Origin of the sequence: Burkholderia sp. Bp9031 (assembly GCF_003857965.1) — a bacterium.
GTDB lineage: Bacteria > Pseudomonadota > Gammaproteobacteria > Burkholderiales > Burkholderiaceae > Burkholderia > Burkholderia ambifaria_A.
Genome location: NZ_QTPW01000028.1, coordinates 1 through 97,817, shown reverse-complemented (window position 1 = coordinate 97,817; position 97,817 = coordinate 1). Strand labels below are relative to the sequence as shown.

100 protein-coding genes, 4 tRNA genes and 1 pseudogene are annotated in these 97,817 nt (G+C 66.6%); 61 read left to right on the top strand and 44 right to left on the bottom strand.

What is annotated here, in order from left to right:
* Positions 1-129: pseudogene (locus DIE15_RS28525) on the top strand (electron transfer flavoprotein subunit alpha/FixB family protein); the annotation flags it as partial.
* A 323-nt stretch (positions 130-452) separates the two neighbouring features.
* On the opposite strand, the gene DIE15_RS28520 reads toward DIE15_RS28525, so the two are convergent.
* Positions 453-1,739 carry a D-amino acid dehydrogenase gene (locus tag DIE15_RS28520; protein ID WP_124834880.1) on the bottom strand — a complete coding sequence of 429 codons (1,287 nt, stop codon included), beginning with the start codon at positions 1,737-1,739 and terminating at the stop codon, positions 453-455.
* 145 nt (positions 1,740-1,884) lie between these two features.
* On the opposite strand from DIE15_RS28520, the gene DIE15_RS28515 reads away from it, so the two are divergent.
* Entirely contained in the window at positions 1,885-2,373 is a 489-nt protein-coding gene (locus DIE15_RS28515) for an Lrp/AsnC ligand binding domain-containing protein (protein WP_006762687.1), read from the top strand.
* 104 nt (positions 2,374-2,477) lie between these two features.
* Entirely contained in the window at positions 2,478-3,656 is a 1,179-nt protein-coding gene (locus DIE15_RS28510) for a PA0069 family radical SAM protein (protein ID WP_124834879.1), read from the top strand.
* 17 nt (positions 3,657-3,673) lie between these two features.
* Here the strand turns inward: DIE15_RS28510 and DIE15_RS28505 are convergent, their stop codons facing one another.
* Complete coding sequence (locus DIE15_RS28505; RefSeq protein WP_057928095.1) at positions 3,674-4,141, bottom strand: NINE protein; 468 nt, start codon at positions 4,139-4,141, stop codon at positions 3,674-3,676.
* A gap of 110 nt (positions 4,142-4,251) precedes the next feature.
* The gene (locus DIE15_RS28500; RefSeq protein WP_057928094.1) at positions 4,252-5,391 is read right to left on the bottom strand and encodes a sorbosone dehydrogenase family protein; all 1,140 of its coding nucleotides are present in this window, start codon (positions 5,389-5,391) and stop codon (positions 4,252-4,254) included.
* A 153-nt stretch (positions 5,392-5,544) separates the two neighbouring features.
* On the opposite strand from DIE15_RS28500, the gene rpsP reads away from it, so the two are divergent.
* From rpsP to DIE15_RS28470, 6 genes are all read left to right on the top strand, one after another.
* On the top strand, positions 5,545-5,799 hold the full coding sequence (gene rpsP, locus DIE15_RS28495) for a 30S ribosomal protein S16 (protein WP_006476550.1): 255 nt from the start codon (positions 5,545-5,547) through the stop codon (positions 5,797-5,799).
* 43 nt (positions 5,800-5,842) lie between these two features.
* A complete protein-coding gene (rimM, locus tag DIE15_RS28490) occupies positions 5,843-6,520 on the top strand; it encodes a ribosome maturation factor RimM (RefSeq protein ID WP_124834878.1) in 678 nt (225 codons plus the stop codon).
* Positions 6,520-7,314, top strand: coding sequence for a tRNA (guanosine(37)-N1)-methyltransferase TrmD (gene trmD / locus DIE15_RS28485; RefSeq protein WP_057928092.1), 795 nt, complete (start codon positions 6,520-6,522; stop codon positions 7,312-7,314). The genes rimM and trmD overlap by 1 nt, the downstream gene beginning before the upstream one ends.
* A 133-nt stretch (positions 7,315-7,447) precedes the next feature.
* Positions 7,448-7,840: a 50S ribosomal protein L19 gene (gene rplS / locus DIE15_RS28480; protein WP_006753174.1), complete on the top strand. Its 393-nt coding sequence runs from the start codon at positions 7,448-7,450 to the stop codon at positions 7,838-7,840.
* A gap of 86 nt (positions 7,841-7,926) precedes the next feature.
* A complete protein-coding gene (locus DIE15_RS28475; RefSeq protein WP_057928091.1) occupies positions 7,927-8,625 on the top strand; it encodes a CoA pyrophosphatase in 699 nt (232 codons plus the stop codon).
* A 108-nt stretch (positions 8,626-8,733) separates the two neighbouring features.
* Complete coding sequence (locus DIE15_RS28470; protein WP_057928090.1) at positions 8,734-9,672, top strand: CobD/CbiB family protein; 939 nt, start codon at positions 8,734-8,736, stop codon at positions 9,670-9,672.
* Between the two features lie 77 nt (positions 9,673-9,749).
* On the opposite strand, the gene DIE15_RS28465 is transcribed toward DIE15_RS28470, so the two are convergent.
* Genes DIE15_RS28465 through DIE15_RS28455 form a run of 3 tightly spaced genes read right to left on the bottom strand, consistent with a single transcriptional unit; the run spans position 9,750 to position 12,322 of the window.
* Positions 9,750-10,067 carry a putative signal transducing protein gene (locus tag DIE15_RS28465; RefSeq protein WP_057928089.1) on the bottom strand — a complete coding sequence of 106 codons (318 nt, stop codon included), beginning with the start codon at positions 10,065-10,067 and terminating at the stop codon, positions 9,750-9,752.
* 57 nt (positions 10,068-10,124) lie between these two features.
* A complete protein-coding gene (gene rsgA / locus DIE15_RS28460; protein ID WP_057928088.1) occupies positions 10,125-11,066 on the bottom strand; it encodes a ribosome small subunit-dependent GTPase A in 942 nt (313 codons plus the stop codon).
* A complete protein-coding gene (locus DIE15_RS28455) occupies positions 11,063-12,322 on the bottom strand; it encodes a M48 family metallopeptidase (protein WP_057928087.1) in 1,260 nt (419 codons plus the stop codon). The genes rsgA and DIE15_RS28455 overlap by 4 nt, the downstream gene beginning before the upstream one ends.
* Before the next feature lie 125 nt (positions 12,323-12,447).
* Between DIE15_RS28455 and orn the strand changes: the two genes are divergently transcribed.
* Positions 12,448-13,068 (top strand): oligoribonuclease, encoded by a 621-nt coding sequence (gene orn, locus DIE15_RS28450; RefSeq protein WP_057928086.1) that lies wholly within the window; start codon positions 12,448-12,450, stop codon positions 13,066-13,068.
* Positions 13,069-13,102: 34 nt separating this feature from the next.
* Here orn and mog read toward each other — a convergent pair whose 3' ends face one another.
* The gene (gene mog, locus DIE15_RS28445; protein WP_124834877.1) at positions 13,103-13,711 is read right to left on the bottom strand and encodes a molybdopterin adenylyltransferase; all 609 of its coding nucleotides are present in this window, start codon (positions 13,709-13,711) and stop codon (positions 13,103-13,105) included.
* Positions 13,695-14,300, bottom strand: a complete 606-nt coding sequence (gene yjgA / locus DIE15_RS28440; RefSeq protein WP_311771987.1) for a ribosome biogenesis factor YjgA — start codon at positions 14,298-14,300, stop codon at positions 13,695-13,697. Before yjgA ends, mog begins: the two co-directional genes overlap by 17 nt.
* A 128-nt stretch (positions 14,301-14,428) precedes the next feature.
* On the opposite strand from yjgA, the gene pmbA reads away from it, so the two are divergent.
* Positions 14,429-15,799, top strand: coding sequence for a metalloprotease PmbA (gene pmbA / locus DIE15_RS28435; protein WP_057928084.1), 1,371 nt, complete (start codon positions 14,429-14,431; stop codon positions 15,797-15,799).
* An 81-nt stretch (positions 15,800-15,880) separates the two neighbouring features.
* Here the strand turns inward: pmbA and DIE15_RS28430 are convergent, their stop codons facing one another.
* The gene (locus DIE15_RS28430) at positions 15,881-16,381 is read right to left on the bottom strand and encodes a dihydrofolate reductase (RefSeq protein WP_057928083.1); all 501 of its coding nucleotides are present in this window, start codon (positions 16,379-16,381) and stop codon (positions 15,881-15,883) included.
* Positions 16,382-16,408: 27 nt separating this feature from the next.
* Here DIE15_RS28430 and DIE15_RS28425 point away from each other — a divergent pair, with 27 nt between their 5' ends.
* The gene (locus tag DIE15_RS28425) at positions 16,409-16,645 is read left to right on the top strand and encodes a hypothetical protein (RefSeq protein ID WP_124834875.1); all 237 of its coding nucleotides are present in this window, start codon (positions 16,409-16,411) and stop codon (positions 16,643-16,645) included.
* Between the two features lie 42 nt (positions 16,646-16,687).
* On the opposite strand, the gene DIE15_RS28420 is transcribed toward DIE15_RS28425, so the two are convergent.
* On the bottom strand, positions 16,688-17,020 hold the full coding sequence (locus tag DIE15_RS28420) for a hypothetical protein (protein ID WP_057928081.1): 333 nt from the start codon (positions 17,018-17,020) through the stop codon (positions 16,688-16,690).
* Between the two features lie 513 nt (positions 17,021-17,533).
* Between DIE15_RS28420 and DIE15_RS28410 the strand changes: the two genes are divergently transcribed.
* The gene (locus DIE15_RS28410) at positions 17,534-18,931 is read left to right on the top strand and encodes a sigma-54 dependent transcriptional regulator (protein ID WP_124834874.1); all 1,398 of its coding nucleotides are present in this window, start codon (positions 17,534-17,536) and stop codon (positions 18,929-18,931) included.
* A 42-nt stretch (positions 18,932-18,973) separates the two neighbouring features.
* Entirely contained in the window at positions 18,974-19,945 is a 972-nt protein-coding gene (locus DIE15_RS28405; RefSeq protein ID WP_057928142.1) for a thymidylate synthase, read from the top strand.
* A 109-nt stretch (positions 19,946-20,054) separates the two neighbouring features.
* Here the strand turns inward: DIE15_RS28405 and DIE15_RS28400 are convergent, their stop codons facing one another.
* Both DIE15_RS28400 and DIE15_RS28390 read right to left on the bottom strand, forming a co-directional pair.
* Positions 20,055-22,592, bottom strand: coding sequence for a DUF6600 domain-containing protein (locus tag DIE15_RS28400; protein WP_124834873.1), 2,538 nt, complete (start codon positions 22,590-22,592; stop codon positions 20,055-20,057).
* Positions 22,593-22,754: 162 nt separating this feature from the next.
* Positions 22,755-23,474: a helix-turn-helix transcriptional regulator gene (locus tag DIE15_RS28390; protein ID WP_124834882.1), complete on the bottom strand. Its 720-nt coding sequence runs from the start codon at positions 23,472-23,474 to the stop codon at positions 22,755-22,757.
* A 176-nt stretch (positions 23,475-23,650) separates the two neighbouring features.
* Between DIE15_RS28390 and DIE15_RS37190 the strand changes: the two genes are divergently transcribed.
* Positions 23,651-23,791, top strand: a complete 141-nt coding sequence (locus DIE15_RS37190) for a hypothetical protein (RefSeq protein WP_006753078.1) — start codon at positions 23,651-23,653, stop codon at positions 23,789-23,791.
* A 130-nt stretch (positions 23,792-23,921) separates the two neighbouring features.
* The gene (locus DIE15_RS28385; RefSeq protein WP_014897688.1) at positions 23,922-24,434 is read left to right on the top strand and encodes an acyl-CoA thioesterase; all 513 of its coding nucleotides are present in this window, start codon (positions 23,922-23,924) and stop codon (positions 24,432-24,434) included.
* 71 nt (positions 24,435-24,505) lie between these two features.
* Here the strand turns inward: DIE15_RS28385 and fumC are convergent, their stop codons facing one another.
* The 3 genes from fumC to DIE15_RS28370 all read right to left on the bottom strand — a co-directional run bounded on the left by fumC (position 24,506) and on the right by DIE15_RS28370 (position 27,778).
* Positions 24,506-25,900 (bottom strand): class II fumarate hydratase, encoded by a 1,395-nt coding sequence (gene fumC, locus DIE15_RS28380; protein ID WP_124834872.1) that lies wholly within the window; start codon positions 25,898-25,900, stop codon positions 24,506-24,508.
* Positions 25,901-26,041: 141 nt separating this feature from the next.
* Positions 26,042-27,430: a multidrug efflux MATE transporter NorM gene (gene norM, locus DIE15_RS28375; RefSeq protein WP_124834871.1), complete on the bottom strand. Its 1,389-nt coding sequence runs from the start codon at positions 27,428-27,430 to the stop codon at positions 26,042-26,044.
* Between the two features lie 129 nt (positions 27,431-27,559).
* On the bottom strand, positions 27,560-27,778 hold the full coding sequence (locus DIE15_RS28370; protein WP_006753074.1) for an RNA-binding S4 domain-containing protein: 219 nt from the start codon (positions 27,776-27,778) through the stop codon (positions 27,560-27,562).
* Between the two features lie 280 nt (positions 27,779-28,058).
* Between DIE15_RS28370 and DIE15_RS28365 the strand changes: the two genes are divergently transcribed.
* On the top strand, positions 28,059-28,469 hold the full coding sequence (locus DIE15_RS28365) for a hypothetical protein (protein WP_124834870.1): 411 nt from the start codon (positions 28,059-28,061) through the stop codon (positions 28,467-28,469).
* Between the two features lie 117 nt (positions 28,470-28,586).
* Here the strand turns inward: DIE15_RS28365 and DIE15_RS28360 are convergent, their stop codons facing one another.
* From DIE15_RS28360 to fdxA, 7 genes are all read right to left on the bottom strand, one after another.
* On the bottom strand, positions 28,587-29,351 hold the full coding sequence (locus DIE15_RS28360; RefSeq protein WP_185734561.1) for a DUF4088 family protein: 765 nt from the start codon (positions 29,349-29,351) through the stop codon (positions 28,587-28,589).
* Between the two features lie 159 nt (positions 29,352-29,510).
* On the bottom strand, positions 29,511-29,849 hold the full coding sequence (locus DIE15_RS28355; protein ID WP_006757668.1) for an AzlD domain-containing protein: 339 nt from the start codon (positions 29,847-29,849) through the stop codon (positions 29,511-29,513).
* Positions 29,846-30,619 carry an AzlC family ABC transporter permease gene (locus DIE15_RS28350; protein WP_124834868.1) on the bottom strand — a complete coding sequence of 258 codons (774 nt, stop codon included), beginning with the start codon at positions 30,617-30,619 and terminating at the stop codon, positions 29,846-29,848. The genes DIE15_RS28355 and DIE15_RS28350 overlap by 4 nt, the downstream gene beginning before the upstream one ends.
* Positions 30,620-30,721: 102 nt before the next feature.
* Positions 30,722-31,624: an AraC family transcriptional regulator gene (locus DIE15_RS28345; RefSeq protein ID WP_057928073.1), complete on the bottom strand. Its 903-nt coding sequence runs from the start codon at positions 31,622-31,624 to the stop codon at positions 30,722-30,724.
* A gap of 60 nt (positions 31,625-31,684) precedes the next feature.
* Positions 31,685-32,170 carry a CreA family protein gene (locus DIE15_RS28340; protein WP_057928072.1) on the bottom strand — a complete coding sequence of 162 codons (486 nt, stop codon included), beginning with the start codon at positions 32,168-32,170 and terminating at the stop codon, positions 31,685-31,687.
* 107 nt (positions 32,171-32,277) lie between these two features.
* A tRNA-Asn gene (locus DIE15_RS28335) sits at positions 32,278-32,353 on the bottom strand.
* Positions 32,354-32,457: 104 nt separating this feature from the next.
* On the bottom strand, positions 32,458-32,781 hold the full coding sequence (gene fdxA, locus DIE15_RS28330) for a ferredoxin FdxA (protein WP_006753067.1): 324 nt from the start codon (positions 32,779-32,781) through the stop codon (positions 32,458-32,460).
* A 283-nt stretch (positions 32,782-33,064) separates the two neighbouring features.
* Here fdxA and pncB point away from each other — a divergent pair, with 283 nt between their 5' ends.
* From pncB to DIE15_RS28300, 5 genes are all read left to right on the top strand, one after another.
* Positions 33,065-34,264 carry a nicotinate phosphoribosyltransferase gene (gene pncB / locus DIE15_RS28320; RefSeq protein ID WP_124834867.1) on the top strand — a complete coding sequence of 400 codons (1,200 nt, stop codon included), beginning with the start codon at positions 33,065-33,067 and terminating at the stop codon, positions 34,262-34,264.
* Positions 34,265-34,350: 86 nt separating this feature from the next.
* Positions 34,351-35,013, top strand: a complete 663-nt coding sequence (locus DIE15_RS28315; RefSeq protein WP_057928070.1) for a lactate utilization protein C — start codon at positions 34,351-34,353, stop codon at positions 35,011-35,013.
* Between the two features lie 50 nt (positions 35,014-35,063).
* On the top strand, positions 35,064-36,494 hold the full coding sequence (locus tag DIE15_RS28310; protein WP_057928069.1) for a sodium:proton antiporter: 1,431 nt from the start codon (positions 35,064-35,066) through the stop codon (positions 36,492-36,494).
* Between the two features lie 81 nt (positions 36,495-36,575).
* A complete protein-coding gene (locus DIE15_RS28305; protein ID WP_057928140.1) occupies positions 36,576-37,565 on the top strand; it encodes a D-glycerate dehydrogenase in 990 nt (329 codons plus the stop codon).
* Positions 37,562-39,040 (top strand): DNA recombination protein RmuC, encoded by a 1,479-nt coding sequence (locus tag DIE15_RS28300; protein ID WP_057928068.1) that lies wholly within the window; start codon positions 37,562-37,564, stop codon positions 39,038-39,040. Before DIE15_RS28305 ends, DIE15_RS28300 begins: the two co-directional genes overlap by 4 nt.
* Before the next feature lie 94 nt (positions 39,041-39,134).
* On the opposite strand, the gene DIE15_RS28295 is transcribed toward DIE15_RS28300, so the two are convergent.
* From DIE15_RS28295 to DIE15_RS28270, 6 genes are all read right to left on the bottom strand, one after another.
* A complete protein-coding gene (locus tag DIE15_RS28295) occupies positions 39,135-39,620 on the bottom strand; it encodes a GNAT family N-acetyltransferase (RefSeq protein WP_057928067.1) in 486 nt (161 codons plus the stop codon).
* Positions 39,617-39,892, bottom strand: coding sequence for a hypothetical protein (locus tag DIE15_RS28290; RefSeq protein WP_006476519.1), 276 nt, complete (start codon positions 39,890-39,892; stop codon positions 39,617-39,619). Before DIE15_RS28290 ends, DIE15_RS28295 begins: the two co-directional genes overlap by 4 nt.
* A 37-nt stretch (positions 39,893-39,929) precedes the next feature.
* Positions 39,930-41,225: a gephyrin-like molybdotransferase Glp gene (glp, locus tag DIE15_RS28285; protein ID WP_124834866.1), complete on the bottom strand. Its 1,296-nt coding sequence runs from the start codon at positions 41,223-41,225 to the stop codon at positions 39,930-39,932.
* Positions 41,226-41,330: 105 nt separating this feature from the next.
* Entirely contained in the window at positions 41,331-41,948 is a 618-nt protein-coding gene (gene mobA / locus DIE15_RS28280) for a molybdenum cofactor guanylyltransferase MobA (protein WP_124834865.1), read from the bottom strand.
* Positions 41,949-41,976: 28 nt separating this feature from the next.
* Positions 41,977-43,089 carry a GTP 3',8-cyclase MoaA gene (gene moaA, locus DIE15_RS28275; RefSeq protein WP_057928064.1) on the bottom strand — a complete coding sequence of 371 codons (1,113 nt, stop codon included), beginning with the start codon at positions 43,087-43,089 and terminating at the stop codon, positions 41,977-41,979.
* A 131-nt stretch (positions 43,090-43,220) separates the two neighbouring features.
* The gene (locus DIE15_RS28270; protein WP_124834864.1) at positions 43,221-46,349 is read right to left on the bottom strand and encodes an Rne/Rng family ribonuclease; all 3,129 of its coding nucleotides are present in this window, start codon (positions 46,347-46,349) and stop codon (positions 43,221-43,223) included.
* Between the two features lie 724 nt (positions 46,350-47,073).
* Between DIE15_RS28270 and DIE15_RS28260 the strand changes: the two genes are divergently transcribed.
* From DIE15_RS28260 to DIE15_RS28245, 4 genes are read left to right on the top strand one after another with little or no spacing between them, the layout of a single operon-like run.
* A complete protein-coding gene (locus tag DIE15_RS28260; protein WP_057928062.1) occupies positions 47,074-48,078 on the top strand; it encodes an RluA family pseudouridine synthase in 1,005 nt (334 codons plus the stop codon).
* 5 nt (positions 48,079-48,083) lie between these two features.
* The gene (locus DIE15_RS28255) at positions 48,084-48,743 is read left to right on the top strand and encodes an HAD-IA family hydrolase (protein WP_057928061.1); all 660 of its coding nucleotides are present in this window, start codon (positions 48,084-48,086) and stop codon (positions 48,741-48,743) included.
* Positions 48,740-49,150 (top strand): Rieske 2Fe-2S domain-containing protein, encoded by a 411-nt coding sequence (locus DIE15_RS28250; RefSeq protein ID WP_057928139.1) that lies wholly within the window; start codon positions 48,740-48,742, stop codon positions 49,148-49,150. The genes DIE15_RS28255 and DIE15_RS28250 overlap by 4 nt, the downstream gene beginning before the upstream one ends.
* Positions 49,151-49,162: 12 nt before the next feature.
* On the top strand, positions 49,163-50,155 hold the full coding sequence (locus DIE15_RS28245) for a S49 family peptidase (RefSeq protein ID WP_057928060.1): 993 nt from the start codon (positions 49,163-49,165) through the stop codon (positions 50,153-50,155).
* Between the two features lie 73 nt (positions 50,156-50,228).
* Here the strand turns inward: DIE15_RS28245 and DIE15_RS28240 are convergent, their stop codons facing one another.
* Positions 50,229-50,951: an SAM-dependent methyltransferase gene (locus tag DIE15_RS28240; protein ID WP_124834863.1), complete on the bottom strand. Its 723-nt coding sequence runs from the start codon at positions 50,949-50,951 to the stop codon at positions 50,229-50,231.
* The gene (locus DIE15_RS28235) at positions 50,948-51,577 is read right to left on the bottom strand and encodes a Maf-like protein (protein WP_057928058.1); all 630 of its coding nucleotides are present in this window, start codon (positions 51,575-51,577) and stop codon (positions 50,948-50,950) included. The genes DIE15_RS28240 and DIE15_RS28235 overlap by 4 nt, the downstream gene beginning before the upstream one ends.
* A gap of 282 nt (positions 51,578-51,859) precedes the next feature.
* Here DIE15_RS28235 and DIE15_RS28230 point away from each other — a divergent pair, with 282 nt between their 5' ends.
* From DIE15_RS28230 to nagZ, 22 genes are all read left to right on the top strand, one after another.
* Positions 51,860-52,495 (top strand): DUF177 domain-containing protein, encoded by a 636-nt coding sequence (locus tag DIE15_RS28230; protein ID WP_124834862.1) that lies wholly within the window; start codon positions 51,860-51,862, stop codon positions 52,493-52,495.
* A gap of 98 nt (positions 52,496-52,593) precedes the next feature.
* The gene (gene rpmF / locus DIE15_RS28225; protein WP_006051932.1) at positions 52,594-52,773 is read left to right on the top strand and encodes a 50S ribosomal protein L32; all 180 of its coding nucleotides are present in this window, start codon (positions 52,594-52,596) and stop codon (positions 52,771-52,773) included.
* Positions 52,774-52,902: 129 nt separating this feature from the next.
* Entirely contained in the window at positions 52,903-54,009 is a 1,107-nt protein-coding gene (plsX, locus tag DIE15_RS28220; protein WP_057928056.1) for a phosphate acyltransferase PlsX, read from the top strand.
* Entirely contained in the window at positions 54,010-54,999 is a 990-nt protein-coding gene (locus DIE15_RS28215) for a beta-ketoacyl-ACP synthase III (protein WP_057928055.1), read from the top strand. It begins immediately after the preceding gene.
* Between the two features lie 85 nt (positions 55,000-55,084).
* Positions 55,085-56,017: an ACP S-malonyltransferase gene (gene fabD, locus DIE15_RS28210; RefSeq protein WP_124834861.1), complete on the top strand. Its 933-nt coding sequence runs from the start codon at positions 55,085-55,087 to the stop codon at positions 56,015-56,017.
* Between the two features lie 36 nt (positions 56,018-56,053).
* Entirely contained in the window at positions 56,054-56,803 is a 750-nt protein-coding gene (gene fabG, locus DIE15_RS28205; protein ID WP_057928053.1) for a 3-oxoacyl-ACP reductase FabG, read from the top strand.
* Between the two features lie 144 nt (positions 56,804-56,947).
* A complete protein-coding gene (acpP, locus tag DIE15_RS28200; protein WP_004197638.1) occupies positions 56,948-57,187 on the top strand; it encodes an acyl carrier protein in 240 nt (79 codons plus the stop codon).
* Positions 57,188-57,349: 162 nt separating this feature from the next.
* A complete protein-coding gene (fabF, locus tag DIE15_RS28195; protein WP_057928052.1) occupies positions 57,350-58,582 on the top strand; it encodes a beta-ketoacyl-ACP synthase II in 1,233 nt (410 codons plus the stop codon).
* 12 nt (positions 58,583-58,594) lie between these two features.
* Positions 58,595-59,059 (top strand): hypothetical protein, encoded by a 465-nt coding sequence (locus tag DIE15_RS28190; RefSeq protein ID WP_057928051.1) that lies wholly within the window; start codon positions 58,595-58,597, stop codon positions 59,057-59,059.
* Between the two features lie 91 nt (positions 59,060-59,150).
* Positions 59,151-59,750 carry an RNA polymerase sigma factor RpoE gene (gene rpoE, locus DIE15_RS28185; protein WP_006752490.1) on the top strand — a complete coding sequence of 200 codons (600 nt, stop codon included), beginning with the start codon at positions 59,151-59,153 and terminating at the stop codon, positions 59,748-59,750.
* 88 nt (positions 59,751-59,838) lie between these two features.
* Positions 59,839-60,456 (top strand): sigma-E factor negative regulatory protein, encoded by a 618-nt coding sequence (locus DIE15_RS28180; protein ID WP_057928050.1) that lies wholly within the window; start codon positions 59,839-59,841, stop codon positions 60,454-60,456.
* A 5-nt stretch (positions 60,457-60,461) separates the two neighbouring features.
* The gene (locus DIE15_RS28175; protein WP_057928049.1) at positions 60,462-61,514 is read left to right on the top strand and encodes a MucB/RseB C-terminal domain-containing protein; all 1,053 of its coding nucleotides are present in this window, start codon (positions 60,462-60,464) and stop codon (positions 61,512-61,514) included.
* 16 nt (positions 61,515-61,530) lie between these two features.
* Complete coding sequence (locus DIE15_RS28170; protein ID WP_057928048.1) at positions 61,531-63,036, top strand: DegQ family serine endoprotease; 1,506 nt, start codon at positions 61,531-61,533, stop codon at positions 63,034-63,036.
* Positions 63,037-63,043: 7 nt separating this feature from the next.
* On the top strand, positions 63,044-63,280 hold the full coding sequence (locus tag DIE15_RS28165) for a glutaredoxin family protein (protein WP_057928047.1): 237 nt from the start codon (positions 63,044-63,046) through the stop codon (positions 63,278-63,280).
* A 224-nt stretch (positions 63,281-63,504) separates the two neighbouring features.
* Complete coding sequence (lepA, locus tag DIE15_RS28160) at positions 63,505-65,298, top strand: translation elongation factor 4 (protein ID WP_057928046.1); 1,794 nt, start codon at positions 63,505-63,507, stop codon at positions 65,296-65,298.
* 17 nt (positions 65,299-65,315) lie between these two features.
* Entirely contained in the window at positions 65,316-66,209 is an 894-nt protein-coding gene (lepB, locus tag DIE15_RS28155; RefSeq protein WP_057928045.1) for a signal peptidase I, read from the top strand.
* A 153-nt stretch (positions 66,210-66,362) separates the two neighbouring features.
* The gene (gene rnc, locus DIE15_RS28150; protein ID WP_124834860.1) at positions 66,363-67,616 is read left to right on the top strand and encodes a ribonuclease III; all 1,254 of its coding nucleotides are present in this window, start codon (positions 66,363-66,365) and stop codon (positions 67,614-67,616) included.
* 60 nt (positions 67,617-67,676) lie between these two features.
* Positions 67,677-68,576 (top strand): GTPase Era, encoded by a 900-nt coding sequence (era, locus tag DIE15_RS28145; protein ID WP_041490532.1) that lies wholly within the window; start codon positions 67,677-67,679, stop codon positions 68,574-68,576.
* Positions 68,563-69,402: a DNA repair protein RecO gene (gene recO, locus DIE15_RS28140; RefSeq protein ID WP_014897645.1), complete on the top strand. Its 840-nt coding sequence runs from the start codon at positions 68,563-68,565 to the stop codon at positions 69,400-69,402. Before era ends, recO begins: the two co-directional genes overlap by 14 nt.
* Positions 69,399-70,175 (top strand): pyridoxine 5'-phosphate synthase, encoded by a 777-nt coding sequence (pdxJ, locus tag DIE15_RS28135; RefSeq protein WP_059816037.1) that lies wholly within the window; start codon positions 69,399-69,401, stop codon positions 70,173-70,175. Before recO ends, pdxJ begins: the two co-directional genes overlap by 4 nt.
* A gap of 69 nt (positions 70,176-70,244) precedes the next feature.
* A complete protein-coding gene (acpS, locus tag DIE15_RS28130) occupies positions 70,245-70,679 on the top strand; it encodes a holo-ACP synthase (RefSeq protein WP_124834859.1) in 435 nt (144 codons plus the stop codon).
* A 16-nt stretch (positions 70,680-70,695) separates the two neighbouring features.
* A complete protein-coding gene (gene nagZ, locus DIE15_RS28125; RefSeq protein WP_124834858.1) occupies positions 70,696-71,724 on the top strand; it encodes a beta-N-acetylhexosaminidase in 1,029 nt (342 codons plus the stop codon).
* Between the two features lie 157 nt (positions 71,725-71,881).
* Here the strand turns inward: nagZ and DIE15_RS28120 are convergent, their stop codons facing one another.
* The 3 genes from DIE15_RS28120 to earP all read right to left on the bottom strand — a co-directional run bounded on the left by DIE15_RS28120 (position 71,882) and on the right by earP (position 75,427).
* Entirely contained in the window at positions 71,882-73,267 is a 1,386-nt protein-coding gene (locus DIE15_RS28120) for a sigma-54 dependent transcriptional regulator (RefSeq protein ID WP_124834857.1), read from the bottom strand.
* Positions 73,268-73,538: 271 nt separating this feature from the next.
* On the bottom strand, positions 73,539-74,096 hold the full coding sequence (gene efp / locus DIE15_RS28115; protein ID WP_057928039.1) for an elongation factor P: 558 nt from the start codon (positions 74,094-74,096) through the stop codon (positions 73,539-73,541).
* A gap of 137 nt (positions 74,097-74,233) precedes the next feature.
* On the bottom strand, positions 74,234-75,427 hold the full coding sequence (earP, locus tag DIE15_RS28110; RefSeq protein WP_124834856.1) for an elongation factor P maturation arginine rhamnosyltransferase EarP: 1,194 nt from the start codon (positions 75,425-75,427) through the stop codon (positions 74,234-74,236).
* A 76-nt stretch (positions 75,428-75,503) separates the two neighbouring features.
* On the opposite strand from earP, the gene uvrC reads away from it, so the two are divergent.
* From uvrC to DIE15_RS28085, 5 genes are all read left to right on the top strand, one after another.
* Positions 75,504-77,534 carry an excinuclease ABC subunit UvrC gene (uvrC, locus tag DIE15_RS28105; protein ID WP_057928037.1) on the top strand — a complete coding sequence of 677 codons (2,031 nt, stop codon included), beginning with the start codon at positions 75,504-75,506 and terminating at the stop codon, positions 77,532-77,534.
* Positions 77,535-77,641: 107 nt separating this feature from the next.
* Positions 77,642-78,229 (top strand): CDP-diacylglycerol--glycerol-3-phosphate 3-phosphatidyltransferase, encoded by a 588-nt coding sequence (pgsA, locus tag DIE15_RS28100; RefSeq protein ID WP_006757520.1) that lies wholly within the window; start codon positions 77,642-77,644, stop codon positions 78,227-78,229.
* Positions 78,230-78,373: 144 nt separating this feature from the next.
* A tRNA-Gly gene (locus tag DIE15_RS28095) sits at positions 78,374-78,449 on the top strand.
* 50 nt (positions 78,450-78,499) lie between these two features.
* Positions 78,500-78,575, top strand: a tRNA-Gly gene (locus tag DIE15_RS28090).
* 101 nt (positions 78,576-78,676) lie between these two features.
* Positions 78,677-78,750 (top strand) — tRNA-Cys (locus DIE15_RS28085).
* A 490-nt stretch (positions 78,751-79,240) separates the two neighbouring features.
* Here the strand turns inward: DIE15_RS28085 and DIE15_RS28075 are convergent.
* The 4 genes from DIE15_RS28075 to DIE15_RS28060 form a co-directional block, all read right to left on the bottom strand.
* On the bottom strand, positions 79,241-80,398 hold the full coding sequence (locus DIE15_RS28075; RefSeq protein ID WP_057930220.1) for a DUF4382 domain-containing protein: 1,158 nt from the start codon (positions 80,396-80,398) through the stop codon (positions 79,241-79,243).
* Between the two features lie 379 nt (positions 80,399-80,777).
* Complete coding sequence (locus DIE15_RS28070) at positions 80,778-81,266, bottom strand: hypothetical protein (RefSeq protein ID WP_057930221.1); 489 nt, start codon at positions 81,264-81,266, stop codon at positions 80,778-80,780.
* 288 nt (positions 81,267-81,554) lie between these two features.
* On the bottom strand, positions 81,555-82,103 hold the full coding sequence (locus tag DIE15_RS28065; RefSeq protein WP_124834855.1) for a GNAT family N-acetyltransferase: 549 nt from the start codon (positions 82,101-82,103) through the stop codon (positions 81,555-81,557).
* Entirely contained in the window at positions 82,100-82,756 is a 657-nt protein-coding gene (locus DIE15_RS28060; protein ID WP_057930223.1) for a helix-turn-helix domain-containing protein, read from the bottom strand. The genes DIE15_RS28065 and DIE15_RS28060 overlap by 4 nt, the downstream gene beginning before the upstream one ends.
* 160 nt (positions 82,757-82,916) lie before the next feature.
* On the opposite strand from DIE15_RS28060, the gene DIE15_RS28055 reads away from it, so the two are divergent.
* A complete protein-coding gene (locus tag DIE15_RS28055) occupies positions 82,917-83,153 on the top strand; it encodes a ParD-like family protein (protein ID WP_057930224.1) in 237 nt (78 codons plus the stop codon).
* On the top strand, positions 83,153-83,959 hold the full coding sequence (gene map / locus DIE15_RS28050; protein ID WP_057930225.1) for a type I methionyl aminopeptidase: 807 nt from the start codon (positions 83,153-83,155) through the stop codon (positions 83,957-83,959). The genes DIE15_RS28055 and map overlap by 1 nt, the downstream gene beginning before the upstream one ends.
* Before the next feature lie 50 nt (positions 83,960-84,009).
* Here the strand turns inward: map and DIE15_RS28045 are convergent, their stop codons facing one another.
* The 3 genes from DIE15_RS28045 to DIE15_RS28035 all read right to left on the bottom strand — a co-directional run bounded on the left by DIE15_RS28045 (position 84,010) and on the right by DIE15_RS28035 (position 87,077).
* On the bottom strand, positions 84,010-85,335 hold the full coding sequence (locus DIE15_RS28045) for an IS4 family transposase (RefSeq protein WP_124834854.1): 1,326 nt from the start codon (positions 85,333-85,335) through the stop codon (positions 84,010-84,012).
* Positions 85,336-85,510: 175 nt separating this feature from the next.
* Positions 85,511-86,014: a GAF domain-containing protein gene (locus DIE15_RS28040; protein WP_124834853.1), complete on the bottom strand. Its 504-nt coding sequence runs from the start codon at positions 86,012-86,014 to the stop codon at positions 85,511-85,513.
* Between the two features lie 145 nt (positions 86,015-86,159).
* Positions 86,160-87,077, bottom strand: a complete 918-nt coding sequence (locus DIE15_RS28035; protein ID WP_057930227.1) for a LysR family transcriptional regulator — start codon at positions 87,075-87,077, stop codon at positions 86,160-86,162.
* Positions 87,078-87,187: 110 nt separating this feature from the next.
* On the opposite strand from DIE15_RS28035, the gene DIE15_RS28030 reads away from it, so the two are divergent.
* Together DIE15_RS28030 and DIE15_RS28025 are read left to right on the top strand one after the other, a co-directional pair.
* Positions 87,188-88,054 carry a pirin family protein gene (locus tag DIE15_RS28030; RefSeq protein ID WP_057930228.1) on the top strand — a complete coding sequence of 289 codons (867 nt, stop codon included), beginning with the start codon at positions 87,188-87,190 and terminating at the stop codon, positions 88,052-88,054.
* 126 nt (positions 88,055-88,180) lie between these two features.
* Entirely contained in the window at positions 88,181-88,672 is a 492-nt protein-coding gene (locus tag DIE15_RS28025) for a GNAT family N-acetyltransferase (protein ID WP_124834852.1), read from the top strand.
* 19 nt (positions 88,673-88,691) lie between these two features.
* On the opposite strand, the gene DIE15_RS28020 is transcribed toward DIE15_RS28025, so the two are convergent.
* From DIE15_RS28020 to DIE15_RS28010, 3 genes are read right to left on the bottom strand one after another with little or no spacing between them, the layout of a single operon-like run.
* On the bottom strand, positions 88,692-89,564 hold the full coding sequence (locus DIE15_RS28020) for a cytochrome c oxidase assembly protein (protein WP_057930230.1): 873 nt from the start codon (positions 89,562-89,564) through the stop codon (positions 88,692-88,694).
* Positions 89,565-89,574: 10 nt separating this feature from the next.
* On the bottom strand, positions 89,575-90,015 hold the full coding sequence (locus tag DIE15_RS28015; protein WP_124834851.1) for a copper chaperone PCu(A)C: 441 nt from the start codon (positions 90,013-90,015) through the stop codon (positions 89,575-89,577).
* A gap of 8 nt (positions 90,016-90,023) precedes the next feature.
* A complete protein-coding gene (locus tag DIE15_RS28010) occupies positions 90,024-90,668 on the bottom strand; it encodes an SCO family protein (protein ID WP_057930232.1) in 645 nt (214 codons plus the stop codon).
* A gap of 281 nt (positions 90,669-90,949) precedes the next feature.
* On the opposite strand from DIE15_RS28010, the gene otsB reads away from it, so the two are divergent.
* Positions 90,950-91,702, top strand: coding sequence for a trehalose-phosphatase (gene otsB / locus DIE15_RS28005; protein ID WP_057930233.1), 753 nt, complete (start codon positions 90,950-90,952; stop codon positions 91,700-91,702).
* A complete protein-coding gene (gene otsA / locus DIE15_RS28000; protein ID WP_057930234.1) occupies positions 91,699-93,084 on the top strand; it encodes an alpha,alpha-trehalose-phosphate synthase (UDP-forming) in 1,386 nt (461 codons plus the stop codon). The genes otsB and otsA overlap by 4 nt, the downstream gene beginning before the upstream one ends.
* Before the next feature lie 94 nt (positions 93,085-93,178).
* Here otsA and DIE15_RS27995 read toward each other — a convergent pair whose 3' ends face one another.
* Positions 93,179-95,008 carry an ABC transporter ATP-binding protein gene (locus DIE15_RS27995; RefSeq protein WP_124834850.1) on the bottom strand — a complete coding sequence of 610 codons (1,830 nt, stop codon included), beginning with the start codon at positions 95,006-95,008 and terminating at the stop codon, positions 93,179-93,181.
* A 564-nt stretch (positions 95,009-95,572) separates the two neighbouring features.
* Between DIE15_RS27995 and DIE15_RS27985 the strand changes: the two genes are divergently transcribed.
* Positions 95,573-96,637, top strand: a complete 1,065-nt coding sequence (locus DIE15_RS27985; RefSeq protein WP_026044940.1) for a glycosyltransferase family 4 protein — start codon at positions 95,573-95,575, stop codon at positions 96,635-96,637.
* A 236-nt stretch (positions 96,638-96,873) separates the two neighbouring features.
* A complete protein-coding gene (locus DIE15_RS27975; protein WP_057930237.1) occupies positions 96,874-97,674 on the top strand; it encodes a hypothetical protein in 801 nt (266 codons plus the stop codon).
* Positions 97,675-97,817: the final 143 nt, after the last annotated feature.

The following is a 97,817-nucleotide window of genomic DNA, read 5'->3' as shown; positions in this document are numbered from 1 at the left end:
ATGAAGGATTCGAAGGTGATCGTCGCGATCAACAAGGATCCGGAAGCGCCGATCTTCAGCGTGGCCGATTACGGCCTCGTCGGCGATCTGTTCGCGCTCGTGCCGGAGCTCGTGAACGAGCTCGGCTGACGCGGCATGCCGCTTCGGCGGTAAGCATGCAAGAAGACAAGGGGCGCGATGAGCGCCCCTTTTTTGCGGCATGCGGATGAGGGCGGGGCGTTTTTCGATGCGCCGAGCCACGATCATGCAATGCTGCACGAAGCATGCACTCGTGCAAGCAGATGGGCTCGCAGCGTCGATCGTTGGCGTGAAGGGCAACAGCGAGCGTGTACGTGTCGACGCAAGCCCCGTTCCGAGCCGCCAACGTGTTTGCTGCAACGAAGAAGGCGCCCCACAAGGAGCGCCTTCTTCGTGGATGCCGACAGGCCTGCGTCGCCGCAGGCCGTTGCGACTTATGCGTATGCCGGGCGTGTCTGGCCGGCTACATCCTTCAGGTAGCGATGCACCGACAGGTCATCGGCCTGAATCGCCGGCTTCTTGCCCGAGATCAGGTCGGCGAGTAGCTGGCCCGACCCGCACGACATCGTCCAGCCGAGCGTGCCGTGGCCGGTGTTCAGGAACAGGTTCGAGACCGGCGTGCGGCCGACGATCGGCGTGCCGTCCGGCGTCATGGGGCGCAGGCCCGTCCAGAAAGTCGCTTTCGACGTGTCGCCGCCGCCGGGGAACAGGTCGTTCACGCACATTTCGAGCGTTTCGCGGCGCGCGGCGCGCAGGTTTTTGTCGAAGCCGACGATCTCGGCCATACCGCCGACGCGGATGCGCTGGTCGAAACGTGTGATCGCGATCTTGTAGGTTTCGTCGAGCACCGTCGATACGGGGGCAGCCGTCTCGTTGACGATCGGCGCGGTGATCGAATAGCCCTTGAGCGGATAGACCGGAATCTTCATCAGGTTCGAGATGAAGCTGGTCGAGTACGAGCCGAGCGCGACGACATACGCATCCGCGCGCACCGTCTCGCTGCCGCACTGCACGCCGGCGATCTTGCCGCCGGCGATCGCGAGCGCGTCGATCGGCGTGTTGTAGCGGAACTTCACGCCGAGCGATTCCGCGAGCGCCGCGAGGCGCGTCGTGAACAGCTGGCAGTCGCCCGTTTCGTCGCCCGGCAGGCGCAAGCCGCCCGTCAGCTTGTGCGACACGGCCGCGAGTGCGGGTTCGGCATTCTTCAGCTCGGCCGGCGACAGCAGTTCGAACGGCACGTTTGCTTCCTGCAGCACCGCGATGTCCTTGGCCGCGCCATCGAGTTGCTGTTGCGTGCGGAACAGCTGCAGCGTGCCGCCCGTGCGTCCTTCGTACTGGATGCCGGTATCGGCGCGTAGCGCCTGCAGGCAATCGCGGCTGTATTCGGCGAGGCGGACCATGCGGCCCTTGTTGACTGCATAACGCTCGGCCGTGCAGTTGCGCAGCATCTGCCACATCCACTGGAGCTGGAAGCGCGTGCCGTCGAGGCGGATCGCGAGCGGCGCGTGCTTTTCGAACATCCACTTGACGGCCTTCAGCGGCACGCCGGGCGCGGCCCACGGCGCGGCATAGCCGGGCGAGATCTGGCCCGCGTTCGCGAAGCTCGTCTCGAGCGCCGGACCGGCTTCCCGGTCGATCACCGTGACTTCATGACCGGCGCGCGCGAGGTAATACGCGCTTGCCACGCCCACCACACCGCTGCCCAGAATGACGACTCGCATAGCTGCTCCAGATGGAAGGAATCAGGTCGAGGCCGGGCGCACGTGCGTCTCCGTGTAACCTCTAGCTGATCTAGTTTTTTGAGCTATGGTATTGTCGAATGTGTAGGTTTTGTTATCGTATTTTTCAGGTTTTCAGCATAAACCAATGAGAACGCAACGCCAGCCAGTACGCTCGCTCGACAAGCTCGACCGGCGCATCCTCAAACTGCTTCAGGACGACGGCCGGATGGCGATGAAGGACCTCGCGGAACAGGTTGGACTGACCGTGACGCCGTGCATCGAACGCGTGCGGCGCATGGAGCGCGACGGCGTCATTACCGGCTATCACGCTCGCGTCGATCCGGGCCAGCTCGGCGCGGCGCTGCTGGTGTTCGTCGAAATCACGCTCGGCCACAAGGGCGGCAACATGTTCGAGCAGTTCCGTCGCGAAGTGATGAAGATCGACGAGGTGCTCGAATGCCATCTCGTGTCCGGCGACTTCGACTATCTGATCAAGGCGCGGATCGGTGAGATGGCCGACTATCGCAAGCTGCTCGGTGACATCCTGCTGCAACTGCCCGGCGCGGTGCAGTCGAAGAGCTATGTCGTGATGGAGGAAATCAAGGAGACGCTGACGATCTCGGTCGGCGAATGACCGCTGCGGCAGGGCCGTTGCCGGGCCTGCTGTCGGACCCCTTATCTCGCCCTTGGCATGCTGCACCTAATACTGTATAAATATACAGTATTAGGTGCAGGTGAATGGGTGAGCGCATGGACGGTCGGTCCGACAACGAATTTCCGATAGCGCCGCCAGCGCCCCGCAAGGGGCGCGGTGCGGTCGACAACCTCCAGGGGCGGTACGAAACGGCGCTGCGCGAAGCGGTCGACGACGGCTGGACGCACGAATCGGACGACGCGGATTTGCCCGCTCCGCTGCGCACGCAGGTGTTTGAGGAGCGCGCAAAGAGCATCCTGACGCACAACCGGTCACCGGACATTCCGTTCAGCGTGTCGCTCAATCCGTATCGTGGTTGCGAGCACGGCTGCATCTACTGCTTTGCACGGCCGACCCACAGCTATCTCGGCCTGTCGCCGGGGCTCGATTTCGAGAGCCGCATTTATGCGAAGGTCAACGCGGCCGAACTGCTCGAGCGCGAGATTTCGCGCAAGCGTTACGTGCCGGAACCGATCGCGCTTGGCGTCAACACCGACGCATACCAGCCGGTCGAGCGCGACTTGCGCATCACGCGCAGCGTGATCCAGGTGATGCACGATCACGGGCTGCCGTTCGCCGCGATCACGAAATCGTCGCTGATCGAGCGCGATCTCGACCTGCTTGCCCCGATGGCGGAGCGGGGGCAGGTGATGGCCGCGGTCACGATCACGACGCTCGACGCCGATCTCGCGCGCACGCTCGAGCCGCGTGCGGCGACGCCGGCGCGCCGGCTGCGTACGATCCGCGCGCTGCGCGACGCGGGCGTGCCGGTGGGTGTCAGCATCGCACCGATGATCCCGTTCGTCACCGAGCCGGATATGGAACGCGTGCTGGAGGCCTGCGCGGAAGCCGGTGCGACGCATGCGAGCTACATCATCCTGCGGCTGCCTTGGGAAGTCGCGCCACTGTTCAAGAACTGGCTCTCCGCGCATTTTCCCGATCGCGCGGAGCGCGTGATGAATCGCGTGCGCGACATGCGCGGCGGAAAGGATTACGACTCGGATTTCTCGAAACGGATGAAGGGCGAGGGTATCTGGGCCGACCTGTTGCGGCAGCGTTTCCGGCAGGCCGTGAAGCGCCTCGGGTTGAACGAGCGTGCGAACGGCATTCTGGATCTGTCGCAGTTTCGCGGCGCGCCGGCGGCCGGGGCGGCCACTCGGCGCATGGTAGGGGGCGCAACCGGCGTGAAACCGCGTGACGACATGCAGTTGAGCCTGTTCTGATCGGGGCGCGTCGGCGCTTACTGCGAAATCTGCTTCGCCGCTTCGACTTGCGATTCGAAATACGTCTGGAACGACAGCGCGAGCGCGGTCATCAGCAGGAATGCACCAATCAGCAGCGAGAAGATCACGATGAAGATCACTGTCCAGCCCGACCGGCTGTGCTTGCCCGTATCGGCATTGAATTGAGCGTCCCATTTCTCGTCGGGGCGCAGGCCGTAGACGAGCGCGGCGAGGAACGCAGCCAGCAGCGAGATCGCGCCCGGCACGGCGAGCCACCATCCGAGGCCGGCGCTGCGCTGGGTCGCGGCGAGCAGCATGAAACCCGGAATCCCGACGATCGTCGCGAGCAAGTGCGCCCAGCCGTACACGTCGCGAAAGCCGTACAGGTAGAAGCGGTGCGCGCCGAGCGAACCGAACAGGAGCGCGAGGGCGGCGGTGAGCGTCTTGGAGCGGAAGCGGCGGAACGGTGCGGTGCTGCTGGACATGGGTGGCGGCGGGTTATCGTTGGCATGGGCGGCCGGCAGGCCGGCGCGGGGCGCTCGGCCCGGCACGCATTCTACGATGCCCGGTCGGGCCTGGTCACCCCTCGCCTGCGTCAAGGTGCCGCATAGGTGACGCGGTAGATGGCGCCTGCATGGTCGTCGCTGACGAGCAGCGAGCCGTCCGGCAGCGGCAGCACGTCGGCCGGGCGTCCCCACACGGTGCCGTCCGCGCGCAGCCAGCCCGTGATGAATGGTGTCTGGCGTGAGTGGCTGCCGTCGGCTGACACGACCGCGCGCATCACGCGGTAACCGACCTTCGAGCTGCGATTCCACGAGCCGTGTTCGGCAATGAAGATGTTGTTGCGAAACGACGCAGGAAACATCGGTCCCGTATAGAAGCGCATGCCGAGTGCCGCGACGTGCGCACCGAGCTTCAGCACGGGCGGCACATAGCGGCGGCACACGTTGGCGCTCCCGAATTCGGGGTCGGGCGTGTCGCCGCCATGACAGTAGGGAAAGCCGAAGTCGAGCCCCGCGCGTGGCGCGCGGTTGAGCTTGTCGTCGGGCACGTCGTCGCCCATCAGATCGCGCCCGTTGTCGGTGAACCACAATTCACCCGAATCGGGGTGCCATGCGAAGCCGACGGTATTGCGCACGCCGCGGGCAAATACTTCGCGACCGCTGCCGTCGGCGTTCATGCGTGCGATGATCGCGTAGCGGCTACGATCGGCGAGGCACACGTTGCACGGCGCGCCGGTTGGAACGTAGAGTTTGCCGTCGGGGCCGAACGCAATGAATTTCCACCCGTGATGATGTTCGGCCGGCAGTGCGTCCGTCACGACTGCCGGGGTGGGCGGCCTGGCGAGCCGGTCGTCGATGTGGTCGAGGCGCAGGATGCGCGACACGGCTGAGATATAGAGCGCGCCGTCGCGATACGCGACACCGACGGGCATGTCGAGCCCCGATGCGATCACGTACCGGGCCGTGATCCGGCCCTCCTGCATCACGAATGCATGCACGCGGCCTTCCCGCGAGCCGACATATAGAATGCCGCGCGGCGACCACGCCATTTCGCGGGCGGTCGGCACGGCGTCGGTCAGCACGTCGACGCGGAAGCCGGGCGGCACGACGAGTTCGCCCACCGGCGGTGCGGCGCAAGCCGCGGTGGCTGCGAGGCAGGTGACGAGGCCGGCCAGCAAGCCCGCGAGGCGGTGCTGCGCGCGGCGCGCCGGGGTCACGCGAAATAGCGGCATGGCGGCGGGGAGCGTCGTGGACACGACGATTGTATGCCCGGCGGACAGGGCGCCTGCGGAATTTTTGCGCGTAAGTGTTTGTTGTGGCTTTGGTTTCCGGCTATAATCGCACGTTTCAGTAGTTTCGAACCCGGTTTTCCCGAAGGATTTCATATGGTTATCATCCGTCTGGCTCGCGGCGGCTCGAAGAAGCGCCCGTTCTACAACATCGTCGCTACCGATTCGCGCAACCGTCGTGACGGCCGCTTCATCGAGCGCGTCGGCTTCTACAACCCGGTTGCTACGAAGGGCGAATCGCTGCGTATCGCTCAAGATCGCCTGACGTATTGGCAAGGTGTTGGCGCACAACTGTCGCCGACCGTCCAGCGTCTCGTGAAAGAAGCGCAAAAGGCGCAGCCGGCTGCCTAACAATGGCGCGGTGTGCCGGTCGTGCCGGCTGCAAGGAGCATTGATGTCCGGTCACGATTCCGGTAACGCAAAGCGCGGGCGAGCGTCGTTTGGCGCATTCGTCCGCAAGCCGGTCGAGCGCGACGTTGTCGCGAGCGCCGGTGCGGCTGCCGAGCAGGGCAGTCTCGAAGCGGTGCAAGCCTGGCCTGACGATGCTGTCGAGGTCGGGGCGGTGGTCGACGCCTACGGCCTGAAGGGCTGGATCAAGGTGGCGACGCATGCCGACGCCGGTCGCGGCGGCGACGCGCTGCTCAAGGCGCGCCGCTGGTGGCTGGAACGGGGTGGGGAGCGGTTATCCGCCCGCATCCTGCAGTCGAAGACGCACAGTGACACTGTCGTCGCGCATGCCGCAGGTGTCAGCGACCGCGATGCCGCACTCGCTTTGCGCGGCTTTCGCGTGTTCGTGCGCCGGGAGGATTTCCCGGCATTGGACGCGGACGAATTCTATTGGGTCGACCTGATCGGCCTCGAGGTCGTCAACGAGCAATCGGTGGTGCTCGGGACGGTGAGCGGGATGATCGACAACGGCGTGCATTCGATCATGCGCGTCGAGTATCCGGTAGTCGGCAAGGATGGTCGGCCGGCCACCGACGAACGGCTGATTCCGTTCGTCGGCGTCTACGTCAAAACGGTGGATCAGGCGGCACGTCGCATCGTCGTCGACTGGGAAGCCGATTACTAATGAACCAGGTTACGGAGAGCGCGGTGCAGTTCGACGTCGTCACGCTCTTTCCCGAAATGTTCCGTGCGCTGACCGACTGGGGAATTACCAGTCGGGCTGTGAAGCAGGAGCGCTTTGGGTTGCGCACCTGGAACCCGCGTGATTTCACGACGGACAATTACCGCACGGTCGACGATCGTCCGTATGGTGGTGGTCCGGGCATGGTGATGCTGGCCAAGCCGCTCGAGGCCGCGATCGGCGCTGCGAAAGCAGCGCAGGCGGAGCAGGGCATCGCGAGCACGCGTGTGGTGATGATGTCGCCGCAGGGTGCGCCGTTCACGCACGAACGTGCGGTGCGGATGGCGCAGGAACCCGGTTTCATCGTGCTGTGCGGCCGCTACGAAGCGATCGATCAGCGTTTGCTCGATCGTTGCGTCGACGAGGAAATCAGCCTCGGCGATTTCGTTCTGTCCGGTGGTGAACTGCCGGCGATGGCGATGATGGATGCCGTCGTGCGCCTGCTGCCCGGTGTGTTGAACGATGCGCAGTCGGCGGTGCAGGACAGCTTCGCCGACGGGCTGCTCGATTGTCCGCATTACACGCGCCCCGAGGAATACGAGGGGATGCGCGTACCGGACGTGCTGCTCGGCGGGCATCATGCCGAGATCGAACGGTGGCGACGCCAGGAAGCATTGAAGAATACGTTGCGGAAGCGGCCGGACCTGATCGTCCGGGCGCGCCGCGAGAAGTTGTTGAGCCGGGCCGACGAGGCGTGGCTTGCGAACCTCGCACGCGAAGCGAAGAGCGCCTCCTGAGGCGGCGTCGCGGGCGGGAAATGGCGGTGCCGTGCATGCGTGCGCGGTGCCTGATGTAAATCCATCCTCTATCGGGGCCAGGCCTGGAAGCAGGCGGGTGCAAACGCCGACAAGATGGCTTTAGGAGTCAGTGATGAATCTGATTGCAAAACTTGAGCAGGAAGAGATCGAGCGCGCGCTCGCCGGCAAGACGATCCCCGAATTCGCCCCGGGCGACACGGTGATCGTGAACGTGAACGTGGTTGAAGGTAACCGCAAGCGCGTTCAGGCGTACGAAGGCGTCGTGATCGCGATTCGCAACCGTGGCCTGAACTCGAACTTCATCGTCCGCAAGATCTCGTCGGGCGAAGGCGTCGAGCGTACGTTCCAGACCTACTCGCCGCTGCTGGCGAGCATCGTCGTGAAGCGTCGCGGTGATGTGCGTCGCGCGAAGCTGTACTACCTGCGCGAGCGTTCGGGCAAGTCGGCTCGAATCAAGGAAAAGCTGGTGTCGAAGGATCGCGCCGCAGCAGCTTCCCAAGAGTAAGAGCTGTAAGGAAAAAGCACCCTCCCGGGTGCTTTTTTCATTCTGGCGCGACAATATGCTCGATACGTCACGAACCCGAGAGCCCCTTGAATCGCCGCCCCATCATTGATCCCGAAGTGCTGCCCGTCGAAGGCACTGGCGCCGGCCTGCCGTCCATCGATGCCCGCCTGATGACGCCGCCCGGGCTGCGCGAGCGTTTCGCGCGCACGCTCGACTGGAGCGTCGAGCCCGGCGAGGCGAGGCTGCAGGAGGGCGTCGATCCGCGCAGCGCCGCTGTCCTCGTGCCGCTCGTCGTGCGCGAGAGCGGCCTCACCGTGCTGCTGACCCAGCGCGCCGATCACCTGAACGACCACGCCGGGCAGATCAGCTTCCCCGGCGGCCGCCGCGAGCCGTTCGATCGCGATACGACCGCAACCGCGCTGCGCGAGGCGAAGGAAGAAATCGGGCTGGCCGCCGAACGGGTGGAGATTCTCGGCGCGCTGCCCGACTACCTGACGGGTACCGGCTTCTGCGTGGCGCCCGTCGTGGGGCTCGTGCATCCGCCGTTCACCGTGCAGGCCGACACGTTCGAAGTCGCCGAGATTTTCGAAGTGCCGCTCGCGTTCCTGATGAGTCCCGCGAACCACCAGGTGCGCGTGTTCCGCTGGGAAGGCGGCGAGCGTCGTTTTTTTGCGATGCCCTATCCGAATGGCGAATCGGCCGGGCGTTACTTCATCTGGGGCGCAACTGCAGGCATGTTGCGCAATCTGTACCGCTTCTTGGCAGCCGGAGAGCCTCCCGTCTGATCTGGCTCATGCGGCCGGCACCGGGCCTGTCGCGCCAGCAGCCATGCGGCCCTTACGCTGTGCTATCGTTATGCAAAAAATGACATAACTCCGAAGACGGCGCCACGCATGACTTTCTTTTCGGTTCTCCTCGCTCTCATCATCGAACAGGTCCGCGCGTTGTCGCCGAGCAATCCGGTGTTCGCGCTGTTCCAGTTTCATGCGGAAACCGTCGCACATGGCCTCGACGCCGGCAAGCAAAAGCATGGCGTGCTCGCATGGCTCGCAGTCGTGCTGCCGTGGGTGCTGGTCGTCGCGCTGATCTACTTCCTGCTGTACAAGGTGAGCTTCGTGCTCGCGTTCATCTGGAACGTCGTGGTCGTGTATTTCACGCTCGGCTTCCGCCAGTTCAGCCACTATTTCACCGATATCCATCTCGCGCTCAACAACGACGACGTGCCGCGCGCGCGCGAAATCCTGCACGAGTGGACGGGCATCGACACGGTCGATATGCCGGTCGGCGAAATCGTCCGCCATACGCTGATTCATGCGGTCGTCGCGTCGCATCGCCACGTGTTCGGCGTGTTCTTCTGGTACGTGCTGCCGATCGGTCCGGCCGGCGCCGTGCTGTACCGCATCTCCGAATATCTCGCGCGCAGCTGGTCGACGCCGGGCGACGATCGCACGGCTGCGTTCTCGACCTTCGCGCAGCGCGCGTTCTTCGTGATCGACTGGATTCCGTCGCGGCTGACCGCGCTCGGCTTCGCGATCGTCGGCAACTTCGAGGATGCGATCTACGCGTGGCGCAATCACACGCGCCAGTGGCCCGACCCGAACGACGGCGTGCTGCTCGCGGCTGGCAGTGGCGCGCTCGGTGCACGCCTCGCGGGGCCGCTTGCGGAACCGTCGAGCCTCGACGCGCTCGCGGTCGGCGACAGCGGTCCGTTGACGGTCGGTGACGATTGCACGCCGCGCACGCTGCAGTCGGCGGTTGGCCTGGTGTGGCGCGCCGTGATCCTGTGGATGATCTTGCTGTTGATGCTGACGCTGGCGGTCTGGGTATCGTGACGCGATAGTGCGGCATCCGATGAAATGAAAAGGCCGGCTCGATGCCGGCCTTCTTGCTGTGCGTCGGGGCGGTCCATTCAGTCGTCGCGCGGATCGCGCACGGCGCCGCATTGCCAGCAGGCAGTGAACTGGGCTTCGAGCATCTCGCCGCACCGGTGGCAGCGCCACGGCACGGCGCCGGCCGCAGGGCCGTGTGACGCCGCATCGAGGAGCCGCCGCGCGAGCGCATCGTCGCGCTCGTCGTCGAGCCACAGCTCGGGCGCGCACGCGTCGGCGGGCAGGCCACCGAGCGCACCGGTCGCGTAGCAGTTGTGCAACTCGCAACCGATGCCGGCCGCCTGCAGCACGTTCGCCCAATGCTGCGCGGTGGCAAGATCGGGGGCCTTGAAACGCATCGCGGCTCCTGTCGGTGAAGGCCGGGCCGGCCCGGCAGCGTTCTGCCCGCCGCGCGGTCAGCGGACGATCTGGCTCGCCTCGTGCACGAGCTGGGCGTAAAGCGCATGGCGCGACGGCGCAATGCGGCCGTCGGCCACGGCTTCGAGAATCGCGCAGCCGGGCTCGTGCAGATGATGGCAATTATAGAAACGGCAGTCCGCGAGCAGCGGGCGGAATTCCGGGAACGCGCGCTCGAGGCGGCCTTCCGTCAGGTGATAGAGGCCGAACTCCTGGAAACCCGGCGAATCGATCAGCGCGCCGCCACCTTCGAGCGGGTAGAGGCGCGTGAACGTCGTCGTGTGGCGGCCGCTGTTGAGTGCGGCCGAGATTTCGCGGGTCGCGGCTTCGGCATCGGGCACGAGCAGGTTCACGAGCGTCGACTTGCCCATCCCGGACTGGCCGAGCAGGATCGTCGAATGCCCGGCCAGATGCGGCATTAGCTGCGCGCGTGCATCGTCGGGCGAGCCCTTCACCGACAGCTCGAGCACGTCGTAGCCAAGCGCGCGATAGGGCGCGAGGCGCTCGCGGGCGACCGGCAGCGCGGCTTCGACGTCGATCTTGTTCAGCACGACGAGCGGCTTCAGTTCGTTCGCTTCGGCCGCGATCAGCGCGCGACCGAGCAGGTCCTCGCTGAAATAGGGCTCGGTCGCGAGCACGATCAGCAACTGGTCGAGATTGGCCGCGAACAGCTTCGACTTGAACTGGTCGGAGCGGTACAGCAGGTTGCGCCGCTCGCCGATCTCGACGATCACACCCTGGTCGGCCGACGCCTGCTCGTACACGACACGGTCGCCCACTGCGATCTCGCTTTTCTTGCCGCGCGGAAAGCACTGCAGCATCGGGCCGCCGTCGTCGGGCGCGACGATGTAGTGGCGGCCGTGTGCCGCGATCACGCGGCCTTCGACACGCGGCGCGCCCGATGCGCGCGGGGCCGGCTTGCGGGAGGTCGGCCGGCTCATGCGTGCTGCATCAGGCGGTCGATCCGCTGCGACGCAGGCGGATGCGAGTAGTAGAAGGCCGTGTAGACGGGGTCGGGCGTGAGTGTCGACGCGTTGTCCTCGTAGAGCTTCACGAGCGCGCTGACGAGATCCTGCGCGTCGGTCTGGCTGGCCGCGAACGCGTCGGCCTCGAATTCATGCTTGCGCGACGTGAGGCTGCTGAACGGCGTCGCAAAGAACAGGAACACGGGAATCGCGAGGAAGAACAGCACGAGCGCGGCGCCCGCGTTGCTCGTGTCGAGCGACGGCGTGACGCCGAGCCCCGTGTAGAACCAGGTGCGCTGCGCGAGCCAGCCTAGCAGCGCGAGCAGCACGAGACTCAGCACGAACGACACGAGCATCCGCTTCATCACGTGGCGGCGCTTGAAGTGGCCGAGTTCGTGCGCGAGCACGGCCTCGATTTCCTGGCCCGTCAGTCGCGCGAGCAGGGTGTCGAAGAACACGATCCGCTTCGATGCGCCGAAGCCGGTGAAGTATGCGTTGCCGTGCGCGGAGCGGCGGCTGCCGTCCATCACGAACAGGCCTTTCGCCGCGAAGCCGCACCGTTTCATCAGCGACTCGATGCGCGTGCGCAGCGCTTCGTCCTTCAGCGGTTCGAACTTGTTGAAGATCGGCGCGATGAAGGTCGGGTAGATCAGCAGCACGAGCATCTGGAACGCGACCCAGACGATCCAGGTCCACAGCCACCACAGGCTGCCGGCCTGATTCATCAGCCACAGCACAACGAACAGCAGCGGCAGGCCGAGCACGGCGCCGAGCAGCGTGTTCTTCAGCAAGTCGGTGAAGAACAGGCGCTTGGTCATCCGGTTGAAGCCGAAGCGTTGTTCGATCCCGAACTGACGGTAATACTCGAACGGCACGTCGATCACGCCCGTGATCACCAGCACGGCGGCGACGAGCGCGACCTGCTGCCCGTAGCCGCGGCCGAACCAGCCCGTCAGCAGCGTATCGAGCGCGCCGACGCCGCCGAGCAGCGTGAGGCCGACCAGCACGGCCGCGCTGACGACGATCTCGAACATCGCGAGCCGCGTGCGCTCGACGGTGTAGTCGGCCGCGCGCTGGTGGGCGGTCAGCGGAATGGTGGCGCTGAACTGCGCGGGCACGCCGTTGCGGTGTGCGGCGACGAAGCGGATCTGCCGCGACGCGAGCCACAGCTTGGTGACGACCATCGCGAGCACGGCGATCGCGAACAGCAGGGTGAACGAAAAGGGTGACATCGAAGGCGCCAAAGGGTTCTATGCGAGAATTATATGTTCTTGCGGACCGGGCCCGCTCACGCGATGCCGGCCGCCCGGGCGGCGCCGCATCGGCGAGCCCGGTCCGCCATTTTCCAGGATGACTCATGACCGATACCGCCGCTTCCGCCAGCCAGCCCGCGCTCGTGCGCAACGAGTTGAACCTCGTCTGGCTCGACATGGAGATGACGGGCCTCGACCCGGATAACGACCGCATCATCGAAATTGCGGTCGTCGTGACCAATTCCACCCTCGATATCGCGGTGGAAGGCCCCGTGTTCGCGATCCACCAGAGCGACGAAACGCTCGCCAAGATGGACGACTGGAACAAGTCGACGCACGGCCGTTCGGGGCTGATCGACCGCGTGCGCGCGTCGACCGTGACCGAGGCGGACGCCGCCGCGCAGCTGCAGGCGTTCCTCGCGCAGTACGTGTCGCCCGGCAAGTCGCCGATGTGCGGCAACTCGATCTGCCAGGATCGCCGCTTCATGGCGCGCTGGATGCCGGAATTCGAGCGGTTCTTCCACTACCGAAACCTGGACGTCAGCACGCTCAAGGAGCTGTGCCGCCGCTGGCAGCCCGCGATCTACAAGGGCTTCCAGAAGCGCGCGATGCATACTGCACTCGCCGACATCCACGAGTCGATCGACGAGTTGAAGTACTACCGCGAGCATTTCCTGATTCCGGCCGCGTCGGCGCCGGCAGGGGAGTCAGCGCCGGCCGCCTGAGCGGGCCGGCACGCGCGCGGCGTTCGATACACGCTCAGCGCCGCGCGCTCTTCGGCCGGAACGCCGCGACCACCGCGGCGTCGGTCTCGATGTACGGGCCACCGATCAGGTCGATGCAATAGGGCACCGCCGCGAAGATGCCGGGCACGGTCGATTTGCCGTCGGCGTCGCGCAGCCCTTCGAGCGTTTCCCGGATCGACTTCGGCTGGCCGGGCAGGTTGATGATCAGCGCCGCGTGGTCGGCCGTCTCGCGGATCACCGCGACCTGCCGCGACAGGATCGCGGTCGGCACGAAATTCAGGCTGATCTGCCGCATCTGTTCGCCGAATCCCGGCATTTCCTTCGTCGCCACGGCCAGCGTGGCTTCCGGCGTCACGTCGCGGCGCGCGGGGCCGGTGCCGCCGGTCGTCAGCACCAGATCGCAGCCGGCGACGTCGACGAGTTCGGCCAGCGTGGCGGAGATCGTCGGCGCGTCGTCCTGGATTAGCCGGGTTTCGGCGCGCCACGGCGAGCGCAGCGCGCCGGCGAGCCATTCCTGCAGCGCCGGGATGCCCTTGTCCTCGTAGACGCCCGTGCTGGCGCGGTCGCTGATCGACACGAGGCCGACCACGAGTTCGTCCGGGTGGTTACGCTTCGTCGTCATGGTCGTCTCCGGCGTCGTCCGATGCGTCGTCTTCGTCCGCCTCGCCCGTGCCGCTCGCGGTCTTGATCCACTGGAACAGCTCGCGGAAATAGCGCGGCGGCTTGCCTTGCTGTGCTTCCTTGCGCGCATTGCGGATCAGCGTGCGGCCTTCCTGGATGTCGGCTTCGGGGTGCTGGCGGAGGAATTCGGTCAACGCGTCGTCGCTCGCGAGCAGCTGTTCGCGTGTGCGCTCGATCCAGTGCAGGCGCGCGGTCGCGGCCTTGTTGACGCCTCGCTGGGCGTCGAGCGCGGTGCGCAGCGCGGCCGTTTCGTCGTCGGTCAGCGAGCGCATCACGCGGCCGACGTACTGGAGCTGGCGGCGCTTGCCTTCGTGATCGGTGATCCGGCGCGCTTCGCGCACGGCGTCCGCGAGGTCCTCGGGCATCGGCATGCGCTTGAGCGCGTCCTTCGGCAGGTCGACCAGGGCCTGGCCGAGCTCCTGCAGCGCGTGCATCTCGCGTTTCAACTGGGATTTGCTGGGGCGATCGTAGCCATTGTCGGTGTCGTCGTCGGCATGCTCGATCGGCTGGATTCGGGTTTTGCGTGTCATGGGCGGCATTGTATCGCGGCGCGGACACCCCAAGCTTGTCGGTATGTGGCCCCGGACCTTGCTATGATCGCGGGATACGCAACATTTTGAACATGCGGGCGGCTCGCCCGCCACCGGATATCACGACGATGGCAGCCAATCTCGACGTACAAGCGCGCTATTTCCCGCACACGCAGGACCAGCTCAAAGAAATTGCCTCGGACATCCTTCGCCACGCGAAGGCGCTCGGTGCGACGGACGCCGCGACAGAAATCTCCGAAGGCGACGGCCTGTCGGTGTCGGTGCGCCGCGGCGAGGTCGAGACGATCGAACACAACCGCGACAAGATGGTCGGCGTGACGGTGTTCATCGGCAAGAAGCGCGGCAATGCGAGCACGTCGGACTTTTCGCCGGCCGCGATCAAGGATACCGTCGCCGCCGCGTACAACATCGCGCGCTTCACCGCAGAAGACGACGCGGCAGGCCTCGCCGAGGCCGAGCTGCTCGAAACCGACCCGCGCGACCTCGACCTCTATCACCCGTGGGCGCTGACGGCCGACGAGGCCGTCGAACTCGCCCGCCGCGCGGAAGACGCCGCGTTCGCGGTCAGCCCGCAGATCCGCAACTCGGAAGGCGCGAGTGTGTCGGCGCAGCATTCGCAGTTCGTGCTCGCAACGTCGCGCGGCTTCCTCTCCGGTTACCCGTACTCGCGCCACTACATCGCGTGCGCGCCGATCGCGGGCAGCGGTCGCCACATGCAGCGTGACGACTGGTATTCGTCGAAGCGCAGCGCCGTCGATCTCGCGGCGCCGGAAGCCGTCGGGCGCTATGCGGCCGAGCGTGCGCTCGCGCGGATGGGCGCGCGCCGTCTCGATACCCGCAAGGTGCCCGTGCTGTTCGAGGCCCCGCTTGCGGCCGGCCTGCTCGGCGCGTTCGTGCAGGCAGTCAGCGGCGGCGCGCTGTACCGCAAGACGTCGTTCCTCGTCGACAGCCTCGGCAAGCCGGTGTTCGCGCCGCACGTCCAGGTCGTCGAGGATCCGCACGTGCCGCGCGCGATGGGCAGCGCGCCGTTCGACGAGGAAGGTGTGCGCACGCGTGCGCGCAGCGTCGTCAAGGACGGTGTCGTCGAAGGCTATTTCCTGTCGACCTATTCGGCGCGCAAGCTCGGCACGCAGACGACCGGCAACGCAGGCGGCTCGCACAACCTCGCGCTGCGCAGCTCGAACACGCAGCCGGGCGACGACTTCGACGCGATGCTGAAGAAGCTCGGCACGGGCCTTTTGCTGACCGAGCTGATGGGGCAGGGCGTGAACTACGTGACCGGCGATTATTCGCGCGGCGCGGCCGGCTTCTGGGTCGAGAATGGCGTGATCCAGTATCCGGTCGAGGAAATCACCGTCGCGAGCACGCTGCAGGAGATGTTCCGGCATATCGTCGCGATCGGTGCGGATTCGATCGTGCGCGGGACGAAGGAAACGGGCTCGGTGCTGATCGAGCAGATGACGATCGCCGGGCAGTAAGCGGTGCGGCATCGGCCGCCAGGAAACGAAAAAGCCCGACTGGCGCAGAGCCGGTCGGGCTTTTTTATCGCGTGTCGCGCGTCAGTCGCGCTTGCGCGCGTAGACGACGAACGCATAGCCGAACGTGTTCGGCGCGGCAGCCTGGTGGGTGTCGCGCGACACTTCGTGCCAGTGCGCGGGATCGGGCGCCGGGAACGACGCATCGCCATCGAAGTCCGCATCGATCTCGGTGACGATCAGCTTGTCGGCGAGTTCGAGGCCTTCCGCATAGAGCTGCGCACCGCCGATCAGGAATGCTTCGACCACCCCGTCGCGTGCGGCGAGTGCGAGCGCGTCGGCGAGCGACGTGACGGTGTCGCAGCCGTCGAAGCGGCGTGCTGCGTCGCGCGTGACGACGATGTTGCGGCGGCCCGGCAGCGGCCGGCCGATCGACTCGTGGGTCTTGCGGCCCATCACGATCGGTGCGCCCATCGTCGTACGCTTGAAGAATGCGAGGTCCTCGGGAAGTTTCCAGGGCAACTGGTTGTCGCGGCCGATGATGCCGTTGCGGGCGCGCGCGACGATCAGGGTCAACGTCGTCATGAAGGTCGGGGGAAGAGGAGAGCCGGAATGGCGCCGATTCTACCGGAATGGCGGCGTGCGCCGGCTTCGGCGCGGATGCGCCGGCAGTTCCGCTGTGCCGGCGCGCGCACATCGTCGCTGCTCGCGACGATGTGCGCGCCTTCGCATCGCGACGTCATGAATAAAAAGAGTGCCCGCCGGGGGACGGACACAAAAACCGTTCGCGTCGTTGCGTCGACGAAACCCTGCACGATCGGCATCGTCCGCTTCGCATCAATTCAATAGGTGGTCCTCATCAAATCGACGGCGCTCGGTATCGCGTGCGCGTCATCGACGCACGCCGTTCCCGGTATTTCCTTGCATCGCATGCTGTGCATCATCGGGGCGCGGCGCGGGGAGCGGCACGTGCAGCGGCTGTAGCGGAGACGGCGGGGCGATCTCGTCCCACAGCGTCACCGATGTCTTGTCAGACGAACGCGCTTGCGGCACGGCGACGGGTACGACGATGAACTGGTTGTCCTGTTGCATGCCCGGTGCGTTGTCGGCAAGCTGCGCGCGCGCGCGTTCCGCGCTTTCGTCCGCGCGTGCCGGCATGAACAGACACGCGAGCGCGAACGCAATCGTCGCCTGCCCGAAAGACCGTGAAAAAAGTGTTCCCATGGTCGCCTTCTCCGATCCGTTACGCATTCAGCGAAATGCATGCCATCCGGCGAAGAGCGTTGTTGTGTCTATGATTTGCGTGCGAGCATAGTGAATCGAGGTCGAAAACGCGGGGAAATGTTTCAGCCGTGAAACGAAGGTGCTCGGGAATACTGCGGATTCAATCGATACGCTCCAAGGATGAAAATCTGCGCGTGTGTCGATGCAATGAACGTATCGCGCTGTGCGTGCGTTATGTGCAGACGATTGATCTGCGTCGACCGCTGAGCGATAAGACCGCTCGCCCATTCGCGCCGCAATCGGTTTGTCTTATTCGGCGCCTATAACCAAGCTGTCTTGATCGAAAAATAACTGGACGCGAGATAAGCGCCATCATGCGAGGCTTGTTGTTGCCACGCATCGGCATGGCGAATCGAGCCGCTTCGGCTGACCCGATTCGATCCGATTCGATCCTTTTCGCACGCGACTGGCGTGCGCGGCAATCGTTAGACGGTTGATGAACGGGGTGGGCATATGGGAGCCGAGCAGCGGCATGTGATCTATTTCTCGCGCGAACCGAACGACGCGTTGCGCGGGCATTTCGACGAATGCGGGTGGCGCGTCGATCTTGCGGAAAGCGCTCGCGACGTGCGGCGTGTCGTCCAGCACGGCGTGGCATCCGCCGGCCTGCTCGATTTCTCGCCGGGTTTCAGGCCCGCGGATCTGCGCGAACTCGAAGCGTGTCTGAGCATCCAGCACATCGGCTGGATCGCGGCGACCCGGCGTGGCCAGTTGCAGGACGCCACGTTGCGGCATCTCATTCGTGACTATTGCTTCGACTACGTGACGATGCCGTACGAGACGTCGCGCATCGTCGAGACCGTCGGCCATGCGCACGGCATGGTCGCGCTGACCGACACGGTGGCGTCCCCCGTCGGCGCCGGGCGCGCCGAAGGCGAGATGGTCGGCACCTGCGATGCGATGCTCGGGCTCTTCAGGACGATCCGGCGCGTCGCGACGACCGATGCACCGGTGTTCATCTCCGGCGAGTCGGGTACCGGCAAGGAGCTGACGGCCGTCGCGATTCACGAGCGTTCGGCGCGCGCACACGCACCGTTCGTCGCAATCAACTGCGGTGCGATTCCGTCGACGCTGCTGCAAGCCGAACTGTTCGGCTATGAGCGCGGCGCGTTTACGGGCGCGAACCAGCGCAAGATCGGCCGTGTCGAGGCTGCGAACGGCGGCACGCTGTTTCTCGACGAAATCGGCGACCTGCCGCTCGAGAGCCAGGCGAGCCTCTTGCGGTTCCTGCAGGAAGGCAAGATCGAGCGGCTCGGCGCGCATGTATCGGTGCAGGTCGACGTGCGCGTGATCTGCGCGACACATGTGGACATGGAAGCGGCGCTGCGCGAAGGGCGGTTCCGCGAGGATCTGTTCCACCGTCTGTGCGTGCTGAAGATCGAGGAGCCGCCGCTGCGCGCGCGCGGCAAGGATATCGAGGTGCTCGCACGCCACATGCTCGAGCGTTTCAAGGGCGATGCGCATCGCCGCCTGCGCGGCTTCTCTCCGGACGCGATCGCCGCGCTCTATGGCTATTCATGGCCGGGCAACGTGCGCGAGCTGATCAATCGCGTGCGCCGCGCGATCGTGATGTCGGAGGGCCGGATGATTACCGCGGCCGATCTCGAGCTCCATGAATTCGCGGTACTGGCGCCCGTATCGCTCACCGAGGCGAGGGAAGCGGCCGAACGGCAGGCGATCGAGCAGGCGCTGCTGCGTCATCGCGGCCGTTTCGCCGATGCGGCGCGCGAGCTCGGTGTGTCGCGTGTCACGCTCTACAGGCTGATGTGCGCACACGGAATGCGCGACCGCAGCGACCCGCTGGGCGGGTTTTCGGCGTCGTTGCCGGAGGTTCCGCATCACGCTTGCTAAAATTGGCGGGTGACGGCCGCCCTCGCGGCCGAAGGAACCCGCATGAAACAGTACCTCGACCTCGTTCGCACCATCCTCGACACCGGCACCTGGCAGGAAAACCGCACGGGCATCCGCACCATCAGCATGCCCGGCGCGATGCTGCGGTTCGACCTGCAGCAAGGCTTCCCGGCCGTGACGACCAAGAAGCTGGCGTTCAAGTCCGCGATCGGCGAGTTGGTCGGTTTCCTGCGCGCGTCGCGCAGCGCGGCCGATTTCCGTGCGCTCGGCTGCAAGGTCTGGGATGCGAACGCGAACGACAACGCGCAGTGGCTCGCGAACCCGTACCGCCAGGGCGTCGACGACCTGGGTGACGTGTACGGCGTGCAATGGCGCCAGTGGCCCGGCTACAAGGTGCTCGACGCGGGCGCCGACGCGCAGATCGCCGACGCGACGCGCCGCGGTTTCCGGGTCGTCACGCGTTTCGACGAGGACGGTGCGCCGAAGGTGCTGGTGTACAAGGCGATCGACCAGTTGCGCCAGTGTCTCGACACGATCATGGAGAACCCGGCGGACCGCCGCATTCTGTTTCATGCATGGAATCCGGCCGTGCTCGACCAGATCGCGCTGCCCGCGTGCCATCTGCTGTATCAGTTCCTGCCGAACGTCGCGAAGCGCGAGATTTCGCTGTGTCTGTATATCCGCAGCAATGACGTCGGGCTCGGCACGCCGTTCAACCTGACCGAAGGCGCCGCGCTGCTGTCGCTCGTCGGCCGGCTGACGGGCTACACGCCGCGCTGGTTCACGTATTTCATCGGTGACGCGCACATCTACGAGAACCAGCTCGACATGTTGCAGCAGCAACTCACGCGCGAGCCGTACGAAAGCCCGCGGCTCGAGATCGCCGAGCGCGTGCCGGACTACGCGAAGACGGGCGTGTATGCGCCCGAATGGCTCGAGCAGATCGAGCCGTCCGATTTCTCGCTCGTCGGCTACCGGCACCATGAGCCGCTGACCGCGCCGATGGCGGTCTGAGCAGCGGCGCCCGCTGGCTGCGCGGGTTGTACGACCCGCATCCGGCAGAGTGAAGAAGGCCCGACCGGCATACCTGCCGGTCGGGCCTTTCTGTTTCTTCGGGCGATCGTTACTGATGACGCCGCTCGTCGTGGCCGCCGGGCGGCGGATTGCTCGGGTGCGGCGCCTCGACGTGCGGCGTCGGTTGCGGCCGCGGTTCCATGTGCGGTGCGGGCATCGACGGTCGCGGTTCCATGCGAGGTGCGGGCATCGACGGCCGCGGCTCCATGCGCGGAGCCTGCGGTTGCGGTCGCGGCATTTCATGCGCCACGTGTGCGGGTGGGCGGTACTCGTTCACGCGCGGCGGTGCGACTTCGCGGTGCGGTGCCGGTTGCGCGAATTCGGGGCGCGGTTGCGGCGCCGGCGCAGTCCGCTCCGGACGCGGCTGCGCATGTTGGGCCGGCGTCGGGAAATCGGGGCGCGGACGCGGCTGCGGAATCTGCGCGGTCGTGTCGGGTCGCGGTTGCGGCGACGCACGCGGCGTTTCCTGCCGCCCGCCGGGTTGCGTTACGGGCGCGCCTTCCTGATGCGGGACCGGCGCTGCGCCGCGCACGGGCGGCAACGCATTCTGGCCCGCTGCGTGGAGCGCGGTCGGCGGCGTCGCGCGCTGACGCTCCATCGGTGTGTGCGGCTGCATCCAGGCAGGGGCGGGCGCCGCGGCTGCATGCGCGTTGTCGCGCGGGGCCGGCTCGTTGCCGGCCGTCGGCGGGTGCGGGACGCCATTTCCCGGACCCAATGCCTGATGCGGAGCCGGATTGCCCGGCGCCTGCGGCGTCGCGCCGTTGGCGAAGCGCGGCGCATTGGGGGCCTCGCCGTTCATCGGTCGCATGCCATTCTGCACGAGCGGCATCGGCGCGCCTGGCCGTGCCGCCTGTGTCGGGGCCGGCTGGCCTTCGTGCGGCGCGTGCGCCGGTTGCACGACGGGGCCGTGCGGATTCACGAGCTGCACGTTGCGCATCGCCCATGCGCCGGCTTTCGGATTGCCCGGCACGCGGACCGGGCGAGCCGTATAGTCGGCCGGTACGCTGGTCCTGGCGACAGGGGCGCCCGCGCCGGGCACGTGTCCGCCCTGCCGTGCGAGATGGGCGGCCGCCTGGTCGCGATACGCGGCCGGCACCGCCGGATTGCGCGTTGCGACGAACGTGTGCTGGCCGATCGCCGCCGGCGGCCGGTAGCTGGCCGCGCGCAATCCGCCGGTAAAGCTCTGGCGCACCGGCGCAATGCCGGGCGTGCCCGGCATCACGTGCGCGTTGCGCCATTGCTTCGGATCGACGTGTTGCGAGAAGTGCGCGACCGGCTGGCCGTGCACGAAGGCGGACGCCGGCACGGCCGTAATCGCGTGCGGTGCGCGGAAGTTCACGTACGTCTTGTTGATGTTCGTGATGTTGGTGATGTTCGTCACGTTCACGGTCTTGTTCACCGTGACGTTATTGACCACGATGTTCCGGTTCACGCGATCGTAGTAGTGCGGGCTCCAGCCGCCCCAGCCGGGATGCCACGGTTCGCCCGGGCCGAGTGCGAACCATGCGCAGCCGGCTGCGGCGACGCCGCCGACCGTCAGCGCGACGCTCCAGTCGGGACCGCCGCCGCCGCCCACGAATGCGACGAGCGCCGGCGCGTAGACGGGCGGCTGGCTGACCACCGTCGGGCCGGGCACCCACGCCCAGCTGTCGTCCACATAGGCCCAGCGGCCGTAGTGGTACGGCGCGAAGCCCCACGGCGCATCGTCGACCCACGTCCAGCCCCACGGTGCCTGCCAGATCCAGTGACCGTCGTGATACGGCGCCCAGTCGGCCGGTGTGTCGTTGGGCACCCAGACCGCACCGTAGTTCGGGGTCTCGCGCCACGTGCCGTTCGCGTCGAGATCCTGGTAGCCGGGAATATCGCGCGACACGTAGCGGGCCGATACCGAGCGCTGCTCGGCTGCATCGCGGCTGGCGGCCCACTGATCGAGCGCATCCGGGGCCGGCGCGGCCGATTGCTGCGCGACCTGCAGGTCGGTGCCGGTGAACACGACCTGCTGGCCGGGCGACAGCGGGTACTGCCCATTGCTGCCGTACACGGTCGCGCTGCCGCTGCGCACGGTCACCGTCGTGCTCGCGCCGTTCGGCGCGACATCGACGCGATAGTCGCCGGGGCCCGTGATGCCGAGCGCGAGATTGGGCGTATCGATTTCGTACGACCCGCCGGACGGCAGATCGCGCACGTGCGTCGATACGGTGCCGAGTCCGACCTTCAGTTGCGTCGTCGTGTCGTCGAGGTTCAGCACCGACAGGCTCGTCGATTCACCGAGCCGCACCGCGGTCGAGCCGATGTGCAGCTCCGAGCGCGCACCGGCGTCGTTCCACAGCTGGTCGCCCGTCGTCAGCGGCCGGTTCACGGCGGCGTACGACCACGTATCGGTGCCGGCCGGCTCCGTCGTCACGGCACCCGACATGTAGTTGAGCCGGGCGACGCGGCTTGGCGGATCACCGCCCGGCTGCCGGGCGGCGGTCGCATACGGTGCGGCCGGGGTCGCTTGCGCGAATGCGGGGGGCAGGGTCGCCAGCGCGGCGAACGCGAGCAGCGTGCAGCGTGCGGTTCGCTTGAGCGTGAACAGGGAAGCCATGATGAGCGTCTTCGTCGTGATCGCGGCGCGTCGATTCGTGCCGTCCAGTTCACAATATCCGCTCGGCCTGTTTCAGTGCTCGGTGTTTTGTAAGTCGGATGGCACGCGATGTAACAAAACCTGTCCATCGAGCGCCGTTGTTGCCCGGTCGCAATGCGCGTGTCAAGCGGACGTAAGCCCGGACGCAAGCCAGTCGTCGAAAAGCTGCTGTCCGGGCACGGTGACCCGCAGCACGCGCGGCCGTGCGGTGCGCTCGATCCAGCCGTGTGCGCAAAAGCTGTCGAGCAGTGCCGCGCCGAGCGCGCCGCCGAGATGCGCGCGGCGCTCGCTCCAGTCGAGGCAACCGCATGCGAAGCGGCGCCGGCGCGCGCGCTGCTGCGCGACGTCGATGCCCCAGCGTGCGAGTGCCTGCGTGCCGAGCTCGGTGGTCTCGATCGCGTCGCCGTCCGCACGCAGCCAGCCGCGCGCGGTGAGCCCGTCGAAGATGCGGACCGCGAGTTCGCCGGCCATGTGGTCGTAGCAGGTGCGGGCGTAACGCAGCTCGGCCGGCACCGTGCGCGACGGCGGCGGCACCGGGCGGTTCGGCGCGGCCGCGCGGGCCACGTTCGCGAGCGCCTCGAGCGATGCTGCGATGTCGGCCGATGCAAGCCGGTAGTAGCGGTGCCGGCCGCGCACGTCGAGCGCGAGCAGGCCGCCTTCGGTCAGGCGCGAGAGATGCGCGCTCGCCGCGGACGGCGACAGCCCCGCGATCATCGTCAGTTCGCCGGCCGGACGCGCGCTGCCGTCCATCAGCATCCACAGCATCGCGGCGCGCCCCGGATCGGCAATCAGTGCGCCGATCCGGCTCAGGCCGGGAAAGTGGTGGTCGTCTTGATCGGTCATCATCGTGTCTCGTCGGGCGGAATGACTGCAGTGTAGGCGTTGCGTACATTCGATGTTTCGCGTTCGGATGAAATGTCGGATGCGGCGGGGTGCGTACGGCCGCGGCCGGCGACCGCGCACGCGTAGAATGACCGGACGCGGCGGCAGTGGGCCGCCGGATGCGACACGATGCAACGATGAAGACGATTTTCTGCCTGTTGGCGGCTGCGCTCGTCTGCGCGGCCTGTGCGCAGGGCGGCGCGGGTGCCGCCGGCGAGCGGGGCGGCAGCCTCGAGATGTACGGGACGATCGATCAGGGAATCACGGTGCGCCGCTGACGGGGCGCCGAATCTCCGTGCCGATGCCGGTTCAACGCGTGGGTGGCCACCCGGCGGGAACTGCGACGTGTTGTCGCAGTGCAACGTATAATGCGCCGATTGCCGTACCCCGCCGCCTGGAGCTACCACGATGTCCCAACCGTCCCCCGTACCGGCCGCCCTCGACCGCACCGAAACCGTATTCCGCTTCCTCGCCGAGCCGTCGTCCGTGAACTTCGGCGGCAAGGTGCACGGCGGCGCACTGATGAAGTGGATCGACGAGGTCGCGTATGCGTGCGCGGCAGTCTGGTCGAGCCGCTACTGCGTGACGGTCAGCGTCGGCAACATCCGTTTCCAGCGTCCGATTCTCGTCGGTAACCTGGTTGAACTGAAGGCGCGCGTCGTCGCGACGGGCCGCACCAGCATGCACATCCATGTGTCCGTGCATGCCGGCGATCCGAAAGGCGGCGTGCTGCGCCAGACGACCGACTGCCTGGTCGTGTTCGTCGCGGTTGACGAGAACGGCAACCCAGTGCCGGTGCCGCCGTTCGTGCCCGAGACCGACGAGCAGAAGGTGCTGGCGAAATATGCGGCCGACGTGCGCGCCGCGCTCGACAAGATCGTCGAGATGAAGCCCGAGGAAGTGGCGAAGGGCACCGTCTGACGGTACCGGGCGCCGGGCGCCGGGCGCCGCGTTCGCGCCGCGCCCGTCCCGTCATCGCGTCAAACCTGCGATTAGCGTGACCCGATCATCTCTTCGGGGCGCACCCACGCATCGAATTCCGCCTCGGTCAGATAGCCGAGCGCAAGCGCGGCTGCCTTCAGCGTCGTGCCTTCCTTGTGCGCCTTCTTCGCGATCTGCGCGGCCTTGTCGTAGCCGATGTGCGGATTGAGCGCCGTCACGAGCATCAGCGATTCGTTCAGCAGCAGGTCGATGCGCGCACGGTTCGGCTCGATGCCCACCGCGCAGTGATCGTTGAAGCTCTGTGCACCGTCGGCGAGGAGCCGCACCGACTGCAGCACGTTGTGCGCGATCATCGGCCGGAACACGTTCAGCTCGAAGTTGCCGCTGGCGCCGCCGACGTTGACCGCGACGTCGTTGCCGAACACCTGGCAGCACAGCATCGTCACGGCTTCCGACTGCGTCGGGTTCACCTTGCCCGGCATGATCGAACTGCCCGGCTCGTTTTCCGGGATCGACAGTTCGCCGAGCCCGCAGCGCGGCCCGCTCGCGAGCCAGCGGACGTCGTTGGCGATCTTCATCAGGCCGGCGGCGACCGTCTTCAGCGCGCCGTGCGCGAACACCAGCGCGTCGGCGGCCGCCATCACCTCGAACTTGCTCGGTGCGGTCACGAACGGCAGCTTCGTCAGCCGGCCGATTTCGTCGGCGACGCGCACCGCGAACTCCGGATGCGCGTTCAGCCCGGTGCCGACCGCGGTGCCGCCGAGCGCGAGCTCGTACAGGTGCGGCAGCGCCGACTCGACGTGCCGGACGCCCTGGTCGAGTTGCGCGACATAGCCGGAGAATTCCTGCCCGAGCGTGAGCGGTGTCGCGTCCTGCAGGTGCGTGCGGCCGATCTTTACGATATCGGCGAAGGCCTTTGACTTCGCATCGAGCGTCGCGCGCAGCGTGCGCAGCGCGGGCAGCAGGTGGTTGACGATCGCGTAGGCCGCCGCGACGTGCATCGCGGTCGGGAACACGTCGTTCGACGACTGGCCGCGGTTCACGTCGTCGTTCGGGTGGACCTTGCGCGCTTCGCCGCGCTTGCCGCCGAGCAACTCGCTCGCCCGGTTCGCGATCACCTCGTTGAGGTTCATGTTGGTCTGCGTGCCGGAGCCCGTCTGCCACACCGCGAGCGGGAATTCGCGCGGATGCTTGCCCGCGATGATCTCGTCGGCCGTGTCGATGATTGCGCGGGCCTTGTCGTCGGCCAGCACGCCGAGCGACTGGTTCACGGCGGCCGCGGCGCGCTTGACGATCGCGAGCGCGTGGATCAGCTCGGGAGACTGCTTCTCCGTCGAGATCCGGAAATTCTGCAGCGAGCGCTCGGTCTGCGCGCCCCAGAGCCGGTCGGCCGGCACGGCGATCTCGCCGAACGTGTCGCGTTCCATCCGAACTGCTTCGTTCATGATGCACTCCTCTTGGGAAGGGGAAAGGCCGCGCGTCGCGCGGCGTCTGGCGTATCGTGAGGCAGTCGCGCCGCTGGCGCGGCGTCGTGGGTCTTCAACCGACAAGCATAGCGCCGGCCGCGATTTTGCGTCGTGTCGCGCTCAGCGCGTCGATGCGATGAGCGACGATGTCTTCAGGTGAAAGCGCCACGCCATCAGCACGGCGACGCTCGCGAGGCCGGCCGCGAGCCCCCACCACAGGCCGCGTGCGCCGAGGCCCGCGTGGAACGCCAGCCAGTAGCCGGTCGGGAAGCCGATGCCCCAGTAGCCGAGGGTCGCCGCGAGCATCGGGATGCGTGTATCCCGCAGCCCGCGTAGCGCACCCGACCCGACAGTCTGCATTCCGTCCACGACCTGGAACACCGCGGCGATGCCGAGCAGCGACGCCGCAAGCGACACCGTCGCCGCGTTGGCCGGGTCGTCGAGGTGCAGGTACAGGCCGACGATCGCATGCGGCGCGACGATCAGCACGAGCCCCGACAGCGACATGAACGCGATGCCGAGGCCGAGTGCGACGAAGCCCGCGTGCCGCGCGGCGACCGGTTCGCCGGCGCCGACCCAGTAGCCAACCCGCACGTTGGCCGCCTGACCGATCGCGAGCGGCACCATGAACGCCACCGATGCGACGTTCAGCGCGATCTGGTGCGCGGCAAGCGACGTCGCGCCGAGCACGCCGATGGTCAGGCCCGTGGCGAGAAAGAGCGTCGATTCGACTCCGTACGTGATCGCCACCGGCCAGCCGATGCCGATCAGCTCGCCCATCACGGGCAGCTTCGGGCGGGCGGCGGTCACGAAATGGCGGAACCGCTGGCGGCCGTGCAGCAGCCAGATCAGCGCGAGCGCGGTGAGCCAGATCGTGATGGTCGTCGCGACCGCGGAGCCGAGGAAGCCGAGCCGCGGCAAGCCGAATGCGCCGTGGATCAGCCCGTAGTTCAGCACGCCGTTGACCCCGACGCCGCCGATCGATACCCACAGCAGCCGCCGCGCGGCCCCGATCGCGGGCAGGAACGCGCGCATCAGCCCGACGCCGATCAGGCTGCCGAGCGCCGCGAAGCGCAGGATGCCGGTGTATTCGCCGACGTGATGCGCGAGCATCGGCGGCTCGTGGAACATCAGCAGGATCGGTTCGGACAGCGACAGCGCGATGATCGCCGGAATCGCGAGCAGCACGGACAGCACGAAGCCCGTCCAATAGATATGGGGCACGCGATCCTCGGCCTGTGCGCCGCGCGCATGCGCGACGCTCACGCTCACCGACGACAGCACGCCCTGCAGCACGGTCACGATGACGAAGAAGAAGTTCGCGCCGAGGCCGCCCGCCGCGAGCGAATCGGGGCCGAGCGAGCCGAGCAATACCGTATCGGTGACGCTCATCGCCATCTGCGAGAGCTGCGCGATCGCGAGCGGCGCGGCGAGGCGTGCGGTATCGGCGGCATGACTGGACAGGGACGGCGGCGCGGCGGCCGTCCGCGTAAGACCGGAATGCGACATGGAATGAGCGCTCGCGCGGGTGCGTGCCCGCGCCGTCTGTATTTATTTTGAGAGACAGCCAGCTTACGGCCTTATTCGAACGGTGTCGAACGCGCGCGCCGATGGCCATGTCACGGCAAGGGGGAACCGCTATGCGTCGTGCACGGCGATCCGCGTATCGCCGAACAGCACGACCTGGCCCGCGCGGATCTTGCAGGTCTTGCGCAGCTCGACCACGCCGTCGACTTTCACCGCGCCGGACGCGACGAACATCTTCGCGGTGCCGCCGCTATCGGCGAGGCCGGTGATCTTGAGAAGGTTGTGCAGCTCGACGTATTCGCCGGTCAGCGTGAAATCCAGATTGGGCATGACGAAGGAAGCGCGCGATGCGCGGGAGGAATCGCCCCGCATCATACGGCACCGCGGCCCGGCACGCGAGCGCGGACGTTCGTGCAGGCGCGCGCACCGCAGTTGTTAAGGACTGTGAGCGATTCGTCAGCAAATGAAACGGTGGGTAACAGTCTGACAGATTCGAGAACCGGGCGTGCGTCCCGCGGGTCTTCTGTCGTACCTGCTGCGTGTTGCGGCAGGGGACGCGACGGAGCGTATCGATGCGCTCCGCGCCCACAACTTCTTGAGGAGGATTGTCATGTCCAAGATTCGTACGATGCTGATCGGTGCCGCGCTGACGGCGTTCGCCACTTCGGCCGCATTTGCGCAGACGGGCGTCGCGACACAGGGCGCCGCGGGCGCCGGCGTGCAGACGCAGGCGCCGGCAGCAGGGGCAGGCGCCGGCGCGGGTATGCAGGGCGGAGCCGGCGCCAACGTGTCGGGCAATGCGGTCGGCGGCGCAACCGATGCAGTCGGTGCGGCAGCCGACGGCGCGAAGGATACGGCGGCGTCGTCGGTCCACTCGACCAAGAAGCACGCGAAGCATGCGATGAAGTCGGCCAAGCATCATGCCGGCTCGGCGAAGGCGAAGGTGGGCGACGAAGCGACCGAAGGCGGCGCGTCGGTCGGCGTGCAGGGCGGTGCATCGGCCTCGGGCGCCACGCAGTAAGCGGTGCCAGACCGTCGCACGACGCCCGGCCCGGACGGCGCGTCGTGACGGCGATCGACCGGCGGCCCGGTTCGCTTCGCGCGAACCGGGCCGTTCTTCATGCGCGGGGCCGGACCGTCATGGCCGGCGCTGTTCCGGCGCCGGCCGTGCGGCGGACGGCGTGAACACGCTGCGCAGCCACGCGGCGAGCCGCGTGAACACGTCGTACGGTTCGTCGACGAAGATTTCGGGTTTCAGCAGCCACAGGTACTCCATGATCTGCTGCGCTTCCTGTTTCTGGAACGAACCGTGCGAGAGCCCGAGCCGCAGCAGGCCGCGCAGTTCGCCGAGCTTGTCGCGCGCGGCGCTGCCGACGCTCATCTCGCATGCGAGCTTCGCCTCGTAGATGCGCTGGCGCAGCGATTCCGCGAGCCGCCACGCGGGCGTCTGCATCATTTCCTCGAGTGCCTGGATGTCGTGCACCGCGCTCTTGATCTGCGCGGCGAGCGGATCGACGAGCGACGGATCGCCTTGCGCTTCGGTGACGATCGCCTTGGCCCAGTCGCGGCACGCCTTCGCGAGCTCGTCAGGCGTCCATTCCGAGCGCGACGCGAAGCCGAAGCCGAATTCGCCGGCCTGCCGCATCAGGATCGCGACGACGTCCGGGAATTCCTTGTCGAGCGTGCGTTTCGCCCACGCGTACTGGCCACCCTCGAGCATCCGCTGCACGGCATGCTCGGTCAGCGGCACCATGTTGTCGAGTAGCTTGGCACGCAGGAAGTCCTCGAACGACGGCGTCACGAACTGCGGGTCGAGTTTCAGCGACACGCGCACGAACGCGTCGTAGTCCTTGCGCAGGGACGCAAGTGTGTCGTCCTTGAGGGAAAGGGTGATCTGGCCCATGAATCGTCTCGATGGCGGCCCGCGCGTGCCGGCGTCCGACGCTGTGCACCCGTATGGGCGCAGCGTCGACGGACCGGTTCGCGCCGAGGCCGATGGCGGATCTTCATCCCCTATATCGGCGCGCAGGACGGAAACTTGAGCGCGGCCGGCGACGTCCGCTCAGGCCGGCAGCCAGTGCGGCATCACGATCCCTTGCCAGAAGAAGAACACTGCGAGCCCGAGCGCGATCGTCACGAGCGGCCGGCGCGTCGTCGCCGACACGAGCACGGCCGCGAGCGCGCCGACCAGCTGCGGATTGCGCCAGGTCAGCTCGGCCGTGCCGCCGTGCGGCGAAACCGTCATCGGCACGATGATCGCGGTCAGCACGGTGACGGGCACGAAGCCGAGTGCCGTCCGCACGAGCGGCGGGAAGGTCAGCCGCTCGCCGAACAGGAACAGCGTCGTCCGGATCGCATAGGTGATCGCGGCCATCCCGAGGATCAGCAGTGCGTAGCTCACGATGCGGCCTCCGTGCGTGAGCCGGTGCGCGAGCGCTCGTGCATCAGCGTGAGCGCGACGCCGACCGCGACGCCGGCGGCGACCGCGCCCAGCAACCCGAGCTTGTACGGCCAGCCCTGCCAGAAGTACGCGAGCGTGCCGGCAGTTGCGGCGGCCGCGAAATAGCGCAGCGTGCCGAGCTGCGGGACGACGATCGCGATGAAGGTCGCCGCCATCGCGAAATCGAGGCCGAGCGACTGGAGGCCCGGGAAGGCCGCGCCGAAGCCGATGCCCGCGAGCGTCCAGACCTGCCAGTTCAAGTACATCGCGAGGCCCGAACCGAAGAAGTAGTGGGGGCCGATCGCACCGGGCGGAAAGTGCCGGTAGTGCGCGTAGGCGACCGCGAACACCTCGTCGGTCATCAGCGCGCCGAGCGTTGCGCGCCAGCGCAGCGGCAGGTGCGCGACATACGGCGCGAGCGTCGCGCTGTACAGCAGGTGGCGCAGGTTCACGATCAGCGTCGTCGCGAGCACGACGACGAAGCTCGCGCTGCCGGCGATCAGGCCGAGCGCGATGAATTGCGCGGAGCCCGCGAACACCGCGAGCGACATTAGCGCGCCGTGCCATGCGGTCAGCGGCCCGCCGCCGACGAGCGTGCCGAAGATCACGCCGAACGGCGCCGCGCCGATCATCATCGGGATCGTGTCGCGTGCGCCGTCGAGCCATTCATTGAACGGACGGCGGGGCAGGGACGAGGGGATGGGTGTCGAGTTCAAAGGGCGCTTCTCCATGGAATGGAGGATAGCGGGCCGATCTCGTGGCGGCTTGTATGTTCTTGCGCCCGCGGGCGCCGGCTGCCGCGGGCGGGTGATGCGGGGTGAGGAGCGTGCGCGTCAGCGCGCCTGCCAGCGTCCAGGCGGCACGCCGAACATCCGTTTGAAATGCCGTGTGAAGTGGCTCTGGTCGACGAAGCCGCTGGCCGCGGCGACATCGGCAATCGACGCGCCCGCGCGCAACGGCGCAAGCGCACGCTGCAGTCGCAGCTGGTTGCGCCACGCATGCGGCGGCATCCCGGTCGTGCGGGTGAACAGGCGTGCTGCGTGAAACGGCGACAGGCCGGCGGCCTGAGCGACGTCGTCCAGCGTGACCGTACATGTGAGATCGGCGGCAAGCCGTTCGCGCATCGCATCGACGCGCGGCTCGTCGGCCGCGAGCGCTGCGGGCCGCAGCCGCGCGTCGGCATGGCGCGCGATGAGTGTCGACAGCGCATCGAGCATCGCCGTTTCGGCGGCGAGCGGATCGTAGATGCGCGGGGCTCCGGCCGCCGGTACGTCGTCGGCCGGCTGGCCAGACAGGTGACCAGCCGGTATGCGTTCGCTGCCGGCCTCCATCATCCGGTGGGCCAGCGCGAGCCGTGTCGCGAGATCGGTGTCTCGGATCACGTCGGACGGGAACCACGGCGCATCCTGCGGTCGCCCGGCGATCGCGGTGGCGAGTGCGCGAATGTAGTCGACCGGCACGTAGCTCACGCGATAGCACCAGCCTTCGTCGGTCGCGCGCGAGCCCGTATGCACTTCGCCGGGATTGATCACGGGCACGGTACCCGTTTCGGCGACATGGCCGCTGCCGCGACAGGTGTAGCGCTCCGCCCCCTCGAGGATCACGGGAATCGTGTATGCGTCGTGCCAGTGCGGCGCGAACGTATGGTCGCGATAGGTGGCCGTGAGCAGATCCGCATCCGGCAGCAGCGGTGTGCGCCAGTAGCGTGCGGAGTCGGGAAGACGGGTGGCGGACATGGTCGGACGCTAAGCGGTCGAATCGACAGTGTAGCGCTCGCGCGCCCGGCAGGCGCGGGCTTACTTGACCGGAATCGTCGTGCCAGCCGGCATCGGCACCGCGGTGACGGCGTTCTTCGGGCTGCCGCTGACGATGCGGTCGCTGTAGGTCAGGTAGACGAGCGTGTTGCGCTTCTTGTCGACCACGCGCACGACGTGCAGCGTCTTGAAGATGAACGACATCCGCTCGCTGAACACGTCGGTCTGCTGCTTGAGCGGCTCCTTGAAGCTGAGCGGACCGACTTGCCGGCACGCGATCGACGCTTCGCTCGGATCCTCGGCGACGCCGAGCGTGCCCTTGATCCCGCCAGTGCGCGCCCGCGACACATAGCAGGTGACGCCCGTCACGAGCGGATCGTCGTACGCTTCGACGACCACGCGGTCGGAGCCCGTCACGCGGAAATGGGTGTTGACGCTGCCGACTTCCTCCGCGTGCGCGAGTGGTGCGACGGCAAAGGTGGAGAGCAGCAGGGCGAACGGCGCGGCGGAAAGGAGGCGATGCTTCATCGACGGAACCGGATGCGAATGCGGGACAGAGACTCTAGCATGCGTGGCGGTGGCCGACAGGCGCCGGAAAAACAAAAGGCCCGTCGAATGACGGGCCTTTCGCTGTTTGGCTCCCCGACCTGGGCTCGAACCAGGGACCTACGGATTAACAGTCCGGCGCTCTACCGACTGAGCTATCGGGGAACAAACAACAACAGCAGAGAAACGAGATTGTATGGAGTGTTCGCTAACCTGTCAATACTTTTGAGCGGCGGTGCACAAAATATTTTTGCGGTGCCGCTGCGCGATCAGCGCTCGAGCAGGTGCAGCTTTTCCTGCACGTCCTTCCACTCGTCCGCGTCGGCCGGTGCCGGCTTGGTCTTCGTGATCGACGGCCAGTTCTTCGCCAGTTCGGCGTTCAGCTCGGTGAACTGCTGCTGGTCGCCCGGAACGTCTTCTTCGGCATAGATCGCATTGGTCGGGCACTCGGCGACGCACACGGCGCAGTCGATGCACTCGTCCGGATCGATGGCGAGAAAGTTGGGACCTTCACGGAAGCAATCCACCGGGCACACATCCACGCAATCCGTGTATTTGCACTTGATGCAGCCTTCGGTCACAACGTGAGTCATTAAAGCGCTCCTGCTTGGCGGTATATATGGGGTGGCGTTTGCGCCAAAAGCGGCATTGTAACTGAAGCGCAAAACCCGCATGGCATGGTCGGCTATCCGGCTTATATCGTTTCGTGATTAGTTTATGGGGCCGACGGCGGATGCCGCGCATGCGGCGCTGCCGGCACGGCCCGGGCAGGGGAGGTTTCACGATGGTCGGGCCCGCATTCGGGTAACATGGCCAACAGACCGGGCGGCGCGCGGTGCGCCGGGGCCCTGTCACGATATTGGCGGTGCCGTAATCATGATCATCACTTCGCTGCTCGACACGGATCTCTACAAGTTCACGATGATGCAGGTCGTCCTGCATCACTTTCCTGCCGCAAACGTCGAGTACCGATTCCGGTGCCGCACGCCGGGCGTCGATCTCGTGCCGTACATCGACGAGATTCGCGACGAGGTGCGCGGCCTGTGTTCGCTGCGCTTCACCGACATCGAACTCGACTACCTGCGGCGCATGCGCTTCATCAAGAGCGATTTCGTCGACTTCCTCGCGCTGTTCCACCTGAACGAGAAGTACATCTCGATCACCCCTTCGCCGAAGGGCAACGGCGAGATCGACATCGTGATCGAGGGACCGTGGCTGCACACGATCCTGTTCGAGATCCCGGTGCTCGCGATCGTCAATGAAGTCTATTTCCGCAACACGCAGCGCGAGCCCGACTATCGCGAAGGCCGCGTGCGGCTGCGCGAGAAGATCAAGCTGCTCGGCGCGAAGCCCGAGTTCGCCGACTGCAAGATCGCCGACTACGGCACGCGCCGGCGCTTCTCGAAGGTGTGGCACGAGGAGGTCGCGTTGACGCTGCGCGACGGGCTCGGGCCGCAGTTCGCGGGCACGAGCAACGTGTTCTACGCGATGAAGCACGACCTGACGCCGCTCGGCACGATGGCACACGAATACCTGCAGGCCTGCCAGGCGCTCGGCCCGCGGCTGCGCGATTCGCAGACCTACGGTTTCGAGATGTGGGCGAAGGAGTATCGCGGCGACCTCGGGATCGCGCTGTCGGACGTCTACGGGATGGATGCGTTCCTGAACGACTTCGACATGTACTTCTGCAAGCTGTTCGACGGCGCGCGCCATGATTCGGGCGATCCGTTCGAGTGGGGCGAGCGCATGCTGCGCCACTACGAGGCGAACCGCTGCGATCCGCGCACCAAGGTGCTCGTGTTCTCGGATGCGCTCGACATCCCGAAGGTCATGCAGTTGTACGAACGGTTTCGAAACCGCTGCAAGCTTGCGTTCGGCGTCGGTACCAACCTCACGAACGACCTCGGCTACGTGCCGCTGCAGATCGTGATCAAGATGGTTCGCTGCAACGGACAGCCGGTTGCGAAGCTGTCGGATTCGCCAGGCAAGAGCATGTGCGACGACAGGGCGTATCTCGCATACCTGCGCCAGGTGTTCGGCATCGCGCAGCCGGTCGACGACGACGCGGCGCAGTAGGCGTCGGCCGTCCGGCCAGGTGCGTCGCGGCGAGGGCGGCCGGTATAATCCGACGGTATCGCACGCCAACGTCACGAGGACCGTTCATGGACACTTCCGCTGCCCGTCGCCAGATCCTCGCACGCATTCGCGCGGCGCAAGGGCGCGCGCCCGAACCCGATGCGGCGGAGCGCGACGAAGTCGCCGACTATCTCGGCCGCCATCCCGAGGGGCCGCGCCCGCCGATGCCGGCCGACCTCGTCGCCGCGTTCGTCGATGAAGCGGCACGTCTGTCGACGACGGTCGACGAAGTCGCGACGCTGGCCGACGCGCCCGCTGCTGCTGCCCGCTATCTTTCCGCTCACGGCCTGCCGATGCAGGCCGTCGCATGGCGCACGCTGGCCGAGCTCGACTGGGTCGGCGCAGGCCTGTCGGTCGAATGCCGCAAGCCGCGCGACGGCGATCTCGTCGGCCTGACCGGCTGCTTCTGCGCGACCGCCGAAACGGGTTCGCTGGTGCTGCTGTCCGGCCCCGACACCTATGCATCGGCCGGGCTGCTGCCGGAGACTCACATCGCGATCGTGCCGGCCTCGCGGATCGTCGCGGGCCATGAAGACGCATTCGCGCTGATTCGCGCGGAGCGCGGCGAATTGCCGCGCGCGGTCAATTTCGTGTCGGGCCCGTCGCGCACGGGCGATATCGAGCAGACCATCGTGCTGGGCGCACACGGCCCGTACCGCGTTCATGCGATCGTCGTGCGGGGCGCATGACGCGCGCCGGCTTCATCCTCACTCGACTCACTCGCACAAGGAAGTGCTGCATGAAACGACATGCCGCCTGGGCGGGCATGGCGTCGGGAGCCGCGCTTGGCGCCGTTCCCGCACTCGCATCGGCCGCCACGCTCGACGGTGCCACGCTGTCCGCACTCTGGGGCATCCCGTTCGCCGGGATCCTGCTGTCCATCGCGGTGTTCCCGCTCGTCGCCCCGGTGTTCTGGCATCACCACTTCGGCAAGATCGCCGCGGCGTGGGCGATCGCGTTCCTGGTTCCGTTCGCGCTCGCGTTCGGCGCGGGCACGGCGTTCGGCACGCTCGTGCACGCGTTGCTCGAGGAGTACATCCCGTTCATCGTGCTGTTGACCGCGCTCTATACGGTCGCCGGCGGCATTTGCGTGAACGGCAACCTTCACGGCACGCCGAAGCTGAACACGGCGATCCTTGCGCTCGGCACGCTGCTCGCGAGCGTGATGGGCACGACGGGCGCCGCGATGCTGCTGATCCGGCCGCTGCTGCGCGCGAACGACAACCGCAAGCATGTCGTGCACGTCGTGATCTTCTTCATCTTCCTCGTCGCGAACGCGGGCGGCTCGCTGTCGCCGCTCGGCGATCCGCCGCTGTTCCTCGGCTTCCTGAACGGCGTGAGCTTCTTCTGGACGACCACGCATCTCGCGCTGCCGATGCTGTTCATCTGCGCGGTGCTGCTGATGCTGTTCTTCGTGCTCGACACGTATTTCTACCGGAAGGGCGGCGAGGAGCGGCCGGCCGCGCTCGACCCGACACCCGACGATGCCGCGTTGTCGATCGACGGCAAGGTCAACTTCGTGCTGCTCGCGGCCGTGATCGGCCTCGTGCTGATGAGCGGCATCTGGAAGCCGGGCATCACGTTCGACGTATGGGGCACGCACGTCGCGCTGCAGAATCTCGTGCGCGACGTCGCGCTCGTCGTCGTGGCACTCGCGTCGCTCGCGCTGACGCCGCGCTCGGCGCGCGAAGGCAATGCGTTCAACTGGGCGCCGATCGAGGAGGTCGCGAAGCTGTTCGCCGGGATCTTCGTGACGATCGCGCCGGTGATCGTGATCCTGCGCGCGGGTGCGGACGGCGCGTTCGCGCAGATCGTCCATCTCGTCACGGGGCCCGACGGCAAGCCGATCGACGCGATGTACTTCTGGGCGACCGGTCTGCTGTCGTCGTTCCTCGACAACGCGCCGACCTACCTCGTGTTCTTCAACCTCGCAGGCGGCGACGCGCAATCGCTGATGACGACGGGCGCGACGACGCTCGCCGCGATTTCGGCGGGTGCGGTGTTCATGGGCGCGAACAGCTATATCGGCAATGCGCCGAACTTCATGGTGAAGGCGATCGCGGAGTCGCGCGGCGTGAAGATGCCGAGCTTCTTCGCGTATCTCGGCTGGGCGTTCGTGATACTGGTGCCGGTATTCCTGCTGACGTCGTGGATCTTCTTCACGGCGTAGGCTGACGATTTTCAACCAAGCGTGGACGGTTCCGGCGGCGCACGACGCGTCGCGTTCCGGCCGCGGCATGCGGAGATGGCGATGCAGAAGATCCTGGTCGCACGTCCGATTTTTCCGGACGTGATCGAACGGCTCGAGCAGTATTTCGAAGTCGACTGGAACAACGGCGACGCGCTCGCCCCCGATGCGCTCGCCGCGCGTCTCGCCGACAAGGACGGCGCGCTGACGGCGGGCGACCCGGTCGGCGCGGCCGAGCTGGCGGCAGCACCGCGCCTGCGCGTCGTATCGAACATGGCGGTCGGCTACAACAACTTCGACATGGCCGCGTTCAACGCGGCGAACGTGCTCGGCACCAACACGCCCGACGTACTGAACGAGTCGACCGCGGATTTCGGCTGGGCGCTGATGATGGCCGCCGCGCGCCGGATCGCAGAATCCGAGCACTGGCTGCGCGCGGGGCACTGGCAGAAGTGGACGTACGACGGATTCCTCGGCAGCGACATTTACGGTTCGACGCTCGGCGTCATCGGAATGGGGCGCATCGGCCAGGCACTCGCACGCCGCGCGCGCGGCTTCGGGATGCAGGTGATCTATCACAACCGGTCGCGGGTCGCGCCCGAGATCGAGGCCGAGTTGAGTGCCGAGTACGTGGCGAAGGATGTGCTGCTGGCGCGCGCCGATCACGTCGTGCTCGTGCTGCCGTACACGAAGGAGAACCATCACACGATCGGCGCGACCGAGCTCGCGAAGATGAAGCCGACTGCGACGCTGACCAACATCGCGCGTGGCGGCATCGTCGACGACGCGGCGCTGGCCGCCGCGCTGCGCAGCGGGACGATCGCCGCGGCCGGCCTCGACGTGTACGAAGGCGAGCCGAGCGTCCATCCGGCACTGCTCGAGGTGCCGAATGTCGTGCTGACACCGCACATCGCGAGTGCGACCGAGAAGACGCGCCGTGCGATGGCGAACCTCGCAGCCGACAACCTGATCGCCGCACTGGGCGTCGGGCCGCGCGCGGGGCAGCCGCCGAACCCGATCAACCCTGACGTGATCGGGAAGCCGCGCGCATGACGACGATGGTGTTGCTGGCGGCGGTCGTCGTGCTGGCCGTCGCGCTCGCGTTGGCGATCGTCGCGATCGTGCGCGGCGGCGGCCGCCACGACGATGCGGCCGTGCTCGGCGACCAGATCGAGGACGCTGCTCACGCGCAGGCGCTCGCGGTCGAGCGGCTCGAACGCGAGTTGCGCGGTGAGATCGTCGAGAACGCGCGCGGCTCGCGCACCGAGCTGGCCGGCAGTTTCTCGCAGCTTCAGCAGACGCTCGCGACGCAGCTGACGAGCATCGCGACCGTGCAGAACAACCAGATCGAAGGTTTCGCGCAACAGCTCGGCAAGCTCGTCGCCGGCAACGCGCAGCAGTTCGACGCGATGCGCGAGAGCGTGCAGCGCCAGGCGCAGCAGGCGCGTGAAGAGCAGACGGTCGCACTGCGGCTGTTCGGCGACACGCTGAACCGACAGCTCACGCAACTGACCGAGGCCAACGATCGCCGGATCGGCGAAGTGCGTGCGACGCTCGAGCAGCGGCTGAAGGAAATCGAGACGAACAACGCGGCGAAGCTCGAGGAGATGCGCCGCACCGTCGACGAGAAGCTGCATGCGACGCTCGAACAGCGGCTCGGCGAATCGTTCAAGCTCGTGTCGGACCGGCTCGAGCAGGTGCATCGCGGGCTCGGCGAGATGCAGACGCTCGCGGCCGGCGTCGGCGACCTGAAGAAGGTGCTGACCAACGTGAAGACGCGCGGCACTTGGGGCGAGGTGCAGCTAGAGGCCTTGCTCGAGCAGATGCTCACGCCCGACCAGTACGCGAAGAACGTCGCGACGGTGCCGAAGAGCAGCGAACGCGTCGAGTTCGCAATCCGGCTGCCGGGGCGCGACGCCGGCACGCGTGACGCACCGCCGGTGTGGCTGCCGATCGACGCGAAATTTCCGCGCGAGGACTACGAGCGGCTGATCGATGCGCAGGAACGTGCCGATTCGGTGGCGGTGGAGGACGCGGCCCGTGCGCTCGAAACGCGCGTGCGGATGGAAGCGAGGACGATCGCCGAGAAGTACGTTGCACCGCCGCATACGACCGATTTCGCGCTGCTGTTCCTGCCGACCGAGGGGCTCTATGCGGAGATCCTGCGTCGTCCGGGGCTGACCGACCTGCTGCAGCGCGACTATCGCGTGACGGTGGCAGGGCCGACGACCTTGACCGCATTGCTGAACAGCTTGCAGATGGGCTTCCGCACGCTTGCGATCGAGCAGCGCTCGAGCGAAGTGTGGCAGGTGCTCGGTGCGGTGAAGACCGAATTCGGCAAGTTTGGCGATGTGCTCGCGCGCACGAAGGCGCAACTCGAAACGGTCACGCGCTCGATCGAGGCAGCCGAGCAGCGCACCCGCGTGATGAACCGCAAGCTGAAGCAGGTCGAGGCGTTGCCGGGCGATACGGCGGCCGGGTTGCTGGGCGCGGAAGCCGCGGACGGCGCCGATGCGGACGATGCATGACGCATGGCGTGTGCAGCCGCAACCGGCTGGAACGAAGAACGGGCGCCGCGGCGCCCGTTTTTTCGAAGCGGCGACCGGTGTGGCCGGCCCGCGTTCAGCGTGCGGCGAGCGCGTCCAGCGCGTCGCCGGTGACGCGCACGATTCGCCAGTCCGGCAGCACGGTCGCGCCCATCTTCTCGTAGAAATCGATTGCCGGCTGGTTCCAGTCGAGCACCGACCATTCGAAGCGCCCGCAGCGGCGTTCGACGGCGAGTGCCGCGAGGTGCTGCAGCATCGCGGTGCCGAGCCCCGTGCCGCGCTGCGACGGCTGCACGTACAGATCCTCGAGATACAGGCCGCGACGGCCGAGGAACGTCGAATAGTTGTGGAAGAACAGCGCATACGCGACGATCGCGCCGTCGCGCTCGGCCACGAGCGCTTCGGCGGCGGGGCGTTCGCCGAACAGTGCGTCGGCCAGATCGGCTTCGCTCGCGACGAACAGGTGCGTGAGTTTCTCGAACTCGGCCAGCTCGCGCATCAGTGCGAGGATCGCGCCGACGTCGTGCGCTTCGGCCGCACGGATCAGCGGCGTGCCGCTCACGCTTCCTCCGGCGGATCGGACAGCACGATCTCGATGCCGCCGAAGCGTGACGCGACCCAGTTGTACGCGTGGCAGGCGATCCACAGCAGCACGAAACCGAGGATCGCGTTCAGCAGCAGCGCGCTCAGGATCGTGCTCAGTTCGACCATCCCGTAGCGGATGTACGCGACCAGGATGCCGAGCAGCACGATCGGCACGCTGAACGTCAGGTAGACGAGGATCAGCGCCTTCGCGGTCTGCCCCGCGGCGATCGACGAGATTTGTTTCTTCATGTGCGGATTGCCCCCGTAGAGATATACCGATTGGAATTCAGATCAGGCCGTCGAGCGGCAGGATGTCGACCGGGGCGCCCGCGTCGACTGCCGCGGAATCGTGGCCCAGGACGATGAAACAGTTGGCGGCCGCGAGACCGCTCAGCGATGCGGAACTCTGCGAACCTGCCGGCGCGACATGCCACTGGCCGTCGGCGGCGCGCGTCGCGACGGCGCGCAGGTATTCGGTGCGCCCCGGACGCTTTTTCAGGGTCTGTGTGCTGAGCGCCGTGTACGTCGCCGGCGGCGGCGTGTGCGCGCCGGCCAGTGTCAGGAGCGCGGGGCGCACGATCGCGTAGAACGTCACGGCGGACGCGACCGGATTGCCGGGCAGCCCGAAGAACAGCACTTGGCCGGCATCGTCGCCCGCGCGCGCGAGCGTGCCGCATGCGAGCGGCCGGCCCGGCCGCAGTGCGAGGCTTGCGAAGGTCACGTCGCCGAGCCGTGCCATCACGTCGCGCGTGAAATCGGCTTCGCCGACCGACACGCCGCCCGACGTGATCACTGCGTCGGCCCGTGCGGCGGCGGCATCGCGCAGCGCGCGTTCGAGCGCGGCCGGATCGTCGCGGACGATCCCCAGATCGAGCGCGTCGATATGCAGCCTTTCGAGCATCGCGATCAGCATTCCGCGATTGCTGTCGTACAGCGTGCCGCGGCCGAGCGGCTCGCCGGGCTCGCGCAGTTCGTCGCCGGTCGAGAACACGGCGACGCGCACGCGGCGGCGCACCGTGATTTCGCGCAACCCGAACGATGCGAGCAGGCCGAGATCGGACGGGCGCAGGATGCGGCCGGAGGCGAGCGCGCACGCGCCGCGCGCGAGATCCTCGCCGGCCCGGCGGCAGTTCGCGCCGCGCGCGACGTCGTGCGCGGCGAAGCGGATGATGTCGCCGTCGACGCGCACGTGCTCCTGCGGAATGACCGTGTCACATCCAGCCGGCATCGGCGCGCCGGTCATGATGCGGATGCACGCGCCGGGCACCACCGTGCCATCGAATGGATGGCCGGCGAACGCCGCGCCGGCGACCGTCAGCGTGATGTCGGCGGCCGATGCAGGTGCGCCAGCGCTGCCGTCGAACGCGTAGCCGTCCATCGCCGAATTGTCGTACGCGGGAATGTCGAACGGCGCGTTCACGTCGGCTGCGAGCACGCGGTCGAGCGCGTCATGCAGCGGCACCGTGTCGTACCCGTCGACCGGCACCGCGAACCGGCACGCGAGCGCTTGCGCATCGGCGAGCGACAGCGGGGCATCGGAATCGGGGGCGGTTCGGGAAGCGGGTGAGGATTGGGTGATCATCAGTCGGACTGCGCCGCAAGGCGTATCGGGTTCGTGGCCGGCGGCGCGCGGAGGGCGCCTGAGCGCGGAGGCGCATGCGGCGGGCGGGAACGGATGCCGGTGCCGTCAGCGGCGGGCAAGCGCGGCGAGTTCCTGCCAGGAGTTGGCATTGTAAAACGCACGCTCGTCGCGAAACTCGACTTCGACCGTCTTGTGGCGTGCGTACCACGCACGGACCTTGCGCTCGCCGGTCGCGAGTCCTGCGGCGAGATCGTCGGCGAGCGATGTGCGCAGCAGCGCGAAGGTTGGCTGCGGCGAACGCGCGTGCTGCGTGTCGACGGTAACTGCCATCGCGATGTCGGCCTGCTGCGCGTCAAGCGCCGCGTGCAGCCGCGCGACGAGATCGGCCGGCAAATAGGGCGTATCGCACGGCGAGCACGCGACGAGCGGTGCGCGCGCTGCCCGCATGCCGGCAAGCAGGCCCGCGAGCGGGCCGGGGAAATCGGGTGTTTCGTCCGGCACGATGCGCGCGCCGAACGGCGCACCGAGCTCGGCGTAGCGATCGGCGTTCCGATTCGCGCTGATCAGCGTCTCGTCGACCTGCGGCGAGAGCCGGCGCAGCACGTGCAGCGCGAGCGGCGTGCCGTCGAGCAGCTGCAGGCCCTTGTCGGCGCCGTCCATGCGCGTGGCACGTCCGCCCGCGAGCAGCAGGCCGGTGACGGAAGGCGAGGCGGAAGCGGACATTGCGGGAAGTCGGGGCGGGCGGCGCGCGTCAGCCGCCGATGTACGACATTTCGACGCGCTTGCCGGCGCCGTCGGGCGCGGCGTCGGCGGCCGCGCTGCCGCGCAGTTGCGAATAGCGGTCGGTACGGGCCTGCCAGATCCGGGCGATCGCGGTCGCGATTTCGGCGTCGGTGGCGCCGCCACGTACCAGCGCGCGCAGGTCATGGCCTGTGGATGCGAACAGGCACAGGTACAGCTTGCCTTCGGTCGACAGCCGCGCGCGCGTGCAGTCGCCGCAGAATGCCTGCGTGACGCTCGAGATCACGCCGATCTCGCCGCTGCCGTCCGCATAGCCCCAGCGCTGCGCGGTTTCCGCCGCCGTGTGCGGCTCGAGCGGCACGAGCGGGAACTGTTCGGCGATCCGCGCGACGACGTCCGCGGACGGCAGCACTTCGGTCATGTTCCAGCCGTTCGACGTACCGACGTCCATGTATTCGATGAAGCGCAGGATCACGCCGGTGCTGCGGAAGCGCTCGGCCATCGGCAGGATCTCGCCGTCGTTGGTGCCGCGCTTCACGACCATGTTGACCTTGACCGGGGCGAGGCCCGCGGCCTGCGCGGCGAAGATGCCGTCGAGCACGTCGGCGCTCGCGAAATCGGCGTCGTTCATGCGCTTGAACAGCGTGTCGTCGAGCGCGTCGAGACTGACCGTCACGCGCGTGAGGCCGGCGTCCTTCAGCGCACGCGCCTTGCGCGCGAGCAGCGAGCCGTTGGTGGTCAGCGTCAGGTCGAGCGGGCGGCCGTCGTGAGTCGTCAGGCGCGCGAGGCGCTCGATCAGGAATTCGAGGTTCTTGCGCAGCAGCGGCTCGCCGCCCGTGATCCGGATCTTTTCTACGCCGTGCGCGACGAACAGCCGCGCCACGCGCTCGATCTCTTCGTGCGTGAGCAGGGCGCTGTGCGGCAGGAACGGGTAGTCCTTGTCGAATACGTCCCGCGGCATGCAGTACACGCAGCGGAAGTTGCAGCGGTCCGTCACCGAGATGCGCAGGTCGCGTAGCGGCCTGGCGAACGTGTCGGCCAAAGCACCGTCAGGGGTATGCGCGACGCCGGAGATATCCGGCATCCCGCTGACGTCGGCGAGAGGAATGATGCGTCGGGACATGTTGAAAGAAGTGCGAGCCAAGCCTCCATTTTAGCCTCAAGCGGCCGGCCGGGCCGGTGGGCGGAAACCCGCAGCGCGGAAATGGAAAAGCCCGCCGGAGGCGGGCTTTTCCTGGTCGGGCGACGCGCCGCTTAGCGGTGCGACGTTTCGACCTGCTGCATCGGGGTCGAGTCGACCGGCGGCAGTGCCTTGCGTTCGCGCGGCACGCGGGACGGACGCGGCAGGCGCGACGCGGCTTCCTGTGCGGCGCGGAACTTGTCGGCGTCCGTGTTCACCCACACGAGACCGGCCTGTTCCAGCACGACATCGAGGCTCGCCGAAGCGGGCGTAGCGACCGGCTGGGCGGGCGCTGGAGCCGGCGTGGCAACGGCTTCGACCGGTGCTGTCTCGACGTAGGCCGGTTCGACGGCTGCCGGAGCGACTTCGGCTGCGACGACCAGTGCCGGTGCGGCTTGCTCGACGGGCGCGGACTGCGGCGCTTCGACGGCAGCCGGCGTGGCCGGTACTTCGAACGCATCGGTCGGCGAAACCGTAACCGGAGCCGGGCCGGCTTCCGGAGCAGCGGCCGGCGCGACCGGTGCCGATTCGGCTGCCGGTGCGGGCTCGATCGGTGCGACCGGCGTCGCTTCGACACGAACCGGTGCCGGTTGCGACTCGACCGCAGCCGGTGCGACTGCTTCGGCACGCTGCTCGACTGCTGCTTCGGCAACCACGGCGCCTGCTGCAGCGACGGCTGCTACGGCGACCGGTGCGGTCGTATGGGCCGGCTCGACCGCGCCTTGGGCTTCCGCCGTCACCGCGTGCACGACGGCTTCGCCGTCCACGCCTTGTTCGGCGTGCTCGACGACTGCGCCTTCGTCCTCGCGCTCGCGACGACCACCGCGGCGGCCGCGGCGGCGGCGGCGACGTTCCTCGCCTTCACGTGCGCCGGCTTCCGCGTCGGCGGCGACATCGGCGCCCGGCAGCGCCGTTGCGACGGCCTGGTCGGCTTCCGCTTCCGGATGTTCGCCACGGGTGACGGTCTCGAGCGTCGCCGCGTGTTGCGTCGGCTTACGGCGCTCACCGCGCTCACGACGTTCGCCGCGTTCCTGGCGCTCGCCGCGACCGGCTGCCTCGACGGCTTCCTGTTGCTCGGCGCGCTCGCGCGGTTCGCGGTTCTCGCGCGGTTCGCGCGACTCACGGCTTTCACGCGGTTCGCGGCCTTCGCGCGGGCCACGGCCCTCGCGGCCGTCACGACCTTCACGGCTTTCGCGCGGCTCGCGGCCTTCACGCGGTTCGCGACCCTCACGCGGTTCACGCGGCTCGCGAACTTCCTTGCCTTCGCGTTCCTGGCGTTGCGACTGGCCGCGGCCTGCCGCTGCCTGATCGCGACCACCCTGAGCCTGCTGGGCGCCGCCACGGCGGTTGCGGTTGCGATCGCCGCCGCGTTGCTCGGACTTCTCGGTGCGCTCGCCGCGGGCGGGACGGGCTGCCTGTTCCTTCGCCGGTTCCGGTGCAACCGGCGCGGGTGCCGGAGCCGGCGACATGCCGAACAGACCCTTCAGCCAGCCAATGAAGCCGCCGCTTGCCGCAGCAACCGGGGCAGGGGCGGGCACCGCAACCGGCTCGGCCGGACGCTGCGGAGCCGGGCTCGGAGCCGGACGCTCGGGCGTGATGCCCTTGACGGCCGCTTCCTGCTTCGGCTTCACATCGGCTGCGCGCTTGCTGTAGCCGGTTTCCGACTCCAGTTCACGGGCGGCTTCCTCGGCCATCTTCCAGGACGCACGCGGATCGTCGAGGCGCGCGTCGTCGTGGCGCAGGCGCTCGAGCTTGTAGTGCGGCGTGTCGAGGTGCTTGTTCGGGATCAGCACGATGCCGACCTTGAAGCGCGACTCGATCTTGTTGATTTCCTGACGCTTTTCGTTGAGCAGGAAGGCGGTCACCTCGACCGGCACCTGGCAGTGGATCGCCGCGGTGTTTTCCTTCATCGCTTCTTCCTGAATGATCCGCAGGACCTGCAGCGCGGACGATTCGGTATCGCGGATGTGGCCGGTGCCGTTACAGCGCGGGCACGTCACGTGGCTGCCTTCCGACAGGGCCGGACGCAGGCGCTGGCGCGACAGTTCCATCAGGCCGAAGCGGGAGATCTTGCCCATCTGCACGCGCGCACGGTCGTGCTTGAGCGCGTCTTTCAGGCGCTGCTCGACTTCGCGTTGGCTCTTGGCCGACTCCATGTCGATGAAGTCGATCACGATCAGGCCGCCGAGGTCGCGCAGGCGCAGCTGGCGGGCCACTTCGTCCGCTGCTTCGAGGTTCGTGCGGGTCGCCGTTTCCTCGATGTCCGCGCCCTTGGTCGCACGCGCCGAGTTCACGTCGATCGCGACGAGCGCTTCGGTGTGGTCGATCACGATCGCGCCGCCCGACGGCAGCGGAACCGTGCGCGAGTACGCGGTTTCGATCTGGTGCTCGATCTGGAAGCGGGAGAAGAGCGGCACGTCGTCGTGGTAGCGCTTCACCTTCGACACGTTGTCCGGCATCACGATGTCCATGAACGCACGGGCCTGATCGTAGATCTCGGTCGTGTCGATCAGGATTTCGCCGATATCGGGCTGGAAATAGTCCCGGATCGCGCGGATCACGAGGCTCGATTCCAGATAGATCAGCATCGGCTGGCCGGCGTTGCCGCTTTGCGACGCCGCTTCGATCGCGCGCCACAGCTGCAGCAGGTAGTTCAGGTCCCACTGCAGTTCCTCGGCGCTGCGGCCGATGCCCGCGGTGCGGGCAATCATGCTCATGCCGTCCGGAATCTGCAGCTGCGCCATGGTTTCACGCAGTTCCTGGCGCTCGTCGCCTTCGATCCGGCGCGACACGCCGCCGCCGCGCGGGTTGTTCGGCATCAGCACGAGGTAGCGGCCGGCGAGCGAGATGAAGGTCGTGAGGGCGGCGCCCTTGTTGCCGCGCTCTTCCTTCTCGACCTGGACGATCAGCTCCTGGCCTTCGCGCAGGGCATCCTGGATGCGCGCGGAGCGCATGTCGATGCCTTCCTTGAAGTACTGGCGGGCGACTTCCTTGAACGGCAGGAAGCCGTGGCGGTCTTCGCCGTAGTTAACGAAGCACGCTTCGAGCGACGGCTCGATACGAGTGATGACACCTTTGTAGATATTGCCTTTGCGCTGTTCGCGCCCGGCTGTCTCGATGTCGATGTCGATGAGCTTCTGCCCATCGACGATGGCGACGCGCAGCTCCTCCTGCTGCGTCGCATTGAACAGCATGCGTTTCATGAACGACTCCAGGCGGCTCTGCTGCCGGCGCCTCGCGGTTGTCAGTCGCGAGGGCGGGAACGACGGCAGGCCGCGCCTTGTTGTGTTGTCACAAGCACGCTGGAGCGGGAAGGATGGCGGGGAGAATTGCCTGAAGAGGCGCTTGGGCCCGAAAGACGGGGCCGGCGGCCATAGGGCACCTGCGAACACGGCTTCAAAGCACGGCGTCCACACACCGCACGCTGCGAAAGCGCGCTAAGCCTGAGACCGGGGCACTGCCACGGGGGGCGCGCAATGCGTCGCGCGCGCCGACGGGCGGCAGATGCTGCGGCTTGGGCCGCAGCGGGGAGTATCGAATCCAGCCCGACTTTCCCGCCTGGGGTGTACTTCCCTGGTTTGACGTCGCCAAGCCCCGCACGCTTCGCGGGGCCAAATCGGGCGCAACGCCGTAATTTTCGCAACCGGCAGCCCGCGGACGCACTTCGCGCCGTCGGGCTGCCGATCAAATTCTTTTCAACCAACTTTCCGTTACCGCGGCGCCTTGTCGACCGAATCCGCCTGTGGGCGCGATCCTTGCCGACGGCCGGCGCCGTGCGTGCAACTTGCTGCATCTCTTTGATTAGGGGCGAGCAGCGGACCCCCGGCGCAAGTAAAATGATGGTTTGCGCTTGCGCCTTGCCCGATTCAGCCGGGGCCGGCCTGTCAGGCCACCCTCAACGTCAGGCTGGGCAAAATTATATTCAGTATGAATGAGTTAGGCAAAATATCCCAGAATTCGGTCGCAAGCGGCCAGGTATCGATGCTCCAGATCGACGAAAACTCGGCTGGTCAGCGGATCGACAACTTCCTGTTGCGCGTCTGTAAAGGCGTGCCCAAAAGCCATATTTACCGGATCCTGCGCAGCGGCGAAGTGCGCGTAAACAAGGGTCGGGTCGACGCCCAGTACCGCCTCGCATTCGGCGACATCGTCCGCGTGCCGCCCGTGCGGGTGGCCGCGGCCGACCTCGCGCGCGCCGACACGCCGGTCGTGCCGCCCGCGCAGTTCGACGTGCTGTACGAAGACGACGCGATGCTCGTCATCAACAAGCCGGCCGGCGTCGCGGTGCATGGCGGCAGCGGCGTCGCGTTCGGCGTGATCGAGCAGATGCGTCAGGCGCGCCCGCGCGCGAAATTCCTCGAACTGGTGCACCGGCTCGACCGCGAGACGTCCGGGATCCTGATGCTCGCGAAGAAGCGCTCGGCGCTCGTCGGCCTGCACGAGCAGATCCGCGAAAACCGGATGGACAAGCGCTACTTCGCGTGCGGACACGGTGAATGGCAGCCCGACTGGGGCCGCCGCCGCGCGGTAAAGGCGCCGCTGTTCAAGTATTCGACCCCGGAAGGGGAGCGGCGCGTGCGCGTGCAGGACGACGGCCTGCCGTCGCACACGGTGTTCAACCTGGTCGAAAGCTGGCCCCACTACGCGCTGGTTGAAGCGGAACTCAAAACGGGTCGCACCCATCAGATCCGGGTGCACCTCGCGCATCTCGGCCTGCCGATCGCCGGCGACGCCAAGTACGGCGATTTCGCACTGAACAAGGCGCTGGCGCGCGCGAATGCGCAACCGTCGCTGAAACGGATGTTCCTGCATGCGTACCGGCTGAAGCTCGCGCATCCGCTGACCGGCGAGCCGCTGCAGTTCGACGCGCCGCTGCCGGACGAATGCCGGCGCTTTCTTGATCAACTCAGCGCTCTGCGCGATACCGCCTGATTCGCATGGCCCGACAGCAATTTGATTTGATCGTCTTCGACTGGGACGGCACGCTGATGGATTCGACTGCGCACATCGCGCATAGCATCCAGGCGGCTTGCCGCGATCTCGGCCTGCCCACGCCGTCGGACGAGGCGTCCCGCTACGTGATCGGCCTCGGCCTGCGCGATGCGCTGCAGATTACCGCTCCGACCCTCGATCCGTCCGAGTATCCGCGGCTGGCCGAGCGTTACCGCTATCACTACCTGCTGGACGATCAGCGCATCACGTTGTTCGCCGGCGTGCGCGAACTGCTCGCGGAATTGCGCGATACGGGCTACCTGCTGGCGGTCGCGACCGGCAAGGGCCGGGTTGGGCTGAACCGCGTACTCGACCAGTCGAAGCTGACGAGCCTGTTCGATGCGACGCGCTGTGCGGACGAGACGTTCTCGAAGCCGCACCCGGCGATGCTGCACGAACTGTCCCGTGAATTGGGGCAGGATCTTGCGCGTACCGTGATGATCGGAGATACCACGCACGACCTGCAGATGGCCGCGAGCGCAGGGGCGGCCGGCATCGGCGTCTCGTACGGTGCGCATACGGCCGACGCGCTGGCCGCGCTGACGCCGCGCTTCGTCGCGCCGGACGTCGTCGCGCTGGCGGCATGGCTGCGGGAGCACGCATGAGCGCGGCGCCGGAAGCCGTGCGCGTGTGCGCATCGGACGCGCTGACCGACGGCGGCGCCGGCGTGCGCGTCGACGCGACGCTGCGCGGCGAGCAGGCGGTCGTGTTCTTTGTGCGCTACGACGGCCGCGCGTATGGCTACCTGAATCGCTGCGCGCACGTGCCGATGGAACTCGACTGGGCCGAGGGGCAGTTCTTCGAGTCGTCGGGCCTTTACCTGATGTGCGCGACGCACGGCGCGATCTACGCACCGGATACCGGCAAGTGCGTCGGCGGCCCGTGTCGCGGCGGCCGCCTGCGGCCGGTAGAAGTCGACGAGCGCGACACGCCGGACGGGCGTGCGGTATTCTGGGTGCCGGATGCCGACCTGGGTCCCGCCGCTCCGCCCCCTCCCGCCACGACCGACTGACGACACTACTGCATGGCCGATCAACCGAACACCCCTGATTCCTCGTCCCGTCCCGACAGCCGCGAGCCGAACTGGGAGCGGGCGGCGCTCGAGCGGATCGCGCTCGCGGCCGTCAGGGAACAGCGCGCGGCGCGGCGCTGGAAGATCTTCTTCCGCTTCGCGTTCCTCGGCGTGTTCGTGCTGCTCGCGTTCGCGCTGATCGATTTCTCGAGCGATTCGAAGTTCTCGTCGAGCGGGCGCCATACGGCGCTCGTGACGATCGACGGCGAGATCGCGGCGGGCACCAACGCGAACGCCGACGACATCAACACGGCGCTCGATGCCGCATTCGACGACGACGGAACGGCCGGCGTCGTGCTGCGGATCAACAGCCCGGGCGGCAGCCCGGTGCAGGCCGGCATGGTCTACGACGAGATCCGTCGGCTGCGCACGAAGTATCCGGACAAGCCGTTGTATGTCGTCGTGACCGATATGTGCGCATCGGGCGGTTATTACATTGCGTCCGCCGCCGACAAGATCTTCGTCGACAAGGCGAGCATCGTCGGCTCGATCGGCGTGCTGATGGACGGGTTCGGCTTCACGGGCCTGATGGGCAAGCTCGGCGTCGATCGCCGTCTGCACACGTCGGGTGAAAACAAGGGCTTCTACGACCCGTTCTCGCCCGAGACGCCGAAGATGGACGCCCATGCGCAGGCGCTGCTCGACCAGGTCCATGCGCAGTTCATCAAGGCGGTGAAGGATGGTCGCGGCAAGCGGCTGCACGAAACGCCCGATATGTTCTCGGGCCTGTTCTGGACGGGCGAGAAGAGCGTGGAGCTGGGGCTCGCCGATGCCTATGGCACGACCGACACGGTCGCGCGCGACGTGCTGAAGGCGCCGGACCTCGTCGACTACACGGTGAAGGAAAGCCTGACGAACCGCGTCGCGCGCAAATTCGGCGCGGCGGTTGGCGGAGCGGCGATGAAGGCCCTCACCGCGGGCGGCACGTCGTTCAGCCTGCGCTGAGCGGCGGTCGGGCCGCCGCCGCGGCGAACGGAGCCGGGTGCCCCGTGCCGCGAAGCGGCTCCGGCTGCGAGCGTCAGTTCGCGAGCAGGAGGAAGATGGCGGGGCGCTTGTGCAGATTCGGCGCGGGCGCCTTTTTCCAGTCGGCTACCGAGCGGCTGGCGATTGTCTCGGTCTCGAGGGTCAGGTCGGCCGCGACGCAGATCTGTGTCGACGGTGCGCAAGTTGCGACGAGCGTGTCGAGCATCGCGTGGTTGCGGTATGGCGTCTCGATGAAGATCTGCGTCTGGCGCGCCTTGCGCGACAGTTGCTCGAGTTCGCGCAGGCGCTTCGCGCGCGCGGCCGCATCGACCGGCAGGTAGCCGTTGAACGCGAAACTCTGGCCATTCAGGCCCGACGCCATCAGCGCGAGCAGGATCGAACTCGGCCCGACGAGCGGCACGACCTTCACGCCGCGCTCGTGCGCCCGGCGGACCAGCAGCGCGCCGGGATCGGCAACGGCGGGGCAGCCGGCCTCGGACACGAGCCCCGCATCCGCACCCGCCAGCACTGGCGCCAGCAGCCGGTCGATCTCGCCGGCCGGCGTGTTGACGTTCAGTTCGCGGATCTCGATTTCCTGGATCGGCCGCGTCGTGCCGATCTTCTTCAGGAACACGCGGGTCGTTTTCGCGTTTTCGCCGATGTAGTAGCCGAGCGTGCCGGCACGCGCTTGCACGGCCGCAGGCAGTACGGCGGCGAGCATCGATTCGTCGCCTTCGCCGAGGGTGTTCGGGACGAGATAGAGCGTTCCGGCCGTCATGCGCGGTCTCCCTGGGTAGCGAACAGCGGGTAGCCTGCGGCGCGCAGCATCCGTGTGAGCGCGATCAGTGGCAAGCCGACGAGCGCCGTCGGGTCGTCGGAGTCGATCGCGTCGAGCAGCGCGATGCCGAGTCCTTCGGACTTCGCGCTGCCGGCGACGTCGTACGGTGTTTCAACGCGCAGGTACGCATCGAGTTCGGCTTCGGGTAGCGAACGGAAGCGCACGTGCGTGACGATGTCCTCGCTCTGCGTTTCGCCCGTGCGGCTGTCGTACAGGCTGAGCGCACTGTGGAACTCGACATTCCGTCCCTGCATCGACAGGAGCTGCGCGAGCGCGCGCTCGTGCGTACCGGGCTTGCCGATCTGGAGGCCGTCGAACGTCGCGACCTGGTCCGAACCGATCACGAGCACGCCGTCCGGCGCGTCGATCGTCGCGGCGACCGCGCGCGCCTTCGCGCCGGCGAGGCGCAGCGCGGTCGCGGCCGGCGTTTCGCCCGCGAGCGGGGTTTCGTCGAGGTCGGGCGACACGACGTCGAACGGCAGGCCGAGGCGCTCGAGGAGCGCGCGGCGGTAGCGGGAACTGGAGGCGAGAATCAGCCGCGGCGGGCGGCAAACGGTATCCGGCATGGTCGGTTGGATCGGTGAGTCGTCGGGCGTGAAGCGGTGTTGCGAGGGCGCAAGCATAAGTGATTGACCGAAAAAGGTAAAACAGGTATGCTTTCCCGCTTTTCGTCGACAGGCTTTCGCTGTGGTGGCGCCTGCCGATCTTCGGAAGTAAAGTACGTCATCGTACGCGGCGTAGATCGCGTACGTAACGGTACGTAGGTAAGGGTGCGTAAGTAAGCGGCGCCAAATGATCGGCGCCCGCAAGCCGGATCCCGCAAGTCAGCCTGTAGGCAGGAGCGCAACATGAACACTTCTTCTGGCAAGCCTGCAGCATCGCTTGATCCGCACGCAGTCGACCTGTTCGAATTCGCCCGCAGCGGGCGGCAGGCAGCGGGCGCCGTGCGTCTGTCGCAACTGCCGCGCATGTTGAATGAAGTGCCGGCGGACGCGTCTGATCGCGACACGGTCTTCACGTGGCAGGCCGAAGGGTTCACCCAGAAGGAGTTGCAGGACGACGGCGCCGATGGGCAGCAGCCGTATCTGCGCCTCGCGGTGCACGGCCATGCATGGCTCACGTGCCAGCGCTGCATGACTCCGTACGACCAGGCGTTCGACATCGACATGACGTACCGGGTCGTCGCGACCGAAGAGGAAGCTGAAGAATTTCCGCTCGACGACGATGAAGCCGATGTGATCGTGGGCTCACGCCAGTTCGATCTCGTCGACTTGATCGAAGAGGAGTTGCTGCTTTCGTTGCCGCTCGTGCCCAAGCACGAGGTTTGCCCGGCAGTCCACGAAAGCCTCATGTCGGGTGCGAGCGGTCCTTCGGAAGACGCGGACGATGAGTCCGCCGACGGCGAGGACGAAGGCAAACGGCCGAATCCGTTCGCAGCGCTGGAAGCGTTGAAGAAGGACGGGGACGGCAGCAAGAAACACTAAGCAGTTGTGGCGCGGGAAGGCGTAAGGGCTTTGGGCCAGGGTAGTCAAGCGCCGGATCGGGCTGTGTTAGAATCCGGAAAATTATTTAGGAGTTAGTCATGGCAGTCCAGCAAAACAAGAAGTCGCCGTCGAAGCGCGGCATGCATCGTTCGCACGATTTCCTGACGGCAGCGCCGCTGGCAGTCGAGCCGAGCACGGGTGAAGTGCACCTGCGTCACCACGTCAGCCCGAACGGCTACTATCGCGGCAAGAAAGTCGTCAAGACGAAGAACGACTAAGCGTCAAGTCACGCGTTGCGCGCTACGATCGCCGTTCGCGTGACAACTGGTTCGCTTGACACTTTCCTGGCTCAACAAAAAGGCGGCATTCAACTGCCGCTTTTTTGTGCCTGAAATTCGTCGCATTCCATGACCGTAAAGCTCACAATCGATTGCATGGGAGGCGACCACGGCCCGTCCGTGACCGTTCCCGCGGCAGTCAAGTTCGTCCGCGCGCATCCCGATGCGCATCTGATGCTCGTCGGCATCGAAAGCGCGATCCGCGCTCAGCTGAAAAAGCTGAAGGCCCTCGACGATCCCGCGCTGACCATCGTGCCCGCCACCGAAGTCGTGGCGATGGACGACCCTGTCGAAGTGGCGCTGCGCAAGAAGAAGGATTCTTCGATGCGTGTCGCGCTCAATCACGTCAAGGAAGGCGCGGCGCAGGCCTGTATCTCCGCCGGCAACACCGGCGCGCTGATGGCCGTTTCCCGTTATGTGCTCAAGACGCTGCCCGGCATCGAGCGGCCTGCGATCGCGTTCGCGTTGCCGAACCCGACCGGCTACACGATGATGCTGGACCTCGGCGCGAACGTCGACTGCGAGCCGCAGCACCTGCTGCAGTTTGCGGAGATGGGGCATGCGCTCGTCGCCGCGCTCGAAGGCAAGGAGCGTCCGACGATCGGCCTGCTGAACATCGGCGAAGAGGTCATCAAGGGCAACGAGACGATCAAGCGCGCAGGCGAACTGCTGCGCGCCAGCACGTTGAATTTCCGCGGCAACGTCGAAGGCAACGACATCTACAAGGGCACGGTCGACGTGATCGTCTGCGATGGCTTCGTCGGCAACGTCGCGCTGAAGACGTCCGAAGGGCTCGCGCAGATGCTGTCCGACATCATCCGCGAGGAGTTCGGCCGTTCGCTGATGTCGAAGCTGATGGCGCTGCTCGCGCTGCCGGTGCTGATGCGCTTCAAGAAGCGCGTCGACCATCGCCAGTACAACGGCGCGGCGCTGCTGGGGCTGAAGAGCCTCGTGATCAAAAGCCACGGTTCGGCCGATGCCTACGCGTTTGAGTGGGCGATCAAACGCGGGTATGATGCCGTCAAAAACGGCGTGCTGGAGCGCCTCGCGCGCGCGATGGCGGACAATTCGGTGTCGCTCGGCGACGGCGAACACGACGCGGGCGGCGCGGGCCAGACGAGCCCGGCCGCAGGCCATCACGCCGAACCTTCCGCTGCGCAATCCTCTAAAGCATAAATGGCCCAATCGACTCTCTATTCCCGCGTGCTCGGCACGGGCAGCTACCTGCCGCCCGACCGCGTCACGAACCAGCAGCTCGCCGATCGTCTCGCGAAGGAAGGCATCGAGACGAGCGATGAGTGGATCGTTGCGCGCACGGGCATCCATGCGCGCCATTTCGCCGCACCGGACGTCACGACGAGCGATCTCGCGCTCGAAGCGTCGCGCCGTGCGATCGAGGCAGCCGACATCGATCCGCAGTCGATCGATCTGATCATCGTCGCGACTTCGACCCCCGATTTCGTGTTCCCCAGCACGGCTTGCCTGCTGCAGAACAAGCTCGGCATCAAGAACGGCGGCGCGGCATTCGACGTGCAGGCCGTATGCTCGGGCTTCGCCTATGCGATGGCGACGGCCGACAGCTTCATCCGCAGCGGCCAGCACCGCACGGCGCTCATCGTCGGTGCTGAGACGTTCTCGCGCATTCTCGATTTCAAGGACCGCACGACCTGCGTGCTGTTCGGCGACGGCGCGGGCGCGGTGATCCTGTCCGCATCGGAAGAGCCGGGCGTGCTCGGCAGCGCGCTGCATGCGGACGGCAGCTATTCGAACATCCTCTGCACGCCGGGCAACGTCAATCGCGGCGTGATCGACGGCAGCGCGTTCCTGTACATGGACGGGCAGGCCGTGTTCAAGCTCGCGGTCAACGTGCTCGAAAAGGTCGCGATCGAGGCGCTCGCCAAGGCGAATCTCGCACCCGAGCAGGTCGACTGGCTGATTCCGCACCAGGCCAACATCCGCATCATGACCAGCACCTGCCGCAAGCTCGGCCTGCCGCAGGAGCGCATGGTCGTGACGGTCGACCAGCACGGCAACACGTCGGCTGCATCGATCCCGCTGGCGCTCGACGCCGCGGTGCGCGACGGTCGCATCCAGCGCGGTCAGCACGTGCTGATCGAAGGCGTCGGCGGCGGCTTCACCTGGGGCGCGTCGGTCTTCCGCTTCTGATCCGCGGCGCGCGCGAGCTGCGCGCGGATCCCGAACCGGCGCGCCGTTCGCGCGCGCCGTCCGAATCGATTCAATTGGGGACGATATGAAATTTGCATTCGTTTTTCCGGGGCAGGGCTCGCAGTCGGTCGGCATGCTCAACGCATTCGCCGACCGCGCCGTCGTGCGCGAGACGCTCCAGGAAGCATCCGATGCACTCAATCAGGATCTCGGCAAGCTGATCGCCGAAGGTCCGGCCGAAGAGCTGAATCTGACCACCAACACGCAGCCCGTGATGCTGACGGCCGCCTATGCGTGCTATCGCGCATGGCAGCAGGCCGGCGGCCATGCGCCGTCGATCGTTGCGGGCCACAGCCTCGGCGAATACACGGCGCTCGTCGCGGCGGGCGCGATCGCGTTCAAGGACGCGGTGCCGCTCGTGCGCTTCCGCGCGCAGGCGATGCAGACGGCTGTGCCGGTTGGCCAGGGCGGCATGGCCGCGATCCTGGGTCTCGATGACGACACGGTGCGCGCGGTGTGTGCCGAAGCCGCGGAAGCGGGCGTCGTCGAAGCCGTGAACTTCAACGCACCGGCGCAGGTCGTGATCGCGGGCGCGAAGGCGGCCGTCGAGAAGGCATGCGAGATCGCGAAGGCGAAGGGCGCGAAGCGCGCGCTGCCGCTGCCGGTGTCGGCGCCGTTCCATTCGTCGCTGCTCAAGCCGGCGTCGGACCAACTGCGCGACTACCTCGCGAACGTTGACGTCAAGGCGCCGCAAATTCCGGTCGTCAACAACATCGACGTCGCGGTGGTCGGCGATCCGGCAGCGATCAAGGACGCGTTGGTGCGCCAGGCCGCGGGCCCGGTGCGCTGGGTCGAGTGCGTGCAGCACATCGCAGGCACGGGCGTCACGCACGTGATCGAATGCGGTCCGGGCAAGGTGCTGGCAGGCCTGACGAAGCGCATCGACGGCAACCTGGTCGGCGCATCGGTGTTCGATCCGGCTTCGCTCGACGAAGCGCTGAAGCTGGCGACCGCCTGACGCGGCGCCTTTCCTCAAGAGACGGATACTCGATTCATGGAAAAGACTCTCGATAAACAGGTTGCGATCGTGACCGGCGCATCGCGCGGCATCGGCCGGGCGATCGCGCTCGAACTCGCGCGCCAGGGCGCGACGGTGATCGGCACGGCGACGAGCGAATCGGGCGCCGCCGCGATTACCGCCGGGTTCGCGGAAGCGGGCGTGACGGGCCGCGGCGCGGTGCTGAACGTCAACGACGCGGCGGCTGCCGAAGCGTTGATCGACGCGACCGTGAAGGAATTCGGCGCGCTGCACGTGCTCGTCAACAACGCCGGGATCACGCAGGACCAGCTCGCGATGCGGATGAAGGACGAGGACTGGGACGCGGTGATCGACACCAACCTGAAGTCGGTGTTCCGCCTGTCGCGTGCGGTCCTGCGCCCGATGATGAAGGCCCGCGGCGGCCGCATTATCAACATCACGTCGGTGGTCGGTTCGGCCGGCAACCCGGGCCAGGCCAACTACGCGGCTGCGAAGGCAGGCGTCGCGGGCATGACCCGTGCGCTCGCGCGCGAAATCGGTAGCCGCGGCATCACGGTGAACTGCGTCGCGCCGGGCTTCATCGACACCGACATGACGAAGACGCTGCCGGAAGAACAGCAGGCCGCGCTCAAGACCCAGATTCCGCTCGGCCGCCTCGGCAGCCCGGAAGACATCGCCCATGCCGTCACGTTCCTCGCATCGCCGCAGGCCGGTTACATCACCGGCACGACGCTGCACGTGAACGGCGGCATGTACATGTCGTAACGGTTTTCGTTTACCATCCGCGCCGTATCCCGTTTTTCAGGCGGACCGGCGCTTGATCGACCATCAAGCCAACGCGCGTTTTGGCGTCAGCAAACCTGATAAAATGCGCGCACTTGTAAATCTGAACTTTCCCTCGGAGGGGTAATGGATAACATCGAACAACGTGTCAAGAAGATCGTCGCTGAACAACTGGGCGTCGCAGAAGCCGAGATCAAGAACGAAGCATCGTTCGTGAACGACCTGGGCGCGGACTCGCTCGACACGGTCGAACTGGTGATGGCGCTCGAAGACGAGTTCGGCATGGAAATCCCGGACGAAGAAGCAGAGAAGATCACGACCGTTCAGCAAGCGATCGACTACGCTCGCGCAAACGTCAAGGCGTAAGCGCCTTTCGCGCTTGTTCGCCACGTCGCCGCGATCTTCGCGATTGACGCGCCATCCTGCCGGCATTCGCGCCGGACGGACTAACAGCCACAGGGCTCGCAGGGCTGGTTCCTGTGGCCACTGTGGCTTTTGTTTTTGTCATCCAATGGAAAAGAGGTTACCGTGAGCCGCCGTCGTGTTGTCGTTACAGGCCTGGGGCTGATTTCGCCTGTTGGCAATAATGTTGCCGACGGCTGGGCCAATCTCGTCGCCGGCAAGTCCGGCATCGCCACCGTTACGAAGTTCGATCCGTCGAACCTCGCCGTGCATTTCGCGGGCGAGGTGAAGGGTTTCAGCGCCGAGGAATACATCCCGGCGAAGGAAGCCCGCAACATGGATACGTTCATCCATTACGGCATCGCAGCCGGCGTCCAGGCAATCCGGGACAGCGGCCTCGAAGTGAACGAAGCCAATGCGGAACGCATCGGCGTGCTGGTCGGCTCCGGCATCGGCGGCCTGCCGATGATCGAAGACACGCACCAGACCTACGTCGATCGCGGCGCACGCCGGATTTCGCCGTTCTTCGTGCCGGGTTCGATCATCAACATGATCTCGGGCCACCTGAGCATCATGTTCGGCCTGAAGGGCCCGAACCTCGCGGCCGTGACGGCCTGCACGACCGGTCTGCACAGCATCGGCCTCGCGGCGCGCCTGATCCAGGCCGGCGACGCCGACGTGATGGTCGCGGGCGGCGCCGAATCGACGGTGTCGCCGCTGGGCATCGGCGGCTTCGCGGCCGCGCGTGCGCTGTCGACCCGCAACGACGATCCGGCCACCGCGTCCCGTCCGTGGGACAAGGACCGCGACGGCTTCGTGCTGGGCGAGGGAGCAGGCGTGATGGTGCTCGAAGAGTACGAGGCGGCGAAGGCACGCGGCGCGAAGATCTATGCGGAAGTCTCGGGCTTCGGCATGACGGGCGACGCGTACCACATGACCGCGCCGAACATGGACGGTCCGCGCCGCTGCATGGTTGCGGCATTGCGCGACGCCGGCGTGAACGCGGACGAGGTCCAGTACCTGAACGCGCACGGCACGTCGACGCCGCTCGGCGATAAGAACGAGTCCGACGCGGTGAAGGCGGCATTCGGCGAGCACGCGTACAAGCTCGTCGTGAACTCGACGAAGTCGATGACGGGTCACCTGCTGGGTGGCGCGGGCGGCCTCGAGTCGGTGTTCACGGTGCTGGCGCTGCACAACAGCGTGTCGCCGCCGACCATCAACATCTTCAACCAGGACCCCGAGTGCGATCTCGATTACTGCGCGAACACCGCGCGTGACATGAAGATCGACGTGGCCGTGAAGAACAACTTCGGCTTCGGCGGTACTAACGGCACGCTGGTGTTCAAGCGCGTCTGACGCTGAAATCGCTTGACGAGTCCATTCGATGCTCCGGCCGGGTGTCCGCAGCGCTTTGTGTTGCGGGCCTCGGCCGTGTCGTATGTCGTGCTGGCCGCCTTCGTCGCGGCGGCTGCCGCGTCCGCGTACCTGTTCTGGGCGCCGCGGGCCGGTGCTGCCGCCGGCGCATGCGTGTCCGCGGCGACGGCCGCGCTGCTTGTCGTGTGTGCCGCGCGGGCGTGTGCCCGTCGGCTGCCGGCCGAGCTGCGGATCGATGCCTTCGGGGAGATTGCGGCGTTTGGCCGCACCGGGCGCTTGCTGGCCCGGGGCCGCGTGACCGGCCATGCACACTGGAGCAGCCTGCTGCTCGTGCTGTCAGTCGGGCAAGGCGCCCGGCGTGCCCGGCCGCTGCTGATTCCGGCCGATGCGCTCGATGCTGCGTCGTTCAGCGCGCTGTCCGTGCTGGCGCGTACCGCGGGCACGGCGGGGCGGGCATGACGGCGGCGCGGTTACCGACCGTAACCAGCGGTCGGCGCCGGAACGCTACAATAACGCTCCGCGTTGCATCCCTAGTTAACGGATTTGTCAGGTGAGTGAAAAAGAAATCGATCAGGCTCTGGTCGAGCGCGTACAGAAGGGCGACAAGGCAGCGTTCGAACTCCTGGTCTCCAAATACCACCGCAAGATCATTCGGCTGATCTCGCGCCTCGTGCGGGATCCCGCCGAGGTCGAGGATGTGGCCCAGGACGCGTTCATCAAGGCGTATCGTGCACTGCCGCAATTCCGCGGCGAGTCGGCGTTTTACACGTGGTTGTACCGGATTGCCGTCAATACGGCGAAGAACTACCTTGCGACGCAGGGCCGCCGGGCACCGACCTCCACCGAGGCCGATGCAGAGGAAGCGGAAACTTTCTCCGACGCAGACCAACTAAGGGATATCAACACGCCTGAGTCGATGTTGATGAGCAAGCAGATTGCCGAGACGGTCAACGCTGCAATGGCCGTCCTGCCCGAAGAACTGCGCCAGGCGATTACGCTGCGCGAGATCGAGGGGCTGAGCTACGAAGAGATCGCGGAAATGATGGATTGTCCGATCGGGACGGTTCGGTCGCGGATCTTCCGGGCGCGCGAGGCAATCGCTGCGAAATTGCGTCCGCTGCTCGATACACCCGAAGGCAAGCGCTGGTAAGCGCGACGGGTGCAACGACGCGGGTCGGGGTCTAGTTACGGATAGAGTCGTGAAATCACGACGGGGTGTGTGCAAGATGGGGAGCATCATGGGGTCGGTCAATACGCAATCGCAAGCGTGCTCGCGCGGCGAGCGCCTTTCCGCTCTGGTCGACGGTGAGCTGTTCGACGGCCCGGATCACGGGCAGTTTCTGGTTGAGCTCGACCGCGCGGATCGCGCAACGTGGGCCCATTACCACCTGATCGGCGATGCGCTGCGCTCGGACGAGCTCGCGCTGTCGCCCGCGCTGAGCGTCGCGTTCACCGCGCGCATGTCGGCTGCGCTCGAAAGCGAGCCGCACCTGCTCGCGCCGGCCGCCGCGCCGGTCGCACGCAAGTTGCTGTCGCTGCGCCGCCGTGTCGTGCCGGCGTTCGCGGTGGCCGCCGCGGCCGCCACGCTGACGTGGATCGTCGTCCCGCAAATGCAGACAGCCGGTGCGCCGGGCGCCGTTCAGGTCGCATCGGCAGGCGCACCGCAGGGCGGCAACCTGCAGCGCGTGACGGTCGCCCAGGCATCGGCGCAGCCGGGCCTGCAGGACGTCAACATCATCCGCGACGCAAGTCTCGACCAATACCTTGAAGCGCACCAGCAATTCGCGCAGCAGCCTGTCGTCACGGGCTCGATGCCGCTGATCCGCGCTGCCGTGACTACCACGCCAGGCCAATAAACCCGATGCGGACATTGCAGTTGAATCAAGCCATCTCTGGATGGAAGCGGCTGCCGGCCCTCCTGCTTTGCGCAGCCGCTCTGTTGTCCGTTCAATCCCTCCCTGCCAGCGCCCAGCAACCGGACGATCCCGTCGCGACCCGCAAGGGCGCGGCGGAGTGGCTCGACCGCATCCAGCAGGCGGCACAGCAGCAGAGCTACGAGGGCACGTTCGTCTACCAGCGCGGCGGGTATGTTCAGTCGTCACGTATCGCGCACGTGGCGTCTCGCGACGGCGAGTTCGAGCGCATCGAGACGCTCGACGGCAAGCCGCGCAAGGTGCTGCGCCATAACGACGAGCTGTACACGTTCGTACCCGAGCGCAAGCTGTGCGTGGTCGAGCGCCGCCAGACGCGCGACTCGTTCCCCGCGCTGCTCGGCGCGGGCGGCGAGCACGTGATGTCCGTCTATGACGCGAAGCTGCTCGGCAAGGACCGTGTGGCGGGGCTCGACGCGCAAGTCGTCGAACTCGTGCCGAAGGATGCGTACCGCTTCACGTACAAGCTGTGGGCCGACGCGCGCACCGGACTGCTACTGCGCTCGCAGACGCTCGACGCGGGCGATCACGTACTCGAGCAGGTTGCGTTCTCGCAAGTCCAGACGGGCGGCACGGCCGGAGACAAGTCCTCGATCGCGGCCGGCATCCGCAACCTGGGCGGCTGGACGGTGGTGCGCCCGCCGGTCGCGACGGTCGACATGGAGGCGCAGGGCTGGCAGATCGCGCCGACCGTCGCCGGCTTCCGGAAGATTCGCGAGGTGCGCCGCCCGATGGCCGCGCGCGACGCCGGCGATCCGCCGATTGCGGTCGACCAGGCCGTCTTCACCGATGGCCTCGCGACGATCTCCGTCTTCATCGAGCCGGCTGAAAAGAACACGCGCAAGGAAGGCGCGGGCAGTACCGGTGCGACCCATGTTCTCGTGAAGCGCCGCGGCGACTACTGGATCACCGTGCTCGGCGAAGTGCCGCCGGCCACGTTGCAGCAGTTCGCGTCTGCCATAGAATACAAGGCTTCCAAGTAACGCTACGGCTTCCGACATGACGAAACTCACGCTGCGCAAAGTGCTCGCGGCGGCGGCGCTGTGTGCCTGCCTGCCGCTCGTCCCGCATACCGCGTTCGCGGTCACGGCGCCCGCCGCCAGCCTTCCCGATTTCGCCGATCTGGTCGAAAAGGTCGGGCCGGCCGTCGTGAACATCCGCACCACCGCGAACGTGCCGACACCCGGCCCGCGCGGCGTGCTGCCGCCGGGCTTCGACAACGGCGACATGTCGGAATTCTTTCGGCGTTTCTTCGGCATTCCGCTGCCGCAGGCGCCCGGCAACGGTAGCGGCAACGGCAGTGGCAACCCGAAGAACGCGCCGGCGCCGGACAATCCGCCCGACACCGAGCAGAACCGCGGCGTCGGCTCGGGCTTCATCGTGTCGGCAGACGGTTACGTGATGACCAACGCGCACGTCGTCGACGATGCGGACACCATCTACGTGACGCTGACCGACAAGCGCGAATTCAAGGCGAAGCTGATTGGCGTCGACGACCGCACGGACGTCGCGGTGGTCAAGATCCAGGCGTCGAACCTGCCGGTCGTCGCGATCGGCGATTCGAACAAGGTGCGCGTCGGCGAGTGGGTTGTCGCGATCGGTTCGCCGTTCGGCCTCGACAACACCGTGACGGCCGGCATCGTGAGTTCGAAGAGCCGCAACACGGGCGACTACCTGCCGTTCATCCAGACCGACGTCGCGGTGAACCCCGGCAACTCGGGCGGCCCGCTGATCAACATGCAGGGCGAGGTGATCGGCATCAACTCGCAGATCTACAGCCGCACCGGCGGTTTCATGGGCATTTCGTTCGCGATCCCGATCGACGAGGCGATGCGTGTGGCCGACCAGCTGAAGGCGACCGGCAAGGTCACGCGCGGCCGCATCGCGGTGGCGATCGGCGAGGTGACGAAGGACGTGGCCGACTCGATCGGGCTGCCGAAGGCGGAAGGCGCGCTCGTCAGCAGCGTCGAGGCGGGCGGTCCGGCCGACAAGGCGGGCATCCAGCCGGGCGACATCATCCTGAAGTTCAACGGCCGGCCGGTCGATACAGCGTCGGATCTGCCGCGCATGGTCGGTGACACGAAGCCGGGCACGAAGGCGACCGTCAGCGTGTGGCGCAAGGGTCAGGCGCGCGATCTGCCGATCACGATTGCCGAGACGCCGGTGGAGACGACGGCGAAGGCCGAGCAGCGCAAGAACGTGCCGCAGAAGCCGCGCCAGGCCAATTCGCTCGGCTTGACGGTCAGTGACATTCCGGCGGATCAAATGAAATCGCTGAAGCTGAAGAACGGCGTGCAGATCGACGGCGTCGACGGGCCGGCGGCCCGTGCGGGCCTGCAGCGCGGTGACATCGTGCTGCGCGTCGGCGACACCGACATTACGAGCGCGAAGCAATTCGCCGAAGTGACCGCGCAGCTGGATTCACAGAAGGCGGTCGCGGTGCTCGTGCGGCGCGGCGACAACACGCAGTTCGTGCCGGTGCGCCCGCGCCCGACGCAGAAGTAACGCCTCGATGTTCACGCTCTACGGCCGCGGCTGGTGCCATCTGTGCGACGACATGCGCGATGCGCTGGCGCCGGTGGCGGCTGAATTCGGTGTCGCGGTCGACTACGTCGACATCGATGGCGATCCGGCACTCGTCGCCCGCTACGACGAGGACGTGCCGGTGCTGCTGCTGAACGGCACGGAAGTCTGTCGCCACCGGTTCGACGAGACGAGGGTGCGCGGTGCGCTCGCGGCCCGGCGCTGAACCGGGCCCGGGTGGCGGCCAACTGCGCGCGGCGCGAGGTGATGGGTGGCGGGCCGGCCCGCCAGAAGGCTCCGGCGGGCGGCCTTGGGCGGGGCGTCCCTGACCTGGCGTCCAAATTACCGCCCGGCAAAGGCCTTTTCGGCTAAAATAAGCCGTTTTTTCACCGACTTACAAGGCGTGCTCCGCAGTCGTCGAGCGCGCCTTTTTCGCTTGATCGGCACTGAATGGATCATATTCGCAATTTCTCGATCATCGCGCACATCGACCACGGCAAGTCGACGCTCGCGGATCGCATCATCCAGGTATGCGGTGGCCTCGCCGACCGTGAAATGGAAGCGCAGGTGCTCGACTCGATGGATATCGAGCGCGAGCGCGGCATCACGATCAAGGCGCAGACGGCCGCACTGTCCTATCGCGCCCGCGACGGCAAGGTCTACAACCTCAACCTGATCGATACGCCGGGGCACGTCGACTTCTCGTACGAGGTCAGCCGTTCGCTGTCCGCGTGCGAAGGTGCGCTGCTCGTGGTCGACGCGAGCCAGGGCGTCGAGGCGCAGACGGTCGCGAACTGCTACACGGCGATCGAGCTCGGCGTCGAGGTCGTGCCGGTGCTGAACAAGATCGACCTGCCGGCCGCGAACCCCGAGAACGCGATCGAGGAGATCGAGGACGTGATCGGCATCGACGCGACCGACGCGACGCGCTGCAGCGCGAAGACGGGGCTCGGCGTCGAGGACGTGCTCGAAGCGCTGATCGCGAAGGTGCCGCCACCCAAGGGCGATCCGGCCGCGCCGCTGCAGGCGCTGATCATCGACTCGTGGTTCGACAACTACGTCGGCGTCGTGATGCTCGTGCGTATCGTCAACGGCACGCTGCGTCCGAAGGACAAGATCAAGATGATGGCGACCGGTGCGCAGTATCCGGTCGAGCACGTCGGCGTGTTCACGCCGAAGTCGCGCAATCTCGACTCGCTGTCTGCGGGGCAGGTGGGCTTCATCATCGCCGGCATCAAGGAGCTGACGGCCGCGAAGGTCGGCGATACCGTCACGCACGTGAGCAAGGCTGCCGCCGAGCCGCTGCCGGGCTTCAAGGAAGTGAAGCCGCAGGTGTTCGCGGGCCTGTATCCGGTCGAGGCGAACCAGTACGACGCGCTGCGCGAGTCGCTCGAGAAGCTGAAGCTCAACGATGCGTCGCTGCAGTACGAGCCGGAAGTATCGCAGGCACTCGGCTTCGGTTTCCGCTGCGGCTTCCTCGGGCTGCTGCACATGGAAATCGTGCAGGAGCGGCTCGAGCGCGAGTTCGACATGGATCTCATCACGACCGCACCGACGGTCGTCTACGAGGTCGTGCAGAGCGACGGCTCGACGATCATGGTCGAGAACCCGGCGAAGATGCCGGAGCCCGGCCGCATCGGCGAAGTTCGTGAGCCGATCGTCACCGTGAACCTGTACATGCCGCAGGACTACGTCGGTTCCGTGATCACGCTGTGCGAGCAGAAGCGCGGCTCGCAGATCAACATGCAGTATCACGGCCGCCAGGTGCAGCTCACGTACGAGATCCCGATGGCGGAAATCGTGCTCGACTTCTTCGATCGACTGAAGTCGGTGTCGCGCGGCTACGCGTCGATGGACTACGAGTTCAAGGAATATCGTTCATCGGACGTCGTGAAGGTCGACATGCTGATCAACGGCGACAAGGTCGACGCGCTGTCGATCATCGTGCACCGATCGCAGTCGCAGTACCGCGGCCGTGAAGTCGCCGCGAAGATGCGCGAGATCATCCCGCGCCAGATGTACGACGTGGCGATCCAGGCCGCGATCGGCGCGCACATCGTTGCACGCGAGAACATCAAGGCGCTGCGCAAGAACGTGCTCGCGAAGTGCTACGGCGGCGACATCACGCGAAAGAAGAAACTGCTCGAGAAGCAGAAAGAAGGTAAGAAACGCATGAAGCAGGTGGGTTCGGTCGAGATCCCGCAGGAGGCGTTCCTCGCGATCTTGCGCGTCGAAGACAAATAACAGGACTGATCCTTTTTATGAATTTTGCGCTGATTCTTTTTGTGCTCGTCGTCGTGACGGGCGTAGCGTGGGTGCTGGACAAACTGGTGTTCCTGCCGCGGCGACGCAAGGCGGCCGATACGGCGATCGAGGAGTTCGATCGCCAGCAGTCGCGCGTCGACAAGCGTTTCGCGGACGAAAACGCGGTGCAGACGCGTTCGAAGCTGCGCGACGAAAAGCTGCGCCAGCCGTGGTGGCTCGAGTACACCGCGAGCTTCTTCCCGGTGATCCTGGCCGTGTTCGTCGTGCGTTCGTTCGTCGTCGAGCCGTTCAAGATCCCGTCGGGCTCGATGGTGCCGACGCTGCTGGTCGGCGACTTCATCCTCGTGAACAAGTTCGAATATGGCCTGCGCCTGCCGATCACGAACACGAAGATCACGCAGGGCAGCCCGCTGTCGCGCGGTGACGTCGTCGTGTTCCGCTATCCGAAGGACGAGTCGGTCGACTACATCAAGCGCGTGATCGGCCTGCCGGGCGATACCGTTGCCTACCAGGACAAGCAACTGACGATCAACGGCCAGCCGGTACCCGAAACGCCGCTGCCGGATTTCTTCGACGACGAGCGCCAGAATTACGCGAAGCAGTTCGAGGAAACGATCGGCACGAAGAAGAACGCGATCCTCAACAATCCCGCCGTGCCGCCGTTCGTGATGGGCGCCTACGACTATCCGTATCGCGATAACTGCACGTACAACAGCCGCGGCGTGATCTGCAAGGTGCCGCCGGGTCACTACTTCATGATGGGCGACAACCGCGACAACAGCGCGGACAGCCGCTACTGGGGTTTCGTGCCGGACAACAACATCGTCGGCCGCGCGTTCTTCATCTGGATGAACTTCGGCGACCTGAAGCGCATCGGTTCCTTCAACTGATCGCGTTCGACTCGCACGCAATACGTGACGCACGGGCCGCGTCGCGTATTGCCGAACTACTTTAAAAACCGGCGGTAACACCGCCTCGTCACGCCTTTTCGCGTCCAGCCGTGCCGTTTCGGCCCGACCGGCGCCCGCGTTATACTCCTGCACATGCCCCTATCCCAGTTGGAAAGCCGGCTGCGCTACGAATTTCGCAATGCGGAATTGTTGCGCCAGGCTTTGACCCATCGCAGTCACAGTGCCACGCACAACGAACGGCTCGAGTTTCTCGGCGATTCCGTTCTGAATTGCGCGGTGGCCGCCCTTTTGTTCCAGCGTTTCAGCAAGCTGGACGAAGGCGACCTGTCGCGCGTGCGCGCCAATCTCGTCAAGCAGCAGTCGCTGTACGAAATCGCTCAGGCCCTGAATATCTCGGAAGGGTTGCGGCTGGGCGAGGGCGAGCTGCGCAGCGGCGGCTTCCGCCGCCCGTCGATCCTCGCGGACGCGTTCGAAGCCATCATCGGGGCCGTGTTCCTCGATGGCGGCTTCGAAGCCGCCCAAGGGGTCATCAAGCGCCTCTATATCCCGATTCTCGACCACATCGATCCGCGCACGCTCGGCAAGGACGCGAAGACGCTGCTGCAGGAATACCTGCAGGGGCACAAGATCGCGCTGCCGACCTACACGGTCGTCGCGACGCATGGTGCGGCGCACAATCAGCAGTTCGAGGTCGAATGCACGGTGCCGAAGCTCGACGTGAAGGTGTCGGGCTCCGGCGCGAGCCGGCGGGCGGCCGAGCAGGCTGCCGCGAAGAAGGCGCTCGACGAGGTCCTGGCGGCCGCGCCGATGCTGGCCGCGAAGCCGAAGCGTTCGAAGAACGCGCGCGGGTCGAAGCACGTCGAGCCGGAAATCGTGCCGGGTGTGAAGGGGGTGCAGGAAGCGCTCGACCTGCGTTCTCCGGAACGGAAGGAACGTGCGGCGGCGCGCGACGCGAAGTTGGCCGCTGCGGCGTCTGCCGCGGCCGACGCCGGCGAGCGGCCGACGCAGGCGCCGATGGCCGCGATTCGTGCCGCGCATGTGGAAACGGCCGCGGACAAGGCTGACCGCTCCGCGAAGCCGACAGCCGACAAACCTGCCGAGAAGGCGTCCGACAAGCCGTCGGACCGCAGCGAAACCGGCTCGCGCGCGGCGGATAAGCCGGCCGAGCGTGCCGACAGGCCCGCTGAAGGCGCACCGCGTGCAGCCGACAAGCCGGATGCCCAGGCGACCGATCCGGCCGCGTCGTCCGCTGATCAGCCGGTGGCCGATGCCGCTTCGCATGCGGTGCCGCGCGCCCGCGACGCCGCGGCGCCCGACACCGACACGCCGCCGGGCGGCGCAAGCCTCGCTGCCGCGCAGGCGCGCGTGGCCGATGCCGACCACTGAATTGCCCATCGATCGTGCCGCGCGTCGCGCGGCCGGTTCTGAACCTGTCTCCCAAACGATATGAACACTCCCGCTCCTACCGGTTTCCGTTGCGGCATGATCGCGATCGTGGGCCGCCCGAACGTCGGCAAGTCGACGTTGATGAACGCACTCGTCGGCCAGAAGATCAGCATCACGTCGCGCAAGGCGCAAACGACCCGCCATCGCATCACCGGCATCAACACGTTCGACGACGCGCAATTCGTGTTCGTCGACACGCCGGGCTTCCAGACCCGTCACAGCACCGCGCTGAACCGCTCGCTGAACCGCGCGGTCACGTCGACGCTCACGTCGGTCGACGTGATCCTGTTCGTGATCGAGGCCGGCCGCTTCGGGCCCGACGACCAGAAGGTGCTCGACCTGATCCCGCCCGGCATGCCGACGCTGCTGATCGCGAACAAGATCGACCGCGTGGCCGACAAGGCGACGCTGTTCCCGTTCATGCAGCAGATGAGCGGGCTGCGCGAATTCACCGAGCTCGTGCCGCTGTCGGCGCAGCGGCCGGAAGACATCAAGCGCCTGCTGGACACGATCAAGCCATACCTGCCGGAAGGCGAGCCGATCTACGGCGAGGACGAGCTGACCGACCGCAGCTCGCGTTTCCTCGCGGCCGAAATCCTGCGCGAGAAGGTGTTCCGCTGGACCGGCGACGAACTGCCGTACACGAGCACCGTCCTGATCGACAAGTTCGAGGAGGAAGGGCGCCTGAAGCGCATCTTCGCGACGATCCTCGTCGAACGCGATTCGCACAAGGCGATGGTGATCGGCAAGAAGGGCGAGAAGCTCAAGCAGATCAGCACCGAGGCGCGGATGGACATGGAGAAGCTGTTCGACGGCCCCGTGTACCTCGAGACCTTCGTGAAGGTGAAGAGCGGCTGGGCCGACAACGAGGCGGGGCTGCGCGCCTATGGGTACGAATGACGCGCTGACGTCGACCGAAGACGCGGTGACCGCCGGCGCGAACGACGCGCCGCTGCCGGCACCGCCCGAACCGCCGCGTCGCAAGGCGCGGCGCGCGACGTCTCGCACGTCCGATTTCCGCGTCGCCGAGCAGCCGGCGTTCGTGCTGCACAGCTATCCGTACCGGGAAACGAGCCTGATCATCGACGTGCTCACGCGCGATCACGGCCGCCTCGCGCTCGTCGCGAAGGGCGCGAAGCGCCCGCACTCCGCGCTGCGCGGCGTGCTGCAGACGTTCCAGCCGCTGCTGCTGTCCTGGTCGGGCAAATCCGAAGTACGCACGCTGACGGGCGCCGAGTGGGTCGGCGGGATGCTGCCGCTCGGCGGCGACGGGCTGCTGTGCGGCTTCTACGCGAACGAACTGCTCGTGAAATTCTGCGCGCGCGAGGATCCCCAGCCGCCGCTTTTCAATCATTACGTGCTGACCCTCACGCGTCTCGCGCACGGCGAACCCGCGGTGCAGGTGCTGCGCTCGTTCGAGCGCGTGCTGCTGCGCGAGACCGGCTATGCGATGGCGCTGAATCGCACGGTCGCGCGCCGCGCGGTCGAACCCGACCGCCGCTACGTGTTCGATCCCGAGCGCGGCGTGCGCAATGCGGACGACGACGTGCCGTCGCACTGGCCGGTGATTACCGGACAGACGTTGCTCGACATGGAGCAGGACGATTACCATCGAGCCCAGACGGTTGCGCAAAGCAAGACGCTGATGCGCTTCCTGCTGAACACCTATCTCGGCGGTACGCCGCTTGCCACGCGTCAGATCCTGATCGACCTGCAAAACCTATGAGCTTCTTCCTGACAACGCCCACCGCCATCGACCTCGGCGTGAACATCGACCACGTCGCGACGCTGCGCAACGCGCGCGGCACGACCTATCCCGATCCGATCCGCGCGGCGCTCGCCGCCGAAGAGGCCGGTGCGGACGCGATCACGCTGCACCTGCGCGAGGACCGTCGTCACATCGTCGACGCCGACGTGCGCAAGCTGCGCCCGCTGCTGAAGACGCGCATGAACCTAGAATGCGCGGTGACGGCCGAGATGCTCGACATCGCGTGCGAAGTGCGTCCGCACGACGCGTGCCTCGTGCCCGAGAAGCGCGAGGAGCTGACGACCGAAGGCGGCCTTGACGTCGCCGGCCGCTTCGAAGCCGTGCGTGCGGCCTGCAAGCAGCTCGCCGACGCCGGCGTGCGCGTATCGCTGTTCATCGATCCGGACGAAACGCAGATCCGCGCCGCGCACGAAGCAGGCGCGCCGGTGGTCGAGCTGCATACCGGCCGTTATGCCGATGCGCACGACGAAGTCGAGCAGCAGCGCGAATACGAGCGCATCGTCGCGGGTGTGCAGGCCGGTGCGCAACTGGGCCTGAAGGTCAACGCCGGTCACGGCCTGCATTACACGAACGTGCAGCAGATCGCCGCGATCGACGGCATCGTCGAACTGAACATCGGCCATGCGATCGTCGCGCACGCGATCTTCGCGGGCTGGGACAACGCAGTGCGCGAGATGAAGGCGATCATGGTCGCCGCGCGTGTCGCCGCGCTGCACGGTGGTGCGCGCTGACGATGCATTCCGTGCGCGCGCGCTTTTCTCGCCACCCGGCGTCGTCCGCATTTCACGGCGGGCGCTGACGTGGCGATCTACGGCATCGGCACCGACATCGTCCAGGTGAGCCGTATCGCCGCTGTGCTCGAGCGCACGGGCGGCCGGTTTGCCGAGAAGGTGCTGGGCCCCGACGAGCTGCGCGTGTTCCACGCACGCCGCGCGCGCTCCGAGGCGCGCGGCATCGCGTTTCTCGCGACGCGTTTTTCCGCGAAGGAAGCGTTCTCGAAGGCGATCGGGCTCGGCATGCATTGGCCGATGACCTGGCGCGCGCTGCAGACCCTCAACCAGCGCAGCGGTGAACCGTACGTCGTCGCGTCGGGCGAGCTGGCCGACTGGCTTGCCGCACGCGGTATCACGGCACGCGTGACGGTCAGCGACGAACGTGACTACGCGGTGTCGTTCGTGGTCGCCGAGACCGACGCCGCGCCGCCGCCTGCACCTGTTTCCCGAACCACTTCCTGACGGACTTCCCGATTCGATGAAAACGACTCCCGGCCCGGTCATGCTCGACGTCGTCGGCACGGCCCTGTCGCGCGACGATGCGCGGCGCCTTGCGCATCCGAACACCGGCGGCGTGATTCTGTTCGCGCGGCATTTCCAGAACCGCGCGCAGTTGACCGCGCTGACCGATTCGATTCGCGCGGTGCGCGAGGACATCCTGATCGCCGTCGATCACGAAGGCGGGCGCGTGCAGCGATTCCGCACCGACGGTTTCACGGTGCTGCCTGCGATGCGCCGCCTCGGCGAACTGTGGGATCGCGACGTGCTGCTCGCGACGAAGGTCGCGACCGCGGTTGGCTACATCCTGGCTGCCGAGTTGCGCGCATGCGGGATCGACATGAGCTTCACGCCGGTGCTCGACCTCGACTACGGGCACTCGAAGGTGATCGGCGATCGCGCGTTCCATCGCGACCCGCGCGTCGTCACGCTGCTCGCGAAGAGCCTGAACCACGGGTTGTCGCTCGCCGGCATGGCGAACTGCGGCAAGCATTTCCCGGGGCACGGCTTCGCAGAGGCCGATTCGCACGTCGCACTGCCGACTGACGACCGGACGCTCGACGCGATTCTCAAGCAGGACGTCGCGCCGTACGACTGGCTGGGCCTGTCGCTGTCCGCGGTGATCCCCGCGCACGTGATCTACACGCAGGTCGACAAGCGGCCGGCCGGCTTCTCGCGCGTATGGCTGCAGGACATCCTGCGCGGGCAGTTGGGCTTCACGGGTGCGATCTTCAGCGACGACCTGTCGATGGAGGCGGCGCGCGAAGGCGGCACGCTCACGCAGGCGGCCGATGCAGCGCTCGCAGCCGGCTGCGACATGGTGCTCGTGTGCAACCAGCCGGACGCGGCCGAGGTCGTGCTGAACGGGCTGAAGGTGCAGATGTCGGCCGAGTCGGTGCGGCGCATCAAGCGGATGCGGGCGCGCGGCAAGGCGCTCAAGTGGGACAAGCTGATCGTGCAGCCCGAGTATCTGCAGGCGCAGGCGCTGTTGAGCAGCGCACTGGCGTAAGCGGAGAAGGGCGGCGCGATGCCGCTCTCCCGTCGTCGAAAACAAGAAAGCCGCGCTTTTGCGCGGCTTTTCTCATTGGGACGTAAAGCGCGGGGCGACACGCATTTACGCAACTAACCGTCAGCCCCAACCAGCGCCTCGGACAACGGCGGTCCGGTCAGTTGACCTTCATCCGCTGCAACTTGTTGTACAGCGTCTTGGGGCTGATGCCGAGCAGCGTCGCCGCGCGATGGCGCGTGCCGCCGACCGCGTCAAGCGTCGCGCGGATCAGCAGATCCTCGACATCGGACAGCGGGGTGCCGACCTTGATCTGCACGCTGCTGCCGTTCAGCGCGGCACCGGCCGCGAAGCTCGCTTCGCCCGCGCGCAGCGTCTCGATGAAATCGCCGGACGCGTCATAGGCGAAGCGCACGCGCTCCTGCAGTTCGCGCACGTTGCCGGGCCATTCGTAGGACAGGCATTCGCGTACGAAGCCCGGCGCCGCGCGCTTGTCGGTCGTGCTGCGGCCGGTGGCGCGCGCTTCGCGGTTCAGTTCGTCGATCAGTGCGTCCGCGATGGCAAGCGCATCGCCGTCGCGCTCGCGCAGCGGCGGCATCGTGATCGATGCCGCATCGAGACGCAGCCACAGGTCCTCGCGCAACGTGCCGTTCGCGACCGCCTCGCGGGCCGGGCGGCGCGTGGTCGCGATCAGCCGGAAGTCGCTCGCGATCGAGCTCGTGCCGCCGATCCGCATAAAGTTCTGCGAGTCGAGCGCATGCAGCAGCGCCTCCTGCAGCACGAGCGGCAGTGCAGTGATCTCGTCGAGGAACAGCGTGCCGCCGCCGGCCTGTTCGAACAGGCCCGATTCGCGCCGCTCGGCGCCGTCGAATGCGCCGCGCTCATGGCCGAACAGCACGCTGTCGAGCGACGCGCCGTGGCGGCCGGCCTGCGTGATCGTGCGGCAGTCGAACGACACGAACGGCCCCTTGCGGCGCCGGCTCAGGTCGTGCAGCGTGCGCGCGGCCAGCTTCTTGCCGGTACCGGCTTCGCCCGCGAACAGCACGGCCGTTTCGGTGCCTGCGTTGTGTTCGATCATGTCGTACACGTGCTGCATTGCCTCGCTGCGGCCGACCAGCGCGCCGAAGCGGCCGAGGTGGCGCAGCGACGCGCGCAGCGTGCGCACTTCGTCGATCAGTTCGTAGGGCCGCGGAATCCGGGCCAGCAGGCTGCGCAGGCGCGGAATGTTGATCGGCTTCAGCAGGTAGTCCCAGATGCCGTGACGCAGGCCTTCGATCGCGCTCTCGACCGTCGCGTTGCCCGTCAGCACGATCACCGGCAACGAGCCGTTCGGCTGCTGCTGCGGCAGATGCTGGAGCAGGTCGAACCCGCTGCCGTCCGGCAGGTTCAGGTCGACGAGGACGACATCGGGAATCGAGCGGCCGAGCGCCGTGCGTGCCTCGGCGAGCGACGTGGCCGTGTCGACCGAGAAGCCGTCTGCTGCGAGCAGCGCGGTCAGGCCGGACAGACTGTTGGGATCGTCTTCGACAATCAGGGCGTGTGGCATGGTGGACGCGAGTCGAGTCAAGAGAGGCGGGCTGTCGGCCATCGAGCCGGCCGCAGCCGCATGTCAGATTAAAAACTGATTTTATGCCCCGCTGAACGCCTGACGTGCATTATTTCTCTGTCGCTATAAAACAGTTACCGATGATACAAATTGAATACCTTTAGTGCTGGATTTTGTGTTGCCCATGGTAGCGACGTGCCGGAGCTGTTGACGGCAGGCAAACAAAAAGCGCCCCGAAGGGCGCTTTGTTCGATACGGAAATCGCAGGCGATTACGCGCGGCTGCGGTATTCGTTCGTACGCGTATCGATTTCGATCTTGTCGCCGGTGTTGCAGAAGAGCGGCACTTGCAGTTCGAAGCCCGTTGCGAGCTTGGCGTTCTTCAGCACCTTGCCCGACGACGTGTCGCCCTTGACGGCCGGTTCCGTGTAGGTGATCTCGCGAACCAGGACCGTCGGCAGTTCGACCGAAATCGCCTTCTCGTTGTAGAACACGACTTCGCAAGCCATGCCGTCTTCGAGGTAGTTCAGCGCTTCGCCCATCATTTCCGCTTCGACTTCGAACTGGTTGTAGTCGGCGTCCATGAACACGTACATCGGATCGGCGAAGTACGAGTACGTCACTTCCTTGCGGTCGAGCACGACGACGTCGAACTTGTCGTCAGCCTTGTAGACCGATTCCTGGCCCGCGTTCGTCAGCAGGTTCTTCATCTTCATCTTGACGACGGCGGAGTTACGGCCCGACTTGTTGTATTCGGCCTTGGCGATGACCCATGCGTCGCTGCCGATCTGCACGACGTTGCCTACGCGGAGTTCCTGTGCGGTCTTCATAAAAACTGTCCTGATCCAATCAAATAAATAGGTGCCTGAGCGTTGCACAACGGCTGACGGCGCAAGCGGGGGGCGTTCCGGTGGGCGCCAAGAACCCCAAACGCGAGCGCTTGCGTGGTCAGCCGTCGGATAACCGCTTATTTTAACTGAGATTTTGCGTATTCCGCCAGCTTTCCGGCGAGATCGCCGACGCTCGCCAGGGCGTCGGCCCAGCGGGCTGCGTTGGCGTCCAGTGCGGCGCGATGTTGCAGCAGATCGGCCCAGTCCGGCGTGCCGGCGCCGTTCCACGCATGCCAGAAGCGTTCGAGCGCCGCGCGCGGCGCGTCGGCGAGGCCGGCCGACAGGTGCGCGAGCGCGGCGTCGAGCTTCGGCAGGTGCGCGTCGTCGGCTTGCGGATAGATGTGCCATACGAACGGCCTGCGCGCCCATTGCGCGCGGACGAACGAGTCCTCGCCACGCACGAAATTGACGTCGGCCACCCACAGCAGCGGGTCGTAGTCGGCCTGCGGGACGAACGCGAGCCCGTACGCAGTCAGGTTGCCGCTCTGCGCGCGCGCGCCGGCGCCGAATGATTCGACCCCGAAAAAATGCGCGATGGCCGGAGATACGCGGCCGACGGGCACGAGCGCGACGACGGGCGACGGGCTGTCGCGCCACTGCGCGAGCAACGCGTCGACGGCCGGATTTTCATATGCGAACAGGCTGACGACCGTCGTGCCGGGCGCTGGCGGCGCGTCGCCGGTCGCGTGCCGCCACCATGCGGCACGCGTCGCCGCGTCGGCTTCGAAGGCCGTGCGGCGCGCGTCGAGATCGCGCTCCTTCAGCACGCCGCCCGTGCCGGCCGACAATCCCGGGAAGAAGAACGTCTTCAGCAACGAGTAGCGCGGATGCGGCGATGGTCGCAAATGGAAATCGGCGACCCAGTCCTCGGCGCTCAGGTATTCGAGATTGATCCACACGGGGCGGCGCGCGCGGCGCGCCATCGCCGCGAGATACGCGCCGGGCAACTCGCAAGCGAATGCCTCGATCACGACGTCGGCGATCTCCAGTGCGTCGCCGACTTCCGCATGCCAGTGCTCGACCACGATACCGTCGAGCATCTGCCGCCCGGCATCGGGATCGACCCCCGGCAGCAGCCGTGCGAACGTGCGCAGATCGTCGATGAACAGGCGCACCTGCCAGCCGTGCTCGTGCGCGAGCTGGCGGGCGAGGCGCCAGCACACGCCGATGTCGCCGAAGTTGTCGATCACGGTGCAGAAGAGGTCGCACGCGATCGGTTCGTCGGGCGCGAGCGGCGAAGTGGAGGCGGGGGCGGGTGCGGTGCGGGACATCGAAGCGGGCCGGTGAATGCTCTAAACTGGCGATTCTAATGGACCCGTTCCGCGCCACAAGGCACCCGGATCACGCATGACATCCCCAGAAGCCGCCGACACCCCGTTCGAACCGAAGAAGATCCTCGCGCAATTGCCGCACATGCCGGGCGTCTACCGCTACTACGACACGGCGGGCGCCGTGCTTTACGTCGGCAAGGCGCGCGACCTGAAGAAGCGCGTATCGAGCTATTTCACGAAGACGCAGCTGTCGCCGCGCATCGCGATGATGGTCACGCGCATCGCGCGCATCGAGACGACCGTCACGCGCTCGGAGGCAGAGGCGCTGCTGCTCGAGAACAACCTGATCAAGGCGCTCGCGCCGCGCTACAACATCCTGTTTCGCGACGACAAGTCGTATCCGTACCTGAAGCTCACCGCGCATCGCTTTCCGCGCATGGCTTACTACCGCGGCTCGGTCGACAAGCAGAACCAGTATTTCGGGCCGTTCCCGAGCGCGTGGGCCGTGCGCGAGAGCATCCAGATCCTGCAGCGCGTATTCCAGCTGCGCACCTGCGAGGATTCGGTCTTCAACAACCGCACGCGGCCGTGCCTGCTGCATCAGATCGGCCGGTGCACGGCGCCGTGCGTCGGCGCGATTTCCGAGGACGACTACGCGATCGACGTGTCGAATGCCGCGCGCTTCCTGCTCGGCCGGCAGTCGGAAGTGATGAAGGAGCTCGAGCAGAAGATGCATGCGTTCGCGGCCGAGCTGAAGTTCGAGCAGGCGGCCGCCGTGCGCAACCAGATGAGCTCGCTCGCGACGGTGCTGCACCAGCAGGCGATCGAGGTCGGCAGCGACAGCGACGTCGACATCCTCGCGGTGGTCGCGCAGGGCGGACGCGTGTGCGTGAACCTGGCGATGGTGCGCGGCGGCCGGCATCTTGGCGACAAGGCCTATTTCCCGACGCATGTCGAAAGTGCGCTGACGCTTGCCGAAGGCGGGCTCGGTGACGAGGCCGAGGCAGCGGACGGTACGGATGAAGCGGCTGCGGCGTTGCCCGATCAGCCCGCGGAAGATGCTACCGCCGCGCGTGGCGCGGGGGCGTCGGTGGAGGCCGAGGTGCTCGATGCGTTTATCGCGCAGCACTATCTCGGCAATCGCGTGCCGCCCGTGCTGGTCGTGAGCCATGCGCCCGCGAGCCGCGACCTGCTCGAGTTGCTGTCCGAGCAGGCCGGTCACAAGGTATCGCTGGTGCGGCAGCCGCAGGGGCAGCGGCGCGCATGGCTGTCGATGGCCGAACAGAATGCACGGCTCGCGCTCGCACGGCTGTTGTCCGAGCAGGGCTCGCAGCAGGCGCGCACGCGCGCGCTCGCGGAGACGCTCAGCTTCGAATGCGACGATCTCGCGACGCTGCGGATCGAGTGTTTCGACATCAGCCACACGATGGGCGAGGCGACGCAGGCGTCGTGCGTCGTCTACCACCATCACAAGATGCAGTCGGGCGACTACCGTCGCTACAACATCACCGGCATTACGCCGGGCGACGACTACGCGGCGATGCGGCAGGTGCTCACGCGCCGCTACGAGAAGATGGTCGAGCAGGCCGCGCAGGCGGCGGCCGCCGACGACGCGGCCGGCATCGACGGCGAATCGACGCGCCAGGCCGAGGCGTCGAGCCTGCTGCCGAACATCGTGCTGATCGACGGCGGCAAGGGGCAGGTCGAGATCGCGCGGCAGGTGTTCACCGAGCTCGGGCTCGACACGTCGATGCTGGTTGGCGTTGCGAAGGGCGAGGGGCGCAAGGTCGGCCTCGAGACGCTCGTGTTCGCGGACGGCCGCACGCCGCTCGAACTCGGCAAGGAGAGCGCCGCGCTGATGCTCGTCGCACAGATTCGCGACGAGGCGCACCGCTTCGCGATCACCGGGATGCGCGCGAAGCGGGCGAAGGCCCGCCAGACGTCGCGACTCGAGGAGCTCGAAGGGGTCGGCGCGAAACGTCGTCAGCGGCTGCTCGCGCGGTTCGGCGGGTTGCGCGGGGTGGTTGCCGCGAGCGTCGAGGAACTGGCGAGCGTCGACGGCATCTCGCATGCGCTCGCCGAGCAGATCTACAAGCAGCTTCACTGATGCGGCCGTGCGGCCGGCTGCGCCTGAGCGTGTTCTTGCATTCTCGCGTTCTTGTGGCAGGCCGGTCGACACGGCACAATTGCGAATCCTTTACTGACCCGCATGCCATGCCGTTCAATTTCCCGATTTTCCTGACGTGGGTACGGATCGTGCTGATTCCGCTGGTCGTCGGCGTGTTCTATCTGCCGGACACGGTGATGGGCGGCGCGCACCGCAACCTCGCGGCGGCGGCGATCTTCATCCTCGCCGCGCTGACCGACTGGTTCGACGGGTTTCTCGCACGCAAGTGGAACCAGACGTCGTCGTTCGGCGCATTCCTCGATCCGGTCGCGGACAAGCTGATGGTGACGGCCGCGCTGTTGATCCTCGTGCAGATTTCGCGGGTCGATGCGGCGATCGCGCTGGTGATCGTCGGTCGCGAGATCGCGATTTCCGCACTGCGCGAATGGATGGCACAGATCGGCGCGTCGAAGAGCGTCGCGGTGAACCAGCTCGGCAAGTTCAAGACCGCATGCCAGATGGTCGCGATCCCGATGCTGCTGTACTACGGCCCGCTACCGCTCGGCATCGCGACGATCGACACGCGCGTGTGGGGCGAGTGGCTGATGTATCTCGCGGCGGTGCTGACGATCTGGTCGATGCTGTACTACATGAAGCTCGCATGGCCGCAGATCCGCGAGCGCGGCGGCGCATGACCGGCACCCCCAGTCGATCGCGCAGGTTTTTTGGAAAAAGGGCTGGAAAAGCCCTTGACATACGAATGTGCCTTCGACATAATCTCGCTTCTCCGCTGCACGGCGAAGTAAGTGTGTGACGGGGAAGCAGTAGCGCAGCAATACGCGGGAGTAGCTCAGTTGGTAGAGCGCAACCTTGCCAAGGTTGAGGTCGCGAGTTCGAGACTCGTCTCCCGCTCCAGATTTTCTGGCAGCGTGTTGTACGGCAAAGCGCTGCAGGTGCAGGACAATGCGGGAGTAGCTCAGTTGGTAGAGCGCAACCTTGCCAAGGTTGAGGTCGCGAGTTCGAGACTCGTCTCCCGCTCCAAGTAATGGGGAAGCCACGCTTCCCTTTTTATTTGATGGACTGATGGTCCTCGAATAAAAAATCTGTCGCTTGCCTTCATGGCATCCGGACAGTCCGCTTTTGGCGCGATAGCAAAGCGGTTATGCAGCGGCCTGCAAAGCCGTTTAGGCCGGTTCGACTCCGGCTCGCGCCTCCAGCAAGAAAAGAAAAGCCCCGCTTCGGCGGGGCTTTTTTTTCGCACGTTTCCAATGCTGGAAATGCGTCTCCTGAAGTGGTAGCAAGTCGCCTCTACCCAACCCAAAAGCCAATGCCGACCACCCATAGATCGGTAAATTGGCAATCGAGCTGTAATGAACGAGCGTCCAATTGTCATCCGCATGGCACATTCCATCGGCAGTGGGACGGACGCGTTTCAGCGGGCTGACGCGGATGAAAAAAGCCCGCTGTTCGCGGGCCTCGTGTACTCAGCAATTACCTTTCTTCGCCTGTCCGGGCGGGCAGAATCCGTTGCCTGGGCCTCCCTGCGGTGCGACGACGACCGGCGCACCCGGAACGTATGCGACGCACCCACTCAGCGCGCCGACCACGCTCGCCGCGGCGAGCAATGCGATAACCCCTTTCTTCACTTCGTTCTCCCGTTATTGAGGAAAGGGCCTCGCGGCCCTTTCGATGATGCTGACGACGCGTCAGAAACTGAAATTGACGTTCGACTGGCTGGTCGTTGCATTGACGTTCGTCGATTGCGTTGCGCCCGACGCTGCGTCAGCCTCGATCGTATATTGTGCCGCGGCGGCCGGCGAGGCAGCCAGGGCGACCGGCAGCGAGCCCGAGTAAGTGCCGACGATCGGCGCGGCAGTGGGCACGTTGAGCGCATACGCGCCCGTATCCATGTTCGCGTTGATCGACGTGATCTCGTACGCATTGGCATCGACGGTCTGCAATGCGCGCACGAACGCATCGGCGCTTGCGGTTACCGTGCCGCTGACCGTGCTCATCGTCGAGGCCGGCAGCGTGATCGGGGTGTTCGATGCCGAGACCGCCGTGGTTGTGTTCACCACGACCGGGACCGAGCGCACGATACCCGACGCGAAATTGTTCTGCACGATTACGACGTCGTAGTTACCTTGCGTCGAGCTCTGGATCAGCGGCGACAGCACGAACTTCCCGGTGCTGTCGGCAACCGTGCCGCGGACCACCTTGCCACCTTGTTCCGCATACACCGTCGCGCCGGCTTCGGCTGATGCGACATAGCCGGAGATCGCGCCGCTCACGACGGTCGGGATCGCGGTGACGACCGGCTTCAGCGCAAACGTGCCGTTGCCGCGCTGGACGATCGACTTGCACGCGTTGAAGTCGAGCACGAGGTCGACGAGCGTGTTCGGTTGAACCGTGAAGGGCTGGATGATCTTGTAGCCGCTTTGCGTCGCGCTCGGTGTCGCGAGCGCCTGTTCCGTGCCGCCCGTCGGGACGACGGAGTTCGCGAGGTTGTTGCCCTGGTTCGGCGCGAGAACGAGTCGGACTTGCTGATACTGGCCAGCCGGCAGTGCGGTCTGGCCGATATCGGCGAGCACGCCGTTGGTGAGTGACAGCAGATCGATCTTTTGCGGTGTCGCCAGCGTAATCGTCGACCAGCCGGCATCGTTATCGGAAGCATTCGCATTCCCGTTGACGCGAACCTGCGAGACGGTCACGTAGACGTGGTCGAACCCGCATGAAGGCGCATCCGTCATTGCGACATGCAGCGTGCCGGTCTGCACGCTGCCGCCGTCATCGCCGCCGCCGCAACCCGCGAGAACGAACGGCACGAATGCGGCGCAAAGGACGCTCTTGATTATGTTATTCATATGTCACCCCCTGTGGGTGTTATTGTGGGTGACGGAAGAATAGTGGTACTCCGGTTGATTATTTGGGTATGTTTGAAACGAACGGTAACATTTCGTTCGATTGGTAAGTTCTTATCGGGATTGATGCTGATCAGGAGCGAACCAGGCATACGGTGAGCACAATTGTTTCGTGCGAGTCTTGTGACGCCGAACGCACCGATCCGGTCGTCGGCATCCAGTTCGAGTTTGAAAACCGTTTGCGCGATAGCGGCGTTGAAGCCGCGTCGATCCGCCGTGACGGTGAAGCCTGGGGATGCGCAGGCTCGTCTCCATGCAAGAAGGGAAAGCCCCGCTTCCGCGGGGTTTTCCCTTCTTCCGCGCTTCATCGGCGCGTCCCGTCCTATTCCGCCGGATATGTCAATGTCACCAGTTCGCACTTCGACGTGCTCTTGCCGTCGTAGTCGTAAATCGCGAGCAGATGCTGGCCCTTGCTGTTCACGATCGGCAGCGTGATTGCCCGGCGATTCGGGTTGTTGCCGCCGGCCGGTTCGTCGGAGCTCTGCTTGCGGATTTCGGACTCGAGGTCCGACGGCGTGTTGATGCCGTTCTCCGGACCGCGGCTGCGCACCCGGCTGTAGAAGTGAAAACCGTTGTCGGTCCAGCCGCGCGGCAGCATGTTGCGCCACTGGTTGTTGGTGACTTCCCTCCACAGCAGATCGGTGTTGCCGCTCAACGTAAACGGCGTCGGACACGCGCCGGCCGCGAACGCTTGTCCGCAGAAAAGCGGGATGGCGGCAAGCGACCACGCAACGCATCGGGCCGCGCGTCGCGCGAGGCCGGCGTCGTGTCGCGTTCGGGGATGGTGCGGCAGGGCATGGGGCGTTTTCATACGGCATCCTCCAAGTGATGGATCGGGATGCGACCGCACTGCGGCCGCTGGGGAATACCGTATCGCTGCCGTTCTCACGCAAGAATGCGGCGAACGTCACACGCGTCGTCACGGGGCGAAGGTGCGGGGCCGGGGCCCGGGATGTGTATGGAAAGCCTGAAGGTGTGGCGACAGCGCGGTGCGATGGCTTGATCGCGCGTTGTCGCGGCGAGGGCGGTGATGGTAGCGGCGCGGGCCGTATGCATTGCCCGCGTCGCCGTGAGCGCGCCGAACGTTCAGCGATCCCGGTCAGCCATCGACCGGCTGCGCGGGCGTGTCGAGCCTGAGCTGATAGAACGCCGCATCGAGCCAGCGGCCGAACTTGAATCCCGCTTCGGTGATCGTGCCCGAGTGCACGAAACCGAGGCGCGTATGCAGCGCGACGCTGCCGCCGTTGGTCGCGTCGATACAGCCGACCAGCACGTGCACGTCAGCTTCGCGCGCGCGCCGGATCAGTTCGCGCAGCAGCAGTTCGCCGAGCCCGCGGCCGCGATGGTCGCGGTGGACGTAGACGCTGTGCTCGACCGTGTACTTGAACGCCGGAAACGCGCGGAACGTGCCCCAGCTCGCGAAACCGACCAGCGTGCCCGATTCATCGACTGCGCCGACGATCGGAAAACCGGCGGCGCGCTTCGTCGCGAACCACGTGACCATCGCTTCCGGCGGGCGCGGCTGATAGTCGTAGAGCGCGGTCGAGTTCACGATCGCATCGTTCAGGATCTCGAGGATGGCCACGGCATGCTCGGCCTCGCTGCAATCGATCAGGCGCACGTCGTCGCGCTGTTTCGGGGAATTCATATGGGCTCCTGCGCCGGTCGGCTTTGAACGGATGACACACTCCGCGCGCCGGTGGCTGAGACATCGCAGATCGCGACGACATAGCGCGCGGCCTGCGACGACGGGTTGCTGAAAATCAGCGGCTGATCGACGCGCATCGCCAGACAGTCGCCTGCGTGAAGTTCGTGAAGCTGGTCGCCGAACGTGACGTCGACACGTCCATGAATGACCCACACCTGTTGATGCAGTGCGCTTTCGCGCCCGCCGGAGTCGTACGCGACGCGCGCGCCGGGCGGGAAATCGACCTCGACGAGCTGGATCGGCGACGGCCAGCCGGGCGGCGACAGATTGCGCCGCACGTAACCTGACGCCGGATCGCGCCATTCCGTCTGTTGCGCGCGCCGTACCAGCGGGTGCGCGGATGCGTCGTCGCGATCGCCGCCGAACAACCCGGCCAGCGACACGCCGAGACCGGCCGCGAGCTTGTCGAGCACGACGGCCGTCGGGCTCGCCGCCGCACGCTCGATCAGCGAGATCATCGAACGGCTGACGCCGGAACGCGCGGCGAGGGCATCGAGCGTGTAGCCTCGTAGCGTTCGCAAGTCGCGCACGCGCCGGGCGATGCGTTCGTTGATGCCGGTGTCGTCGGCGGGGGGCTGGGTTGATTCTTGCATGATGGATTTATTTTCCAGCAAACTGGAATTTGAAGTCAACGAGATTTCAGCGGGATGCTGGCTGTCTCGGATCGGCGATTCGCTCGCGGCCGAGCGCTTGCCCGGCAGCGGGGTCAAGCGTAATATACAAAACGACTACATTTCGTTTAATTAGAGACATATGGGAATCATCAAGATATCCGAGCACATGCACGAACGGTTGCGCTCGACCAGTACCGCGCTGAGCCGTTCGATCAATGCGCAGGCAGAACACTGGCTGCGCGTCGGGATGCTGTCGGAACTCAATCCGTCGCTGTCCTACGGCGATATCTGCCGGATGCTGATCGAGATCGAAGCGCGCGGCGGCGATACGGGTCCGACGGAGTCGGTGGCTCACGGCATCGAGCAGGTGGCGTAATGGCGAAGCGCGAAATCCCGATCCGCGGCGCCGCGGAAATCGCCAAGTCGCGCGAGGCTGCGAAGCTCGCGTCCCAGGTGCTGACGATGATCACCGAGCACGTGAAGCCGGGTGTCACCACTGACGAACTGGACGCGCGCTGCCGCGAATACATCGTCGACGTGCTCGGCGCGATCCCGGCGAACATCGGCTACCACGGTTATCCGAAAACCCTGTGCACGTCGGTCAACCACGTGGTCTGTCACGGCATTCCGTCGTCGCGGCCGATGCGTGACGGCGACATCGTGAATCTCGATATCGCGGTGATCAAGGACGGCTGGTTCGGCGACACGAGCCGCATGTACTTCGTCGGCGAGCCGGGCGAACTGGCGCGGCGCCTCGTCGCGACGACCTATGAGGCGATGCATGCGGGCATCCGCGCGGTTCGTCCGGGCGCGACGCTCGGCGATGTCGGCTATGCGATCCAGCAGGTCGCGCATCGCGAAGGGTTCAGCGTGGTCCGCGAGTACTGCGGGCACGGGATCGGTGACGTGTACCACGACGAGCCGCAGGTGCTGCACTATGGCCGTCCGGGCACCGGCGTGCCGCTGCGGCCGGGGATGATCTTCACGATCGAGCCGATGCTGAATGCGGGCAAGCGCGATACGCGTGTGCTGGCGGACGGCTGGACGGTCGTCACGAAGGATCACTCGCTGTCCGCGCAATGGGAGCACATGGTCGTGGTGACGGAGCAGGGCTTCGAGATCCTGTCGGACGACGTGACGCCGCCGGCGTTCGCGGCGCTTTCCGGTACGCACGCGGCCTGACGCGCGGCGGTCAACGAAAACGGGCCCCGTCGCGGGGTAATGCCGTTCAGTTAAGGGACTTTGATGTGCCGAACGGCGTAACGCTTGGGTCGTGCTTTAACCACACGGGGGCATTCACGCCCCCGTTGTTTTTCCACGGTCTCGAACGCAAGGCGAGCGTGCAGGCGATCGAGCCACGCAGGTATCTTGCCGAACGCTGGGGTCACGGCAGCCCACATCATTTCGTGCTGGAAGACGTGGAACGCTCGTACGAAGCTGATATCGGTCGGATCGAGTTTCGCCTGCCATGCGGCAGTGGCCATTTCGCGGCGAATCAGGTTGTAGGCGATCAATGCGCCCCAGATCTCCTGATAGACCCCTTCAACGGTCCGGCTGCGCAAAGTCAGCTCCGTGCCAAGCATCGATTGCTTTAATTCCCGATAGCTGGTTTCGATCTGCCAGCGGCGCCCATAACAGGCGACGATATCGGCCGGTTTGAAGCGTTGGCGATCATCCAGCGAGGTCAGTAGCACGCGTTCGCGCCCGCATGCATCGATCGTACGAATCGCACGGGCCAGCCAGAACTCCGGCAGTTCAGGGGATTGTTTGCGCGCCTGCGGGGACACGCGCATGCGCACTGTCGCATCGTCCGGCGTGCCGTCGATCACGTCCCATCGGGTATGGGATTTGGCCGGAATCAGGAAGTGGCGGTTGTGCCCATTCATCGTCAGGCAGCACAGGATGCGAGCGGCCAGAAAGCCTTTGTCGAATACCGTCAGTGAATGGTCGGGTATCTGCGGCAGCAGATCCTGGGCGTATACCATCTCGTTGGTGCCATAGGCACCGAAATTGATATCGGCCACCAGATGCGTCGGGATGGCAGTTAGCGTCACCGCTCGTACTTGCGGATAGCTGGCCACTTTGCCGCTGGCGTAGCGTTGCGCACCGAAGTGCTCACGATTGGCCGGGCTGTCGGCCGTGCGCAGCGTGGTGCCGTCCATTGCCCACAGACTAAGACCCTTGAAGGTATGGCGTGCCGCGTCCTGCGTGGTCCATGCCCCTGCTGTGCGTTCGAACAGCCATGCCAGAGGCGCTTCACCCACACGCTGGCGGGCCTGTGCCACGGCGCTCTTGCTGACGAAGGGGGCGAGCTCGTTGGGTAGCGCCAGATCGAGACTGTCGAGCACCTCATTGATTGACCAGTGCCGGTACATGGCCAAGGCGATCACCAGCCAAACCACGTGTTCGGCCGGCAGGCGCCGACGACGAATGCTCGCGGCTCCCGTCGCTTCAATCGCATGCTCGACCCACTCGTGGGGCAAATGCTCCGCCAGCCGGCTCAGGTCCGGCGTCGGATGTTGGGCGGCGCTCAGATAGGTCAGGTGGCTGGAAAGCATCGCGCCGAAAGTTAACACCTCCGCGCAGCGTTTACAACTGCCCGCTCCAACAAAAATGCCGTTCAGTTGCTTAACTGAACGGCATTACCCGTCGCGGGGCCCGTGTCATTTGCAGTCGCGCGGCGCGATCAGGAGGCGGCCGTCTCTACCGCCGCGACCGGCAGCGCAACGCTGCTCAACCGCGTGCCTTCTGCCACGCGTGTTCGACGAACACGCGGCACAGCGCTTCCATCCCGTTGCGGTCCTCGTCGTCGAAACGCGCCGCGACGGGGCTGTCGACGTCCCACACGCCGATCAGCGTGCCGTCGGCGGCCACCAGCGGCACGACGATTTCCGATTGCGACGCGGCATCGCAGGCGATATGGCCGGGGAATTCATGCACGTCGCGCACGACCTGCGTCTCGCGCGTCTGCGCGGCCGTGCCGCACACGCCCTTGCCGAGCGCGATCCGCACGCACGCGGGCTTGCCCTGGAACGGGCCGACCACGAGTTCCGATCCGTCAAAGAAATAGAAGCCGGCCCAGTTCAGGCGGTCGAGCGAGTGATAGACGAGCGCGGCGAAGTTCGCGGCGTTCGCGGTCAGGTCGCGTTCCGATTCGACGAGCGCGCGCGCCTGCTCGACGAGCGTCGCATAGTGTTCGGCCTTGGAGGCGTGAGGGTCGTTGGACAGCGTGAACATGGCTGAAATGCGATAAGGGTGGTGAACGGCGGGTTGTGAAAAGCGCGATGCGCGTCCCGCAGTCTACGGCACGCGCGGACTGTCTGCAGCGTCCGGTTCGCGGGGTGCGATGCCGAACGCGCCGTGCTGGTGCCGGCGACGCCGCTCAATCGGGTTCGAGCTCGGCGAACCGTTCGGCCAGGAAATCGAGCAACGCGCGCACCGCGGGCAGCAGCCCGCGCCGCGACGCGAACACCGCGTGGACGATCTCGCGGCGCGGCGCCCAGTCGGGCAGCACGGTCACCAGTTCGCCGCGCGCGATTTCGTCGCGCACCATCATCGTCGGCAACTGCACGATGCCGACCCCCGCGACGGCCGCCGCGCGCAGTGCGAGCATGCCGCCCGTCACGAGGCGCGGCTGGTGGTGGATTTCCGCGTGCGCGCCGTCGGGGCCGCGCAGCCGCCATACGTGCGCGGCCTGTGGCACACCGTGATCGAGGCTCGGCAGGCGGGTCAGGTCGGCAGGGACGGCCGGCATGCCGAGCTCGCGCAGCAACGCGGGGCTCGCGACGAGGCACTGGCCGCGCTCGGCCAGCACGCGCAGCGCGAGATCGCTGTCCTCGAGCGGCGGCGGGCGCACACGGATCGCGACGTCGATCCCTTCGCCGACGACGTCGACGCGCCGGTTGGTCGCCTCCAGGTGAATCTCGACGCGCGGACACGCGACCATGAATGCGGCGATCATCGTGCCGACCAGCGAATCGAGCAGCACGACCGGGCAACTGACGCGCACAATGCCGCGCGGCTCCTCGTGCAGCAGCGCGATCGCCTCGTCGGCGGCGTCCGCTTCGACGAGCATCGCGCGACAGTGCGCGTAGTAGGTCTGGCCGACGTCGGTGACGGTAAAACGGCGCGTCGAGCGCTGGATCAACCGCATCCCGAGCCGCGCCTCGAGCAGCGCGATGCGGCGGCTCAGCTTCGATTTCGGCATGTTCAGCGCGCGCCCGGCCGGCGCGAAGCCGCCGTGCTCGACTACCTGCACGAAGTAATAGAGATCGTTCAGATCCCGTTCTTTATCGTTCATCAAATAGAACGCTGAGTGCGATTTTGGCAGTCTACCGGATCGATCGTCCTACCTCTATATTCATATCCATGATGCGAAACACGTGTTTCGCCGCAATTCGGAGAAGGCAAATGAAGAAGATCCAGGGTGTCTACAGTGCGCCGCGCGGCCATTGGGTCGGCGACGGTTTCCCGGTGCGTTCGATGTTCAGCTATCAGTCTCACGGGGCGCACCTGAGCCCGTTCCTGCTGCTCGACTACGCAGGTCCTGCGAACTTCGAGCCGGCTTCGGCACCGCGCGGGGTGGGCCAGCATCCGCACCGCGGGTTCGAAACGGTGACGATCGTCTATGACGGCGAAGTCGCGCACCGCGACTCGACCGGCGCGGGCGGCGTGATCGGCCCCGGCGACGTGCAGTGGATGACGGCCGCGAGCGGGATCCTGCACGAGGAATTCCACTCGGAAGCCTTCACGAAGCGTGGCGGTCCGCTTGAGATGGTCCAGCTGTGGGTGAACCTGCCTGCCGCGGACAAGATGGGCGAGCCCGGCTACCAGACGCTGCTGAACGCGGACATCCCGGTGGTCGAGCTGCCGGACGGTGCGGGTCGCGCGCGGATCATCGCGGGCGAATTCGACGGGCGGCGCGGCCCGGCCCGCACGCACACGCCGATCGACGTGTGGGACGTGCGGCTCGCAGCCGGCGGTCGTGCGCGGTTCCCGGTCGCCGAAGGCCGGACGCTCGCGGTGGTCGTGCTGAGCGGTACGCTGCTGGTGAACGGCGAGACGGTTGCCCGCGAAGCGCAGTTCGTGCAACTGAGCCGCGACGGGCGCGACGTCGAGATCGAAGCGAACGGCGACGCCAAGCTGCTGATCCTGAGCGGCGAGCCGATCGATGAGCCGGTCGTCGGTTACGGGCCGTTCGTGATGAACTCGCAAGAGGAAATTCGGACCGCGATCGACGATTTCAACAACGGCCGCTTCGGCCGGATGCAGGCCTGACGGACAGGCCCCGCGCAATGCGGGGCTTTTTTCCATACGCGGCAGGGCGGTCGCGTGCCGCTTGTGCTTCGAGGCATAATCGACGGTTGCCGCGCGCCGGCCGGCGCGCCCGAATCAGGACCGACCATGAACGCTTCCGCACCTGCCGCATCCCCGCGCGCCGACGATCTCGAGTGGCGCTGGAAATCCTTCGACGCGCTGACGGCGCGTGAAATCTATTCGATCCTGGAAGCGCGCAGCGCCGTGTTCGTCGTCGAGCAGAACTGCGTATATCGCGACATCGACGATGCGGACCAGGCCGCATGGCACCTGGCCGCGTACGATGCGACGGGCCGCGTCGCAGGCTACCTGCGCGTGCTGCTGCCGGATGCGCGGAACACCGACGTGCGCATCGGCCGCGTGCTGACGAGCGCTGCGTTTCGCGGCGCGGGTCTCGGCAACGCGCTGATATCGCGCGCGCTCGAGCACATCCGTGCGCAGTGGCCGGATACGCAGGTGAGCCTGCATGCGCAGGCCCATCTGCAGCGCTTCTACGGGGCATTCGGCTTCACGCCGAGCTCGGACGTGCACGATGAGGATGGCATCCCGCACGTGTGGATGACCCGCGCACGCGGCTGATGCGCGGCGCGCCGTGCCGTCAGCGGGCGGCGGGCGTCACCGACGGGCGTTGAGCGCGCCGGGCGGTAGCCCGCTCGTCGATCAGACGGCCGCGTGCCGACAGCCGCAACCAGTGCCGCAGCGCGATCAGCGCGCCGATCACGCTCATCATCGAGCCCGGAATCCACAGCAGCAAGCCGCCGATCTGCTGGTCACGCAGCGGGCTGAGCCACGTGAACGCGCGTCCGCAGATCGAGTAGATCGGATACAGCTCGTGCGGCGTGAAGAAGATCAGCGCGCCGAGCGCGATCTGCGGCGGGATCGCCGCGACGACGATCAGGATCCGGCGGCCCGGCGACAGTCGCGCGGGCGGCGCGGGACGGGGATCGACGACGAGCCACCAGAACAGCAGCCCGTCGATCACCATGCTCCAGTTCATCACGCGATACAGGCGCCAGTCGAGCATCGCGACGAAGTGGATGGGCGACAGCAGCCAGAAATAGATCAGCCCGACGAACAGCACGACCGCGACGACCGGATGGAACACCACGTCGAGCGTCGCGCGCACGGGCGCCCACGCGAGCGCGGGGCGCACGAAGCGCTGTCGCCAGCGAAACGGAATGCCCGCGCGGATCGCCGCGCCCGGGTAGGCCAGCGCGATGAAGAACGGACCGAGGTGATGCAGCACGAGGTGCTGCGCACGGTGCATGAAGAACTCGTGCTCGAAGAAGTAGTCGAGCCGTGTGTGCAGCGCGATATAGAGCGCCGTCAGCCCGAGCCAGAACGAGAACTGCCGCAGCGGCGACACCTTCGCCTTCTTCACGCCGCGCGCGAACAGCACGGCGGCCGTCAGCACCGCGATGACCACGGTCGGCGACGGTTCCCACGGATCGAGCCAGTACAGGACGTTCATCGCGCGCGCATCACTTCGCCTGGGCCGGCGACTTCACGGCGAACGGCGTGTCGACCGTTTCGCCGTCGGAGAACTTCAGGCGCAGGCGCACGGTGTCGCCGGGCTTGATCGTGTGCTTCGGTTCCTCGAGCATGAAGTGATAGCCGCCCGGCGCGATGTCGACCTTGCCGCGCGCGGGGATCGTCAGCTTGTCGACCATTTCCATCTTCTGCGTCGAGCCGTTCGACACGGTCTGGTGCAGCATCACCATCCCGTAGTCGGGGCTGTCGACGTCGACGAGGTCGACCGGCTTGTCGCCGGTGTTGACGAGCGTCACGTAGCCGCCCGCGGGCAGCTGGTTCGGCAGCCAGCGCACCCATGCATTCTGCGCGGTGATCGCGCCGGCGGCGTAGGCGTGCGCGCCGGTGCACAGCGCGGCGAGGAGGGCGAACGTCTTGAGGGGCGTCTTCATGTCGGGGTTCAGGTGGTGGAGGCAGTGTCGATGATCCGGCGCACATCGGCGGCGATGGCGTCGGGCGAATCGCGGTCGGTCGCGAGCAAACGCGCTCGGCCGTTCGCGTCGAAGATGTAGACGGCCGAGCTGTGCGTGACCTCGTAGCCGCCGGACGGATCGCGTTTTTCCATCTGGTACGCGACGCGATAGCGTTTCGCGAGCGATTCGATCTGGCCGTCGGTGCCGGTGAGGCCACGGGCGTGCGCGGCATCGAACGCGGCGACGTACGACTGCATCGCCGGTGGCGTGTCGCGGGCGGGATCGACCGAGACGAACAGGATGCGCACGTCGTTCGCCTGCGGGCCGAGCTTCGCGAGCACTTCCATCAGTCGCGCCATCGTTTCGGGGCAGACGTCCGGGCAGTGCGTGTAGCCGAAGTAGACGAGCGCGACGCGGCCGCGAAATGCGCTCGCGTCGACCGGGTGGCCGTCGCCGCCGGTCAGCGTGAACGACAGGTCGGGCAGGTGGCCCGTGACGTTGGTCAGGTGCCAGTTCGGCTCGTCGTGCGTGCAGGCGGCAAGTGCGACGGCGGCGGTCAGCGCCGCGGCGGCGCGGACGAAGCGGGTGAAGCTGAAGAGGCGCCGGTGCGGCGCGGGACGGGCAGACGACATCCTAGGGCTCGATCGGACGGAACGGTCGCCGGCCGGCGCGGCGCCATGCGTCGCGCGGCCGGCGGTGCCGACTGTAGCGCAATTCCCGCGCCCGCGTCCTTTCGAAACCCGTACGGCACGGGCGAGCGGGGCAATATGTCGCAGTTGACGCGGACGGTGGCGTGACGTCGGCCCTGCGCCGGTTTCGCCCATCTCGGTACGCAGGCGCGGTAAGATGCGCACAATTCCCTTCTCGCAGCGGCGGCCCGCGTTTGCCGGCCGCTCCTCAGGCTATCGAATCGATGCAATCCGTTCCGGCTTCCCTGTCCCTGACCGATACCGCGTTCTTTTTCGACTTCGACGGCACGCTCGTCGAGCTGGCGCCGACGCCCGACAGCATTCACGTGCCGCCGTCGCTGCTGACGCTGCTCGATGAACTGCGGCGCCGCTCGCACGGCGCGGTCGCCGTCGTGTCGGGTCGCGGCATCGACAACCTCGACACGTTCCTGAACATGCCGGACTTGCCGATCGCGGGTCTGCACGGCGCCGAACGCCGCGACGCGAACGGCGACACACAGCGCATCGGCTTCAACGACGAACGGCTGCTGCGCATCGAACGCGAACTCGCGGCCGTCGTCGACCGTCATCAGGGCATGCTGCTCGAAATCAAGGGGGCGGCCGTCGCGCTGCACTACCGCAACGCGCCCGAGCGCGAGCCGGCTGCGCGCGAAGCGGCCGAGCGTCTCGTCGCCGAATATGCGGATGCGTATGTCCTGCAGCCCGGCAAGATGGTGTTCGAGATCAAGCCGAAGGGCGTCGACAAGGGGCGCGCGCTGGCCGCGTTCCTCGACGAGCCGCCGTTCGCGGGCCGCGTGCCGCTGTTCGCGGGCGACGACCTGACCGACGAGAAGGGCTTCGCGGTGGTCAACGCGCGTGGCGGCCTGTCGATCAAGATCGGCGCGGGCGAGACGTCGGCGCGCATGCGGCTCGACTCGGTCGACGTGCTGCACGCGCAGATCGCACGCTGGCTTGGCGCGGAGCAGCCGGGCGCATGAGCCGACTCATCATCGTTTCAAACCGTGTCGCGCCGATTTCGGAAGGCGAGCCGGCGGCGGGCGGCCTCGCGATCGGCGTTTACGACGCGCTGAAGGAGACGGGCGGGATGTGGTTCGGCTGGAGCGGCGAGGTGGTCGCGTCCGGTGCGCCGCAGCCGCAGATCCGCATCGAGGAGCGCGGCCCCGTGACGTTCGCGACCGTCGGGCTGTCGCGCCGCGATTACGACCAGTACTACCGCGGTTTCTCGAACGCGACGCTGTGGCCCGCGTTCCATTACCGTGCAGACCTGATCCAGTACGACCGCCACGAGTTCGAAGGCTACAGTCGCGTGAACGTCTGGCTCGCGCAGCAGCTCGTGCCGCTGCTGCAGGACGACGACGTGATCTGGGTGCACGACTATCACCTGATCCCGTTCGCGCGTGCGCTGCGAGCGGCCGGCGTGAAGAACCGCATCGGCTTCTTCCTGCACATCCCGTTTCCGGCCGCGCAGGTGCTCGTCAACGTGCCGCCGCATCGCGAGCTCGTCGAGTCGCTGTGCGCGTTCGATCTGCTCGGCTTCCAGACCGAGCCCGACTTGCGCGCGTTCTGCGACTACATCGCGTTCGAGGCCGGCGGCGAGGTGGCGCGCGAAGGGCACACGGTGCGTGTGAGCGCGTTCGGCAACACGCTGCGCGCAGCCGCCTATCCGATCGGCGTGTACCCGGACGAGATCGCGGCGCTCGCGCAGGCGGGCGAAAACGGCAAGGCCGTGCGCACGCTGGCGACGTCGCTGCGCGGGCGCCAGCTGATCATGAGCGTCGACCGGCTCGATTATTCGAAGGGGCTCGTCGAGCGGTTCCGCGCGTTCGAGAAGCTGCTGGAGCACCAGACGTCGATCCGCAACCGCGTGTCGTTCCTGCAGATCGCGCCGTCGACGCGTGCCGACCTGCGTGCATACCAGGACATCCGGCTGCAGCTCGAAGCGGAGTCGGGGCGCATCAACGGCCGTTACGCGGAACTCGACTGGGCGCCGATCCTCTACATTCATCGCCAGTACGACCGGCAGGTGCTGGCTGCGCTGTACCGGCTCGCGCGCGTCGGCTTCGTGACGCCGTTGCGCGACGGGATGAACCTCGTTGCGAAGGAATACGTGTCCGCGCAGAATCCGGACGATCCGGGCGTGCTCGTGCTGTCGCGCTTCGCGGGGGCCGCGCGCGAACTGACAGGCGCGCTGATCGTCAATCCGATCGACATCGAGGGGATGGCCGATGCGCTGTCGCAGGCGCTGACGATGCCGCTCGCCGAGCGGCGCGCGCGTTATGCGGACATGATCGCGCAGCTGCGCGAGAACAACGTGTCGGTGTGGCGCGACAACTTCCTGCGTGACCTGCAGCGGGTGTAGCCGGCACTGCGCTTCGCGAGTCGCGCGATGCGATGAAAAAAGCCGCCGTGCATGACTGCACGGCGGCTTTTTTACTGGTTGGGCGCCGCGGGCGTCAGGCCGCGCGTTCGCCGGTCGGCGTGGTGCCGTCGGGCGCGTGATGGCGGCCGTGCTGCTTCGCGAGCAGGTCGCGGTACAGGCCCGGACGATTGCGCAGCACGTCGGGGCTGCCGTCGTCGATCACTTTGCCGTTGCTCATCACGATGATCCGGTCGAAGTTGCGCAGCGTCGACAGCCGGTGCGCGATCGCGATTACCGTGCGGCCGACCATCAGGCGGTCGAGTGCGCTCTGGATCGCTTCCTCGGATGCGCTGTCGAGTGCGGAGGTCGCTTCGTCGAGCAGCAGGATCGGCGCGTCCTTCAGGATCGCGCGCGCGATCGCGATGCGCTGGCGCTGGCCGCCCGACAGCTTCACGCCGCGGTCGCCGACGATCGTGTCATAGCCTTCCGGCATCGCCTCGATGAACTCCGAGCAGCGGGCGTCGCGCGCGGCGGCGAGCACGTCCTCACGGGTCGCCTCGGGGCGGCCGTACGCGATGTTGTCGTAGATGGTCCGGTGCAGCAGCGAGATGTCCTGCGGCACGAGCGCGATCGCATGGCGCAGGCTGTCCTGCGTGATCGCCTTCACGTCCTGGCCGTCGACCATCACGGCGCCGTCCTGCGTGTCGTAGAAGCGTTGCAGCAGCGCGAGCACGGTCGACTTGCCGGCGCCCGACTTGCCGATCAGGCCGACGCGCTGGCCCGGTTCGATATGGAGATCGAAATGGTCGAGGATCGCGCGGCGGTGCGGATATGCGAACGTCACGCGTTCGAAATCGACGCGCCCGCCCTTGGCCGACAGAGGCTGCGCGTCGGAGCGGTCCGGCATCCCGTGCGGCTCGAGCAGCGTCTTCACGGCTTCGGACAGCCGCGCCACGTGTTGCGTGACGTCGACGAGCGCGACCGCCAGATCGCGCGTGCCGTGCAGGATCGTGAAGCCGAGCGAGCTGACGAGCACGATGTCGCCGGAGGTCGCGCGGCCCTGGTCCCACAGCCACAGCGCCCAGCCGAGCAGGCCGGCGGACAGCATCGCGGTGATCACCGCGTGCAGCAGCCGCAGTTTCTCGAGATAGAGCAGGCTTTGCTGGCGCGCGTCCATCTCGGCCTTCACCGTCGCGCTGAAGCGCTTCTGTTCGCGCAGCGTCATTCCGAAGGCGCGCACGAGGCCCATGTTGCCGATCACGTCGACGAGCTCGCCGTCGACTGCGGCCGCCTTCGACGCGAACGTGTGATGGCGCGCGGAGCCGCGCCCGGCGAGCTTGAACAGCACGACCGAGAGCACGGCCGAACAGCCGAGCAGGCCGGCGGCCATCAGCGGGTTCACGACGATGATCATCAGGATCGCGCCCATCACCGCGATGCACGGCGGCAGCACGTTCCACGCCATCGTGTTCTCGGACGTATAGACGGCGTTCGACGTGGCGGTGATGCGGCTTGCGAGCGTGCCCGGCTGCTTTTCCGAGTAGTACGTCGGCGAATGGCCGATCAGGTACTGGAACAGGTCGCGCCGCAGGTCGCCGGTGACGGCGACGAACGTGTGCGCGGCGACCCATCCGCCCACGCGCCACAGCAGGTTGTCGGCCGCGATCAGCCCGACGAGCAGCGCGAACGCGCTCCACAGCGGGCCCGGATGATGGCGCCCGGTCGCAAGCACGTCGATCAGGTGCTTGATCGCGTATTGCGAGCCGAGCGCGCAGCCGACGGCGGCCAGCACGCTGCAGAGCACGATGAGGTGCGCGACGGGATGCAGGCGGATGTAGCGGAACAGGAACGCGATCGGCCGATGCGCGTAGCTCGACAGCTTCGCGTTGTGGGCGTTGCGCTGGGCAGGGGTGAGAGATTCCAAAATATGCGTGCGGTGATTCGGTGATTGAGCGGAGCGGCTGGATCGCAGCCGGCGGTCGCCCGGACTGAATAATCCGGCATTGTAAACAAGGCCGTGCATTGCGCTGCGCGAATCTTGCCTTGGCCAGGGGCGCGCGTTCAATTTTGAGATAAAATCCGGCATCCCGTCCTGCCGTACGCGCCGGAATCGCATGCCGGCAGTGGCGAGATGACACGGAACGCCAAAAAGGCCTTCCACTCTAGAACGGACGCCCAAGTCCGCGGGTTGCAAAGTGTTGCGCCTTTGTAACAAAGTAAAGTGTTTGAAATGTCGTGCGCCGTATTGGGATTAACCCTAGATAATCGGCTCCGGGTTCGATTCCAGGTTTTTTTACGAACCCCTGTCAACGGGTCTTCGTTTCAAACGTTCTAAGCCTGTCGCGTCGCCGACGCTCCTTGAGCAGCGCGGGTTCGACGCCCCCGGCAGGCTGATTCGTCCGATTTTCGGACGAAATGCATCCAGCCCGGATCGCCGGCAGGTTGCCGACCCATACCTGGTTTTTAGCTGATTTTTTAGGAGTTACGCATGCGAATCGCCCAAATCGCTCCGTTGCACGAAGCGGTTCCCCCGAAGCTTTACGGTGGTACCGAGCGAGTGGTGTCCTATCTCACCGAAGCACTTGTCGAGATGGGACATGACGTCACGCTCTTCGCGAGCGGCGATTCGCAAACCTCGGCGAAGCTCGAAGCGTGCTGGCCGCAGGCGCTGCGTCTCGATCCGACGATCCGCGACGTGATGGCCCCGCACATGCTGCTCCTCGAGCAGGTGCGCCGCCGCGCGGAAGAGTTCGACGTCCTGCACTGCCACATCGACTACTACCCGTTCTCGCTGTTCTCGCGCCAGCCGGTCCCGCATCTGACGACGATGCACGGCCGTCTCGACCTGCCGGAACTGCAGCCGATCTTCAACGCATTCAGCGACGTGCCGGTCGTGTCGATCTCCGACAACCAGCGCATCCCGCTGCCGCAGGCGAACTGGCTGTCGACCGTGTACCACGGCCTGCCGGAAAACCTGCTGACGCCGATCCCGAACGTGAAGCCGAGCTACCTCGCGTTCCTCGGCCGCATCTCGCCGGAAAAGCGCGTCGACACCGCGATCCGCATCGCCGAGCAGGCCGGCCTGCCGATCAAGATCGCCGCGAAACTCGACAAGGCTGACCGCGCGTACTACGAAGAGAAGATCAAGCCGCTGTTCGCGCTGCCGCACGTCGAGTACATCGGCGAAATCAGCGAGTCGGAAAAGACCGAATTCCTGGGCAACGCGCACGCGCTGCTGTTCCCGATCGACTGGCCGGAGCCGTTCGGCCTGGTGATGATCGAGGCGATGGCCTGCGGCACGCCGGTAATCGCGTTCAAGCGCGGCTCGGTGCCGGAAGTGATCGACAACGGCGTGTCGGGCTTCGTCGTCGAAGACGAGCTGTCGGCCGTCGCGGCGCTCAAGCGCCTCGATACGCTGCCCCGCGAGAAGGTGCGTGCTGCCTTCGAAGCACGCTTCTCGTCGAAGGTGATGGCGCAGAACTACGTGAAGGGCTACGAGGAACTGCTGCGCCAGAAGCGCCGCACGGTCCTGCGCGAAGTCAACGCAGGCTGATGCCGGGCCTCCGGCCGCACTGTGGCTGAGGCCATCATCGACGCCCCGTCCGGGTCCCCGGCGGGGCGTTGTCACATCTGCGGCGCGGATCTGTTGTATTCTCGCCGCGCCCGACGCCGCGAACGGCCGCGGAAGCGGTCCGGCACGCCATCCTGCCGTCTGTCCAGACGGTAATGTCCCTATAATGGCCGTGCCGTGAAATCCGGCCCCGCACGAACATCGAGAGGAGAGCAGTCTTGGCGAGAACGAAAACCACGCGCGCAGCACCGGCCCCCGGCGCCGGCGTGATCTTCGCGTTGCGCGCGATCGGTCTCGTGCTGCTCGCGCGCTGGCTGTTCTCGATGTCCCAGATGGGCTATCGCGCGTCGCTGTCGGCGATGGTGTCGTCGCCCTGGGCGTTCGTCTATCTCGTGCTGATCTTCCTGCTGCTCGCGCTGCCGGGTGCCGTCGCGCGCGCCGAGCGCCCGTTCCATCCGCTGCCGCAGTGGCTGCGCCAGGCGCTGCGGGTCTTCGCGCTGATCGGTTTCCTGTTTGCCGTGTGGTCGATCGGCGCGTTCGCGTGGGCGGCCGGCTGGCGCCGCGCGCTGCACGCGGTGACGGCGACCAACGGCTGGCTCGTCGCCGCGCCGGCGCTGTATGCGGCGATCGTGTGGATGTGCCGTCCGCGGCCGCTGTGGCGCACCAACGTGGCCGCGCGCCGCTTCGCGGTCGGCCGCTATGCGATCTCGCTCGATACGCTCACGCGTACCGCGATCGTCTGGATGGAGAGCCGCAAGGTCGGCCAGTACGACGCGCGCGAACTCTCGGTGCGCTGGCCCGGCCGCGGCGCGCCCGCCGCAGGCGAGCAGGGCGCGCAGCCGGCGGCCGTGCCACCGCGTCGCGGCAGCCTGTTCCGGCGGCCGAAGATCGAGCTGCTGTGGGATTCGCCGGCGGCCGTCGGTCACAACCGGCAGATCGTGATGCGCACGCCGCTCGCGACCGAGGGCGACCGCGTCGCGGTGCTCGCGCTCGACGCGGCGCTCAAGCAGATCGTCTGACAAGGCCTGCGCGGCGCGCGGGCGACAAGGAGAATTGAAATGAACGCGTCCCACCCGTGAACGTGAGAGCAGAAGCAGGAGGTGGATCCTCGCGGGCCAACGGCATCGAAGTGCCCAGGTGGAAAATGCACGCATTTCCCGGC

Excerpts from the sequence above, each read along its gene's own strand:
- DIE15_RS28300 (WP_057928068.1), top strand. The coding sequence starts at position 37,562 with ATGACGACGATGGTGTTGCTGGCGGCGGTCGTCGTGCTGGCCGTCGCG.
- DIE15_RS28270 (WP_124834864.1), bottom strand. The coding sequence starts at position 46,349 with ATGAAACGCATGCTGTTCAATGCGACGCAGCAGGAGGAGCTGCGCGTC.
- era (WP_041490532.1), top strand. The coding sequence starts at position 67,677 with ATGAACACTCCCGCTCCTACCGGTTTCCGTTGCGGCATGATCGCGATC.
- DIE15_RS28350 (WP_124834868.1), bottom strand. The coding sequence starts at position 30,619 with ATGGAGAAGCGCCCTTTGAACTCGACACCCATCCCCTCGTCCCTGCCC.
- efp (WP_057928039.1), bottom strand. The coding sequence starts at position 74,096 with ATGAAGACCGCACAGGAACTCCGCGTAGGCAACGTCGTGCAGATCGGC.
- fabG (WP_057928053.1), top strand. The coding sequence starts at position 56,054 with ATGGAAAAGACTCTCGATAAACAGGTTGCGATCGTGACCGGCGCATCG.
- DIE15_RS28315 (WP_057928070.1), top strand. The coding sequence starts at position 34,351 with ATGGACACTTCCGCTGCCCGTCGCCAGATCCTCGCACGCATTCGCGCG.
- DIE15_RS28390 (WP_124834882.1), bottom strand. The coding sequence starts at position 23,474 with ATGACCGATCAAGACGACCACCACTTTCCCGGCCTGAGCCGGATCGGC.
- fumC (WP_124834872.1), bottom strand. The coding sequence starts at position 25,900 with ATGAACGAAGCAGTTCGGATGGAACGCGACACGTTCGGCGAGATCGCC.
- pdxJ (WP_059816037.1), top strand. The coding sequence starts at position 69,399 with ATGAGCTTCTTCCTGACAACGCCCACCGCCATCGACCTCGGCGTGAAC.
- fabD (WP_124834861.1), top strand. The coding sequence starts at position 55,085 with ATGAAATTTGCATTCGTTTTTCCGGGGCAGGGCTCGCAGTCGGTCGGC.
- glp (WP_124834866.1), bottom strand. The coding sequence starts at position 41,225 with ATGATCACCCAATCCTCACCCGCTTCCCGAACCGCCCCCGATTCCGAT.
- yjgA (WP_311771987.1), bottom strand. The coding sequence starts at position 14,300 with ATGACACGCAAAACCCGAATCCAGCCGATCGAGCATGCCGACGACGAC.
- trmD (WP_057928092.1), top strand. The coding sequence starts at position 6,520 with ATGAACCAGGTTACGGAGAGCGCGGTGCAGTTCGACGTCGTCACGCTC.
- rnc (WP_124834860.1), top strand. The coding sequence starts at position 66,363 with ATGCCCCTATCCCAGTTGGAAAGCCGGCTGCGCTACGAATTTCGCAAT.
- DIE15_RS28520 (WP_124834880.1), bottom strand. The coding sequence starts at position 1,739 with ATGCGAGTCGTCATTCTGGGCAGCGGTGTGGTGGGCGTGGCAAGCGCG.
- DIE15_RS28030 (WP_057930228.1), top strand. The coding sequence starts at position 87,188 with ATGAAGAAGATCCAGGGTGTCTACAGTGCGCCGCGCGGCCATTGGGTC.
- DIE15_RS28010 (WP_057930232.1), bottom strand. The coding sequence starts at position 90,668 with ATGTCGTCTGCCCGTCCCGCGCCGCACCGGCGCCTCTTCAGCTTCACC.
- DIE15_RS28020 (WP_057930230.1), bottom strand. The coding sequence starts at position 89,564 with ATGAACGTCCTGTACTGGCTCGATCCGTGGGAACCGTCGCCGACCGTG.
- lepB (WP_057928045.1), top strand. The coding sequence starts at position 65,316 with ATGAATTTTGCGCTGATTCTTTTTGTGCTCGTCGTCGTGACGGGCGTA.
- DIE15_RS28230 (WP_124834862.1), top strand. The coding sequence starts at position 51,860 with ATGAACACTTCTTCTGGCAAGCCTGCAGCATCGCTTGATCCGCACGCA.
- DIE15_RS28240 (WP_124834863.1), bottom strand. The coding sequence starts at position 50,951 with ATGACGGCCGGAACGCTCTATCTCGTCCCGAACACCCTCGGCGAAGGC.
- plsX (WP_057928056.1), top strand. The coding sequence starts at position 52,903 with ATGACCGTAAAGCTCACAATCGATTGCATGGGAGGCGACCACGGCCCG.
- DIE15_RS28425 (WP_124834875.1), top strand. The coding sequence starts at position 16,409 with ATGGCGCCGATTCTACCGGAATGGCGGCGTGCGCCGGCTTCGGCGCGG.
- DIE15_RS28015 (WP_124834851.1), bottom strand. The coding sequence starts at position 90,015 with ATGAAGACGCCCCTCAAGACGTTCGCCCTCCTCGCCGCGCTGTGCACC.
- DIE15_RS28400 (WP_124834873.1), bottom strand. The coding sequence starts at position 22,592 with ATGGCTTCCCTGTTCACGCTCAAGCGAACCGCACGCTGCACGCTGCTC.
- DIE15_RS28040 (WP_124834853.1), bottom strand. The coding sequence starts at position 86,014 with ATGTTCACGCTGTCCAACGACCCTCACGCCTCCAAGGCCGAACACTAT.
- DIE15_RS28245 (WP_057928060.1), top strand. The coding sequence starts at position 49,163 with ATGGCCGATCAACCGAACACCCCTGATTCCTCGTCCCGTCCCGACAGC.
- DIE15_RS28410 (WP_124834874.1), top strand. The coding sequence starts at position 17,534 with ATGGGAGCCGAGCAGCGGCATGTGATCTATTTCTCGCGCGAACCGAAC.
- DIE15_RS28170 (WP_057928048.1), top strand. The coding sequence starts at position 61,531 with ATGACGAAACTCACGCTGCGCAAAGTGCTCGCGGCGGCGGCGCTGTGT.
- otsA (WP_057930234.1), top strand. The coding sequence starts at position 91,699 with ATGAGCCGACTCATCATCGTTTCAAACCGTGTCGCGCCGATTTCGGAA.
- DIE15_RS28465 (WP_057928089.1), bottom strand. The coding sequence starts at position 10,067 with ATGCGTTTCAAGGCCCCCGATCTTGCCACCGCGCAGCATTGGGCGAAC.
- mog (WP_124834877.1), bottom strand. The coding sequence starts at position 13,711 with ATGACGACGAAGCGTAACCACCCGGACGAACTCGTGGTCGGCCTCGTG.
- rpmF (WP_006051932.1), top strand. The coding sequence starts at position 52,594 with ATGGCAGTCCAGCAAAACAAGAAGTCGCCGTCGAAGCGCGGCATGCAT.
- DIE15_RS28360 (WP_185734561.1), bottom strand. The coding sequence starts at position 29,351 with ATGGGCCAGATCACCCTTTCCCTCAAGGACGACACACTTGCGTCCCTG.
- fdxA (WP_006753067.1), bottom strand. The coding sequence starts at position 32,781 with ATGACTCACGTTGTGACCGAAGGCTGCATCAAGTGCAAATACACGGAT.
- orn (WP_057928086.1), top strand. The coding sequence starts at position 12,448 with ATGACCGATACCGCCGCTTCCGCCAGCCAGCCCGCGCTCGTGCGCAAC.
- DIE15_RS28385 (WP_014897688.1), top strand. The coding sequence starts at position 23,922 with ATGTCCCAACCGTCCCCCGTACCGGCCGCCCTCGACCGCACCGAAACC.
- DIE15_RS28175 (WP_057928049.1), top strand. The coding sequence starts at position 60,462 with ATGCGGACATTGCAGTTGAATCAAGCCATCTCTGGATGGAAGCGGCTG.
- DIE15_RS28060 (WP_057930223.1), bottom strand. The coding sequence starts at position 82,756 with ATGCAAGAATCAACCCAGCCCCCCGCCGACGACACCGGCATCAACGAA.
- DIE15_RS28180 (WP_057928050.1), top strand. The coding sequence starts at position 59,839 with ATGGGGTCGGTCAATACGCAATCGCAAGCGTGCTCGCGCGGCGAGCGC.
- pgsA (WP_006757520.1), top strand. The coding sequence starts at position 77,642 with ATGCCGTTCAATTTCCCGATTTTCCTGACGTGGGTACGGATCGTGCTG.
- DIE15_RS28430 (WP_057928083.1), bottom strand. The coding sequence starts at position 16,381 with ATGACGACGTTGACCCTGATCGTCGCGCGCGCCCGCAACGGCATCATC.
- otsB (WP_057930233.1), top strand. The coding sequence starts at position 90,950 with ATGCAATCCGTTCCGGCTTCCCTGTCCCTGACCGATACCGCGTTCTTT.
- DIE15_RS28510 (WP_124834879.1), top strand. The coding sequence starts at position 2,478 with ATGGGTGAGCGCATGGACGGTCGGTCCGACAACGAATTTCCGATAGCG.
- rsgA (WP_057928088.1), bottom strand. The coding sequence starts at position 11,066 with ATGAGCCGGCCGACCTCCCGCAAGCCGGCCCCGCGCGCATCGGGCGCG.
- DIE15_RS28290 (WP_006476519.1), bottom strand. The coding sequence starts at position 39,892 with ATGAAGAAACAAATCTCGTCGATCGCCGCGGGGCAGACCGCGAAGGCG.
- DIE15_RS28515 (WP_006762687.1), top strand. The coding sequence starts at position 1,885 with ATGAGAACGCAACGCCAGCCAGTACGCTCGCTCGACAAGCTCGACCGG.
- lepA (WP_057928046.1), top strand. The coding sequence starts at position 63,505 with ATGGATCATATTCGCAATTTCTCGATCATCGCGCACATCGACCACGGC.
- rplS (WP_006753174.1), top strand. The coding sequence starts at position 7,448 with ATGAATCTGATTGCAAAACTTGAGCAGGAAGAGATCGAGCGCGCGCTC.
- DIE15_RS28345 (WP_057928073.1), bottom strand. The coding sequence starts at position 31,624 with ATGTCCGCCACCCGTCTTCCCGACTCCGCACGCTACTGGCGCACACCG.
- DIE15_RS28165 (WP_057928047.1), top strand. The coding sequence starts at position 63,044 with ATGTTCACGCTCTACGGCCGCGGCTGGTGCCATCTGTGCGACGACATG.
- DIE15_RS28305 (WP_057928140.1), top strand. The coding sequence starts at position 36,576 with ATGCAGAAGATCCTGGTCGCACGTCCGATTTTTCCGGACGTGATCGAA.
- acpP (WP_004197638.1), top strand. The coding sequence starts at position 56,948 with ATGGATAACATCGAACAACGTGTCAAGAAGATCGTCGCTGAACAACTG.
- pncB (WP_124834867.1), top strand. The coding sequence starts at position 33,065 with ATGATCATCACTTCGCTGCTCGACACGGATCTCTACAAGTTCACGATG.
- DIE15_RS28310 (WP_057928069.1), top strand. The coding sequence starts at position 35,064 with ATGAAACGACATGCCGCCTGGGCGGGCATGGCGTCGGGAGCCGCGCTT.
- DIE15_RS37190 (WP_006753078.1), top strand. The coding sequence starts at position 23,651 with ATGAAGACGATTTTCTGCCTGTTGGCGGCTGCGCTCGTCTGCGCGGCC.
- DIE15_RS28235 (WP_057928058.1), bottom strand. The coding sequence starts at position 51,577 with ATGCCGGATACCGTTTGCCGCCCGCCGCGGCTGATTCTCGCCTCCAGT.
- DIE15_RS28365 (WP_124834870.1), top strand. The coding sequence starts at position 28,059 with ATGTCCAAGATTCGTACGATGCTGATCGGTGCCGCGCTGACGGCGTTC.
- mobA (WP_124834865.1), bottom strand. The coding sequence starts at position 41,948 with ATGTCCGCTTCCGCCTCGCCTTCCGTCACCGGCCTGCTGCTCGCGGGC.
- nagZ (WP_124834858.1), top strand. The coding sequence starts at position 70,696 with ATGAAAACGACTCCCGGCCCGGTCATGCTCGACGTCGTCGGCACGGCC.
- DIE15_RS28035 (WP_057930227.1), bottom strand. The coding sequence starts at position 87,077 with ATGAACGATAAAGAACGGGATCTGAACGATCTCTATTACTTCGTGCAG.
- map (WP_057930225.1), top strand. The coding sequence starts at position 83,153 with ATGGCGAAGCGCGAAATCCCGATCCGCGGCGCCGCGGAAATCGCCAAG.
- DIE15_RS28420 (WP_057928081.1), bottom strand. The coding sequence starts at position 17,020 with ATGGGAACACTTTTTTCACGGTCTTTCGGGCAGGCGACGATTGCGTTC.
- norM (WP_124834871.1), bottom strand. The coding sequence starts at position 27,430 with ATGTCGCATTCCGGTCTTACGCGGACGGCCGCCGCGCCGCCGTCCCTG.
- DIE15_RS28215 (WP_057928055.1), top strand. The coding sequence starts at position 54,010 with ATGGCCCAATCGACTCTCTATTCCCGCGTGCTCGGCACGGGCAGCTAC.
- DIE15_RS28025 (WP_124834852.1), top strand. The coding sequence starts at position 88,181 with ATGAACGCTTCCGCACCTGCCGCATCCCCGCGCGCCGACGATCTCGAG.
- DIE15_RS27985 (WP_026044940.1), top strand. The coding sequence starts at position 95,573 with ATGCGAATCGCCCAAATCGCTCCGTTGCACGAAGCGGTTCCCCCGAAG.
- DIE15_RS28055 (WP_057930224.1), top strand. The coding sequence starts at position 82,917 with ATGGGAATCATCAAGATATCCGAGCACATGCACGAACGGTTGCGCTCG.
- moaA (WP_057928064.1), bottom strand. The coding sequence starts at position 43,089 with ATGTCCCGACGCATCATTCCTCTCGCCGACGTCAGCGGGATGCCGGAT.
- recO (WP_014897645.1), top strand. The coding sequence starts at position 68,563 with ATGGGTACGAATGACGCGCTGACGTCGACCGAAGACGCGGTGACCGCC.
- DIE15_RS28260 (WP_057928062.1), top strand. The coding sequence starts at position 47,074 with ATGAATGAGTTAGGCAAAATATCCCAGAATTCGGTCGCAAGCGGCCAG.
- DIE15_RS28045 (WP_124834854.1), bottom strand. The coding sequence starts at position 85,335 with ATGCTTTCCAGCCACCTGACCTATCTGAGCGCCGCCCAACATCCGACG.
- DIE15_RS28255 (WP_057928061.1), top strand. The coding sequence starts at position 48,084 with ATGGCCCGACAGCAATTTGATTTGATCGTCTTCGACTGGGACGGCACG.
- DIE15_RS28500 (WP_057928094.1), bottom strand. The coding sequence starts at position 5,391 with ATGCCGCTATTTCGCGTGACCCCGGCGCGCCGCGCGCAGCACCGCCTC.
- DIE15_RS28070 (WP_057930221.1), bottom strand. The coding sequence starts at position 81,266 with ATGAAAACGCCCCATGCCCTGCCGCACCATCCCCGAACGCGACACGAC.
- DIE15_RS28340 (WP_057928072.1), bottom strand. The coding sequence starts at position 32,170 with ATGAAGCATCGCCTCCTTTCCGCCGCGCCGTTCGCCCTGCTGCTCTCC.
- rimM (WP_124834878.1), top strand. The coding sequence starts at position 5,843 with ATGTCCGGTCACGATTCCGGTAACGCAAAGCGCGGGCGAGCGTCGTTT.
- DIE15_RS28075 (WP_057930220.1), bottom strand. The coding sequence starts at position 80,398 with ATGAATAACATAATCAAGAGCGTCCTTTGCGCCGCATTCGTGCCGTTC.
- DIE15_RS28250 (WP_057928139.1), top strand. The coding sequence starts at position 48,740 with ATGAGCGCGGCGCCGGAAGCCGTGCGCGTGTGCGCATCGGACGCGCTG.
- uvrC (WP_057928037.1), top strand. The coding sequence starts at position 75,504 with ATGACATCCCCAGAAGCCGCCGACACCCCGTTCGAACCGAAGAAGATC.
- DIE15_RS28065 (WP_124834855.1), bottom strand. The coding sequence starts at position 82,103 with ATGAATTCCCCGAAACAGCGCGACGACGTGCGCCTGATCGATTGCAGC.
- DIE15_RS28455 (WP_057928087.1), bottom strand. The coding sequence starts at position 12,322 with ATGTCACCCTTTTCGTTCACCCTGCTGTTCGCGATCGCCGTGCTCGCG.
- DIE15_RS28470 (WP_057928090.1), top strand. The coding sequence starts at position 8,734 with ATGACTTTCTTTTCGGTTCTCCTCGCTCTCATCATCGAACAGGTCCGC.
- DIE15_RS28505 (WP_057928095.1), bottom strand. The coding sequence starts at position 4,141 with ATGTCCAGCAGCACCGCACCGTTCCGCCGCTTCCGCTCCAAGACGCTC.
- DIE15_RS28405 (WP_057928142.1), top strand. The coding sequence starts at position 18,974 with ATGAAACAGTACCTCGACCTCGTTCGCACCATCCTCGACACCGGCACC.
- earP (WP_124834856.1), bottom strand. The coding sequence starts at position 75,427 with ATGTCCCGCACCGCACCCGCCCCCGCCTCCACTTCGCCGCTCGCGCCC.
- DIE15_RS28370 (WP_006753074.1), bottom strand. The coding sequence starts at position 27,778 with ATGCCCAATCTGGATTTCACGCTGACCGGCGAATACGTCGAGCTGCAC.
- DIE15_RS28120 (WP_124834857.1), bottom strand. The coding sequence starts at position 73,267 with ATGCCACACGCCCTGATTGTCGAAGACGATCCCAACAGTCTGTCCGGC.
- rpsP (WP_006476550.1), top strand. The coding sequence starts at position 5,545 with ATGGTTATCATCCGTCTGGCTCGCGGCGGCTCGAAGAAGCGCCCGTTC.
- pmbA (WP_057928084.1), top strand. The coding sequence starts at position 14,429 with ATGGCAGCCAATCTCGACGTACAAGCGCGCTATTTCCCGCACACGCAG.